This is a genomic window from Streptomyces sp. NPDC005408 (assembly GCF_040606445.1).
Lineage (GTDB): Bacteria > Actinomycetota > Actinomycetes > Streptomycetales > Streptomycetaceae > Streptomyces.
The window spans coordinates 114,952-200,017 of sequence record NZ_JBEXEX010000009.1; the positions used below are offsets into that span (position 1 = coordinate 114,952).

Consider the following 85,066-nt stretch of genomic DNA (forward strand, 5'->3'; position numbering starts at 1 on the left):
GGCGAGATGCTCGGCGATACGGCGCGCACGGCGCACGTCCTGCGGATAGCGGGCGTAGTGCGCCTCGGCCTTGCGCTGGATGCGGGGGTAGGCGGCGCGATAGACGTCTTCGGCCTGGGCGTCCAGGGCGGGCAGACCGCCCGTGATGAGCGCGGTCCGCAGCCCTTCGGGGGCGGTGGAGAGATAGTGCGTGGCGCAGAATCCGCCGAAGCTCTGGCCCAGTACCGTCCACGGCGCGCCGCCCGTGAGCCGCCGCCGGATGAACTCGCAGTCGCGCACGATGCTGTCGGCGCGGAAGAGGGCGAGGTGGTCGGCCTGTGCCTCCGGCTCGCCGCGCAGGGGCAGGGTCTGGCGGTTCAGGGGGGTGGAGCGGCCGGTGCCGCGCTGGTCGAGGAGCAGTACCCGGTACTCCTGCACGGCCCGGCCGAGCCATGCCTGCTTGCCGACGAAGCGGCGGGCGCCGAAGCCGGGCCCGCCCTCCAGATAGACCAGCCAGGGCAGATCGGCACCGGCCCGCCCGCTCGCGACGACCTCGCGGCCGTACAGTTCGAGCTGCTCGCCCGCCGGGTCGGCGTGGTCGAGCGGGACGGTGAAGTGCCGGTCGGTGAGGACGATTCCCGGTTGGCGATAGCTGGTCACTGATGCTCCTGTTCTGTGCTCCGCCCGCCCATGGGATCACACGGGCGGGCGGGGGGACACAGGGAGCCCTGCTCAGCTCGTCGGGAAGTCGTCCGGGGTCCTGGCGCGGTCGCGGACCCAGACGCCTGCGGGCTTGAGCGGCCCGGTTCCGGTCCAGGGACCGTTCCTGTCGCAGGTGCCGCCCTTGAAGACGGCGCCGGAGCGCTCGTCGTCGGAGTAGTTCCAGTTGGACCAGCTGATCTTCTTGCTCGCCATCAGGTCGATGTACTGCTGGGACCTGGTGAAGTTGTTTCCGCCGTCGCCGGATGCGGTCTGGGTGCCGAACTCGGTGACGAACATGGGGAGTTTGTCGGCTGCGCGGGAGAGGGTGTTCAGGTACTCGGTGCCGTGCGAGGCCGCGTAGAAGTGGAAGGTGTACATGATGTTGGACGCGTTGACCGGGTTGTTCACGATCTCGGTCTCGTTCGAGTCCTCGGAGACGCCGAGGGAGGACCAGGCGCGGGTGCCGACGAGGACCGGGGTGTCCGGGTCGTTCTGCCGGATCACCGGGATGAGCTGCTCGGCATAGCTCTTGATCTTCGCCCAGCTCACGCCGCTTGGCTCATTGGCGATCTCGTACAGCAGGTTGTTCTTGTTGGCGTGGCGCTGCGTGATCTCGTTGAAGAAGGTCTTGGCGCGGGAGAGGTTGTAGTTCGGGTCGCCGGGGCTGAGCATGTGCCAGTCGACGATCGCGTACATACCGCGCGCGGTGGCCTGTTCGATGATCGAGTGGACCAGGTCGGTGAACTTGCGCGGGTTGGTCTCGTAGCCGCCTTCCTGGATGTACATCGAGATGCGCAGGACGTCGGCGTTCCAGTCGGTGGCCAGGGCGTCGAGCGAGCCGGAGGTCACGCACTGGCTGTACCACTGCAGGCCGTGGGTGCTCATGCCGCGCAGCTGGATGGGCTTGCCGTACTGGTTGCAGAGCTTGGTGCCGCAGACCTTGAGCTGTCCGTTGATCTCGACGGGCGTCTTTCCGCCGGGCGCGGGGCCGCCCGCGTCGGTGGTGAGACTGTCCACGTTGGGGCCGCCGTTGGCGGTGGTGGCGGTGGCCCGGATCGTGTTCGCGCCCGCTTTGAGGGTGGCGGTGACGGCGGTCGTCGTCCAGGAGGTCCAGGCGCCGGTGCCGGGGAAGGCGCGGGCCGTGGCGGCGACGGCACCGTTGACGGTGATGTCCATCGGGCGGCTGGCCGTGGTGCCGTTGGCGAAGCGGATGGTCAGCGAGGTGCTGCCTGCCTGGGCGGCGTCCACCGTCCACTCGACGTAACTGCCGGCTGTGTTGTTGTAGTTGACGAATCCGCTGCCGGTGAATCCGGTGTGGTTGGACTCGACGACGCCTTGCGAGATGACCGCGTTCTCGGCCTCGTGGGTGACGGCGGCGGCTGCGGTCGGTGCCTCGGCGGCGGGGGCCGAGGGTGCGACGGTGAGGCCGAGGAGCAGAGCGGTGACGGCTGTGCCGACGCCGCCGAGCGAGCGTAACCAGAACTGTGCCCGTCTCATGGGGGTCTCCATTGGCTTTACGAGAACTGGAAGGAAACTTTCCTAACTGATGGAATAGCAGCGCCCACCCGTGCCCTGCAAGGGTCATGACAAGAATGGCCGCGGGCGGGCCGCTTCCTGGGTGTGCTGACCCCGGCGAAGCTGCACGAGGCGCTGCGCCGGTCCGTGGAAGCGGACGCACAGGGGGTCGGGCGCGACGAGGTGGAGTTCGACTCGGTGGCGGACGCCTGAGGCGAAGCCACCAGGGGGTGGTGCGGTCCGCCGGGCGCCTGCCTCCGAGGAGACGTCGGCTACGGTGCTGGGTGTGGTGATCAACGGAGGGGACACGGCACAACCGGGAACAGCGCTGCTCATCGCGGCCGCCCCGGTCGGCAAGGGGCGTCTCATCGACGCGAGTTCCGTGCTGCCCACGCTCGCCGCCGTCCCGCCCAGCGCGCTCACCGGAACCCCGGCCGCCACGGTCGTCGAGCTCGCCGATCCCCTCGATCCGCAGACCGTCCTCACCCGGATCCGCGCGGCGGCAACCGCGGAGGGGCCGCTGTTCCTGTACATCGCAGGGCAGCTCCAACTCGACCGCAAACAGCGGCTGTTGCATCTCGCGCTCGCCCGGACCAGTCCAATGACCATGCGCTACACAGCGCTTCCCTGGCACTGGCTGGCCGCAGAGACGGGGATCCGGCGGCCCGGCACCACCACGGTCGTCGTCGACCTGGTCGCCGACGCCGACGCCTGGCAGCACATCGCCTCGCGGGGCCTCGGCCTGGGACAGGGCATCCGTCTCTACGGACGCGTCACGCCGGCTCCCCAGCGCCGGGGCGCCGCGAGTCCCGACTATCTCAAGGCATGCGCCGCGATCTGGCGCAGCGGGGCACGGCCGGATCTGGCCACCCTGCACGAGCAGGCCGCAGCACGGGCCGGTGGCGAACAAGCCCTCCTCCTTGCGATCGGCACTCCCCCGCCCCGACGGGTCGCGCCACCGGCCGGGGCCGCCCCGGTCGGCACATCGCGTAGCGAGGCCGACCCGCAGCCTTCCGGGGACCCGCATCCGGCGATTCTCGCCGCAGCGCAGGCCGGGCGGCACGCCGAGGCCGCGGCTGCTGCCGCCGCCTGGGAGCAGCAGGAGCTACGGGCCCACGGCCCCGGTTCCGTGCAGGCGATCCACTGGCTGGAGGTCCGGGCCGATCTTGCCCGGCTCGCTCAGGATCCGTCCCTCAGCTGCGAGTTGTGGATGGCCGTCGCGGATGCCCGCCTGACGCGTCAGCAGACGACCGACGACCCCGATGTCGAGGGTGCGGTCGACCGCGCTCACCACCAGTGGGAGCAGATCCGGGACCTGCCCCGGGCGCGGGCGCTCGCGCCGGCGCTGGTCCGGCTGCGGCGCAGTGTTCCGGGCCGTCAGCGCGGGGCGCTGCAGGTGCTGCAACGGCGTCTTGAGAGCCTGCACGCGGGACCGGTGGCCTGAGGGCAGACTCACCGGGGACGGCGGCGGACTCGGACGGCCGCCGCCGCCGACGGCGTTCAGCCACCGGACTCGGGCAGCAGCTTCTCCAACCTGGACTGAACACGTTCGCCTGGTCGGCGGCCTTGGACGGGCGGTGGCTTGTTCGACCCGCCGAGGCGCGACAACGTTGTCAAATGGAAGATGCCGATCAGTAGAGCCCCAAGCACCCAGTCCCGTCAAGGGCGTTCGGGGTCGTCTTTCGGGGCGCCTCCCGGGGCGTCTTTCGGGATGCCAGGGATGTGCGGTACGGTCCCCTCCGGCTTGTTCGACCCGTCGTGCGCGGCCCTTCCGACAAGGCAGGACCGCCATGCAATTGAAGCTCCCGGCCGCCTTCGCCGCCGTGGCGCTGACCGTGGGACTCACCATGCCCGCGCTCGCCGCTCCGGCCTCGGCGGACCCGGCGTTACCGCTGGTCAGTGACCCAACTGTCTACGTCGACCCACTCATCGGCAGCAGAAACGGCGGCAACACCTTCCCCGGCGCCGTCCTCCCTCAGGGCCTGCTCTCCTGGAGCCCCGAGAACACCCGCGGAAACGCCACCCGTACCGCCGCTCCCGGCGGCTACCAGTACGACGCCACCCGCATCCGGGGCTTCAGCCTGACTCATATGTCCGGCACCGGCTGCGCGGGCGGCTCCGGCGACATCCCGTTCTTCCCCTACGCGGGCGAGGTGACGTCCTCCCCCGCCGCGGACACGAAGGACGCGGTGTACGCGTCCGACTTCAGCCACGCCGACGAGAAGGCCGCACCCGGGCACTACAAGGTCGCGTTGAAGTCCGGCGTCACCGCCGATCTGACCGCCACCACCCGCACCGGTTCAGGCCGCTTCACCTTCCCCGAGGACAAGGCGGCGTCGCTCCTCATCCGCAGCGCCGCCTCCGAGGTCGGCTCCACCGACGCGCACCTCGACATCGATCCGCAGCGCCGCACCGTCTCCGGCTCGGTCACCAGCGGCAACTTCTGCGGCTATCTCGATCCCGAGGGGCGCCGCAGCTACTACACGGTCCACTTCACCGCCACCTTCGACCGCGCCTTCACCGCCCACGGCACCTGGAAGGACGGCGAGTTGGCGCCGGGCGCCACGGCAGCCGACGGCGGCACGGGCGGCTTCGGCACCGACGGCCGGCCCGTCACGGGCAAGGGCTCGGGCGGATACGTCCAGTTCGCGCCCGGCAAGGACCCTGTCGGCGTGAAGGTCGCCATCTCCTACGTCGACCAGAACGGCGCGAAGGCCAACCTCACCGCCGAGAACCCTCCGGCCCGCTCCTTCGACGACGTACGACGGGCAGCGCACGACGCCTGGCGCCGTGAACTCTCCGCCATCCGCGTCGGCGGCGGCACCGACACCGATCGCACGACCTTCTACACCGCGCTCTACCACGCCCTTTTCCACCCCAACGTCATCAACGACGCCGACGGGCGCTACGCGGGCAGCGACGGCAAGGTCCACAGGGTGACAGGTGGGCAGAAGGCCCAGTACGGAACCTTCTCGGGCTGGGACGTCTACCGCTCGCAGCTCCAGCTGCTGACCCTGCTCAAGCCGAAGACCGGCTCCGACATCGCCCAGTCTCTGTACAACCTGGCCCGCCAGAACGGCGGCCTGTGGGACCGGTGGATCCACAACGCCGGCGGTACGCATGTCATGAACGGAGACCCGTCGCCCGCCGCACTCGCCGGCATCCACGCCTTCGGCGGCGACGGCTTCGACCTGGACGGGGCACTGGACTCGCTGGTCAAGGCCGCGACCGTACCGAGCGAGAAGGACCTCAGCCCGGCCGGGAAGCCCATCCTGTCGGTGGGGCAACGGCCGTCCCTGGACAAGTACCTGTCCCTTCACTACATGCCGTCCGTCTCGAACGCCTGGGGCGGGGCCGCCGAGACTCTGGAAATCTCCGGCGCGGACTTCGCGCTCTCCCAGCTCGCCACCGCCGCGGGCCGGAAGAAGACGGCCAAGACCTTCACCGAGCGCGCCCAATGGTGGCAGAACAACTTCAACGCCGCGGCCGACCCGACCGGCGGATACATCGCCAACCGCAAGGCCGACGGCAGTTGGGTCACCGGCTTCGCACCGTCCACCGGCAACGGCTTCGTCGAGGGCAGCGCGGCCCAGTACACCTGGATGGTCCCGCACAATGCGGCCGGACTCTTCGCCGCGATGGGCGGCAAGGACAAGGCGGCGAGGCGGCTGGACTCCTTCTTCCACAACGCCGACGGCAGCTGGGCCTTCACGGGCAGCGGCGGCGACAAGTCCGAGATGGACAACGAACCGTCCATCAACGTGCCCTACCTGTACGCGTACGCGGGGCAGCCGTACAAGACACAGGAGACCGTACGGGCCGCGATGCGCAAGCTGTGGTCGACCGCACCCGAAGGCATCCCCGGCAACGACGACCTCGGCGCCATGTCGTCCTGGTACGTCTTCTCGGCGATGGGCATGTACCCGCAGGTGCCTTCGCGCGCCGAACTCGTCCTGTCCTCACCGCTGTTCCCCCGGATCGAGATCGAGCGCGGCCACCGCGACATCACGGTGAGGGCAGCGGGCGCCGCCGCCGACGCCCCGTACGTCCAGTCGCTGAAGGTCAACGGCGCGGCGAGCGACAAGCCGTGGCTGCCCGCCTCCCTCGTGGCCCGCGGCGGGACGCTCGACTACACGCTCGGCAAGGAGCCCAACCGCTCCTGGGGGTCGGCCGCGGACGATGCCCCGCCGTCGTTCCGCACCGGCGAGCAGCCGTACCAGATCGGCGTGGGGCCGACCACCGGGACCGTCGCTCCGGGCGGATCGCTGACCGTCAAGGTGGCTGCGGTGCAGGTGAGTTCGGGTACTGGACCGGCCGTGGACTTCAAGGTGACCGCGCCCGCCGGGCTCACCGCCTCACCGGCCTCCGGCACGGTCGGTCCCGGTGGCACCGCCGACATCGCACTCACTGCGGGAGAGCAGACGGCAGAGGGCTTCTACGACGCCGAGGTGGCCGTCACGAGTGACGGAGGAGTGGCGGTGAAGCAGCCGGTGACCGTCACCGTCGCGAAGCCCGGCAGCCTGCTCGCCGCGTACAACAACGTCGGCGCCTCCGACGACGCGGGTGAGCACGACGAAGCCGACTACGACGGCGGTGGCTGGAGCTATTCGCGCCAGGCACTGACCGCCGCCGGACTCGCACCCGGCGCCAAGGGCACCACCCAGGGCCTCGGCTTCACCTGGCCCGCATCGCCGGTGGCACGCCCCGACAACGCCTCGGCCACCGGCCGGACGATCGACCTGTCCGGCGCGCCGACCGCCCTCTCCTTCCTCGGAAGCGCGGTCAACGGCAACCAGGCGGCGACGGCGACGGTGACGTACACCGACGGCAGTACGGGCACCGCCGACCTCTCCTTCACCGACTGGACGATCGGGGGCGGTGGCGGCACGGTCCAGTACGGAAACGAGACCGTCGCCAGGACCGCGTACCGCAATATCAGCGGCGGCGACAAGGACGTGGTGGACGCCTATGTCTTCGCCACCAAGGCCTTCCGTGCGCCGGCCGGCAAGACGATCAGGAGCGTGACACTGCCGGACAACCAGAACATCCACGTGTTCACGGTGGCGCTGGGCTGACAGGCCGAGAGCCCCGACCGGGCAGGCCGCTCGCCATGCGGCGAGCGGCCTGCCGGAGCACCCTGGTCCTGGAGCTGCCTGCCCCCCGGCCGGCAGCGGGCCAGGAAAGGGTTGGCTGCGATGTTCGTGAGGCTGAGCACCTATCAGGGATCACCGGTTCCCGCGGAGGGGGACCTGACCGCGAACTGGGAGGCGGTTCTCAAGGAGGTCCAGCAGGTTCCCGGCTTCCGGGGCGTGTACTACCTCGTCGACCGGGCATCCGGAAAGGCGAAGTCGCTGACTTTGTGGGACGACGAGCAGTCCATGCAGGCCAGCGAGGTCCGGGCGACCCGGCTGCGCGAGCAGGTGGCGCAGCGTGAAGGCCAGCGGGTTGTCTCGGTCGAGCGCTTCGAGGTGGGATTCAGCCACCTGGAGCCCTGACAGCACAGATTCCACGCGCTCGCATCCGGGGAGCGATGTTGGGCCATCCGTGTTGTGATCGATGGCGGAGGACACCACGCCCTCGGGGAGACCCCTCAACACCCTCAGGACACGCCCTCGAGGACGGGAGAGGACGGGAGGAAAATCATGGCTGAGAAGCTGCGAGCCCGGGACATGATGTCCGGCGGCGTGCAGTGCGTCGGTGCGCACCAGTCGCTGTTCGACGCGGCGAAGATGATGCGCGATCTCGGCGTCGGCTGCCTGCCCATCTGCGGCGACAACAACAAGCTCACAGGCTTGATCACCGACCGTGACATCGTCGTCAAGTGCTGCGCCGAAGGCGTCGACCCGGCGACCGTGCAGGCCGGATCCCTCAATGCCAAGGTGCACTGGATCGACGCCGAGGCCGAGGCAACCGAGGTCCTGGCGACCATGGAGGAACACCGGATCAAGCGGCTGCCGGTGATCGACGTCAAGAGCGGCCACCGTCTGGTCGGCATGATCACGGAGGCCAACCTCGCGAAGAACCTGAGCGACGAACAGATCGCCGAGTTCGCGAGCCGCGTGTACGCGACCGCACCCTAGGAGCCGCGCGTGAGTGGCCCCGCCCCCTGCCCGGGGGCGGGGTCTTCGGCATGCCGGGAGGCGGGAATACCCGAGATGTACGATCGATCGCCAATCTCCCCTGCCAGCAGGCGCGTTGGCCTCATGAACCGGCCAACCGAGGTGCGAATCAGAGGGTAGTCTCACCACGGCGGAGCCGGGCTCGCTCCGCAGATACGGCGGATACGCCGGAGAGGCGGAGAGCACGCATGGTCGATGACAGTCAGTCCGGGACGACCTCGATACCCTTCGACGTGCCGACCTCGGCACGCGCCTACGGGTGGATGCTGGGCGGCAAGGACAACTACGACGTCGACCGCGCCTTCCTCCTCTCCACGCTGCCGGACTTCCCCGAGTGCGTGGACATCGCCCGGCAGAACCGTCAGTTCCTCTTCCGGGCCGTGCGCCACCTGACCCAGGAGGCGGGCATCCGCCAGATCCTCGACATGGGATGCGGGCTGCCGACCGACAACAATGTCCACCAGGTCGCCCGGCGCTTCGCACCGGACACCAGCGTCGTCTACGTCGACATCGACCCGATCGTGCTGGCGCACGGCCGGGCACTGCTCGCCGACGACGACTCCACCACCGTCATCACGGCCGACATGCGGGACCAGCAGTCCGTTCTCGACCATCCCGAGGTGCGGCGGCTGATCGACTTCTCCGAGCCGGTGGCGGTGCTGTTCCTGTCGGTGGGCCACCACCTCACCGATGCCGACGAGCCCCGTGCGGTCCTGCGTACCGTCATCGACCGGGCGGCGCCGGGCAGCTATCTGGGCCTGTCCCAGGTCGTCTGCGACGACCCGGCCAGGGGCGCCGAGATGACCACGCACATCTCGGAGCGCGGCATTCCGTGGCAGACCCGCACCCCGGCCGAACTCGACGCCTTCCTGGACGGCCTGGAGCCCGTGGAGCCGGGACTGGTCAATCTGGCCGACTGGCGCCCGGACCCCGACCAGCCGCCGCTCGCCCCGGTGCACGAGTCCCTGGCCCCGTACCTCGGCGCCACCGAGAACAACAAGGGCATCTACGAGTACGGCGGGCTGCTCCGCAAGGCATAGGAGTCGCTGAGGCCGATTCCTACGCCTTGGGACGACCCTTCCGCAGGAAGCGGCGCAGCTTGGTGAGCGGCCAGGTGTTGATGACGTCGTCCTTCGTCAGCCATCCCCGCTGCGCCGTCCCCACCCCGTAGCGCATGTACGGCAGATGCGTGGTGGAGTGCGCGTCCGAGTTCACTGCGAACTTCACGCCGTACTGCTTCGCGCGCAGGATGTCCTCGTCGCAGAGGTCGAGCCGCTCCGGATGCGCGTTGATCTCCAGGGCGGTGCCCGTGCGCCCGCAGGCTTCGAAGACGGCGTCGAAGTCGGCGTCTATGCCCGGGCGTTTGCCGATCAGGCGGGTGGTGGGGTGGCCGATGACGGCGACGTACGGGTTCTCGCAGGCGCGTACGAGCCGGCGGGTCAGCGCCTGACGGCTCTGGTTGAAGTGTGAATGGACTGAGGCCACGCACAGGTCGAAGCCCTCGAGGAACTCGTCGGGCCAGTCGACCTCCCCGTCCGGGCCGATGTTGAGCTCTGTTCCGTGCAGCAGTCGCATCCCGTGGTGCTTGCGGTCGAGTTCGCGTACGCGCTCGCGCTGCGCGAGGATCTTCTCGTCGGTCATGCGCTGCATGTACAGGTTCGGGGCGTGGTCGGTGATCGCGTAGTACGCGTAGCCGCGCCCGGCAGCGGCGGCGACCATGTCCTCCAGTGGGGCGAGGCCATCGGTGAGGTCTGTGTGGGTGTGCAGGTCACCCCTGATGTCGTCCTCGGTCACGAGGTCGGGGAGTTCGCCGCGCAGCCCTGCCGCGATCTCTCCCCGGTCCTCACGCAGGGGCGGCGGGATCCAGGGCAGACCGAGCCTGCTGTAGATGTCCTCCTCCGTGTCCGAGGTGATCAGTTCGCCGCTCTCGGCGTCGAAGAGTCCGTACTCGGAGAGCTTGAGCTTGTGGCGGACCGCGATCTCGCGGGTGCGGATATTGTGCGCCTTGGAGCCGGTGAAGTACTGCAGTCCCGCTCCCCAAGAAGTGGGCGGCAGGACCCGCAGATCCACCTGAAGGCCCTTGGTTGTGCGGATAGACGTCTTCTTCTCGCCACCCGCGATGACCTCGGCCGTGTACGGAAGGCCGCTCAGGGCCTCCATGAACGGCGCCGACCGCTCCGCCGCCACCAGAATGTCGATGTCCCCGATCGTCTCCCTCATCCGACGCAGCGATCCCGCGTACGTGCAACGTTCGCATCCGGGGATCGCGGACAGTTCGGAGACGATCTGCTCGGCGATGTCCAGGGCTGCGCTGATGAGGATCCGGCCGCCACCGGCCTTCTGCATCAGGGCGATGCCGTGGAGGATGTTCTCCTCGGTCTTCTCGCCGAAGCCCTTCAGATCGCGCAGCCGCTCCGCATGGATGGCATCCAGCAGCTGGTCCACGGAGGTGATGCCCAGCTCCTCGTAGAGGACCATGGCCTTCTTGGGCCCGAGCGTGGGGATGGTGATCAGCTCGCGGACGCCGGCGGGCATCGACGCCCGCGTCTCCTCGATGGTGGCGACGTGGCCCGATTGCAGATACTCGGCGATTTTGTCGGCGGTCGACTTGCCGACGTTGGGGATGTCCCGCAGGCCCTTGGCGTCGAGCTTCGAGACATCCGTGGGGTAGCCGCCGACGGCACGGGCGGCCTTTTCGTAGGCACGCGCCTTGAAGGCATCCCCACCGCTGATCGCGATCAGGTCGGCGTACTCCTGAAGGAGTGCCGCGACCTCCTCATTGGCTCGGACCATACCTCCAGGGTGCTCCGATACCGCCGGGCAGGCACCCGGCAGCCGTACTGGCCACCGGGGCCCGCCCGGGGCGGGTGGCGTCAGAGGCGGATCTTCCAGCTGGTCGTGGACTTCAGCTTCCCGGCCAGTTCCGGGTCCCGTACTGCGGGCGTACGGTCCTCGGCGGTGACCGACAGCTGGTGCGTGCGCCGGTCGAGCAGCCGCAGGACCACGTCCGACACCCGCACCTGAGAACGGCCCGCGAAGGCCTTCAGCTCCCGGCCGTCCAGATACCAGCGGATGGTGAGCTGACGCCCGTCCGCGCCCGCCAGCCGGGGTACGGACGTCTTGGCGGTGTCTCCCAGCCGGAGGGTGCGTGCGGTGGGGGTGGCCGCGGTGACGACGCTCGCATGGCGGTAGAAGCCGGCGATCATCGCCTCGACACCGGGCAGGTTGAAGGGCTTGCCCAGAGAACGCATCAGGGAGTTGTCGGTGGGCCGGTTCAGCCCCGTGACGTAGTAGCCGCCGCCTTCGTACGTGCCGACCGTGCCGCCGTCGGGCGACTCCTCGCCCAGCCAGCGGTACCACTTGGCGCGCTGCCCGGACATGTCCCCGGCGGCCAGCGTGGAGATGTTGGATTCGGCGGGCTCGGGTCCCGTGTAGTGCTCATAGCCCGGGGTGCCGGGGTAGAAGTACTCGTCGGCGAGCTTGCCCAGCGAGTGGCCGGTCTCGTGGATGGCGATCTGTCCGGACTTCTCGTTGCCCGCCGAGGCGGTCGAGATGCCGTCGTAGCCGAGGGTCTGGCTCGGCTCGTTGTAGCCCGCGCCGCCGTACTTGGCGCTGTTGGCGAGGACGAGCACCAGGTCGGCCTCCGGTGCCTTCGCCACGTACCGGTCGACCTTGGTCTGGTCGATGCACAGCAGCCGTTCGATGTCGTCGCACCAGAAGTACGAGCCCAGGGCGGTGTCCCGGACGGTGGCCCGGTCGGGGTCACCCGAGACGCCGGACTCGTTGGAGACCGCGTCGACCGCCCAGACGTTGAAGAGGCCCTGGTAGGTCGTGTACGGCTCGACGGCCGCCAGCTCGGCCCACTTCTCCTTGGCGTCGGCGTGGAACTGGGCCAGTTCGGCGGCGGTGTAGCCGTCCCCGACGACGACGATGTCGAGCCGGTCGGCGGTGGAGCCGTTGTCCACCAGCTTGGTGACGTCGCCGTCGGCGGCCTCCTCGGCCGCCGAGAGCCGGGAGGCCGGCCGGTCCCGGCCCTCCTGCGGTACGTGCGTGTGGCCGGATCCGGCGGCTGTGCCGTGTTCCGGCCCGGGTATCTCGACCTCGACCCCGGCCCCGCCCGGCGGCACCGGATCCGCGGCCGCGCCGCCGGGTGCGGCGGCCAGTACGGCCACGAGGGCGGTGGCCACGCCGGCCGCCGCCATGACTCTGCGTCGTGCTGAACGCATGAAGTCCTCCCCCTGATACGAAAGTTAAGCAACCAAGTAAGCGTGGTGAACGGGTTGCTTAAACTAGGGGGAGGAACAGGACGTGCGCAATGCCTACTGCCCCTGAATACTGGGGAGTTCGAGAACCAGGGGGTTCCCATGGACGAACCGACCGAGATCGGCCGCCGGGTGCAGCAGCTGCGTAACCAACGTGGCCTGACACAGCGGCAGTTGGCCGAGCCCTCGTACACGCCCGCATACGTCTCGACGCTGGAGTCGGGCAAGGTCAGGCCCTCCGAGACCGCGCTGCGATTCCTCGCCGAGCGGCTCGGCACCTCGTTCGAGGAACTGGCCACCGGACGCCCCGCCCATCTGGCCACCGAACTGCGGCTCGGCCTCACCGACGCCCAGCAGCAGCTCGCCACCGGCGCGGCGGACGAGGCTGCCGTCAGCTACCGACGGCTCCTCACCGACGCGGAGAACCTCGACCTGGCTCCCGAGCAGGCCGAGGCGCTGCTCGGACTCGGTGACTGCGCGCTGGAAACCGGTGAACTGGCCAATGCGGGACGGCACTTCGAGGCGGCGGAGCGGCTTCTGGCCAGTGAACCGCTGCCCCGCCGCGCCCGCGCGATCCGGGGCCGTGCCATCGCGCACCTCCTGGCCGGGGAGCTGCGCTACGCCTGCTATCTCCTCGAGTCCACCATCGACGAACTCGGCGCGAGCGGACTCGCCGATCCCGAGGCGCTGGTCCTGCTGTACGCCGCGGTCATCGGCCCGTACATCGACATGGGCGCCCTCGCCCGGGCCGCGCATGCCGCGGAGCTGGCCCTGGCCCTGGCGCCGCAGGTCAACGACCCCGCGCTGGTGGCGAGTATGCACCGGCAGGTGGCCCGCACGTTCCTCGCCGAAGGGCGCACGGCCGATGCCGACGCCTCGCTCGCCAAGGCCCAGTCGATCTACCGGCAGCTGCGACTGCGTACCGATCTCGCGCACTGTCACTGGATGCGTGGCTACGTCCAGGCGCAGAACGGCGATCTCGCCCTCGCCGAACAGGAGTTGCGCACCGCCTGGGACATGCTGAACGCCAAGCGCGCCGTGCTCTACACCGCCCAGGTGGAGGTGGAGCTCGCCGATGTACTGCGGCGGCTCGGGCGGCACGACGAGGCAGCCGGGCTGCTTTCGGCGGTCCTCGAACTCGGCGACCGGCACGGCGCGGTGCACGCGGGCGGCGCGCACCGGCTGCTCGGGCTCATCGCCGAGGAGCGGGGCGAGGCCGAAGTAGCCGAGGAGCACTACGTCCTCGCGATGGCCCTGCTGGAGCGCAGCGGCGCCAGCGGCGACCTGGCCGACCTGTGCCGTCTGCTGGGCGACCTGCTGCGCCGCAGCGGCCGCACCGAGGCCGCCCTGGACGCGTACCGCACGGGACTGGGCCACCGGGCAGCCCCCGGCACCACGACCCTGGGACCGGCCCCGGCGACTCCGCCGATCCCACAGCGCTGAGGCACGTGCTCGCTGTTCGTCAACAGGTGTCCCGGGCCACCCCCGCATCGCGCAGGCGGCGGGCCCGTAACACCAGCTCCAGTTTGAAGCGCCGGTCCGGATCGTCCACCTCGTCGCCCAGTAGCTCGCGGATCTGGCGTAATCGGTAGCGCACGGTCTGCGGATGGACGCCGAGCCGTGCCGCGACCTCGGGGGCGCCGCCACGTGTCTCCAGCCAGGCGAGCAGCGTCTCGACGAGTCGTCGGCTGTGCGCCGGAGCGCACCGGTCGAGTGGCGCTAGGCAGCGCCGGGCCAGGTCCTCGATCAGCTCCTCGGGCGGGAGCAGGACCAGCTCTTCGGTGTGCTCGGTGCAGTGCAGGACCTGGCCGGCCGGGAGCAGCCCGCGTTCCATCAGTCGTACGGCGGCGAAGGCCCAGTGCAGCGACTTGGCGGCCTCGGCGAGCGGGACCGGCGGTCCCATCGCACCGGACCAGCCCGTCATCGCGCGCTCCAGCAGTTCCGGCCGGCCGGCCGCGTCCGGCTCGGGGACGACCATGCGCGGCTGCTCGTACTCCATGTCCAGCAGCACGTCCTGGCCCACGGCCGGGGCGACCGACTCCGGCGCCGGTCGCATCAGTACGGCGACGGCGACCTGTTCGGGCAGCGGCCAGCCGATGCGCTCGGCATGCTCGGCGAGGGCTTCGGTGGGATCCGTGCGGTGCTCGCTGAGCATCAGGCTGATCAACCGCCGCTGCAGCCGCAGCCGTTCGCCCGCCTGGCGGGCGGCGGCCTCGACATAGCCGCGTACGGACTGTGCGACGAGCCCGTCGAGATACTCGAAGCCCGACTCCACCAGCTCGTACATGGCCGGTGGCGGGATCTCGACCTGCTGACCGATCTCGGCGAGGCGACGCCACGCGAGCCGCACGCCCAGCCGGTAGATCGCCTGCAGCGAGTCGAGGCTGCGGCCCTGCAGCACCTCGCCGCGGCCGAACTCCTGGAAGACCTCCAGCTGACGCTCGTGCGGCCGGTCCTCCTCCACCACGAGGTGGTCCACAAAGTCCTCCAGCGCCCGGCGGATGCCGATCAGGGCCATGGGCTCGCCGGAGTCGTCGACGACGAGCGGCAGGCCAGGGAACTCCCTGCGGATCTCTTCCAGAATGGCCTGCGCGAGTGCGGGCACCTCCGCCATGGCCAGGGATGCGAATCGTCGTGCCCGCAGGCGGGGTACGTCCCGCCATGCCGTGCGCACGGGCATGGGTGTCCTCCCTCGCTGCTGGTCGGCTACGGCTGCGGGGACGCTGTCGGCCGACCCGTCTCGAAGGAGACGAGGGGCACGTTGGGCTGCTCAGGTGTGGCATTCAGTGCGGCAACGATGCCGAAAGCAGCCCCCACGGCGAGGACGGCGGCGGCCATGGTGGTCAGCACGGCGGCGGTCAGTCTGTGCATGGTTCAGCGAGCCTTTCGGTCGGAAGGCACCCCGCCCCACGGCTCCGGCTCGGCGACTGCCCAGTCTGTGAGGGGCATTGACACTTCGTCAAGAGGACGCTTACGGTCCCGGCCCGTACAGACGCGCACCGTCCTGAATCCACCATCGGCCCGGGAGTGCCCCCCATGCGTCGTACCGCTTCGCCGTTGTCGCTGGTCCTGTTGGGTGTCGGCGTGTTTCTGCTCGTACTGGCGCCGATGCTCGCCTGGTACGTGGAGCCGCGCGCCGAACGCACCCCGACCGATGTCGATGTCACCACGGTGTTCACCGGCACCGGCGAGTATTTCGACACCACGAGCCTCAGACCCGTCCAGTCGAAACCGATCACCATCACCCGGCGGGTGCTGGGCGACGTCGCCGCGAGCGAGCGCAGCGGGCGGGCCGTGTGGGACGTGTCCACGGCCATCGACACCCCCGACACGCTGGCCTTCCGCGACCCGCGCAGGTCCTACCAGTGGACGCTGGAGCGCTGGGTGACCGACCGCCGGACCAACGCTCCGGTGCACTGTTGCGGCGAGACGCCGGAGTACCAGGGCGAGGCCTACCTCAAGTTCCCCTTCGACGTGCAGAAACGCGGATACCTCTGGTGGGACAACACGCTCGGAGCCACCGTCCGGCTGGAGTTCAAGGGCACCAAGAAGGTCGCGGGCTACGAGGGTTACCGGTTCACCGGGTCCGTGAAGGACACCCGCACGGGCACCCGCCAGGTGCCGGGGCGGCTGGTCGGCCTGCCCAAGCAGAGCCAGGTGCATGCCGAGGAGTGGTACGCCAACAAGGGCATCGAGCTCGTCGTCGACCGGCGGACCGGCCGCATCATGAATGCGAGGATCGCGCCCCGCAAGACGCTGCGGGCACCCGGCGTCGACGAGGCGAAGGTGGTCCTGCTGGACAGCGCGGGGCTGGAGTTCACCCCGCAGACCCAGCGCGCGCAGGTTGCGCTGGCGAAGTCGGACAGCGGCAAACTGCGGGCGCTGGGTGGCACTGTGCCGATGGGCGCGGGAGCGGCCGGGCTCATGCTGGCGGCCCTCGGTGCCGTACTCGTCGCACGTGGCAGGGAACGCCCGAATCCCCAATAATGCGCACAATGTGACGGGGCGTCAGCTCCAGAGCGAGCCAAATTTGTCACCGACGTGAGTAGCGGCATCGAACAGCGGGGCGGACACTACCAACCCCACCCCGCCGCAAGGCTGCTCGTGCCACCAACACCCCCACCGTCCCGCACCCCGAGGCGAGTTGGAGCTCGAATGCCCCAGCACGTACCCCCCACGTTGCGCGCGCCACTCCCCCAGCACCCGCCGAAGTACCCGCAGCACGACCCTCCGGCCGGCCGTCCTCCGCATCCCCGCCGGATCGTCTTCCTCGCCCGCCGCGACCTCGGAAACCCGGCCGCAGGCGGCTCCGAACTGCTCATCGACCGCATCGCCGACGGGCTCACCGCTCACGGCCACCAGGTCACGCTCCTGTGCGGCGGGCCCGCCGCATTGCGCGACTACCGCGTGGTCTCGGCCGGCGGGGACGCCGGGCACTTCCTGCGGGCCCGCCGCGCCTTCGAACGGCAGGTCGGTGACTGCGACCTGCTCGTCGAGGTCTGCAACGGCATGCCCTACCTCGCCCCGCTGTGGCACCGCGGACCAACGCTCTGCCTGGTCAACCATGTCCACACCGACATCTGGGGCGCGCGTTTCCCCGGCCCTGCAGCCCGGCTCGGCAGAAGGCTCGAGCGCTGGGCACTGACCCGCGCCCACAGCGGCAACCTGCTGGTCGCCGTCTCCCCCTCGACGGCCGACGCACTCCAGGACCTCGGAGTCCCGCGCGAGCGGATCCGACTCGTCCACAACGGTGTCGAGGAGCCCGGGCCGCTCGCCCCCACATCGCCGGAACCGCTGTTCCTCGCCGTGGGACGCCTCGTCGAGTACAAGCGCATCGAGCTGCTGCTGCGTCTGTGGGAAAGGGTCAGACCGGTCACCGGAGGCCGGCTCGTCATCGTGGGTGACGGGCCGGAACGGGCCAGTCTCGAGGCTCTGGCCGGGCCCGGCGTGACCTTCACCGGCCGGGTCCCGGAAGCCGAGAAGCACCGACTGCTGTGCGCGGCCTGGGTGTTGCTGCACCCCTCGCTCGTCGAGGGCTGGGGGCTCGTGGTGACCGAGGCGGCGGCCCGGTCCACGCCTGCCATCGGCTTCGACGTCCCCGGGCTCAGAGACTCGATCGACGACGGCGTCACCGGCCTGCTCGCACGCGGCGAGAGCTCGTTCGCCGCGGCCTGGTGCACGCTGGCGCTCAGCCCCGAGCGGCGCGAGGCGCTCGGCCGGGCGGCCGGGCAGCGGGCCGCGGACTTCCGCTGGGGCGCCACGGTCCGGCAGTTCCGGGCGGCGGCCGCGGAGGCCACCATGCAGCGGAGGTGACGCAGCTGTGAAGGATCCCTCCATACGCAGGTCCATCACTCTCTTCCGGGCGTTCATGGGCGAGCAGACCGACCCTGACCGGTGCTACAGCCTGCTCGCCCAGGACGCGGCCGACCAGCTGGAGCGCCAGACGCCCCTGCACGACCGGCTGGTGGTGGACGTGGGCGGCGGACGCGGCCACTTCACCGAGGAGTTCCGGCGGCGCGGTGCGCAGAGCTATCTCTTCGAACCCGACCTGCGGGAACTGGGCGCGCGGGGCACCGTCCCCGAGGGCTCTGTGGTCGCCGACGGCTATCTGCTGCCCCTGGCCGACGGCGTCGCCGACGTCTGTTTCTCCTCCAACGTGCTGGAACACGTCGCCGACCCGCAGACCTTCCTCAGCGAGCTGATCCGCGTCACCCGGCCGGGCGGGCTGATCTATGTCTCGTTCACCAACTGGCTCTCCCCCTGGGGCGGTCACGAGTGGGCGCCCTGGCACTACCTGGGCGCAGACCGTGCCCGTGCCCGCTACCTGCGGCGGACCGGACGCCCGGCCAAGCACGCCCTCGGCGAGAACCTCTTCGCGATCCACATCGGCCCGACCCTGCGGCAGGTGCGCGCCCGCGACGACGTGTCCCTCGTAACGGCCCGCTCCCGCTACTGGCCGTTCCTCGCGCAGGCCGTCACCCGCGTCCCGGGCCTGCGCGAGATCGCCACCTGGAACCTCCTCCTCATCCTCCGGCGCCGAACAGAAACGGCAGCAGCGATGACCAGCCCACCGCGAGCCACCCGTGGCTGAGACGACGTTGACCCTTCCCCCGGGCAGGCCCGGCCGTCCCCGGCCCACCGCCCCGCCGCCGGCCGCCGGGCCGCGCCGCAGATCGTGGCTGCTGGCCTTCTGGGCCGCGGTCTTCGTCGCGTTCCTCTCCGTGTCACCGGGCAGGATGACCTTCGAGACCAAGCTCGGAGTGGTCGCCGACCCGTGGAAGTTCATCGGCGATCTCGGGGAGCTGTGGCAGAGCCGCGCCGGATTCGGCGGGCTCTCCAACCAGTACGCCGGATACGCCTTCCCGACCCTCCCGTACTACGCACTCACCGACCTCGCGCACATCCCGGTGTGGCTGGCCGAGCGGCTGTGGCTCTCGCTGATCGTGGCCACCGCGTTCTGGGGCGCGCTGCGGCTCTCCGAGCGCCTCGGCATCGGCAGCGCGCGGACGCGGCTGCTCGGCGCCGCCTGCTATGCGCTGTGGCCCACCTTCACCATCGTCGTCGGCTCCACATCGGCGGCCGCGCTCCCCGGCGCGCTGCTTCCGTGGGTGCTGCTGCCGCTCACCGGCACTCGCACCCCACGGGTGGCCGCGGCCACGTCCGCGCTGCTGATCCCCTTCATGGGCGGAGTCAACGCAGCGTCGACGCTCGCCTCGCTGCTGCCCGTGGGGCTGTATCTGCTCAGCCGCCCGGCAGGTCCCCGCAAGCGCGCCCTGATCGCCTGGTGGGTTCCCGGAGTCGTACTCGCCACCGCCTGGTGGGTGGTCCCTCTCTTGCTGCTCGGCGCCTACGGCGCGGACTTCATGCCGTACGTCGAACAGGCCGACACCACCACCGGCACGATGTCCGCGACCGAACTGCTGCGCGGCGCCGGCAACTGGGTCGCCTACCTCCACTTCGGCGAAGCCTGGCTGCCCGCCGGATGGACCGTGGCGACCGCTGCGGTCACCATCCTCGGCTCCGCGTTCGCCGCCGCACTGGGGCTCGCGGGCCTGGCGCGGCGCGATCTGCCGGAGCGCCGCTGGCTGTTGCTCACCGTGCTGGCCGTCGTCCTGATCGCCCTGGCCGGATACGCCGGTTCCTTCGGCGCCCCCTTCCACGAGGCCGTCCGGGACTGGCTGAACGGGCCGCTGCGGCCCTTCAGGAGCGTCTACAAGTTCCAGCCCGGACTCGCTCTCGCGCTTGCCTTCGGGCTGATGCATCTGGTGGCGAAGGCGAGCGAGAGCCGCGGAGCCCGGCCGTTCCCGGCCCGTCGTTACGCCCCCCTCGTCGCCGCGCTACTGGTCCTGCCCGGTCTGGCCTGGCCGTACGTGAACGGGTCGATCCTGCAGCCCGGCGCCTTCAAGAAGCTGCCCAGCCAGTGGACTCAGGCCGCCGACTGGCTGGAGAAGAACTCGCCGGACAGCCGCGCCCTCGTCGTCCCGGCCACCTCCCACGGCCTCTACACCTGGGGCTCCCCGATCGACGAGCCCCTCGACGTGCTCGCCGACTCCACCTGGGCGCAACGTGACTTCGTACCGTTCGGGACGCCGGGCTCGCGGCGTGCGATGGACGCGGTGGAACAGGCACTCATGAGCGGCAGTGAAGTGCCTGGCCTGCGCGACTACTTGTCACGCGCCGGCCTCTACTTCGTCGTCGTACGCAACGACCTCGACCCGGACCAGATCGGATACGTCCCGCCGATCACCGTGAAGCGCACCCTGGAGGCCTCCGGCTACAAGAGAGTCACCGGCTTCGACCCGGTGCTCACCGGCGGCCGGATCCCCAGCGGCACACCGCTGCAGGTCCAGGGCATCTTCCCGCGTATGCAGGCCGTCGAGATCTATGAGCCGACCGGCAACACCCGGCGGCCCGGCCAGGTCGGCCTGCAGCCGGTGGCCGACACCGCCGTGGTCAGCGGCGGCCCCGAAGCGCTGCTGCAGCTGTCCGCCGATCCGCGCCTGCGGGAGCGGCCCACCGTGCTCACCGGAGACAACCACCCGGGGCTCGGCACACCGGCCGCGCAGTACGTGGCGGACGGGCTGCGCCGCGCCGACACCCGCTTCGGACTGGTCAACAGCAACACCTCGTACACGTACACCGCGGACGAACGGAACCCTTCCGGGAGCCTGCAGGACCCGGGCGAGCAACCGCGGCAGATCCTGCCGACGACGGGCACCGGGCACCAGACGACGGCGGTCCTGCGGGGCGCGGCCTCGGTGACCGCTTCCAGCAGCGGCAACTGGCTGTTCCACCTGCCGCAGTACGACCCGGTGAACGCCTTCGACGGCAACCCCCAGACCGCGTGGGCCGAGGGGAGTGCCGGGAACGCCGCAGGCCAGTGGCTCCGTATCGGCTTCTCCTCGCCCACCGACATCCCCGCCTCGCTTCAGCTCACCCCGCTGCCAGGCGACGGAATGCGGGCCGCACCCACACTCGTACGGGTCGAGACCGATCAGGGCTTCGAGGACAGCCCGCTTGCACCGAACGGAAGCCCGCAGCCGGTCAAGGCACCCGCGGGACAGGCGAAGTGGCTGAAGATCACGGTCCTGGCGGCCCAGTCCCCCAAGGCCGGCCTCGGCGGCGCGGGCTTCAGCGAGGTCTCCGTCCCCGGTGTCCAGGTGACCCGGCTGCTGCGGCTTCCCACCGACGCGCACGGCAACGAGGCCAGGGCCGAGGTCTTCTCACTGCATCGCGGCAGCGACCCGGGCGGCCTCTCGCCGGTCTCGGCCGAGGAGGGACTGCACCGCCGGTTCAGCGTCAGCCAGGGCGGGGACTTCACCGTCACGGCGAAGGCGCTGCCCGTGCCGGGCGAGGCACTGGACCGGCTCGTCACGGGCGCCGATCCGGGGCAGGGACGGCGGATCACGGCAACCGCCGACTCGACCAGCCGGCTCGGGAACGGCCTCAGCCCGCGCAATCTCGTCGACGAGGATCTGACCACCGCGTGGATCGCCGGCGACCGGCCGGTCATCCATCTGCGCTGGCTCGGCCGCAGGACCGTCGACGAAATCGTCCTCGCGGCCGCGGGCGGACTCTCCACCCGGCCCGAGCAGATACTCGTCAGCACCCCGAACGGCGCCGCGACGGCAGCCGTCGACGAGAACGGCCTGGCCCGCTTCGAGCCGATCACCACGGACCGGCTCGACATCACCATCAGCCGCGCCGCGCCGCTGACCGTGCACAACCCCGTTGCCGACGACCGGATGCAGTTGCCGGTCGGCCTCAGCGAGGTCTACGTTCCGGCACTCGCCGACCTGCGCACACCGCCGCCGGACCCGCAGTTGAGGTTTTCCGTGCCGTGCGGCGAGGGTCCGCCCGTCGCCGTCGACGGCACGCTGCACGCGACGAGCGCGTCGGGAACGGTTCGCGATCTGACCGAGCGCCGGCCGGTCCAGGTCACGCTCTGCCACGTTACGGGCGGCACTCTTCCGCTGGGCCCCGGGCTGCACCAGGTGGAGGCGGGCGACGAGGGCCCCCTCGCCCTGACCGACATCACACTGTCCCGAGGCGAGGTCCAGCCGCCTGCAGCGAACCAGCAGCGGGAGGCCACCGCGGTCGACTGGCGCGGCGACCGGCGGTCCGTGACCGTCGGCGCGGGCGAGGCGGCCTACCTCCAGATGTACGAGAACGCCAACGACGGCTGGAAGGCCACGCTGAACGGCAAGAAGCTGATCCCGTTGCGGATCGACGGCTGGCAGCAGGCCTGGCTGATCCCCGCGGGCGAGGGCGGCACGGTCGAGCTCGAGTACGAACCCGTACTGCTCTACGACATCGGGATGATCGGCGGCGCGGTGGCGGTGGCGCTGCTTGCGGGTCTCGCACTCGTACGCCGCCGGGGCGGCGCCCCGGCCTCGGCGGCGATGGCCCCGCCTGCGCCCGGATGGGTGCTGGGCTGCGTCGCGCTGACTCTCGTGGTCGCAGTCGTGGCGGGTCCCTTCGCGCTGATCGTCCCCGCACTGGCGGTAGTTGCCCGCCTGCGGCACTCGCTGCTGGTGCCGATCGCACTGGTGGCGATGGCCTGCGCCGGGATCGTGGCCGCGACGGGCGCGGGCGAACCGGCCTCCGTCGGCCGGGGGGCGTTCGGCCCGGCGGCCCAACTCCTGGCGCTCATCGCCCTGTGCGCGGCCCTGGTCACCGTGGACCCACGGGCGCGGGGCGGCGCACCAGCCTCGGCGGCGCCGGACCCGCAGGCCACGACCTCGGCGGCGCCGGACCCGCAGGCCACGACCTCGGCGGCGCCGGACCCGCAGGCCCTGCCCCAGCGGGTGCGGGCCACAAACGGCCCTGCGGGGCGGCCCGTTCCTGGCCCTCCGCCCCACCCTGATCCGCCGGGCGTGGCACCGCCCAACACGAGGGAGGCCCCGCCGAGATGACCGCCCTGCAACCCGCGCCGCCCGGGCGGACGCCTGAGCCTCCTCCTGGCCGGATTCCGTTTCCGGTCGTCGACGAGATCTCCCGGCACTGTCTCCGGGAGGAGGAGCCCGAGACCGTACACATAGAGGTGCATCTGCCCCGGCAGCCGGATCCGGATCGGCTTCGGGCGGCTTTCGGTGAGGCGCTGCTCCGGCACCCCCGGATTCTGGTGCGCGAGGCACCCGGCCGCTGGTACCGGCGGCGCTACGAATGGGAGTCGACAGGCACTCCGGATGTGGACCCGGTCTCCTTCCCGGAGCGGGGGCCCGGTGCGCTGGAGCAGGCGAGGGCCGGAGCGCTGGCCGAGGCTCCGCCGCTGTCCGCTTCCCCGCCTGTCCGGCTGGAGGTGGTGAGGCCGTCGTCGACGGGCAGCTCATGTGTGCTGCTGTTGACGCTCAACCACACCGCTCTGGACGGGCCCGCCTGTCTGCGCGTGCTGGCCACGGCCGCCGAGTTGTACAGCGGCGCCGCCGCCTCGCCCACCTCACCCGTACGCGATCCGGTCGGCGCGTCGGGGCGGCCGGGTCCACCGCCGCGCACACGGCCCGGCGGGCCGGGGCGGCCCGCCCGTGTGGCGCCCGCGACCGGTGTCGGGGCAGTCGGCGGAAACGGGCTGCTGCTGGCCGATCTGCCGGTGCCGCGCCGGCCGGCAGGGGTCGGCTACACCGTCAACGATCAACTCCTCGTCGCCACCTGCCTGATGATCGCCCGCTGGAACCGGCTGCACGATGCCCCGCCCCGTCCGATGCGTATCACCATGCCCATCGACGAGCGGCCCCGCGGCGCCGAGATGCCCATCGGAAACGGCACCCGCCTCGTGGAGGTCGGATTCGGGGCCCAGGAGTGCGCGCGGGAGCCCGGCGCCGAGGCTCTCGCCGCCCTGCTGCACCGCACGGCGGAACGCACCCGCGCCCTGAAGTCGGCACCGCGCCCTCAACTCGGCCACGGCGCCGCCCTCCTGACCGCACCCGCCCTGCCCGTCGGGATACGGGCAGCCCTGACCCGTGGCCTTCGGCGGGCTGCCGCTCCCTGGACCTCGACGACGCTGCTCAGCAACATCGGCCGCGTTCCGTACCCGCTGGACTTCGCGGAGGCGGGCCGCGCGGAAGCCGTCTGGTTCTCGGCTCCCGCCTCGATGCCGCGCGGGTTGACCGTGACCACCGCCAGCACGGGGGGACGGCTGCATCTGGCGCTTCGCTGGTCGCGCGCGCTCCTCGACGACGCGGCGGGGCAGCGGCTGTGCGACTTCTTCACGGAGTATCTGGCGGCCATGACGGCGCTGCCGGCCGTTTCAGGAGGTGACGGGCCATGACGGGAACGATCCCCGCGGGACTGCGCGAGTTCTACGAGAACCCGGCCGTCCCCGTCGCCTCCGGAGACGAGCGCAGCCGCCGCCAGGCACTGATGCTGGCCCGGGTGCTGCCCCCCGAGCCCTCCCTCGTCGTCGACGTCGGCTGCGGCGACGGCACCGCGGCGGCCACCGCCGTTCCACTCCTCGGCGATCACCGGGTCGTCGGTATCGACTGGTCCCAGGACGCGCTGCGCCGGGCCGCAACCCGGATGAACCACGTCGTGCGGGGTGAACTGACGTCGGGCGGACTGCCGTTGGCCGACGCGACCGCCGACGCCGTGCTCTTCAGCGAGGTGATCGAGCATCTGGTGGATCCCGACAGTGCCATGGACGAGCTGCGCCGCATCCTCAAACCGGGCGGCCATCTGATGCTCTCCACCCCGAACCTGGCCGCCTGGTACAACCGGGTGCTCCTGGCGGCCGGGGTGCAGCCCGTGTTCTCGGAGGTCAGCCTGCGCGGCATTCACGGCCGCCCGGGATCCCAAGTGGTGGGCCATCTGCGCCTGTTCACCGCACGGGCCCTGCGGGGATTCCTCACCGCCGCCGGCTTCGAGGTGGTCACCCTGGCCGGCGCGCCCTTCCACGGTGTCCCGCGCCCCCTGCGCCCGGTGGACCGGGCCGCCTGTGCCGTGCCATCCCTGGCCTCCATCCTCCTGGTGCACGCCCGGCGGGTGTAGCGGCATGTGGTGGGGGGTGGCATCGGCCCTGCTGGCCAACGTCTTCTACAGCACCGGCTTCGTACTCGAGAAGCGGGCCCTGTCCGGCCTGCCGCGACTGAGCACGGGACAACCGGCCAAAGTCGTACGGGTGCTCATCGGCAGCCCGTTGTGGCTCGTCGGTTCGCTCGCGCTCGCCGCAGGCTTCGCAGCGCAGCTCGCCGTCTACCGCACCCTTCCCATTGCGGCCGCGCAGGGCATCTTCGTCTCCGGTCTCGTGCTGCTCCTGCTGCTGTCCTCGGTCGTGCTGGGCGAGCGCCCCAGCGGTCGCGAGCGGCGCGGCGTGGTCATGATCACCCTCGCCCTGCTGATGGTCGTGGCCTCCCTCCAGGACACCGACGCTGTCGGCGAACACGCCTCGTCCCGCCGTGTCCTGCTGATCTGCGTGCCCGCGCTCGCGGCGGGCCTGTGGCTGTACCGGTCGGTGGAACGCCGGGCCCGCCGCCGTCACCGGCTGCCGACGGCCGGCGTCGAATACGGCGTTGCGGTCGGCCTGTTGTACGGCGTCAGCTCGCTCGCCATCAAGGGGGTCTCCGGTCATCTGACGACCCGAGGCATCGGCGGCGAGGTCCTCGGCCTGCTGAAGTCCCCGTATCCGTACATCCTGATGGTCACATCGGTCACCGGCCTGATCCTGTCCCAGACCGCGCTGCAGCGCTGCCGGGCCTCTCTGATCGTGCCCGTGTGCACCACCGTCACGTGCCTGTTCACGGCGGCGCTCGGCACGTTCGTGTTCGGCGAGTCCCTGCCGGACGACCCCCTGCGGCTCGCACTGCGGCTCGGCGGCACCGCACTCGCCGTATCCGTACTGCTGATGCTTCCGCGTCATGACGAACCCCCCACCCCGACAAAGGAGTTGGCTCATGAAGCCTGACGATCCCCTGCTCCGGATCATCGCCTGCCCGATCGACAAGGGAGAGCTGACGCTGCTCCTGCCCGAGGAGATCCTCTACAACCCACGGCTGCGCCGCCGCTATCCGATCACCGACGGGATCCCACAACTGCTTCCCTCATCCGGTGCCAGGGTGCCGGACGAGGAGCACGAACGGATCCTCAAGCGGATCGGTCCATGACACTCGCCGCCAGGCTCGCCCCTCATCTGCCGCCCGCACTGATCTCCGCGGGCGTCGCTCTGCTGTATCCGCGGTACGAGCCCGAGCTGCGCCGCCTGGCCGACTTCTGCCCGACCGGCGGCCTGGCGGTGGATGTCGGCGGCTGGTACGGCCCGTGGACCCAGCGACTTGCCCGGCGGGCCGACCGGGTGGTGGCAGTCGAGCCGGTCCCCCACCTGGCCCGCCTGCTGGCCGCCACCAGTCCCGCCCATGTGGACGTGGTGAACGCGGCCGCCACGGACCACGACGGCGGCACGGCGCAACTGTGGCTGCCGCCGGGCGACTGCGGCAACCGTGGTGTCTCGTCACTCGTCCGCCGGGACATGCACGCCCGATCGATACCGGTGCCCTGCGTCCGGCTCGACAGTCTCGGTCTGCACAGCGTCACTCTGATCAAGATCGATGTGGACGGCAGCGAACTGAACGTCCTGCGCGGCGCCGAGGAGATCCTGGTCCGTGACCGCCCCGCGCTCTTCATCGAGCTGGAGACCCGCATCGGGCCACTGGAACCGGTCCTGGACCTGCTCGCCCACCACGGCTACCGGGGCTGGGTGCTGCCCGGCCGCGACTGGCTGCCGCTGTCCGATTTCGATCTGCCGGGCCACCAGTCCCTGACGGCACAGGTCGCCGAGCACGGACTCGTGCGCCGCAGCCTCAGCCCGTTCCGGCGGCGGTACGTCAATTCGGTGCTGTTCCTGCACGGCTCCCGGCAGCCCGTCAGTCCTTCGCGTTCTGTCGTACGTCGAGGAGCCGGCGGGCTCCCGCCGCGCGGCCCAGGACGATCGGCACAACGCGGCCCGGTACTGCGAGGAGTTCGCGCAGTTCCGCCTCGTCCGCCGAGGATTTGACCTCCCCGCTCGCCCGACGGGTTGTTCGGGCGAGCGGGTCCAACGTGCTCAGCCGAGCTGGGCCGTCGCCCTGCCCGGTGCGTGTGCCGCCCAGTCCAGGATCTGCACCGCCGCCCCGGCGGCCTCCAGCCCCCGGCAGTGCGCGTGGTGCCTGCGGGCGATGCCGTCGAGGTCGAGGCGGGAGCCGAAGGCGGGGTGGGCGGCCAGTCGCCGTGCGTAGGACCACAGGTGCGGATGGTCGGCGATGCGGCGCACCGCGGCGGCGTCCAGGTGCCAGCGGTGCACGGTGTCGAGCTGCACCAGGGTCACCCACAACTGCACATCGGCAGCGGTTAGTTCGTCGCCCAGGATGTAGTCCTGGGGGGTGAGCCGCCGCTCCAATGAATCCAGTACGCGGAGCAGGGAGCCGAGGGCGGTGTCACGCGCCGTGCGGTCCGCGCCGGCCTGCCCGGCGCGCTGTGCGGCTTCGTTGATGCCCTGCTCACACAGACGTCCGACGGCCGCAATCTCCGCTTCCGCACCGTGCGGGTACAGCGCGGGACAGTCGGGGCCGCCGCCGAAACGTCGGGCCAGGTCGCGCAGGATGTCGGGGGTGTGTGTGCTGACGATCCGTCCCGTCCAGTCGTCGCTGAGCACCGGTGCCGCGGCCGCTCCGGCGTACCGGTGCGAACTGGCCTCGTACAGCGGGCGCAGCGTGAAGTGTCCACCTCCGGGTCCATCGGGGACCGCCGGCAGCAGCGTCACCGGGAGGATGTCGTCGAGGCCGAGCAAGCTGTGTGTCACGGCGATCCGCAGACAGTGCGGGCAGGACAGTGAGAGGTGAAGGCGGTAGCGGCGCGGGGCGGCGTAGTAGCCGCTGCGCGTGTCACAGCCGATCCTGCCCCGGAACGGCGGCAGGGGCAGTGAGGACGGCACAGCTGTCAGGGGTGTGGCGGACATGAGTCTCCCCGGGTTCCGGTTCTGGTTCGCGGACGCACGGCGGGCGTCGGGTGATGGGCGCGCGACATCGGCGCGTACGCCTACGCGGCGGCGTATATGCGGTGCCGACGGATCAGCGCAGAGGACTCGCCGCGCTGCAGACACGAAGCAGATCGATGTGGCGGCGGGAGGTCAGAAGGAGAGTCAGCCGACGCATGCGGACGGCACGGTCGGTGGCCGACTCCAGACGCCCCATGATTTCCCACCCATTCGCCAGGGATCCTGGTACGGAGTGTCGAGCGGCCCTGGGGCAGCGTCAAGAGGGCCTTCTTGTATCGCGCCCGGTGTCTCACATGACGGACGAAGGGCTTACGCCGCGCGGTTCCGGCTCGCATCCCGCCGTCCGCAGCGAAGAGCCCCGGGTCAGCGCACCCTTCCTCGCGGTTTCAGCGCCACCGGCGGGAGTTCGGGAGCGGACAGCCGGTCCCCGTCGTAGCCCTTCACCTCGCCGAAGCGGGAGCCGGTCATCCAGTCCGAGCGAGCCCGCTCGATCTCCTCGTGCGAACGGCCCACGAAGTTCCACCACATGACGATCTCCTCCTCGAACGGCTCGCCGCCGAGGAGCATCAGACCGGCGTCGGACTCGGCACGCAGCGGGAGTTCGGTGCGGCCGCAGCCCAGATAGAGCATCGAGCCGGGCAGTACGGGCACTCCGTCGACGTGGGTCTCGCCCGACATGGCGAGTACGGCGTACTCGAAGTCGGGGTCCAGTGGCAGGTTCAGGTCGGCGCCCCGGGTGAGCGCCAGGTCGGCGCCGACGAGCGGGGTGTAGGTGGTGCCGGGCGAGGCGGCGCCGGCGAGTTCGCCGAGGATGACCGTGGCGGTCAGGCCGGGCGCGGTGACCGTCGGCAGGCCGGTGTGGTGCTGGAAGTGCGGTTCGACGTTCCGGTGCTCGTCGGGGAGCGCGACCCAGAGCTGGGCTCCGTGCAGGAAACGCGCGTGCGGCTTGGGGCTCTCCTCGGAGTGGCTGATGGCGCGGCCGGAGGTCATCAGGCCGAGCTCGCGCGGCCGGACGGTGGCGAGGCTGCCGGTGCTGTCGCGGTGCAGCACCTCGCCTTCGTGGAGCCAGCTGACGGTCTGCAGGCCCATGTGCGGGTGGGGCGGGACCTGCATGCCGGGCTCGTCGGCGATGTCGTCGGGCCCGTAGTGATCGACGAAGGCCCAGGCGCCGACCATCCGGCGGCCGAGGTTGGGCAGGAGTCGGCGGACTTCGGTGGACTCGCCGAGCTGGACCCGGCGGGGGCTGAGAAGTTCACGGACGGGCTCGGCGACGACGAAGCCACGACCGCCGCAGACGGAGAGGGCGGCCTGACGATCGAGATTGCTCATGGCGCTCAACCTATTCCTGTACGGGCGTGAGCCGTCAGTCCCCACGCCCAAATGATAGTGGAATATTCAACCATCTCTCTGTGTTGTGCCCCATGCAAGCAGCAGACCGAGACTCCGAGGAGGAGAGCACGTGAACGAGACGTACTACGAGTACGGCACCCCCGCGGAGCGGTGGGACCGGGCCAAGTTGTTCTTCGACGCCAAGGAGTACGTCACGGCGGCCCGCATCCTCGGTGGTCTCGTCGCCGAGGCGCCGGAGCAGATCGCGCCACGTCTGCTGCTCGCCCGCGCGTACTACCACTCGGCGCGGCTGCGCCTGGCCGAGGCCGAGCTGCGCGCCGTCCTGGAACTCAGCCCGGTGGAGCACTACGCGCGGCTGATGCTCGGGCGCACGTTGGAGCGCCAGGGACGGCCCGAGGAGGCCGGGCCGCATCTGAGGATGGCAGCGGCGATGTCCTCAGACCCTGCGCCGTCCGTCTGACCCCCGCGGATCAGGCCAGCAGCCAGGCGATGAGCGACAGCGAGCCCATCGACAGCAGCGTGGACAGCAGGACGGTGTCCCTGGCCAGATCCGTGTTCAGCCGGTACTCGGAGGCGAAGATGAACGCGTTCTGCGCCGTCGGAAGACCGGCGCAGAGCACCACGGCGAACAGCTCGTGCCCGCCGAGGCCGAAGCCCCAGCGCGCGAGCGCATAGGCGAGCAGCGGCTGGACGGCGATCTTGAGGGCCACCAGCACGCGCCTTTCCGTGCGGCCCGTGGCATCGGGACGCTTCGCCCGCGCGTTCAGCGACATACCGAGCGCGAACAGCGCGGCGGGCACGGCCGCGCCGCCGAGCATCTGGACCGGAGCGGTGAGCTCGGCGGGCAGCCGCCAGCCCACCATGGCGACCGTCACCCCGGCGGCGGACGCCGCGATGATGGGGTTACGCAGCGGAAGCTTCAGGATCCGGCCCCAGCGGTCGCGCGCTCCGCGCCGTACATCGAGATCTATGAGCACCAGGATCAGCGGCGTGATGAACAGCGTCTGGAACAGCGCGGCCGCGATCACGAACGACGCGTCGTCGAGGACGTGGACGGCGATGGGAATGCCCAGATTGGCGGAGTTGACGTAGGCCCCCGCCATGGCGCCTATGGCCCGGTCGGCCTGGCGGCGGCGGAAGACCCACCGGCCGAGCAGCATGCCCACCGCGAACACGATCACGAGGCTGGCCGCGAACACCGCAACGCCCGGACTGGCCAGCCGGGAGACGCGTGACCTGGACAGCGTCAGGAACAGCAGCGCGGGCATGGCGAACGCGAAGGCGAAGCGCCCCAGCACGGTCTGCGCCTGACCGCCGAGGACATTGAACCGGCCCGCCGCCCAACCGACAGCGGTGATCGCCCAGATGGGGAGGAAGCCGGAGAGCACGGTCACCCGGTCAGCATGCACGACCGCGATCACCGCGCCGCGGCCGCCCCCGGCGGCGCTCAGGCGCCCAGGAAGTGGAAGCCCGGCCGTGGGTGCATCAGAAAGTCGTGGTGGGAGATGTTCCAGGCGTAGGCCCCGGCCAGCGCGAACACCACACGGTCGCCCGCCCGCAGACCCGCCGCCGGGACCCGCCGGGCGAGGACGTCCTTGGGTGTGCAGAGCTGACCGGCCAGAGTCACCCGCTCCTGCTGGGCCGAGGCCCGCGGCCACGGGTGCGGCCAGTCGTCGACCGGAAGCACCACACAGGGCTGGTCATGGCCCTTCGTCGCCGGAGTGCGCAGATGGTGTGTGCCGCCCCGGACGACCGCGAACTCCTCGCCGTGGCTCGGCTTCACATCGAGCACCTCGGTGGCGTACCAGCCGCAGTAGGCGGTCAGCGCGCGGCCCGGCTCGATGCGCAGCGTCAGACCGGGGTGGGCCGCGGTGAGGCGGGCGAGGCCCGCGCCGTAGGTGGCCCAGTCGAATCGGGCATCGGGCTCGGTGTAGTCGACGGTCATTCCACCGCCGACGTTCACCTCGCGCAGGTCGCTGCCGTGGCGGGCGGCGAGGTCCGCGGCCCAGGTCACGATCGACTCGGCCGCGGCGAGTTGCTGAGGGGCTCGGAGCCCGCTGGCCAGATGCGCGTGGACGCCGAGGAGGTCGAGGTGGGGGAAGGTGCCGTCGGTGAGGAGACGGACCGCGGCGTCCGCCTGGGACGGGTCGAGGCCGAACGGCGTCGGACGGCCGCCCATGGACAGGCCGCCCGCCTCCAGCGATCCGTCGGCCAGGGGCAGGTTGAAGCGCAGCAGTACGCCCACGGGCGCGGCGAACGTCCGGAGGGAGGCAAGCTCCGCCAGCATCCTGAGCTCATACACGCTCTCGACATGGAAGCGCTCCACGCCCAGGTCCAGCGCCGCGGTGATCTCGGCGGGTGTCTTGCCCGGGCCGCCGAAGGCAAGCGGACGCTCCGGAACAACCTTGGCCACCTCGGCGAGTTCACCTCCCGAGGAGACCTCATAGCCGTCCACGTACGGGGCGAGCGCGGCCAGGATCTCCGGCTCCGGGTTGGCCTTGGCGGCGTAGTACAGCTCGACACGCTCGGGCAGCACCGAGCGGACGGATGCCGCGTGCTCGCGCAGCGCGCCGAGGTCGTAGAGATAGGCAGGAAGGCTTCGGGCCGGAAGCGACAGGGCAAGATCGCGCACCGGTTCGGTGAGGGGGGTCATCGGGCGCTCCAGACTTCGTCGGTACGGGTCGCTCCGGACAGCGCGTCCTCGGCGAACTCATGTACGGCAAAAGGGGAATTCAGGCGGACGTAGCCCGCCTCGCGGTCGGCCGTGCGCTCCCAGCGGGTGAGCAGATTGGCCTTGGCGGGCAGCGGCGCCCCCGCCAGCAGGGCGCCGAGACGGGGTGGGCAGCCGTGCTCGTCCGCGTACTCCTGGAGCGCCCGGCGGACCAGGGACCACAGCGCGGGCTCGGTCTGCGGGTGCAGGTCGGCGAGCGCGGCGAGCAGTTCGGACAGATGGTTCACCACGAGGCAGTAGACGACTCGGTCCCAGCCGCGCTCGGCGTCGTACGTCAGCGGGCCCGCGACGTCGGGCGGGAGCGCGGCGAGGGTGTCCACGTGGTGCTCGGGGACGAGTTTGGTGCCTTCCAGATCCCGGAACAGGACCTGGGCGGGTCTGCCGTCGGCGTCGACGCAGACGACGACGTTCTGAAGGTGCGGTTCGAGGACGAGTCCGTGGTCGAAGTAGGCGGCGAGGACGGGTGGGAGGAGCAGCGCCAGGTAGTCCCGCCACCATCTCAGGGCGCTCGCTGGGTCCGAGTCCGCCAGGAGCCGGGAAATATGGGCGGGGCCCGTGGGGTACTCGTCGGCGACGGCGGCTGCCAGCAGAGGGGTGGTGCCGGGCAGGATAAGGCCGTCGAGTCCTTCGCGGACGATCACGCCGAAGCCTTCGAGGAGTTCGAGATCGGGCCGGCCGTCCGGGCCGGGGAGTGCGAGGCTGCGATAGGCGGGTTCGCGGAGCATGCCGCTGCCGGGGAAGCGGGTGGCCAGGTCGGCGAGGGCGGGTTCGAGCAGGCGGGTGAGGGCGACCGCGCCCGCGAGTTCGTAACTGGCGTTTTTGCGCAGGCAGTTGGTGATGCGGACATTGAGGCTGAACTTCAGGAAGCTGTTGCCGTCGTAGAGGGTGCGTACGGACGCGGTGGCGGTGAACAGGGTGCTGCCGCGGCCGAGGTCGAGGATGTCACCCCGGGCCAGGGCCGCCCGCAACGACGGGTGTTCATGGAGCAGTTCGTACTGCCAGGGGTGTGCGGGCAGCAGCCGGTAGCCCTCGGGCACCGCCGCCAGCCGGTCCAGCGGATCGGTCGCGCCCGGCTCGGCCGACTCCTCGACGATCAGCTGCTCCCGTACGGCGAGCAGCCGGAGCGGGAAGGAGGCCGCGGCCTCTGGGGCGTAGGCGGACCAGAGGGCGGGGGCGCCGCTGCGGGCCTTGGGGGTGGGGTGGAAGCGGTGGCCGAGCCCGAGAGACTGCTCGGAAGCCAGGTACATGGCGAGCGGGCTCCGGTCCGGGGTGGGGGGCGGCGCGGCCAGGGCGGCGCTGACGCCCTGATGGCTTGCGTCGACCTGGGCCAGGAATTCGTCATTGCGTGCGCCGGTACGGAGCGTCAGCTCGGCGTGGGTGTATTCGGCGAGGCGGCGCCAGCCGAGCTCGGACCAGCCGCTGCCGGTCTGTTCGGTGACCGGGCCCGTGAAGCGGTGCGCCCCGATGAGGGACGTACGCCGAACGGCCACCCTCAGCAGCACACCGCGTCGTGGCAGACGCAGCAGCAGATGGCCGTCGATGACGGCGGTCTCGTGCTCGGGCCCTGAGACCTCGCGGAGCAGACAGTTGAGGAGGGTGTGGGCCACGGCCTCGTCGGCGGTGGGCAGCACGGTCCGGGCGGCGGACCTCACCGGCTCCGTCGGGCGGCAGACGGGTTGTGTGCCGGGCATGCGCTCACACCTCCGGAGACAGATAGTTGGGACCGGTGGTGTAGTGCTTGTTGATGTCGGAAGCCCCCGAACGCTCCTTGGTGAGCAGGGTGCCCGCGGTCACCATCGCCTTGACCGGCAGGCGCGGCGCGTCCAGGACGTGTTCGCGCATTACGGCGCCGGGCTGCCCGGGCCGGGTCCCGAGCCGCTCCACCGCTTCGGACAGCCGGTCGCGTACGAGACCCAGCAGCCGGTCGAGCGGGGCGCGGCCGTGGCGGGCGAGACCGAAGGCGTAGGCCCCCGCGCAGAGATGGACCGTGATGGTGGTGAACAGATCGACGACCGGCTTGTCGCTGTCACAGAAGATCCGCGCGTCGTCGTACTCGGACGGGTCGGGCGCGTCCGCGCCGAGGGCAGCGCGCATCCGGACCGTATTGATGCGTGGTCCGTCGTTGTCCTTGAGCAGCAGCCTGATCCGGGTGCGGCGGGCGTGCGTGTCCAGCACCAGCGAGATGTTCTGCTGGTGGGACTCCAGGGCGATTCCGTACCCGAAGAGCGTCGTCTGCCAGTCGAAGAGCAGGGTGAGCATGGCGTCGAGGAGAGCGAGTGGGTCGCCGCCGTGGAAGCGGTCGGCGAGGTGGTCGATCAGCAGCCGCCCGCCCGGTGCTTCGCTCAGCAGGGCCGCCAGCGGCACGACGACGGCGTCGTCCAGACCGGCCGGGTAGCGCCGCAGCAGTACGGCGAGTAGTTCATGACCGGCGTGGGCGAAGCAGGTCTCGTCGGCGTGCAGGACGCTGGCCCCGAAGCGCGGCTCGCGGGCGATCACCGTGTGCAGCAGGCGCTGGACCGCCGCGCCGTCGACGAGTGTGCCGGGCTTGATGGTGCGCCGGTTGCGCAGGCCCAACGTGGCAGTGGCAAGGGGTAGTTTGAGATGGAGATCGGGGTACGCGGCGAGGGCCACGGTCCGCATCGACAGGGTCGGTACGACCTCCAGGTGGGGACGGTCGGCCGGCACCGCCCTGCCCTCCAGTCCGGTGGCGCGCAGCGCGTCCCGCAGCGGTTCGCCCACGGTCAGCGGGTGCACGGGGATGGCGAAGTGGCTCTCGTCGAGCTCCGGCAGGCCGAGCGTCGACGGGGTGGGCCAGGCGTCGGCCGGGCCCGCGGACCCATTCATGCCCCGGGTGGTGACCGCTTCCTTGGGAACGGCGAGCCAGCGCAGAGCGAATCGGGGGTGGAACTCCGGTGCGTACGAACCGAGTTGGGCCGTGGTGAGTCCCAGGCGGCCACGCGCGGTCGGGTAGACGGGATGGTCGAGCCGGGCGGCGAGTGTGTCGTGGGCCGGTCCGCCCGCACAGCCGGTCCAGTCCGCGGGGTCGGCGCCGTACCGGGCGCCGAGCATCGCCGTGACCTCGTCGTGCGTGACGGCATGCAGCCGGAGGGTGTCGAGCGTCTGGCGGCATTCGTCGGCGAGGGCGTCGAAACCGCCGCGGTCCTCGGGGTCCGCGAGCGCGCCGAGCGCGGCCAGGATGTCGTCGGCGGTTCTCAGTTCTCTGCCGTCGGACGCCCGGCGCAGCAGGGGCAGACGGGCGCCGGTCTCGTACTGGAATCCGTCATCGCGTATGGGCAGCTCCAGCGCGTCCCCGTCCGCCGTCTCCAGACGCAACCATGCCCCGTCGGGGCGCTGCTGCGCGGTGGAGCGGGTGCGCAGACCGGCGACGTCCTCGCGCAGCAGCGCACTGAGCAGGCGGCGAACGAGGTCTGTCTCGGCCGGGCAAGCGACTGTGGTCGTCACCGTCACGGAGTGATCTCCCAGCGGTGAGCGGCGAGGAAGTCGGTGACGGCCCGGTCCACGCTCCGCTGGTCGGCGCCGATGGCCCGGACGACGCCCAGGAGGTCCCGGTTGGTGCGGTGCAGCTCATGCCGCTCACCGGTCTGACGCAGAGGCCGGTATGTCAACTCGACGTCATCCATGGTGAGTTCGGTCGCGACAGGAGCGGAAGTCAGCGTTCCGAAGCGGTCGGCGCACGGGTAGTCGAGCCGGGCCGCGCCACCGGGCCGCGCCCCCAGGTCCGTCGGCAGCGGCTCGCCCAGATGCGTATTGAGGATGTGCTCGAAGAGCGGAATGTCCAGTAGGCGGGCGAGGAGCAGATCGCACTGGTCCCCGATGGCGCGGTAGTTGACCTCAATGATGCGCGCGCGTCCTTCATGGACGACGAACTCGGTGTGGCAGGCGCCGAATCCGACCCCGAGCGCGTCAAGCTGCGCCAGGATCTGCGCGACGACGAGCTCCGGATGGGCCGGAACGTACGTCAGGCGCTCCTCGATGAAGTACGGAGGTGGGGACAGCTCGGTGCGGAAGCCGCCCAGAACATGAAGGACACGGCCGTCGCCGAGCGTCTCCAGGGTGTACAGCTCGCCGGGCAGGAACTCCTCGACGACCAGAGCGGCCCCCGGCCTGCGCGCCCGTATCTCCTTGCACCGCAACGCAAGATCCTCGGGCCCGTCGACGAGGACGACGTCCTCGCTGGCCACTCCCTCGCGCGGTTTGACGATGCAGGGATACGGCATTTCAAGCGTGGCGAGCGCGGTTACGGGGTCCTGTCCGGCGGCGAGTTCCACCGAGCGGACCGTGTCCATGCCGGTGACAGCGAGGTGGCGGCGCATCTCCGCCTTGTCCTTGGTTCGCAGCGCGGCCTGCCAGCTCTTGGCGGGGAGGCCGAAGTAGTCGGCGGCAAGGGCGGTCTGGGTCTGCAGATGGTCGCTGTTGGTGAATACGGCGTCCGGCGGGCGGTGGGTCGATATGCGGGTGATGACGGCCCGGAAGTCGCGCACGTCGCATTCGAGGAGCTCGATGTCCGGGTGAGCGGCGCGGTGTGCCTCGGGCTGGTCGGTGAGCAGGGTGATGTCGAGGCCGAGCCGCCTGGCGGCTGGAAGGAATCCCTCGGTGACCGAGTCGGTCGGGTTGAGGGCAAGCAGGTACAGCTGCATGAAGGGATCACTTCCGCGCGCAAAGTCGGACCGTCCGGGAGACGTGACCCAAATTCTTCCGGGACACGAGCGAAGAGCCTAAGTTAGGTATACCTAACTCTGTCAATTCGCCGCCACACGGCCCCGGTTGACAGGAGAGCACCTCATTGCGGTTAAGGTGAGCCTTGCCTTACCTCCCCTGAGTTGAGGAGTACCCGTGACCCTGGCCCCGGCGTTTGCACCGGCCGGACCCGCCGTGAGCTGCTCTGCCCTGCTCGCCACGACCTATGAAGGGCTCACCGGGCTCTGCGAGTCCTTGAGCGTGGAGGTCATGAAACCCGGCACGACGGCCGCCCAAGGGTGGGCCGACGGCGCCGAACTGGCGGAGCGTCCGGAATTCCTCGACGCGTTCGTCGACGCCGAGGCCCGGCGAATCCAGGAACGTCACGCTCACACGGCCCGGCGCGATGTCGCCGCCTCGCGTGCGCTGCACGCCTATCTCTGGTCCGTCTGCCTTTTGATGAGCGGGCCCTGGTATCTGGAGCGGCGCGTGCCGCGGATCCGCCCGGGCGACGTCCGGCTCAGCCTCACAACCGGAGCATTCGGCATCGTCCCGGGCGGCTTCGCGTGTCTGTCCGACGATCCGGCGGCCGGTCTCCCCGGCGCCCGGGTCCTGCCTCACGAGGAGGCTCTGCGGGCCGAGTTGCGAGCCGCGGTGGTTGACCATGTACGGCCTTTGCTCGCCGCGATCGGCCCGCAGATGCGGCGCGGGCCGCGGGCGCTGTGGGGCATGGTCGGCGACGACCTGGTCTCCGGCATCTGGTACCTCGGCCGCATGCTGGACCTGGAGGAGCACGCCGTACGGGCGGCCGGCGAGCTGCTTCCGGGACCTCTGCCGCCGTTCCCCGGCGGCGCCGACTTCCGCCGGCTGACCGGCCGGGAGGGTCAGCCGCACCTCACCCGGACCCGGCTCGGCTGCTGCCTCTACTACTCGATCCGCCCCACCGAGGCCTGCAGCACCTGCCCACGGACCTGTGACAGCGAGCGGCTGCGTCGGCTTGAGGCGGACGCACCCGCTTGGACCGCGGTCAGTGCGGGTGGCTGACGACGTTGACGACCCGGCCGTTGGGATCGCGTACGAAGAACCGGCGCACGCCCCACTCCTCGTCCCGCAGCGAGTGCACGATCTCCGCGCCCCGCTCCAGCATCGCCGCGTACACCGCGTCGACGTCGTCCACCTCGATGCTCATGTCGGCCGTGACAGGCGCGGTCGCGTCGTGAGTGGCGAAGGTCAGCTGGGCGGTGGGGTTGGCGGGGGATGCGAGCGTCATGACCCAGCCGTGGTTCATGACCTCCTCAAGACCGATGAGGCCGTAGAACTCCCGGCTCTCCTCCATGGACTTGGTCCGGATGTCGGGCACGACCCGGCGTACGGCCATCGGTGCTTCCTCTCTGCGAACGGACCGTCCACAGTACGTCTCCGGCGGCACGGAGGGCCCGCGAACGGTCCGTTCTGGCCGCGCTAGCTGAACGGGTCCAGCGTGATGTACGCCTGCTGTGGATTGCCGTCGTGCACCAGTGACTCATGGGCACCGACGTCGTCGAAAGCGAACGCGTAGGCCTTGCCGTCCACCATCTGCGCGTGGATCTTCCGGGCGTAGTGGTTGGTCACCACGTCCTGGTAGAAGCCCGCGGAGCCCGTGTCGGGCTGGTTGGGGTTGGTGAGGAGGGTGGAGCGGTTGAATCCCGCGCACAGGGTGCGCGAGATCGGGCCGCGCACCAGGTCGTTGGGCGCGTCCAGCCGCTTGTAGCAGCCGAAGATGCTGTCGGAGTCGGGCTTCTGGAACGAGGTGACGACCGCTCCGGAACCGTTGGTGAAGTTCATGACGTTGCCCGAGACCCGGCCGTAGTACTTCGTGTTCGGCTGGTTGGCGAACGGCGTCACCGTCAGCGTCGAGCCCGAGTACTTGCTCCACACCCGGTTGACGTAGTCGTCCATGACACCGGCGGGCAGGGCGCCGGCCTCGATGCCGTGACCGGGTGCGAGTGCGCGCAGGACGGTGCCGTCGGAGCGGGTCTGGATCAGGTTGCCCCATCCTCCCGGCTGCCCACGGAGGGCGTTGTAGAAGCCGTTGTACCCGCCCGGCTTCAGATGACCGGTGTTCTTGGTGGCTCCGCTCGCCGGCCGGACGCCGACGGCGTACGGGGCCGAGAACATGTCGACCTGGGTGCTGTTGATCCACAGACCCGCGTCATTGAGCGTGTACTCGGACCAGTTGAAGAGAATGTTCCGGTTCGGGTCGGTCGGATTCTGGACCGCGGGCTGCACGAGGCCGCCGGTGGTCAGCTTGAAGACGAGCTTCTGGCCGTAGGAGAAGTAGATCCTTCCGGAGAACTTGGGTATCTGGATGGTCCTGGACTGGCCGTTGGCCGGTCCGGGAATGGACGCGTCGGGTGCGGGCGTGGGCGGATTGCCCCCGGCGGGCCAGGCGTGGAAGGTGCCGTTCGCGTCGGCCCAGCCCTGCTGGCCCGTGGTGAGCAGGGTTCCGAGGTTGTAGATGTAGATCTGGTCGCCGCGCCCGGAGTTGTTGGTGAACGTGAGCGGGATGGTCGCGGGGACCGCGGCGTCGGCGGGGGGTGTGGGTCCGGCGGCCGTGAATCCCGCGGCGAGCAGCACCGCGGTGACCAGTAGCGCCAGGACGTTTCGTTTGGCGAGCACGCTCTTCCTCCCAGTCGGGTGGAGCTGTGGGGGTTTGCATTCTGAGAGCGCTCTCAGAGTCGTGTCCCGCAGCGGGAGCGTCAAGCTCCTCGACAAAGCTCACCGGACTCTTTCCGGCCCGGCGGCGTCTCTCAGTCCGCTCCCAGCCCGCTCAGTCCGCGCGATCGGGGGCCTCACGCGGGTCTGCCACGGCAGCCCCGTCCCGTACGCCCGCCGCCCCGGTCCGCGCCGGTGACCCGTAGGTGGCGGCGAGTTCGACCGCCAGTCGCGCAAGCCGCTCGCGGGCAGCAGCCGGTTCGAGGATCTCCACGCGCGAGCCGAGACCGGCCAGTTGCGCGGCCAGGATCTCGGGCGAGGGCCCGTCGACGGTGATCTCCACCCAGCCGCCGCCGAGCGGCCGACCGACCGTCAGCCGCCCGCCGAACAGCCCCTGCAGGACAGACTCCGAGCTTCGCAGGGCCCTCCCGCGCACGGTCGCCGCGAGCATGCGGTCCTCCATCCGCCCGGCGAGGGAACGCCAGGCCGTGGCGAGATCGAAGCCGTCCGGCCGTACGACGGGATCGCCGGTCGCCTCGACTGAAGTGACCCGGCTGAGCCGGTAGGACCGCAGGCCGCGGTCCGTACCCGCGACGAGGTAGTCGACGCCCGCCTTGGACGCGATGCCGAGCGGGTGCACCGTCCGCCCTCCCGGGGGCCTGCCGGGAGCTGCGTAACCGAGCCGGATCTGCGTCCCCTCGACCACCGCGCGCCGCAGGGCGTCGAGTTGGGGCGCCGCGGCCCCGGCGGCGGAACGGGACCAGTCCGTGTCGTCGGTGACACCTGCTCTCGACGCGGCTTCGGCGTCGGAGCGCATCGTCGCCGGAAGCGCCCGGACCAGCTTGCGCAGGGCCGTCTTCAACTCGGGCGTGGCCGACGACGGTCCCGCCACGAGGAACAGCGCCCGGATCTCCCCCGCGGTCAGCCCGGTGAGATCGGTCCTGGCTCCGCCGACCAGCGACCAGCCACCGCCCCGCCCGCGCTGCGAGTAGACCGGAATACCGGCGCTCGCCAGCGCCTCCAGGTCGCGTCGCGCCGTACGTTCGGACACTTCCAGTTCCGCCGCGACTTCGGGCACGGTCACTCGCCCGCGCGCCTGAAGGAACAGCAGCGTCGCCACCAGACGATCAGCCCTCATGCCGAGGATTCTCTCCCGGAAACTGGCCAGAAGATGGCCAGTTTGACGTCCAGGATGGCGTTACGGACCAGCCGATCGGCGGGCCGGATACCGAAATGGGAGCTGATCATGATCGTTGTTACGGGAGCAACCGGGAACGTCGGACGGCCACTTGTGCAGGCGCTCGCCGCGGCCGGAGAGCAGGTCACGGCGGTCTCGCGTCGGCTTCACGACGCCGAAGCGCCGGCCGGCGTACAGCACCGGCAGGCCGATCTGGCCGAGCCGGAGAGTCTCAAGCCCGTGCTCGACGGCGCCGATGCGCTGTTCCTTCTGGTTGCCGGTGGCGGTGAGGACGTCAGCGCGAGCGGCATCCTCGATGCGGCCAGGGCGGGCGGGGTAGGACGAGTCGTCCTGTTGTCCTCCCAGGGCGCCGGAACGCGGCCGGAGTCTCCGTCACACGGGCACCTCCGGGCGTTCGAGGAAGAGGTACGGCACTCGGATCTGGCGTGGACGGTTCTGCGGCCGGGCGGATTCGCGTCCAACGCATTCCTGTGGGCCGAGAGCGTCCGCTCGCGGCGGACTGTCGCCGCGCCGTTCGCCGGCGTCGGGCTGCCGGTCATCGACCCGTCCGACATCGGGGAGGTCGCGGCCGCGGCCCTGCGCGATGCGAGGCATGCCGGTCACACCTATGAGCTCACCGGGCCGTCGCCCCTCACGCCTCGCGAGCGGGCCGAGGCGATCGGAGATGCGCTGGGGACCCCCGTGCGGTTCGTCGAGCAGAGCCGTGACGAGGCGCGTGCACAGCTGCTGCACTTCATGCCCGAGCACGTCGTGGACGGCACCCTCGCCATCCTGGGCGAACCGTCCGCCGCCGAACAGCGGGTGAGCCCTGCCGTCGAGCAGATCCTCGGCCGCCCGGCCCGCACCTTCGCCCAGTGGGCGCTGCGCAATACCGCGGCGTTCAGGTGACCCGCCCGGTGTGACGTTGCCCGTTCGGGCCACCGATGTGGACCGCCGTACCGGGCGGGAGCAGGCTGATGGCGTACTCACGGTCCACGCCCAGCGCCCGCTCAGCTCCCGCCCAGTACGAGGAGACGGCCGATGCCCTCGACGACGTACCGCTACGACGACCTGCGCGCCGTCTTCGTCAACTGCACGCTCAAGCGGTCACCGGAGACCAGCAACACCGAGGGTCTCATCGACAAGAGCCGGGCCGTCATGGAGGCGAGCGGCGTGACGACCGAGGTGATCCGCGCCGTCGACCACGACATCGCGACGGGCGTCTGGCCCGACATGACCGAGCACGGCTGGGAGAGCGACGCCTGGCCGCAGCTGTACGAGCAGGTCATGGCCGCCGACATCCTCGTCCTCTGCGGACCGATCTGGCTCGGCGACAACAGCTCCGTGATGAAACAGGTCATCGAGCGTCTCTATGCCTGTTCCAGCATTCTCAACGACCGTGGCCAGTACGCGTATTACGGCCGCGTCGGCGGCTGCCTGATCACCGGCAACGAGGACGGCGTCAAGCACTGCGCCATGAACGTCCTCTACAGCCTCCAGCACCTCGGCTACACGATCCCGCCGCAGGCCGACGCGGGCTGGATCGGCGAGGCCGGACCCGGTCCCTCCTATCTGGACCCGGGCTCGGGAGGTCCCGAGAACGACTTCACCAACCGCAACACGGCCTTCATGACCTGGAATCTGATGCACCTCGGCGCTCTGCTGAAGCAGGCCGGCGGCATCCCCGCCCACGGCAACCAGCGCTCCGAATGGGACGCGGGCTGCCGCTTCGACTTCCCCAATCCCGACTACCGCTGAGCACACGATGGCGGCACTCAGCCGCGGTACGTCTCCAGCAGCCGCAGCCAGACCTCGCTGATCGTCGGGAACGCGGGCACCGCGTGCCACAGCCGCTCGATCGGCACCTCGCCCGCGACCGCCACCGTCGCCGAGTGCAGCAACTCGCCCACGCCCGGGCCCACAAAGGTGACCCCCAGCAGAATCTCGCGGTCCAGGTCGACGACCATCCGGGCGTGGCCGCGGTAGCCGTCGCCGTACAGGCCCGCGCCCGAGACCGAGGCCAGGTCGTAGTCGACCGCCCGGACCCGGTGTCCCGCCGCCTCGGCCTCCGCGAGCGAGAGACCGACAGCCGTGGCTTCCGGGTCGGTGAACACGACCTGCGGGACGGCCGCATGGTCCGCCGTGGCGGCGTGCGCGCCCCAGCGATCGGTCTCCAGGATCGGGACGTGCTGTGCCCTGGCCGCGATGACGGCACCTGTGATCCGGGCCTGGTACTTGCCCTGGTGGGTGAGGAGCGCGCGGTGGTTCACATCGCCCACCGCGTACAGCCAGTCGCTGCCGTCGACGCGGCAGCTGTCGTCGACGGGCAGCCACGAGCCCGGCGCCAGACCGACGGTCTCGAGGCCGATGCCGTCGGTACGCGGGGAGCGGCCGGTGGCGAAGAGGACCTCGTCGGCCTCGATCCGCTCACCGTTGCCGAGGACGAGCGTGACGGGACCGGTGCCGCCCCTGCGTTCGACGGAGGTGACAGACGTGTGCGTACGGATCGTGGCACCGGCCTCGGTCAACGCCTCGACGACATGCTCGCCGACGAAGGGTTCCATGCGGGGCAGCACTCCCCCGCCGCGCACCAGCAGGATGACGTGCGAGCCCAGCGCCTGCCAGGCGGTGGCCATCTCCACGCCGACCACTCCGCCGCCGACGATCGCGAGCCGGCCGGGCACCCGGTGGGCGCTGGTGGCCTCGCGGCTCGTCCATGCCTTGGCGCCGGCCAGACCCGGGATGTCGGGCAGTACGGCACGGCTGCCGGTCGACACGACCACGGCATGGCGGGCGGTCAGCACATGGTGCTCGCCCTCGGGACCGTCGACGAGGACCTTCTTCGGCCCGTTCAGCCTGCCCTGCCCGCGGTACAGACGGGCGCCGATCGAGTCCAGCCAGCCGACCTGGCCGTCGTCCTTCCAGTGGGAGACGTACTCGTCGCGGTGGGCCAGTACGGCCTCGGCGTCGAGCGGCCCCTGCACCGCGTGGCGCAGACCGGGGACACGACGGGCGTCGGCGCGGGCGAGGGCGGAGCGCAGCAGCGACTTGCTGGGAATGCACGCCCAGTACGAGCATTCACCGCCGATCAGTTCGCTCTCCACGACCGCGGTACTCAGGCCCGCCGCCCTGGTGCGGTCCACCACGTTCTCCCCGACCGGTCCTGCGCCCAGCACCACAACGTCGAACTCCACGGCTTCCGTCATACGGACAGTCTCATCCCGGGTGTGCGTCCTGGCCACATGGGCAGGGGCAGGAATAGCAAGGCCCCGGGCACCGTTGTCGGGGGCGAGTCCCCATCGGACAGCAGGAAGAGGTAGCACGTCATGAGCACTGTTGAGCTCACCAAGGAAAACTTCGATCAGGTCGTCAGCGACAACGACTTCATCCTGATCGATTTCTGGGCTTCCTGGTGCGGTCCTTGCCGTCAGTTCGCCCCGGTGTACGAGGGTGCCGCCGAGCGCCACCCCGACCTGGTGTTCGCGAAGGTCGACACGGAGGCTCAGCAGGAGCTGGCGGCCGCGTTCGAGATCCGTTCCATCCCCACGCTGATGATCGTCCGTGACAATGTCGCGGTGTTCGCCCAGCCGGGCGCGCTGCCCGAGGCCGCCCTGGAGGACGTGATCGGTCAGGCGCGCGCTCTGGACATGGACCAGGTCCGCAAGTCGATCGACGAGGCCCAGGCGAAGAGCGGTGCCGCCGGGGCGGAGACCTCGACGGAGGCCTGACTCCTCTCGAAGGTCCATACGGCCCGAGCTGCGGTCCATACGGCCCGAAGGCTGTCCGGCTCAGCGCTCCAGGACCAGGGCGATGCCCTGGCCGACACCGATACAGAGGGCGGCCACGCCGGTTCCCGAACCAGCGGCCGCCAGCTGGTGGGCGACCGAGCCGGCCAGCCGGGCTCCCGACGCGCCGAGCGGGTGGCCGATGGCGATGGCGCCACCGCGCGGGTTGACCAGGGACGGGTCCAGACCGGGCCATTCGGCGAGGCAGCCGAGCGCCTGGGCGGCGAAGGCCTCGTTCAGTTCGAAGGTGGTCAGATCGGCGAACGACCGGCCCGCCTTCGTCAGCGCCCGCCGGACCGCCTCCACCGGGCCGAGACCGAAGAGCTGCGGCTCGACACCGGTGACGGCGGAGGCCCGGATCCGGGCGAGCGGCTCGCGGCCGGTCGCCCGCAGCCCTTCCTCGTCGACCAGGAGCAGGGCCGCGGCCCCGTCATTGAGCGGTGAGGAGCTGCCCGCCGTGACCGTGCCGTCCTTTCGGAAGGACGGCTTCAGCTTGGCGAGCGCCTCCATGGACGTGGTGTCGCGGATGCATTCGTCGCGCGCCGGCTCCACACCCTCGTACGTGACGACCTCACTGTCGTAGAGGCCCTTGCCCCACGCCTCGGCGGCCTTCTGGTGGCTGGCGAGCGCGAAGGCGTCCTGCTGTTCGCGGGTGATCCCGTGCTTGTCGGCGACGAGTTCGGCGCCCTCGCCGAGCTGGACGGTCCACTCGGCGGGCATCTTCGGGTTGGTCATGCGCCAGCCCAGCGTCGTCGAGTGGAGCTGCTGGTGGCCTGCGGGGAAGGCGCGTTCGGGCTTCTGCAGCACCCAGGGGGCGCGGGACATGGACTCGACGCCGCCCGCGATCGCGATGGACGCGTCGCCGAGGGCGATGGCGCGGGCCGCCTGGATGACGGCCTCCAGACCGGATCCGCACAGGCGGTTGACGGTGACGCCGGGGACGGTGACGGGCAGCCCGGCGAGCAGCACGGCCATGCGCGCGACGTCGCGGTTGTCCTCGCCCGCGCCGTTGGCGTCCCCGAAGACGACATCGTCGACACGGGCCGGGTCGAGCTCTGGAGTGCGGTCCACGAGCGCCTTGACGACATGCGCGGCGAGGTCGTCGGGGCGTACGGAGGAGAGCGCACCGCCGAACTTGCCGATCGGGGTGCGGACGGCGTCGACGATGTAGACGTCGCGGATGCTCATCGGAAACTCTCCCAAGGCTTGACCGAGCGCATGGCGCTTAAGGCTGTTCGCCTGCTGAACTATGGTTCATCTTCCATGGCTGGTCAACGGCCTGCGGAGCGCTGCGTGCAGACGGGAACAGCGGGCTCAGCGCTGTGCCGGGTCGACCACCCTCGCCGACAGCCCGTAGTCCAGCTCCGACCCGTCGACCAGCAGTGCCTCGACCGTACGCGTCACCGGGTCGATGTCCGCCACCAGGCCGTCACCCGAGAATCGCGGATAGCCGGAGGACCCGTACGTGCCGGTGGCCACCACGACGGCCGAGCGGATCGCATTCGCGGCCAGATGGGCCGCATCGCTGCCCTCGACATGCTCGGGCACCAGAAGGATCTCGAAGCGCTGCGGATCTGTGCTCATGCAAGCGACGCTAGACACGCACCGCGCGGCCCGCATGTCGTCGCCCCGCAGCCCCGGACATACCCCTGGTCACCGCCCCGGCGCGCGGTCAGCTGGATTCGCGGAGCACCGCCCGCGCCCCCATCAGATCGTGCCGCTCCGGCTCTGCGCCGGGGTCGCGCACCACACGGTCGACGAGCTCGGCCAGGCGCTGACCGGTCACCATGTCGATCTGGACGGTGCTCAGCCGAGGCCGCAGCAGCCTGCCGAGCAGCAGATCGTCCGCGCCGATCACCGCGGTCTCGGCAGGGACGTCGATGCGCGCGTCCTGGAGGGCCCGCATCAGGAGCATGGCGTACTCGTCGTTGTACGCGTACACGGCGTCGAGACCGAGCCCGCGCCAGCGGGCTGCGAGCGCGGCGGCCGACTCCTCGTCGTACGACAGGGGCAGCGGCTCGATCCGGGCGCCGGCGCCCGCCCCGGCCCGTCGGGCCCCTTCGAGGCGAGGCTCCGAGAAGAGCTCGAGGCCCGGCTCCTGCGGCATCACGACACCGATGGCACGCCGACCGCGCTGGAGCAGATGGGCCACCGCCCGGTCACCGATCTCGCGCTGGTCCATGACGAGCGAGTGTGCGCCCTCGACGCGCTGCGGGCCGAGCATTATGACGGCTTTCGCGCCGGAGCGTTTGAGGACGCCGACGCCGTGCGGGGTGAGCGCGACCTCGCCGAGCGAGACGACCGCGACGGGGCGCAGTTCGGCCCAGGCCCGGGCGGCCCCGTCGCCGTCGAGGCCGAGGCTGCCGTACTGCACGACGGTGTAGTCGAGGCGGCGCAGCGCCCACTGAAGCTCGTTGAAGAAGCGGCTGTAGAGCGGACCCACGGGAACGTGCGCGGTCGGGAGCAGCACCATCCGGGTATGTCCGGCACGCAGGCTGCGGGCGGCCGCGTGGGGCACATAACCGAGCTCTTCGGCGGCCTCGCGGACACGGCGGCGGGTGGGATCGCTGATCCGTACGGCGGAGGTGTTGTTGAGCACGTAGGAGACGGTGGCCCTGGAGACTCCAGCCAGCCGGGCGACGTCGGCGCTGGTCGGAACAGGGCGTTCTGCGGACTGCTTGGGTGTCTGACTCATCGCCCTCGGCATCTTTCCAGACCTGTTCGGCACGAGTCCGCGCGAGGTCCGGGCGGATGGCCGGAAACGAGTGCCGCACAGGGGCGGCACGCGCCACCATGATCGTGTCGGAATGCAGCGGCTACACGACACCGGAAAGGCACCAACGTGCAGCTTCACACCACCACTTGGGGCGAAGGCGACCGCATCGCGCTCCTGATCCACGGCATCATGGCCGACCACCGCACCTGGCGCAGGGCCGGTCCGGCTCTCGCCGAGCGCGGATACCGGGTGATCGCCGTCGACCTGCGCGGCCACGGGGCGAGCGGCCGCGCGGATTCCTATGCCCCCAGGGATTACGCCGACGATCTTGTGGAGACCCTCCCCGCCGGTGCCGAACTGGCCCTGGGGCACTCGCTCGGCGGGCTGACGCTCTCTCTGGCAGTGGAGCAGCTCGCGCCGCGGCACGCGGTCTACGCCGACCCGGCATGGCATCTGCCGGACGGCGAGGACGGCTACCGGCCCGAGGTGTTCACGCAGGCGAAGTCCCTGACGCGGGAGCAGATCGAGACGATGAACCCGCGCTGGGAGGCGGTCGACGTCGGGATCGAGCTGGCGACCCTGAAGCTCTGGGACGAGGCGACGGCGTACGACCTGGTGGACGTCGCCGGGCGGGATCTGCTCCCGGCGAAGCCCGTCGTACCGTCGCTGGTGACGCTCGCCGACCCGAGTTTCCTCGTGAACAAGCAGCGTGCGGCACAGCTCACCGAGCGCGGCTTCGAGGTGCGTACGGTCGCGGGCGCGGGCCACACCATCCACCGTGACGACTTCGACGGCTTCATGACGTCTCTGGAGGGCTGGATCTGACGGGCTCCCGCGTGGGTGGGCTCCCCGCCATGGACGACGAGTCGATGGTGGGGCTGCTCGGGCGGGTGACCGGCACAGTGGTCCCGGACTCGTCGGCGAGGTAATCGTCCGAATCCGCGGCGGAGCCGAGCATGGTGAGGCGGAGGCCGCGGCGAACCAGGCGCGCGGGCTCGCGGTAGCCGCCGCGGTGAAGGCGAAGGGCCTGGCGGAGGCCGAGGCGATCAAGGCACGCGCGGCCGCGCCGGCCGAGAACCAGGAGGCCGTGGTCGCCCAGCAGCCGGCCGAGAAGTGGCCGGAGATCGTCGAGGCCGGGGCCGGGGCGTTCAGCAATGTCGATCACATGATTCTGCTGAACGGCGCCGACGGGATGTCGGAGATGTTCGCCAGGCGCTGACCATGGGCGGTACGGGACCGGGCCTGGCCCGGCAGCCGCTGGCGACCATGAACGGCCAGGCACCCGGGAACGCCAGCGGCACGGTCGCCTCGGTGAACGGCGCGGCTCCGCCCGCCCCGCGCACCGAGCGGATCCCGGTGACGGACGAAACGAAGGATGAGTGACGGCACCCGCCCTGCGGGAAGGACCCGGCAGGTCCTACCGTGGGGCGGGTGACGATCTTCCCTGACGCATCCGACAGCCCCGCCGGCCTGCCCGGCCAGAGCGGCCCCGCGGCCACCACCGAGGCCGATCCGGCCGAGGTCGGCCCGGTCCGCACCGTGTACGCCCCCGACCGTGACGGCGATCCCGACCCCGGCGAGATCGTCTGGACCTGGGTGCCCTTCGAGGAGATGGACGGACGCGGCAAGGACCGTCCGGTCCTGGTGGTGGCCCGTGAGGAGTCCGGCACGCTGCTCGCCGTGCAGCTGTCCAGCAAGCGCCATGACCAGGACCGCGAGTGGGTGGCCATCGGCGTGGGGCCGTGGGACCGGGCGGGACGCGAGTCCTGGGTGGATCTGGACCGGGTGCTGCGGGTGCACGAGGACGGCATGCGCCGTGAGGCGTGCGCACTGGACCGGACGCGTTTCGACCGGGTCGTGCAGCGCCTGCGGGAGCGCTACGGCTGGAGCTGACGGGCTACGGCTCGGGCTGACCGGCTACTGCTGGAGCTGACCGTCGAAGGTCCGGCGGAAGGCCCCCAGCGTCCGCCCGTCGGACGTACGGTCCAGTACGGCGAAGACGATCTGCTCGAAGTGGCCCGCGAACCGGCCGCCTCCGGTGAGCAGGGCGTGGAACGCTGCCGCGACGACATCGGGGTCGTTGCGGAAGACCCCGCAGCCCCAGGCCCCCAGCACCAGGCGCCGGTAGCCCTGCGCGGCCGCCGTCTCAAGAACGCGCTCGGCGCGTGCGGCGACGGCGGCCGGGATGCGGTGCGCATGGTCGGGCGTCCGGCTGGTGATCACCCCGGCGTTCGGTGCGGGCGAGGTCAGAAATCCCACGGTGTACGGCGCATCGAGAAGCCGTCCGCGGTCGTCGCGGAAGACCGGGACGCCGGGCGAGTGGATGACGCGGTCAGTGTAGAAGGGGCTGCGGTCGGCGCGGTGGTGCTCGTAGAACTCGGGTGCGCGCAGCAGCGTGACGTACAGCGCCGAGGCCCTGCAGAGCGCCTCTTCCTGGGCCTGCGCGCCGTTCAGGTAGCCGCCGCCGGGGTTGCGCGCCGATGCGAAGTTCAGGACGGCGACGGGTGCGCTGTCCGCCGCGGTCAGCCGCTGGGCGGCTTGGGTGCTGCTCTCGCCCGTGACCTCGAAGGATGTCGTGCGGTCGGTGTCAGGAGTGACCCCGACGGGCTCGGGTCCGTACATCCGGGTCCCCGCCAGTGCGGCTGCCAGTTCCCGCCCGATCTCCACCTTCCGACCGTCGAAGGCCAGGTAGTGGCCGGTATCGACGATCTCTTCGGTCTCTTTTGCGATCCCCCGCAGTCGTGCACTCATGGCGGACATCGTGGGCGACCGGCCAGGGGCCGGGCAATCGGATTTTCTTACGCCTCACGAACACCACGGGCACTCTTGTGCGAAGCCGCGGCCGTGGCCTTAGGTTTGCAGAGTGCCTTCGAAAGAGGAACCGGACATGCGCCCACCCGATGGCGGCGGCTACGGCCCCCCTATGGGAGAAGAAGAGGCAGAGGATCTTCTCCGATGTATCTGCTTCAAGAACGGCCCGCCCCGATTCGTGGGCGTGGAGGTCGAATGGCTCGTCCATGAGCTGGAACGGCCCGATCGCCCCGTGCCCGCCGACCGTCTCACCGCCGCCTACGACCAGGTACGTTCTCTACAACTGAATTCGGCTCTCACTTTCGAGCCAGGCGGCCAGCTGGAGCTCAGCTCGCCTCCCGCCGCCTCACTGATGGAGTGCATCGACTCCGTCGCCGCCGATCTGGACGCCGTACGCGCCGCGCTCCGCCCGGCAGGCCTCACTCTCACCGGAATCGGGCTCGATCCCGTCAATCCACCGCGCCGGCTGCTTCACGAATCCCGCTACGACGCCATGGAGGCGTACTTCGACCGGACGGGTCCGTCCGGCCGCGCCATGATGTGCAGCTCCGCCTCGATACAGGTGTGCCTGGACGCCGGCGACAAGGAGCCGGGCCCCCTCGGCTACGGCCGGCGCTGGCGGCTCGCGCATCTGCTCGGCGCGGTGCTCATGGCAGCCTTCGCCAACTCGCCCCTGCAGGAAGGGCGTTACACCGGCTGGCGCTCGACGCGGCAAGCCGTGTGGACCGCACTCGATGCCGTGCGGCCCTTGGCGCCGCCCCTCGACGAGGAGCCGCGCTCGGCGTGGACCGCCCATGCGCTGGACGCACCGGTGATGTGCGTACGGATGGACGGCGAGCTGTGGGAGCTGCCCGAGGGGCTCACCTTCCGCCAGTGGATCCGCTCGGGCATGCCCCGGCCGCCGACCCGGGAGGATCTCGACTACCACCTGACCACCCTCTTCCCGCCGGTGCGGCCGCGCGGCCATCTCGAACTGCGCATGATCGACGCCCAGTCGGGCGAGGACGGCTGGATGGTGCCGCTCGCGGTCACCACGGCCCTGTTCGACGACGCCGAGGCCGCCGAGACTGTCTATCGCGCCGTGAAACCGCTGGCGGAGTACGCCGGTTCGCTGCCCGCGCCGCGCAATGCGCTGTGGACCAATGCCGCCCGGCACGGCCTTGCCGATCCCGAGCTGCACGCGGCCGCCGTGACCTGCTTCGCCGTCGCACTGGAGGCGCTCCCCCGGATCGGCGCGTCCGACGCCGTACAGGACGCCGTCGCCGCATTCAACGAGCACCACGTCCTGCGGGGCCGATGTCCCGCCGACGAGCTGCGCATCCCCTCCCTCGGGAAGGAATCGATCACATGACCGAAGACCTCCGGCGTCGCGCTCTGGACGCGCTGACCACCGCGCGAGCCCGTACGGCCACACTCACCTCGTGCGTCGACGACCATGAACTGACCGCCCAGCACTCTCCGTTGATGTCCCCGCTGGTGTGGGACCTGGCCCATATCGGCAACCAGGAGGAGCAGTGGCTGCTGCGCACGGTCGCCGGGCGTGAGGCGCTGCGCCCCGAGATCGACTCCGTCTACGACGCCTTCGAGCACCCGCGAGCCCTGCGGCCCACGCTGCCGCTGCTCGCCCCGGCCGAGGCGCGGGCGTATGCGTCCGATGTACGCGGCAGGGTCCTCGACATCCTCGACACCACCCCGCTTGAGGGCGGGCCGCTGGTCGACGCGGGATTCGCGTTCGGAATGATCGCCCAGCACGAGCAGCAGCACGACGAAACAATGCTCATCACGCACCAGCTGCGCAAGGGGCCCGCCGCCCTTACCGCGCCCGAGCCGCCGGCCGGCAGCGCGCAGGGCCTGCCCGCCGAAGTCCTGGTCCCCGGCGGCCCGTTCATCATGGGCACCTCGACCGAGCCGTGGGCGCTGGACAATGAGCGGCCCGCGCACCAGCGGGTCGTACCGGCCTTCTTCATCGACACCGTCCCGGTGACGTGTGGCGCCTACCAGGCCTTCATCGAGGACGGCGGCTATACGGATCCCCGCTGGTGGGCGGCCGAGGGCTGGGACCAGATCCGGCAGCACGACATCGGCGCACCGCTGTTCTGGCGCCGCGAGGGCGGCCAGTGGCTGCGCCGGCGCTTCGGCGTGACCGAGCCGGTGCCCGCCGACGAGCCGGTACTGCATGTGAGCTGGTACGAGGCCGACGCGTACGCCCGCTGGGCGGGGCGGCGGCTGCCGACCGAGGAGGAGTGGGAGAAGGCCGCCCGTCACGATCCGCAGTCGGGCCGCTCGCGCCGCTTCCCCTGGGGTGACGGCGACCCCTCGCCGTCGCAGGCCAGCCTCGGTCAGCGCCATCTGCGACCTGCCCCGGTCGGCAGTTATCCCGATGGCGAATCGCCGCTCGGCGTACGGCAGTTGATCGGCGATGTGTGGGAGTGGACGGCGAGCGACTTCCTCCCCTACCCGGGCTTCGCGGCCTTCCCGTACCGCGAGTACTCCGAGGTGTTCTTCGGCAGCGCGCACAAGGTGCTGCGCGGCGGATCGTTCGCCGTGGACGCGGTGGCCTGCCGCGGAACCTTCCGCAACTGGGACCTTCCGGTGCGCCGGCAGATCTTCTCCGGTTTCCGCACGGCACGGGACGCGGCTGTGCGCGGGGAGTCGGCCTGATGTGCCGCCATATCGCCTATCTCGGCCCGCCTCTGCCGCTCGGGCAGCTGCTCGTCGAGCCCGCGCACGGCCTGTTCCGGCAGTCCTGGGCGCCACGCCGGCAGCGGTACGGAACGGTCAACGCCGACGGCTTCGGCGTCGGCTGGTACGCCGAGGGCGATCCGGTGCCCGCCCGGTACCGCCGCCCGGGCCCCATCTGGGCCGATCTCTCCTTCGCCGATCTCGCCCGGGTGGTCCGCAGCGGGGCGCTGCTCGCCGCCGTCCGCGACGCCACCGAGGCGGGCGCGGACGGTGAGGCGGCGGCAGCGCCGTTCGCCGCAGGCCCTTGGCTGTTCAGTCACAACGGCGCGGTCAAGGGCTGGCCCGGCACACTGGCCCCGCTCGCGACGACCCTGCCCGCGGCCGAGCTGCTCTCGCTGGAGGCGCGCTGCGACTCCGCGCTGGTGTGGGCGCTGGTGCTGCACCGGCTGCGCGACGGCGACGAACTGGGCCAGGCGCTGGCCGACACGGTCCGCGAGGTCGGGGAGGCCGCGCCGGGCTCCCGGCTCAATCTGCTTCTCACCGACGGCGAAACCATCGCGGCGACGGCGTGGGGCGACACCCTCTGGTATCTGGCCGAGCTCGGGCGCCGCACGGTCGTCGCCTCGGAGCCGTACGACGACGATCCGCACTGGCGCGAGGTCCCCGACCGCACCCTGCTGGCGGCGACCCGCACCGATGTCCTTCTGACCCCGCTCAAGGAGCCAGCCGCGTGAGCCCGTTCCTGCTGACCCGAACCCTGCCCGAGGACGCCACCGACGCCGCTCTGCGCGCGGACGTGCTGCACGGTCTTACCCGTACGCCCAAGGAGCTGCCGCCCAAGTGGTTCTACGACGCCCGCGGCAGCGAGCTCTTCGAGGAGATCACCCGGCTCCCCGAGTACTACCCGACCCGCGCCGAACGGGAGATCCTTCTCGCCCGTGCCGACGAGATCGCGGCCGCGACCGGGGCGCGCACCCTGGTGGAGCTGGGCTCTGGATCGTCGGAGAAGACCCGGCATCTACTGGACGCGCTGCCCGGGCTGCACAGCTATGTGCCGGTCGATGTGAGCGAGAGCGCGCTGACCGGCGCGGCGAAGGCTCTGCTCGCCGAGCGGCCCTCGCTCCATATCCATGCCCTGATCGCCGACTTCACCCGCGGTCTCGCACTGCCCGGCACCCCGGGGCCGCGGCTGATCGTCTTCCTCGGCGGCACGATCGGCAATCTGCTGCCCGACGAGCGTGCGGCGTTCCTGCGCTCCGTGCGGTCACTGATGGAGCCCGGCGACGCGCTGCTGCTCGGGACCGATCTGGTGAAGGACGAGGAGGTGCTGGTGCGGGCGTACGACGACGCGGCCGGGGTGACGGCCGCCTTCAACAAGAACGTGCTGTCCGTCATCGCCCGTGAGCTGGATGCGGACGTCGACCCCGACGACTTCGATCATGTGGCGCTGTGGGACCGCGAGCAGGAGTGGATCGAGATGCGGCTGCGGGCGCGCTCCGCGCTCACCGTGAAGATCCCCGAGCTTGATCTCGTGGTGTCGTTCGAAGCGGGCGAGGAGATGCGTACGGAGGTGTCGGCGAAGTTCCGTCAGGAGGGGGTACGGGCCGAACTGGCGGCTGCGGAGCTTGAGCTGACGAATTGGTGGACGGATACGGAAGGCAGGTTCGCGCTCTCCCTGGCGACGGCCAGCTGAGCCGCGCGGGCCAGTGAGCGGCGGTCGGGGAAGCTCCCCGCGGGGATGGCCGGCAGCAGCCGGATCTCCGCGGTGAGCCCGCCGGCCGCCACGACCCGCCACAGGGACGCGGGCAGCGAGTCCTCCCCGACGAAGGCGGCTGCGCCGGTGGGCAGATAGGTGATGCGTACGGGCTGAACGGCGGCGCCCGCGTCCAGTGCGGCCTGGAAGACGGCGTGGCGGAAGCGGCCCTGGGCCCGTCCGCACCAGGTGGAGCCTTCGGGGAAGGCGATGACGCGCGCGCCGCTGTCCATCGCGCAGGCCATCTCGCGGACGGTTGCGGGCAGCGTACGCAGCCGGTCTCGCTCCAGGAAGAAGGTGCCGCCGCGGGCGGCGAGGGGCCCGAGCACCGGCCAGCGACGGACCTCGCTCTTGGCCAGCATCCGTCCGGGCAGGGCCGCCGCTACCAGCGGTATGTCCAGCCAGGAGATGTGGTTGGCGACGACCAGGGAGCGAACGGGTCCCGGCGCCTGGCCGATGACCCGGATGCGTACGCCGAAGGCGCGTACGACTGCTCGCGCCCAGCAGCGGGTCATCACATGCCGGAACCGGGTCCCGAGCACCGCGGCGAGCAGCGCGACCAGCGGCCCGAGCAGCAGGCCGGCGAGGATTGTCGCGATTCCCGCCAGCAGCCGGGCGGCCGCCCTGAGGGAGCCGGCCGCCGGGCCGTGGTGTGTCGCGCAGCCCCGCGGGGTGCAGGGAGCGCTGGGCAGCCAGACGCTCATCGCACCGGGGCGAGGGAGAGGAAGTGGCGCAGGTAGCGGGGGTTGGTGCGGCGCAGCGAGAGCAGTACATAGAGGTCCGCGACACCGAAGTCGGGGTCGTGGGCGGGCGCGCCGCACACCCAGGCGCCGAGCCGCAGATAGCCGCGGAGCAGGGCGGGCAGCTCGGTACGGCCCTCGGGGCGGGTGACGGAGTCGGGGTTCCACAGCTTGTGCGGGGTGACCCAGTACTCCTCGGGGGCGAGGTTCTTGGCCTTCACCGTGTCCCAGGTGGCAGCGGCGAGCGTGCCGCCGTCCGCGAGCGGGATGGAGCAGCAGCCGGCCAGCCAGTTGTGGCCGGTGCGGCTCATGTAGCGGGCGAGCCCGGCCCAGATGAGGGCGATGACGGCGCCGTTGCGGTGCAGGGGGTGGACACAGGAGCGGCCGACCTCGACGAGGTCGTCGCGGATGGGTGCGAGCCTGGCCAGGTCGAACTCGGTCTCGGAGTAGAGCCGTCCCGCCACCCGGGCGCGGTCCGGCGGAAGCAGGCGGTAGGTGCCGACGACCTCTCCGGTCTCGGCCTCGCGCACCAGAAGGTGGTCGCAGTACGCGTCGAAGGCGTCGATGTCCAGACCCGGCTCGGGCCCCTCAAGCCGGGCGCCCATCTCACCGGCGAACACCTGGTGACGCAGGCGCTGCGCGGCCCGTACGTCCTCCTGGTCCCGGGCGAGGGAGACGACGTAGCGCTGCTGGTCCCCCTCACCGAGAGGCGCGGGGGCGGGCGACGGCAGGGGCGCGGCGAGCTGGGCGGGGATCTGGGCGGGGACGGTGAGTGGGGCGGGGATCTGGGCGGGGACGGTGAGTGGGGCGGGGACGACAGCTGGCGATGCGGGCATGACGGTCTCCTGTGCCGGACGGAAGGGGACGGACCGCGGGTGCGGCGGCCCGGCTCCTTACTTCTTCCGTGGCCGACTGGATTCGACATGACAGCACGGCGGAGAGTGGATGTGCGACGGCTGAATGGCGGGGAATGGGGTGCCGTGGACGAGGCACGGACTGTAAGGAGAGAGGCAGGTTCAGTGAGGAGCGAGGGCTTGGGTGATGCGCTCGCAGGCGGTGCGCGCCGCCCGCTTCGGGTTCTGCCCCTGCAGAACGGCCGTCATATAGGGCTTGATCGGGTTGTCGGCCTCGACGTCCGCCCAGCGCGGTGAGTTGGGTGTCGCCCTGCCGCGTGCGGCGCCCGCGGCCATCGCGGCTGTGCTCTCCTCGCCCTCCAGGACGCCCGCGAGGGACGGCTTGTTGGGCACGTAGTGCATCGTACGGGCGAGGTCGGTCTGCCACTTCGGGCCCGCCAGCGCCGTGACGACGTCGATCGCTGCGGCCCGCTCGTGCGCCTTGTCGGGCACGATCAGATCGGAGCCGCCGGTGAAGACGGCGCCCGGCCGCGCGGCCGTCTTGCCCGGTACGGGGAAGAAGCCGAGCTTGCCCTTGAGCCCGGGGTTGCTCTTCTCGATGAGGGTGGCCGCGCTCGGTACCGCGATGATCTGGGCGATGTCGCCCTTGGCGAACACCCGGGCCTGCGGCGGGGTTTCCTCGTCGGCGTTCTTGGGGCCGTCGCCGTGCGACTGGAGCTCCTTGTAGAAGGCCATGCCGCGCAGCGCGGCGGGTGTGTCCAGCGTCCCCCGCCAGTCGCCCCCCTCCTCGACGGCCAGCTCCCCTCCCTCGTCCCAGACGAATCCGGCGAGGCTGTACCAGTCCTGACCGGAGAGGTAGATGCCCTGTACGCCGCCGTTGTTGAGCCGCTCGGAGTCCTCGAGCCACCGGGCGCGCGTTCGGGGCGGCTCGGTTATCCCGGCGGCGGCGAAGAGGTCTTTGTTGTAGATGACGACGCGGTTGGCCGCGTACCAGGGAATGCCGTACTGCGATCCGTCGATGCTGCCCGGTTCGGCGAGTCCGGGCAGCCAGTCGTCGGCCCCGAGGTCGCGCACCGATTCGAGGGTGAGGTCCTCAAGGCCGTCGCTCTCGGCGTACTGGGCGACCTGGGTGTTGCCCACCTCGATTACATCCGGCGCCTTGTCGCTCTCCAGCGCGGCGGTGACCTTCTTTCCGATGCCGGTCCACTCCTGGAAGGTGAACTTCAGCTTGACGGAGGGGTTGTCCTTCTCGTAGGCGGTGGTGAAGCGGTTGAGGAACTCGTCGGAGACGCTGTCCTTCATCAGCCAGATGTCGACCGTGGTGGTCTCGGATCCGACACCCGGGACGATCCCGCAACCACCGAGCATGAGCGCGGACACGAGCGATACGGGCACGGCGAGCGAGCGTCTCTTCGGGCGTCTCTTCGGGCGTCTCTTCACGGTGGTCACCTTCGGCGTGGGAGCACGGGAGCGTGACCCGACATGGGGGGAAGCGCGCTCCGCGCTCGCACGGGTGTGGCTGGATTTTGGTCCGTACCAATGGACCGGTCAAGCCCCGGAAGGTGTTGCGGGGTCCTGTGCGGGGGCGGACACCGATGCGGCATCCGCCCCCAGGGGTTCACTCACTGGCCTCCCGGCACGGTGTCCTCGAAGGCCGTCCCGGCCGCACGGTAGGCGGCGACCTTGGCGCTGACCTGCGCCGGAGTCAGCACCTGGTCCTTCACGTGCAGAACGTAGTCGACCTTCTGGTCGTACGCGCGCGGGGTGGTGCTGCTCTGCCCCGCCAGATCGATCAGCCACTGGTTGAAGTTGATGGACATGGGCCGCTCGGGCAGATAGCGGGCGTCGTGCCGCCCGAATTCCTGCCCGTCGATGTAGTAGGTGATGTTGCTGTTGTCGATGGTGACGACGAGGTCGTGCCAGCCGGCGTAGCTCGCGCGGACCTCGGAGTGCTGGTTGACCGCCTCCCAGGGATCGGGCCGGTAGGTCTCCCAGGAGGTGGTGTAGAGGATGTTCGCGGGCTCGCCCCAGCCGCCGTTGGGCAGATACTCGAAGTCGTACTCCGCGTAGTCGTCCGCCATCGGGGCCTTGAGGTCGTTGATGGTGAAGAACGTCTGGACGAGATGGTCGCCGTCGGGTCCCGACTTCGGGGCGTCGGAGAACTTCACCCGGGCCGCGTAGGTGCCGTTCTTGAACTTCATGTCCTTGGTGAGGACTTCGGTCTGCCGGGTGGACTCGCCGGTGCCCGCCGTGGAGGTCTCGAGGTTCATGATCGAGTTGCTCCCCTCCCTGGCGAAGGTGACGTTCTGCGGGGCCCAGGTCGCGCCCGGGACTCCGGGGCCGCCGGAGTTGGAGCGCACATTCCAGCCGTGGGCCCCGATCGCCGGGTCGGTGTACGAGATGTAGTCGAAGTCGTCGAAGAGCGCGGGCCCGTCGGCGGGCGGGTCCGTGGGGTCGGTCGGGTCGGGGTCCGGGTCGTTGCCCGCGGGGGCCGTGCCCCAGACCTGGGTCCCGCCGACCGTTGCGGTGACCTTGGCCCAGTCCCCGTACGCGGTCTGGCCGGCGGCGAAGGAGTAGTCGTCGCTCTGGTTCAGCGGCTGCCAGTCGGTGCGGTGGAAGCGAAGCTGCATGTCGCCTGTGTCGGCACCCGGTGCGAGGGAGCCCGCCCCCGCCGTGAAGCCGATCTCCAGATAGCGGTCGGCGGTGGCGGTGGACTGCGCGAGCGTGCCGAACGTACCGGTGATGTTGGCGCAGCCCTTGACCGCCCAGGAGCAGGCGAATGTGTACGAGGCGCCCGCATCGGCCTTGAAGTAGTACCGGATCTTCACCTGGTTCAGCGCGAGGGAGCCGCTGCCGGTGTTGACGACCGTGAACCAGGGCTCGGCCTGGTCACTGCCGGTGGCGCTCTGCCGGTACTGGACGGTGACCCGCTCGCCGGCGGCAGCGGCGGGCAGCGCGGTCAGCGTCGCGCAGCCGAGGCCCGCCACCGCTGCGGCGGCGACGGCGGCGCGTATGCGCAAGGGGCTCAGGCTCATGAGGTTTCCTCTCCTGGAGGGTGTGTGGGGGGACGGCACGGCACGCCGAGCGTGTCGAGCCGGGCTCTGTGGCGGTGCATCCGGGCCTGGAATCCGGGCCAGTCGCGGCCGCCGGACCAGGCGGTGTCGGCGAGGGCGCACAGCCGGGGGAAGGCGAGATATTCGGCGTGCGCCGCGGTGGGGACGTATTCGGTCCACAACTGGGCCTGGGTGCCGAGTACTTGGGCGGCGGCGTCCGGCTCCCAGTGGGCGGGGGCCGGTTCGGTTTCGTACACGGTCCGCAGATCGACGATCTGTCCCGGCTGTCCCGGCGGTTCGTCCGGGCGCTCCGACTGCGGATAGTCGAGATAGGTGGAGTGGTAGGGAGCCATGATCACCGGCCGGCCGCGGCGGGCGGCCGCGAGACCGTGTTCCGTGTCCCGCCAGGGCAGGACCGTGAAGGAGGCGGGCAGATCGAGGCCGGTCTCGCTCCAGCCGAGCGGCCGGCGGCCGCGCTCGACGAGGAAGTCGCCGATGCGCCGCATGAACCAGCCGTGCAGAGCCTCGGGGCCGTCCAGCCCCTCCACTGCGGCACGGGCGCGGGCTGCGGGCGACTGCTGCCACTCCGTCGTCGGGCACTCCTCGCCGCCGATGTGCACAGAGGGCGAGGGGAAGGTGTCCATGACCTCGTCCAGTACGGTGCGGCAGAAGGCAAGGACCTCGTCGTGGACGCCGAGGACCGTCTCGCACACGCCCCACTGCCGCCATACCTCCAGCTCGCGCTCTGGCCGGTTGCCGAGGTGCGGATAAGCGGCGAGCGCGGCGCGTACATGCCCGGGCATCTCGATCTCAGGGACGACGGTGACACCGCGGGCGGCGGCGTACGCGACGAGTTCGCCCAGCTCTCCACGGGTGTACGCGCCGCCGTGCGGGACGCCGCCCACCTCGGTGAGCTTCGGGTACGCGGCGACCGGCATGCGCCAGCCCTGGTCGTCTGTGAGATGCAGATGGAGCACGTTCAGCTTGTGCAGGGCCAGCAGATCGGTGAAGCGCCTCAGGAAGGCGACGGGCTGGAAGTGGCGGGCCACGTCGAGCATCGCGCCACGCCAGGCGAAGCGGGGCACGTCGGTGATCTGGACGCACGGCATGGTCCAGTCGGTGCCGGGGACCGGGCCGGCGGACAGGACGGCGGGCGGCAGGAGTTGACGGACTGTCTGGATACCGTTCAGCAGGCCTTCCGGCCGGGCGGCCCTCAGCAGGACCGCGTCGGCGCCGACGGTGAGTCCGTATCCCTCCTCGCCGAGCCCGGTGAGCTGGGGGTCGAGGGCGATGACGACGCGGCCGTCGGCGGCCAGTGGCAGCGGCAGTCCGGTGGCGGGAGCGAGCAGGGTGCGCAGCAGTGCGGCGGCGGGCTCGGCGCCGGAGGTGGCACGGATCGCCGTACGGGCGTCGAAGGTGAACCGGCCCTGCATCGGGGTGAATTGGGCGGGTCGCGGGACCAGGTCGAGGGCGGCGCGCGGCACGGGCATGTCGGCAGGCCCCCTATCCCTTGACCGCTCCGCCGGTCATCCCCGCGGCGACCCGGCGCTGGAGCACCAGGAAGAGGATGAGGACGGGCAGCGCGAAGAGGGTGGAGGCGGCCATGGTGGCGCCCCAGTCGGTGCCGAAGACATTCGAGAACGAGGAGAGCCAGACCGGCAGGGTGCGGTCGTCCTGGTTCTTGATGATCAGCATGTTGGCGAAGGCGAACTCGTTCCAGGCGGTGATGAAACCGAAGAGTGACGTGGCGAGCAGTCCGGGCGCGAGCAGCGGGAAGGTGACGCGGCGGAACGCGGCGGCGCGGGTGCAGCCGTCGACCTGGGCGGCTTCCTCCAGCTCGACGGGGATCGCGGTGAGAAAGCTGCGCAGGGTCACAATGGTGAACGGCAGTGTGATCATGAAGTAGACGAGGGTCAGCGTGGCCAGCCGGTCGAGCATGTCGGTGTCACGGGCGATGACGTACATCGGGATCAGCAGCGCCTCCCAGGGAGCGACCTGGGCGACGAAGACCATCAGGACGAATCCACGGCGTCCCCTCCAGCGCAGCCGGGCCACGGCGAACGCCGCGCCGAGCGCCACCACCAGGGCGAGCAGCACACAACTGCCCGTGACGATCAGGCTGTTGCGCCAGAAGGACCAGAAGCCGTCGGCGTGCACGGCGGTGGAGAAGTGCTCCAGCGTCACCGAGGTGGGAAGGAAGACGGGGGTCTCCGCCTGGATGTCCTTCGCCGGTTTGAACGCGGTAAGGATCATCCAGTAGACGGGAAAGACACAGAGCACGAATACGGTCAACGCCGCGGCGGTCAGCGGAAGCCGGCGCAGTCTCACAGCTCGGCCTCCTGCCGGAACATCTGACGGAAGTAGAGGATCAGGGCGGCGATCAGGATCAGAACGGTCAGGGTCGCCGCGGCCGCGCCGAGGTCGTAGCGGTGCAGGGACTGGGCGACCTGATAGGCGTAGACGGGCAGTGTGGTGGTCGCACCGCCCGGTCCGCCCTTGGTGACCGCCCAGATCTGGGCGAAGCAGCGGAAGACCCAGATGACTTCGAGGCAGAGGACCAGCCCGAAGACCGGCCTGAGGACGGGCAGGGTGATGGAGCGGAAGATCCGCCAGCCGCCGGCGCCGTCGATCCGTGCCGATTCGAAGAGTTCGGCGGGGACGGTGGTCAGCGCCGCGTGCAGGGTGATCGCGACGAAGGGCACGGACTGCCAGACGACGAGCAGAACCAGGATGGTGAAGGCCGCGCCTCCGTGCGCCAGCCACGAGTAGCCCTCGAAGGACTCGAATCCCAGGCGCACCAGGACCCAGTTGACCACTCCCAGGCGGGAGGAGAAGAGCCACTGGAAGACGGTGGTGGTGGCGATGACCGGGCTGGCCCAGGCCAGCACAAGACCGCTCATCACGAGCATCCGCATCCGCCTGCCGAGCCGCTGCATCATCAGCGCGACCAGCGTGCCGAGCACCATGATCAGTACGACGTTGAGCAGCGTCCACCACACGGTGCGCCGGGTGACCTCCCAGAACTCCGGGTCGCCGAGGATGGCCCGGTAGTTCTCCAGACCTGCGAAGCCGGCGCCGCCGCGGATCAGTTCGCCCATTCCGTAGTGCTGGAAGGAGATGAGCAGATTACGGAGCAGCGGATGGGCGAGCAGAAAGACGGCGCCGACGACGGTGGGCGCGATGAGCAGATAGGGCCAGAAGGCGCGTGGGGCCGCCTGCTGCCTCATGAGCCGAGGGTCTTGGTGATGCTGCCGGAGGCTTCCTTCGCCGCCTGCTTCGGGTCGCTGCCGGTCAGCACGGCGGTCATGTACTGCTTGATCGGGTTGGTGGCCTCGACGGCGGCCCACTGCGGGGAGTTGGGCGTGGCGCGGCCCTGTGCGGCCGCGGCGGCCATGGCGGCGGTGCCTTCGTTGTCCTCGATGACCTTGGCGAGCGAGGTGCGGTTGGGGACATAGCTCATGGTCCTGGCGAGGTCCGTCTGGCACTTCTCCCCGGCCAGCGCCTTGACCACCTCGTATGCGGCGTCCTGGTGCGCGGACGCGGCGGGGACGATCAGGTCGGAACCGCCGGTGAAGGTGACGCCCGGCTTGCCCGCGGTCTTTCCCGGGACCGGGAAGAAGCCGAGCTTTCCGGCGAGCGCGGGGTTCGCCTGCTCGACGATCTTCGCGCCGCCGGGTACGGAGATGATCTGGGCGACATCCCCCTTGGCGAAGACGTCCGCCTGCGGTGGCTTGGCCTCGTCGGAGTCCTTGGGACCCTTGCCGAGGGCCTGGAGCCGCTCGTAGAAGGCCATGCCGTTCAGCGCCTCGGGGCTGCCGAGCGCGCCCTTCCAGGTGCCACCGCTCTGTTCGGCGAGCTCGCCGCCGTCCTCCCAGATGAATCCGGCGAGGGTGTACCAGTTCTGGCCCGGCAGATAAATGCCCTGCGTAGTGCCCTTGTTGAGCTTCTCCGTGATCCGGATCCACTCGTCACGTGTGGTGGGCGGGGCGGTGATGCCGGCCTTGGCGAACAGGTCCTTGTTGTAGACGACGACGCGGTTGGCGGCGTACCAGGGGATGCCGTACTGCTTCCCGTCGACCTTGCCGGGCCCGGCGAGGCCGGGCAGCCAGTCGGCCCCCTTCAGCTCAGCGGCCTTGCCGCTGAGGTCGGTGACTCCGCCGCTCGCCGCGTACTGCGCGACCTGGGTGTTGCCGACCTCGATGACGTCCGGGGCGTCCTTGCTGGCCAGGGCCGCGGTGACCTTCTCTCCGATGCCGTCCCATTCCTGGATCTGGATGTCGAGTGCGGTGTCCTTGTGCTGCTGCTCGAAGTCCTTCTTGAACCGCTGGAGATACGTGTCGGAGACGCTGTCCTTCATGATCCAGACGGTGAGCCTGTCGCCGCCGGCCGCGGAGTCGGAGCCGGACGAGGAGGTGCTGCAGGCGGTGAGCGCGGTGGTGGCGGCAAGGGCCGCTGCAGCGGCGATGAAGCTGATCTTCACTGGAGTCACCTCGGAAGAAAGTTGACCAATTGGTCAACTGGCCAATGGCGTGGCTCGAAGGTGGCATGGACCAATGTTGTCGTCAAGAGCCTTGAAAACATGGGTTGTTCAAGCAGTCGTACCGGAGGGGCCACTGGTCAAGATGTCATTTACCATCTGACCAGTTGTCGACGGCGTGGAGCAGAGAGGGCGGGTCGATGGAGAGCAGCTCTTCGGGTGCCGTACTGAAACGGGAGCGGGTCAGGGAGTTCCTGCTCGCCCTGGTCGAGGACCGCCGTCCCGGCGACGCGATCCCCTCCGAGCGCACCCTCAGCGCCGAACTCGGCGTCTCACGCCCCACCTTGCGCGCCGCCGTCGACGAACTCGTCGCCACCGGACAGCTCGTACGCGAACACGGCCGCGGCATGTTCGTCGCCCCCGCCAAAATCACCCAGGAACTCGTCTCCGACGACACCGCCTTCGCCGTGCCCCGCGCGGCCGGCGCCTGGTCGAGCACCGTCCTGGAACTCGCCACCATCCGGGCCGGGGCCCGTATCGGCCGCAAGCTGCGCGTCTCCCCCGCCGCCGAGCTGGTCTACATCGCCCGGCTCCGACTGGTCGACGGCGCGCCGATGGCCATCGAGCATCTGCACATCCCTGCCGAACTGGTCCCCTCGCTCACCCCCGAGGAGCTGGAGGCCGGTGATCTCTACGACCATCTGCGCGAGCACCACCGGGTGTACGTGGACGAGGCGGTGCAGTCCATCGAACCGACCGTCGTCAACGAGGCCGAGGCCGCCGTCCTCGACGTACCGGTCCTGTCCCCCGCGCTGCTGGTGGAGCGGCTGACCACCGACACCGCGGGCCACCCCGTCGAGTACGTCCACTCCGTCTACCGCGGCGACCGCTACCGCATCGTCTCCCGCCTCGCGCTGGGCACGGCCGTCCCGCATCCGCGCCCGGAGGGCCACCATCCCGGCATCCCGCCGGGCGACTTCGCGCACGGCGACATCATCAACTCCTCGACGACGGGAGATGCGTACTGAAACCGTCGGTGAGGGTGGGCTCCGGGGCCCGGGACGGACTCGGCCAAGGCAAGGACGCGCCGCGAGAACGCCGCGTCAGGCGGACCACTCGCCGCGCTCCGCCTCGCCGTCCGGCCGCTCGCGCGGCACGAGAGTCGGATTCACGTTGTCGAGCACGGTGTCGCGGCTGACCACGACCCTGGCCACGTCGTCCCGGCTCGGCACCTCGTACATCACATGGAGCAGGACCTCTTCGAGGATCGCGCGGGCGGCCCGGGCGCCGGTGCGGCGGAGCAGTGCCTGTTCGGCGATCGCCTCGACGGCTTCCTCGGTGAACTCCAGCTCCACGCCGTCGATTTCGAGGAGCCGCTGGTACTGCCTGATCAGCGCGTTGCGCGGCTCGGTGAGGATCCGCGTCAACGCCGCACGGTCCAGCGGCCGTACCGTCGACACCACCGGCAGCCGGCCGACGAACTCCGGGATCAGCCCGAACTTCAACAGGTCCTCGGGCATGACCCCGGCGAAGAGATCCCGGTTTTCGCGCTCCTCCTTTGCGGGGATCGCCGCGCCGAAGCCGATGCCTCTCGCGCCCGCCCGAGACTCGATGATCTTCTCCAGGCCCGCGAAGGCACCACCCACGATGAACAGAACGTTCGTCGTGTCGATCTGGATGAACTCCTGCTGGGGGTGCTTGCGTCCGCCCTGCGGCGGCACGGACGCGATCGTGCCCTCCAGGATCTTCAGCAGCGCCTGCTGGACCCCCTCGCCCGACACGTCCCGGGTGATCGAAGGGTTCTCGCTCTTGCGGGCCACCTTGTCGATCTCGTCGATGTACACGATCCCGGTCCCCGCTCGCGCGACGTCGTAGTCGGCGGCCTGGACCAGCTTCAGCAGGATGCTCTCGATGTCCTCCCCGACGTAACCCGCTTCCGTGAGCGCGGTGGCGTCGGCGATCGCGAACGGAACGTCGAGCATCCCGGGCCGTGTCGTCGCCCGCGCGGAGGGCCGCGGTGCCTGCCATACGGCGGCGTCGGCAGACGTGGCACACGCGGCCGGAGCGCCCCGGAGCCGCGCGTAGCGGGCGTACGGCGAGCGGGTCAGGCGCGCTTGGCGGAGTCGAGGTGGGCGAACACCACGACATTCTCGGTGTAGTCCTTGGCTTCTCTGTCGTACGACCCCCCGCAGGTGATCAGGCGCAGCTGCGGGTCCGGAGTGTCGCTGTAGACCCGCTCATCGGGGAAGCGCGCCTTGCTGAAGCTTTCGACGGAGTCGACCTTGAACGTGGCGACCGTGCCGTCGTCGCGGGTGATGTCAACCTTGCTCCCGGGCTTGAGCGCATCGAGCTGCAGGAACACAGCAGGGCCGGTCTTGGTGTCGACGTGGCCCGCGACGATGGCCGCCCCGGGCTCGCCGGGCGACGGGCCGCCCTTGAACCAGCCGACCAGATTGTTGTCGTCCGGGGGCGGTGCGTCGAGCTGCCCGGACTTGCCGATGGACAGGGTCGTGAAGGGGGCGTCGACGGCGATCTCCAGGATCGAGAGCCGCTTCGGTGCGGAACGGGGCATCGCCTTCTCATCACCATGTGCGGAAGGCCTGGATGCCGGGGCGGAAGCGAAGGCTCCTGGACGAGCCCGCGGGACCCCGTCCGCCGGGGTGCCGGAGGAATTGAGAATGAGGACGACGCCCAGCGCGATCGAGGCAAGGGACCACAGCATGGAGCGGCCGACGGAACGGGGTGGGGAGGCGGGCGGGTTCGAGTCGAGCAGCTTGGCGGCCATGGGGGCGTGCCTTTCGTGGACGCGGCGTCAGCGGGTCGCGGGCGGACGGCCGCTAGGAGCTGAGAAAGCGGTGGAAGCAGGCACCGCGGCCACCGTCCGGGAAGGACGGCGGCCGCGGCAGGACCTCGACTAAAGGTGGTCCGGGCTATCAAGCCATCGCGCCACTCGACGCGTTGCGGCGGCGCAGCGTGTAGGCACCGAAGCCGGCACCGCCGAGCAGCAGCAGCGAGCCGGCGGCCAGGCTGCCACCGGACAGAGCCAGTCCGCCGCCACCGGTGTGGACACCGCCGCTCGGCTTGTCCTTCTCCCACTTACCGGAGCTGTCGTTGCTCTTCTCGGAGTCGTCCTGGCCCCAGCCGCTGGAGGAGGAAGTGTCGGAAGAGGACGAGGAGCCGCTGTCCTTCTGCCAGTCACCTTCCATGATCGTGGCCAGGGCGCCACCGCCGGTGTGGACACCGCCCGACGGCTTCTCGTGCTTCCAGGACTCGTCCTTCTTCGACTCGTCCTTCTTCGACTCGTCCTTGCTGGACTTCTCGTGGTCACTGCTGGAGGAAGAGTCACTGTCCTGCCCCCAGTCGTCGGTCATGATCATGGCCAGGGCGCCACCACCGGTGTGGACACCGCCCGACGGCTTCTCGTGGCTCCAGGACTCGTCCTTCTTCGACTCGTCCTTCTTCGACTCGTCCTTCTTCGACTCGTCCTTCTTCGACTCGTCCTTCTTCGACTCGTCCTTGCTGGACTTCTCGTGGTCACTGCTGGAGGAAGAGTCGCTGTCCTGCCCCCAGTCGTCGGTCATGATCATGGCCAGGGCGCCACCACCGGTGTGGACACCGCCCGACGGCTTCTCGTGGCTCCAGGACTCGTCCTTCTTCGACTCGTCCTTCTTCGACTCGTCCTTCTTCCCCGACTCGTCCTTCTTCCCCGACTCGTCCTTGCTGTAGTCGTCCTTGCTGGTCTGGTCGCTGCCGGAGGAGGAGCTGTCTTGCCCATGGTCCTCGTCCATCGTGATGGCAGTCGCGACGGGAGCGGTGATGGCGAGGACCGCGGCAACGCCGGCCGAGGCGAACAATGTGCGGGCAGAGCGCATGTGAACACATTCCCTTCGCCGCGCTGCGAGGGCTGACACTTCGTCGGCTCATCGGATCGCAGTGCGACGTGATCCACCGTCAGCCTGATCCAGGCTCCGCACCACTGGGGAGCTCCGCATTCGAGCTACGCCATGGGCTCTTCGAGTGGTGCAGGGCGGATTATCACTCGTTGGACTGCACGCCACGCCGAGGCGATGTTTCAGCCGCCGCCATCTCGTTCCGCCGCTGCCGGTTTCTCACGCAGCAAGTCCTGACCTGCGAAAAGGGCGCCCGGCCAGGCAGATACCCGTATCCTCGGGCCATTCACCGAACGGGGGAGGCATCTGATGCACGACGACCGCTCCCCCAGGGCGGTGCTCAAGCGGGAACGGGTGCGTGCCCATCTGCTCGCCCTGGTCGAGGACCGCCGTCCCGGCGACGCGATCCCCTCCGAGCGCACCCTCAGCGCCGAACTCGGCGTCTCACGCCCCACCTTGCGCGCCGCCGTCGACGAACTCGTCGCCACCGGACAGCTCGTACGCGAACACGGCCGCGGCATGTTCGTCGCCCCCGCCAAAATCACCCAGGAACTCGTCTCCGAGAGCCGCCCGGCCGCCGCTCCGCCGGCGCCCGGTACCTGGACGAGCCGGGTTCTCGCATTCCGCACCATCACCGCCGGCGCGCGCATCGGGCGCCGGCTGAAGGTCTCCCCCGCCGCCGAGCTCGTGTACGTGGCCCGGCTGCGGCTGGTCGACGGCGCTCCCATCGCGCTGGAGTATCTGCACATCCCCGCCGACCTGGTGCCCGGGCTCACCCCCGAGCAGATGGAGGCGGGCTTCTACGCGCATCTGCGCGAGGAACGGGGAGTCGTGACCGCCCAGGCGGTGCAGTCGATCGAACCGACCGTCCTCAGCGAGGACGAGGCCGAGCTGCTCGGCGTACCCGTCCTCTCCCCCGCCCTTCTCTTCGACCGTGTCACTTCCGACAGAGCCGGGCGGCCGGTGGAGTACGTCCGCTCGCTCTACCGCGGCGACCGCTACCGCATCGTCTCCCGACTGGCGCTCGGCCCCGCCCAGGACGACCGTCCCGGCCCCGACGCCTCGCGCGCCGCCTCGTGGTGGGGCACGGTGGAGTGAACGCATCGAGAGGAGTGCGACACACATGTCGAATCACACCTACCGGGTCACCGAGATCGTCGGCACCTCGCCCGACGGCATCGACCAGGCCATCCGCAACGGCATCAACCGGGCGACCCAGACCCTCCGGGGCCTCGACTGGTTCGAGATGACCGAGGTCCGCGGCCAGATCGTCGACGGGCAGATCCAGCACTGGCAGGTCGGGCTCAAGGTCGGATTCCGGCTCGAGGAAGGCAGCTGACGGGCCCGCCGCAACGGGCGCCCTCAGGTGCCTGAGAGCCCGCCCGTACGGACCCTCAGGTGCGGCCCTCCCGCTCCTGCGCGTCCTTCATCGCCTCGGTCGTCCCGGCCGCCCATCGGGCCCGTACGACCGGAAAGCCGGCCCGTTCCGCCTCGTCGCACACCAACTCGTCGTCGTCCACCAGCATCCGGATCTCGCGGTCGCGCCCCAGCCTCCGCAGGATCTCCAGCTTGGTCGTGCGGGCGGGCCGGCGATCGTCGTTGCGCCGCATGAACACCCTGCCCTCGGGCAGCCCCTGCTCGGCCAGCCAGGCCAGGGTGTCCCTGCGGCAGCGCTCCGGCCTGCCCGTGAGGTACTGGACCTCGCACTCCTTGGCCGCCTGCAGACAGAGCTCGACGCCCTTCGCCAGCGGCGGGTCCTGGGGCGCCGCCGCGAAGAAGGCGTCCCAGTCGCGCGGCTTGCGCTCCAGGAAGTGCTGCCGGTGTCCGGAGTCGGCGAGCGTTCCGTCCAGGTCGAATACGGCCAGTGGCCTGCTGTTTCGCGTCACGCCCGACAGCCTAGGGAATCCTCGCGCGGCGCAGATGTTGAACTCTGAGTGAGCGCATTGATCGAATCGACCCGGATCTCCGTACTGGACCGTTCCCGCACCCGCGAGGGGCACGACGAGCCCGGGGCGCTGCGCGACACGGTGCGTCTCGCCCAGGAGCTGGAGTCGCTGGGGTACCACCGCTTCTGGGTCTCCGAGCACCACAGCGTGCCCGGAGTGGCAGGTTCCGCGCCGACCGTGCTCGCGGCCGCGGTCGCCGCCGCGACCTCCACGATCCGCGTCGGCACGGGCGGCGTGATGCTGCCCAACCATCAACCGCTCGTCGTGGCCGAGCAGTTCGGGGTCCTCGAATCGCTCTTCCCCGGCCGTATCGACATGGGGCTCGGCCGCTCGGTGGGCTTCACGGACGGCATCCGCAAGGCACTCGGCAGGGACAAGAAGGACGCCGAGGACTTCGGCGGGCAGCTGGAGGAGCTGCTGGGCTGGTTCGACGGCCTGCAGACGGCTCATCCGCAGGTGCACGCCCGCCCCGCGGAAGGCCTGCGGGTCCCGCCGTATCTCCTGGCCACCGGCGAAGGGGCGCAGATCGCGGCCGCGGCCGGTCTTCCGCTGGTCATCGGTGACATAAGAGGCCGCGACCGGATGCTCGCGGCCATCGACCGCTACCGCGCGGACTTCCGGCCGTCCTCCTGGTCCGATGAGCCGTACGTGGTCATCGCGGGCACCGTCGTGGCCGCCGCCACGGAGCAGGAGGCGCGCCGGCTGCTGGTGCCGGAGGCGTGGTCGATGGCGTACTCCCGGACGCACGGTGTGTTCCCGCCGCTCGCCCCGCCGGAGCGGGTCGAGGCGCTGGCGATGACGGCCAGGGAGCGCGAGGTCTACGAGTCCGGTCTGCGGGGCCATGTCGCGGGCACGGAGGAGCAGGTCACGGACGCGCTGGAGGCGGTCATCAAGGACAGCGCCGCCGACGAGGTGCTGGTCACGACCAGTACGTACGACCGTGGGGCCCTGCTCGACTCCTTCCGCCGGCTTGCCCGGATCGCGGGGCTGACCAGCGCGAACGCCTAGAATCGTCCGCTATGCACAGCCCCCACGACCCGTATGTCCGTGTCCGAGGCGCCCGTGAGCACAATCTGCGCGGCGTCGACGTGGACATTCCGCGCGATGCCCTGGTCGTCTTCACCGGCGTCTCGGGGTCCGGGAAGTCCTCGCTCGCCTTCGGCACGATCTACGCCGAGGCTCAGCGGCGCTACTTCGAGTCCGTCGCCCCTTACGCACGGCGGCTGATCCACCAGGTGGGCGCCCCGAAGGTCGGCGAGATCACCGGGCTGCCGCCCGCCGTCTCGCTGGAGCAGCGCCGTTCGTCGCCCACCTCGCGCTCCTCGGTCGGCACGGTCACCACGCTCTCGAATTCGCTGCGCATGCTCTTCTCACGTGCGGGCGACTATCCCGAGGGCGCCGAGAGGCTCGACTCGGACGCCTTCTCGCCGAACACCGCCGCAGGAGCCTGCCCCGAGTGCCATGGCCTGGGCCGGATCCACCGCACCGGCGAGGAGCTGCTGGTCCCCGATCCGTCGCTGTCGATCCGGGAGGGCGCGATCGCGGCCTGGCCGGGCGCCTGGCAGGGCAAGAACCTCCGCGATGTGCTGGACACGCTGGGGTACGACGTCGACCGGCCGTGGCGCGAGCTGGATCAGAAGGACCGGGACTGGATCCTGTTCACCGACGAGCAGCCCGTGGTCACGGTGCATCCGGTGCGGGAAGCGGGGCGCATTCAACGGCCTTACCAGGGCACGTACATGAGCGCACAGCGCTATGTGCTGCACACCTTCGCGGACTCCAAGAGCGCGACGCTGCGCACCAAGGCCGAGCGGTTCCTGGCGAGCGCACCGTGCCCGGTGTGCGGCGGCAGCAGGCTGCGCCCGGAGGCGCTGGCGGTGACCTTCACGGGCCGTACGATCGCCGAGCTGGCGGCGCTGCCGCTGACCGAGCTGGCCGGTGTGCTGGCGGCCGGAGGCGAGGGCAGTGAGACGGCACGCGTCCTGACGGCGGATCTGCTCGGCCGGATCGGCACGGTCACCGAGCTGGGACTCGGCTATCTCAGTCTCGACCGCACCGCGCCCACCCTGTCCAGCGGGGAGCTGCAGCGGCTGCGTCTTGCCACCCAGCTGCGCTCCGGTCTCTTCGGCGTGGTGTACGTACTCGACGAGCCGTCGGCCGGGCTGCATCCGGCGGACACGGAGGCGCTGCTGGTGGTGCTGGACCGGCTGAAGGCGGCGGGCAATTCGGTCTTCGTGGTGGAGCACCATCTCGATGTCGTACGCAACGCGGACTGGCTGGTCGACGTCGGTCCGCACGCGGGCGAGCACGGCGGTCTGGTGCTGCACAGCGGGCCGGTCGCCGATCTGACCCGCATCGAGGAATCGGCGACGCGGCGTTTCCTCTTCGGCCATGAGCCCGCACCCGCCCGCGCGGTGCGAGAACCGTCCGGCTGGCTGAATCTCGGTCCGGTGACGCGTCACAATCTGCGGGGCCTCGAAGCCGAGATGCCGCTCGGAGTACTGACGGCGGTCACCGGTGTGTCGGGATCGGGCAAGTCCACTCTTGTCGGCGAGTTCATCCCCGAACTTCCGGGCGTGGGGCGTCTGGTGACCGTCGATCAGAAGCCCATCGGCCGCACTCCGCGCTCCAATCTCGCCACGTACACGGGTCTCTTCGATGTCGTGCGCAAGCTGTTCACCGCCACCGACGAGGCGAAGGGGCGCGGCTACAAGGCGGGCCGGTTCTCCTTCAATGTGGCGGGCGGGCGCTGCGAGACCTGCCAGGGCGAGGGGTTCGTCTCGGTGGAGCTGCTCTTTCTGCCCAGTACGTACGCGCCCTGCCCGGACTGTGCGGGCGCTCGCTACAACCCGGCGACGCTGGAGGTCCGTTACGAGGGCCTGAACATCGCCGAGGTCCTGGATCTGACGGTGGAGGCGGCTGCGGGGTTCTTCACCGGTGTCCCCGCCGCGGCACGCAGCCTGAGCGCGCTGCTGGATGTGGGGCTCGGCTATCTGCGGCTCGGACAGCCCGCGACCGAGCTGTCGGGCGGTGAGGCACAGCGGATCAAGCTCGCCTCCGAGTTGCAGCGCGTACGCCGCGATCACACGCTGTACGTCCTGGACGAGCCGACGACCGGGCTGCATCCCGCCGATGTCGAGGTGCTGATGCGGCAGTTGCACGGTCTTGTCGAGGCGGGCCATTCGGTCGTTGTCGTCGAGCACGACATGGATGTGGTCGCCGGCGCGGACTGGGTCGTCGATCTGGGGCCGGGCGGCGGCGACGAGGGCGGGCGCATCGTCGCCGCGGGAACCCCGGCCGAAGTGGCGCGGGCGGAAGGGAGCCGCACCGCGCCGTATCTCATGAGGTCCCTCGCGTAGACCCTAGGCTGCCGTGTCGAAGGTGTAGTGGCGGGTGTGGTCCAGCATGTCGGCGGGGGTCACGTCGTTCCAGGGGCGCATGGTCTCGCGCAGATCGACGACATTGCGGGTGCCGGCGGCCGGGAGATACGCCGAGCCGGGGTGCCGTGCCTGCCACTCGGCCCACAGCTTGTCGATGAAGGCGTGGTGCAGCCAGAAAACCGGGTCGTTCGGGGAGACCCCGGTGGCCATCTGGCCGCCGACCCAGACATGGATCCGGTTGTGCAGATTGACGCCGCGCCAGCCCTCCAGATGGTTGCGGAAACCGTCCGAAGCGCTGTTCCACGGCGGGGCGTCGTAGGTGGCCATGGCGAGTACGGAGTCGACCTCGGCCCGGGTCGGCAGCTGACGTCCGCCTGCGCCGAGGTCCCGGCGCAGATAGCCGCGGCCGTCCACGCGTATGCTCACCGGCCACGTGCCGGAGGCGAAGGCGAACGGGCCGTCCATCACTTGGCCGTCCCTGCTGCGTCCTGTGCCGCCGAGGAAGTCCGCCGCCCAGAGCGAGGAGGCGGCGGTTCGGTCGGCGGTCCAGTCCCAGTACGGGAGTGCCACGGAGGGGTCCACGGCCTGGAGCTGCTGCTCGAACTGTATGAGGAACCTGCGGTGCCAGGGCAGGAAGGAGGGCGAGCGGTGGCCGACCCGTTCCCCGTTGTCGGTGTCGCTCATGATGAAGGCGTTGTGGGTGGTGACGAAGGTGTCGTACTGCCCATTGCGCTTGAGTTCGAGCAGCGCGTCGACGAAGCGGCGCTTCTCGGTGGCGGTGAGCTGCGCCTGGTTCTTGCGTACGGTCATGACGGTGCGTACTCCTGAATCAGGCGGTGACGAGCGGAACGAGGGCGGCGCCCTGGAGTTCGACGACGGCGGCGCGGGCCACCGCGCGGGGCGTGGCGAACGTCTCGTAGTGGTTGACGACGCTGATCCAGGTGCCGTCGGCGTTGCGCATCACATGCAGTTCCTTGCCGTCGATGCGCACGGCGAAGTCGCCCCCGTGTCCGGCCCCGTGGTGTCCGGCCGCGTCGTGCCCGGCCGCGTCGTGCCCGGCCCCGTGTCCGGCACCGTGGTGTCCGGTCGCGTGGGAGGGCGCGCCCTGTATGCGGCGGCCCTGGAAGACCTCGTCGAACGACGCGGGATCGGCCTCGGGGCCGGTCGCGGTCCGCTCGGTACGCACGGCAGCGGCAGCGGCAGCGGCGGCGGCGGTGCCGGCCACTGCGACGGCGGCGGCCGCTCCTGCGGCGGCGCCCAGGGCGCGTCGGCGGGTGAGTTCAGGCATGGCAGTACCCCCAGAGATTTCGGTGGTTCGGTCGGTCACGGGCGTGGTCGGCGCCCGTGACCTGGCCATGCCTACCGGCTCACCCGAACTCCGGGGAAATTGGGGGCAATTGGTTGGCTGCTATGCGGACATGTCGCTATACGCAGTGCAGCGTTGAACAAGGTTGATCTTGCTGTCCGCATGCCCCGCTGCCGCCGTGGACGTAAATCCTGCGGCGAATGTGACAGTTACGTGAAGAGTTTGTTGCTCACGTCGGGAAAGCGTGCGCGGCCTCACACAGGAAAGCTGTCCGGAATCTCATGGCCCGCCTGGCCCGCCGTACTTCAGCGGCGGACCTTTCTGCTCGCCCGCAGCCACTCCTTGTTCATCGCCGCGATGGACGGCAACGGGATCCCCTTCGGGCAGGCCGTGGCGCACTCGCCGGTCAGCGTGCAGCCACCGAAGCCCTCGTCGTCCATCGTCGCGACCATGTCGAGCACGCGGGTCTCGCGCTCGGGCGCGCCCTGCGGCAGCACATTGAGATGGTTGATCTTCGCCGAAGTGAAGAGCATCGCCGAGCCGTTGGGGCAGGCCGCGACGCACGCGCCGCAGCCGATGCACTCGGCTTGCTCGAACGCGAAGTCGGCGTCCGGCTTCGGGACGGGCGTCGCGTGGGCCTCGGGCGCGGCGCCCGTGGGTGCGGTGATGTAGCCGCCGGCCTGGATGATCCGGTCGAAGGCGCTACGGTCCACCACCAGGTCCTTGACCACCGGGAAGGCGGAGGCACGCCACGGCTCGACGTCGATGGTGTCGCCGTCGTCGAAGGACCGCATATGGAGCTGGCAGGTGGTGGTGCGCTCGGGGCCGTGTGCGTCGCCGTTGATGACCAGGCTGCACGCTCCGCAGATGCCCTCGCGGCAGTCGTGGTCGAAGGCGACGGGGTCCTCTCCGCGCAGGATGAGTTCCTCGTTGAGGGTGTCGAGCATCTCCAGGAAGGACATGTCCTTCGAGATCCCGTCGACCTCGTACGTGGCCATGATGCCGGGCGCTTCGGCGTTCTTCTGGCGCCAGACGCGAAGGTTGAGCTTCATGCGTAGCTCCGCTGAGTGGGGTGTACGTACTCGAAGGCCAGGTCTTCCTTGTGCAGGACGGGCGCCTCGCCGGTCGCGCTGAACTCCCAGGCCGCGGCGTACGAGAACTCCTCGTCGCGCCGGGCGGCCTCACCGTCGGGTGTCTGGGACTCCTCACGGAAGTGGCCGCCGCAGGACTCCGACCGGTTCAGTGCGTCGAGGCACATCAGCTCGGCGAGCTCCAGATAGTCGACGATGCGGTTGGCCTTCTCCAGAGACTGGTTGAACTCCTCGCCGGTGCCGGGCACCTTGATGCGACGCCAGAACTCCTCGCGGATCTGCGGGATACGGTCGAGCGCCTTGCGCAGGCCCTCGTCCGTACGCGCCATTCCGCAGAACTCCCACATGAGTTCGCCCAGTTCGCGGTGGAAGGAGTCGGGGGTGCGGTCGCCGTCGACCGCGAGCAGCAGGTTCATTCGGTCCTCGGTCTCGGCGAGTACCTCCGCCACCGCCGGGTGCGAGGCGTCCACGCGCTCGGTGTGCGGTGTGCGGGCGAGGTAGTCGTTGATCGTGGCCGGCAGGACGAAGTACCCGTCCGCCAGGCCCTGCATCAGTGCGGACGCGCCCAGCCGGTTCGCCCCGTGGTCCGAGAAGTTGGCCTCGCCGATGGCGAAGAGCCCAGGGACGGTGGTCTGCAGGTCGTAGTCGACCCAGAGCCCGCCCATCGTGTAGTGCACGGCGGGATAGATCCGCATCGGCACCTCGTACGGATTCTCGGCGGTGATCCGCTCGTACATGTCGAAGAGGTTGCCGTACTTCTCCTCGACCGCCCTGCGGCCCATACGCCGGATCGCGTCGGCGAAGTCCAGATAGACGCCCTGCCCTCCCGGGCCCACGCCGCGGCCCTCGTCGCAGACGTTCTTCGCGGCCCGCGATGCGATGTCGCGGGGGACGAGGTTGCCGAAGGACGGGTAGATCCGCTCCAGGTAGTAGTCGCGTTCGCCCTCGGGGATCTCGTTCGGCGGGCGCTCGTCGCCGTGCGCCTTGGGCACCCAGATGCGGCCGTCGTTGCGCAGCGACTCGCTCATGAGGGTCAGCTTGGACTGGTGGTCACCGGTGCGCGGGATGCAGGTGGGGTGGATCTGGGTGAAGCAGGGGTTGGCGAAGTACGCGCCGCGCCGGTGGGCGCGCCAGATGGCGGTGGCGTTGGAGTTCATGGCGTTCGTCGACAGATAGAAGACGTTGCCGTAGCCGCCGGTGGCCAGCACCACCGCGTCCGCGAAGTGGCTTGTGATCTCGCCGGTGACCAGATCGCGGGCGACGATGCCGCGGGCCCGCCCTTCGACGACGATCAGATCGAGCATTTCGGTGCGGGCGTGCAGGGTCACGGTGCCCGTGGCGATCTGCCGCGACAGGGCCTGGTAGGCGCCGAGCAGGAGCTGCTGTCCCGTCTGGCCGCGGGCGTAGAAGGTGCGGGAGACCTGTACGCCGCCGAAGGAGCGTGTGTCCAGCAGTCCGCCGTACTCCCGGGCGAAGGGGACGCCCTGGGCCACGCACTGGTCGATGATCTCCACCGAGATCTGGGCGAGCCGGTGCACATTGGACTCGCGTGCGCGGAAGTCGCCGCCCTTGACGGTGTCGTAGAAGAGGCGGTGGATCGAGTCGCCGTCGTTGCGGTAGTTCTTCGCCGCGTTGATTCCGCCCTGGGCGGCGATGGAGTGGGCCCGGCGCGGCGAGTCCTGGTAGCAGAACTGCTCGACGTGGTAGCCCTGTTCGGCGAGTGTCGCGCCGGCGGCGCCGCCCGCCAGGCCGGTTCCCACGACGATGACGGTGTGCTTGCGGCGGTTGGCCGGGTTGACCAGCTTGGCCTCGAAGCGCCGGCGGTCCCAGCGCTCGGCGATGGGCGCTTCGGGGGCCTTGGTGTCGGCGAGGGGAGCACCGATCGTGAAGTTCAGATGGCTCATGTCAGCTCACCACTCCGGTCATGACGGCGACGGGTACGGAGATGAACCCCGCGGTCAGCACCAGCGCGAGGACGTTGGCGACGGTCTTGAGCACGCGGTCGCGGGTGGCATTGCCGACGCCGAGGGTCTGGGCGGCGCTCCAGAAGCCGTGGCGGACGTGCAGTCCGACGGCGAGCATCGCGACGATGTAGATGACATTCCCGTACCAGGTGGAGAAGGTCGCGACGACGTTCTCGTACGGGTGGCCGGGCTGGGCGTTCTCGTTGACGGTGAGCGTCGTCAGGTCGAGCAGATGCCAGACGATGAACAGCGCCACAATGATCCCGCCCCAGCGCATGGTGCGGGTGGCATAGCTCGCCCGGCGCCGCTTGTGCGCGTACTGCACGGGCCGGGCCTTCAGATCCCGCCTGCTGAGCTGGTAGGCGGAGACCACGTGCCCCACGACGGCGGCGAGCAGCACGACGCGGACGATCCACAGACCCCACGAGTAGTGCAGTACGGGCTCGCCCATGGTGCGCAGCCAGTGGCCGTAGGCGTTGAACTCCCCCGCTCCGAAGAAGACCTTGAGGTTGCCCATCACATGCGCGACCAGATAGCCGAGCATGATCAGGCCGCTCACGGCCATGACCGTTTTCTTGCCGACCGTCGATCCCCAGAAGGTGCGCGTGGGCGACGGTTTTCGATCCGTCCGCGTTGCCAGAGCCATGTGAGGAACGCTAGGCCCGCGATGCACCAGAGGTCCAAGACATGATCCGGCTCATCTCCATAGCCATGACCTATCGTGGATGCCATGCAGTTCCAGCAGCTTCTCTACTTCGTGGCGGTCGCCGAGACCCGGCACTTCACCCATGCCGCCGAGCGCGTCCACGTCTCCCAGCCGTCGCTTTCCCAGCAGATCAAGGCGCTGGAGAACGAGCTCGGCGCCGAGCTGTTCAGCCGGGCCCGCGGCAATATCGCCCTCACCGACGCGGGCGAGGCGCTGCTGCCGCTCGCCCGCCGGATCCTCGCCGACACCGACACCGCCCGGCACGAGGTGCAGGAGCTGGTGCAGCTGCGCCGCGGCCGGGTCAGGCTCGGCGCGACGCCCAGCCTCTGCACCGGTCTGCTCCCCGATGTGCTGCGCGTCTTCCATGATCTGCATCCGGGAATCCAGCTGCTGATCGAGGAGAGCGGTTCGCACGATCTCGTACGGGAGCTGGCGCGCGGCTCGCTCGATCTGGCCCTCATCGTGCTGCCGCTGCCGCCCGCTTCGCCCGCGCTGACGACGGTCGAGCTGCTGCGGGAGGACCTGGTGGTGGTGTCATCGGCATCGGCTCCCGGGCCGCGGCGGCCGGTGCGGATCGCCGATCTGCGCGATCAGCCGCTGGTGATGTTCCGGCACGGCTACGACCTGCGCGAGCTGACGGTCGCCGCGTGCCGCGCAGAGGGCTTCGAGCCGAGCTTCACGGTGGAGGGCGGCGAGATGGACGCGGTGCTCGGTTTCGTACGGGCGGGACTCGGCATCGCGGTGGTACCGAGCATGGTGGCCGACCGGGCCGGACGCGACCTGCGGGTCACCCGGCTCGCCCGGCCGGGACTGCGCCGTACGATCGCGCTCGCGCACCGCAGCGACGTGGCGCCGCCGAGGGCCGCCCGCGAGCTCCAGCAGGTGCTGTTCGGCTCACGGGCGGCGGTGCTGTGACGTCGGTGGCGCGGAGCCCGGGGAACTACACCGCGTCCGCCAGCGACAGGGCGTGCAGCATGTCCGGCGGCCCGGGCCTCGCGTAGTACCAGCCCTGAGCCGTGTCGCAGCCCAGCTCCCGCAGCTGTTCCGCCTGCGCGCCCGTCTCCACCCCCTCCACCGTGACCGCGAGCGACAGGCTGTGCGCCAGCGAGACGATGCCCTCGACGATCTTCAGGTCGACGGGGTCGGCCGGATGGCGCTGCATTCCCTGGGTGAAGGAACGGTCGAGCTTGAGCACGCTCACCGGCAGCCTGCGCAGGTTCGCCAGGTTCGAGTAGCCCGTGCCGAAGTCGTCGAGCGCTATGTCCACGCCCATCTCGGCGAGTTGGCGCAGCGGCTTGAGGAGGTCCTCGTCGGCGCCGATCAGCGCGGACTCGGTCACCTCCAGGCAGAGCGCGCCCGGTGCGAGGCCGGAGCGCTCAAGGACGTCGACGGTGTCGGCGACCAGGCCCGGGTGGTGCAGCTGCGCGGGCGAGAGGTTCACGTTGATCCGCAGCGGACCGCCGTCGGAGTGGCGTTCCTGCCAGTATCTGGCCTGGCGTACGGCCTCCTGGAGCACCCAGCGGCCCAGCGGCACGATCAGCCCGGTGTGCTCGGCGAGCGGAATGAACTGGTCCGGTCCCAGGACTCCATGCTGCGGATGGCACCAGCGCACCAGCGCCTCCGCGCCGTGCACGCTTCCGTCGCCGAGGTGCACCAGCGGCTGGTACTCGATGAAGAACTCACCGCGCTCCAGAGCCGCGGGCAGCGCGGTGGTCAGACCGTGCCGGGTGATCGCGCGGGCATCCGCCTCCGGGTCGGCGAGCTCGAAGCGGTTGCCGCCCGCGGACTTGGCCCGGTACATCGTGATGTCGGCGCTGCGCAGCACCTCGGCGGTGGTGCGCTCGCCCGCGGGGCCCTCGACGATGCCGATGCTTCCGCGGACCGTGAAGTCGCGGCCGTCGACACTGATGGGCGAGGCGAGCGCCCCGAGGATACGGGCGGCCAGCTGGTCGACCTCGCGCTGGGTCTCGGGACCTGTGGTCAGAGCGACGAACTCGTCGCCGCCGATGCGGGCCACCATCTCGCCCGGCGCGGTGGCGCAGCTCTGCAGCCGGTCCGCCACCTCCACGAGCAGCCGGTCCCCCGCCGCATGGCCGAGGCTGTCGTTGATCGCCTTGAATCCGTCGAGATCGAGGTAGCAGAGCCCGAAGCGTGAGCCCTCGCCGCCGGACAGCGCCTTCTCCAGCCGTTCGAAGAAGAGCGTCCGGTTGGGCAGCCCGGTCAGGGCGTCGTGCGTGGCCTCGTAGCGCAGCCGCAGATTGAGCAGCCGGCGCTCCGTGGTGTCCTCCATGAGGGCCAGCTGGTACTGCGGTCTGCCATCGGGGTCCCGCAGCAGAGAAACCGTCAGATTGGTCCACAGGACGGTGCCGTCATTGCGGAAGAACGGCTTCTCGACGCGGTAGTGGTCGCGTTCGCCGCGTACCAACTCCCGGTACAGCTGCCAGACATGGGGCCGGTCCTCGGGATGGGACCACTCGGTCACCTTCCTGCCGCGCACATGGTGTTCGAGGCCGCCGAACATCCGCGTCAGGGTCTCGTTGACCTCAAGGATGTTGCCGTCGAGATCCGCGATCCCGATGCCGATGGCGGCTCCCTCGAACACCGCGCGGAAGCGGGCCTCGGTCGCGTGCAGCGCCTGCATGGCGTCGCTGCGGGCCAGCAGCGAGGAGCGGGCGATGGCCTCCTGCTCGGCCAGTGTGCGCTCGCGCAGCCCCTGGGCGAAGCCCGCGGCCAGCGCGTGCTGCAGCTTCGCGCAGCGGGCACGGCTCTCCTCGGCCGGCTGCTCGGGATCACCGCTGCCGCAGTAGAGCACCAGATAGGCGTCGATGACGCCGAGCGTGCGGCTGAGCGCCTCGGGGTCCGTGCAGTGGACGTCGACGAGGGCGGCGCCGATCCGCTGGGCGCTCTGCGGGTCGAAGGACCGCGCGTGCAGCGACCCGCTCAACTTCCGTGCCAGCGGCAGCAGATGCTCTTCGACCTCGGGCCGGGTCAACGACGTGGCCGTCACCGGGAACACGGCGCGGCTCCAGATCGTCGCGAACCGGCGGAGTCTGTCCTCAAGGCCGTCCGGGTCCGCCGCGGAACCCGTCGCCTGCGACGGCGCCATCACGCCTTGCGCCCCACCCCGGCGAAGCCCGAGAAGGCATATGGGTCCTCCTGCTCGGTGGGGGTGTCGGGCCGCCAGTGCGGCATGGACACCAGACCGGGCTCGACCATCTCGTACCCCTCGAAGAACCGCGCGATCTCCTCGCGCGAGCGCATGATCAGCGGATTGCGTATGTTCCGGTAGACGCCGACGGCGCCGCCGGCCTGATCCTCGGGCACCGGGATCCCCTCGTACGAGGCGTGGGTGACGATGACGAGACTTCCGGGCGCCAGCGCGTCCCGCAGCTGGGCCACGGCGCTGTAGGGCTCGTCCTCGTCCTCGACGAAGTGCAGCACGGCGACGAGGAGCAGCGCCACCGGCCGCTCCAGGTCGAGCAGTTCACCGACCTCGTGGCTGTCGAGTATCTGCTGCGGCTTGCGCAGGTCGGCCGACACGACGGCCGAGCGCTCGTCGCCGTCGAGGACGGCGCGGCTGTGCGCGACGGCAACGGGATCGTGGTCCACGTAAACGACCTTGGCCTCGTCGCTGGCCTTCTGCGCCACCTCATGGACATTGCCGAAGGTGGGAATGCCGGAGCCGATGTCGAGGAACTGCGTGACGCCCTCGCTCACCGCGTAATTCACGGCCCGGCGCATGAACGCGCGGTTCGCCTGCATGATCTTGGGCAGGCCCGGCATGAACTCCATCGCCTTGCGGGCGGCTTCCCTGTCGACCTCGAAATTGTGCGAACCGCCCAGGTAGAAGTCATAAATGCGGGACACGCTCGGCACCGCAATGTCGATGCCCTGCGGGGCCCAGGCGGGACGCTCCATCGATGTCTCCAACAAGTCGCCACGGGGGAGTTCGGCCATGTCCATGGCCAGTGTTCGAGCCGAGGCTACTGATCGCCCGCCAAGAGAGCGAGCCCAAACGGAAATTAGCGGTCCGTTCTTGGTCACACGTGTTGGTCCACAAGGGCATTGACGGGGCGTTGAACAGCAGCCGGCCCGCCATCACGCGGGGGGCGTGAGACGGGCCGGCCGGGCCGGACGCGCAGCGTGGGGACTACTTGGGCGCTCCGACCAGCTTGCCCTGGGGAGAAACCGCGTACCAGGTGCCACCAACGCCCTGACCGTTGGTGTCACCGGGCTTGGCGTCGCCCGAGAAGGTGTAGATCGGCCAGCAGTCGATGCTCTGCTGCTTGTTTCCGTCGGGACGGTTGAAGGTCACGAAGCCCTTCTTGATGATTCCCTCGGTGTCGTTCTTGTCGACAGGGGCGACAACCGGCCACTTCTTGAGGCAATCTCCAGTGCAGGCCGACTTCATGGGCCAGGCGGAGTCCTTCTTGAAGCGGTAGACCGTCATTCCGTTCTTGTCGACGATGATCTCGCCGAGCTTGGGGTCCTTGCGGACCGAGAGGCCCGCGAGATCCGCCTGCTCGCCGCCCGCCTGCTCGCCCGAGCCGTCGCCGTAGTCAGAGCCGCCGTCGCCGTAATCCGAACCCGAACCGCCACCGGCGCCGCCCGCGGCCTTCTTGCCGTCGGGGGCCGAAGCGAACCACGTGCCGCCCACACCCTGGCCCTTGGCGTCACCGGGCTTCTTGTCCTTGGCGTAGCGGTACATCGCCCAGCCGCCGATGGTGAGCTGCTTGGTGCCGTCGGAGCGGGTGACTTCCCCGATGAGGGAGGGGTCGATGCCGGGTGCGGCCGACGCACCACCGGCGGCCACGACGGGCCAGGTCTTCGCGCACTCGCCTTCGCAATTCGACTTCGGCGGGCTGGCGGTGTCCTTGTCGAAGCGGTAGAGCGTGAAGCCCGCGCTGTCGGTGACGACCTTGCCGAGCTCCTTGCTGTCCCACACGGCCAGCTGCCCGGCGGGCTTGGCCGCCGCCTGTTCGGCGGTGCCGGCGCCGGAGCCGTAGTCGCCGTAGCCGCCGCTGCCGGGCTGCGCCGGATTGACCGCGCCGACGGCCTGACCATTGGGGGTCTCCGTGCCCTTGTCCTGACCGCACGCCGTCGTCAGCGCGAGTACGGCCGCCGCAGTCACCGCGAGCGAGGCGTTACGCCAGGTGTTCATGTCCACTCCCGTTATCCATCGAGCCTGTTGCGACGCCTGGGTGCGCCGTTCATGGCCCTAGGTACGGACAGCGGGGCGGGATGCGTTCAACGCGTCCGAAAAAATCTCCGAAGTCGCAAACGCGAATCGGCGAAATCCGGCTTCCACCAGGGGAATTCCTCCCACAACGGAATGGCCTGATCTCAACAGCCCCACAGGTTCGGTCAGTCACTCAGGGAGCCGAAGCGGTCGAGTGCGCTCCGCACCTGGGAGCGCATCGAGCGGCTGCCCTGGTGCCCGGAGTCGTCGACGACGAGTTCGGCACCGGGCCATGCACGGCTCAGCTCCCAGGCGGTGTCGAGCGGACTGCTCAGATCGAGCCGGCCGTGGAAGAGCACGCCCGGGATTCCCTTCAGCCGGCCGGCGTCGCGCAGCAGGGCGCCCTCCTCCAGCCAGGCGCCGTGGGCGAAGTAGTGGGACGCGATCCGTACCAGCGCCAGCCGGGCGGCCGGGGGGCGGCCGCCGTAGGGGTTCGGCGCGCCCTGGGGCTCCAGGGACAGCACCGTGTCCTCCCAGCGGCACCACTCGGCAGCGGCCCTCTCGCGTACGCCGATGTCCGGGTCCGCCATCAGCCGTGCGTAGGCGGCGACCGGGTTCCCCTCGCCGTCGGCCTCAGGAACTCCGGAACGGAAGCGGTCCCATGCCTCGGGGAAGAAGCGCCCGACGCCGCGATAGAGCCAGTCGATCTCGGACCGCCGGGTCGTGGTGACTCCGTCGATGACGATCTGCGAGACCCGCTCGGGATGCCGCTCGGCGTAGGCGAGAAGCAGCGTCGAGCCCCACGATCCGCCGAAGAGCAGCCAGCGCTCGATTCCGAGGTGCTCGCGCAGGCGTTCCATGTCGGCGAGGAGATGGCCGGTGGTGTTGTGGGTCAGATCGGGCGCGGGATCGGCGGCGTGCGGCGTACTGCGTCCGCAGCCCCGCTGGTCGAACAGGACGACGCGGTAGCGGTCGGGGTCGAAGTAGCTGCGTACGCCGGTGGAGCAGCCGGAGCCGGGCCCGCCGTGGACGACGAGTGCGGGCTTGCCCTCGGGGTTGCCGCAGACCCTCCAGGGACCAGGTGGCCGTCGCCGACATCGAGCATCCCCTGCTCGTACGGTTCGATCGGCGGGTACAGCTCGGACATGCCCTCGGCTCCCTGTCTGTACGGACGGCTCGGCCGCCCAGTACACCCCGTCCCGCCCGCGGCCTCTCCTGTCTCATCCGCCGCCGCACAACGACGCCACGACACGTCCGGCCCTCCCTCGCATGGGGGACATAAATGCCCCATTCGCGCGACAGCGATCGCGGGGTGTTACGGCCGCTTCTAGCGTTTCGGGCATCGAGGTGCATTCCCCGCATTTTGTGGAAACAGGTTCCGCAGCTGCTCCTCGGAGACCCGGAGGACTGACCATGCGCGCGATACGTGCCGCATCCGCCGCTCTGCTGGGAGTGGCCTCACTCGCCCTGACCGCCCCCATCGCCACGGCCGCCGACCATCAGGCGTCGTCGCCCGTCTTCAGCGTCACCCCCTCGACCGTCTCGCCGGGCGGCCGCGTCACCCTGTCCGCCAGCGGGTGCAACACCACCTCCACCGCCTCTTCCGGGGTCTTCGACACCGTCAGCATCAGCCCGGGCTCCTCCGCCACGGTCACGGTCGACCTCGACGCCAGGCCGGGCGCCCAGTACTCGGTCCAGTTCAACTGCCCGGGGCAGGGCACGGGATCGTTCAACCTCACCATCACCGGCGGACGGTCCACGCCGACCATCAGCACCACCGCCACCTCGCCCGCGGGCGTCAGGGGCGGGCTCGGCGGCAGCATCGGGGGGCTGAACGCAGGGGAGCTGGCCGCCGGCACCGCACTGGTCGTTGCCGCGGCCACCGGGACCATCTTCGTGTTCCGCAGGCGCTCGGGGAGCCGCCGCCACTGACGACCACCGCCCCACCGACCCCCAACCGCCCGCCGCCCCGAGTCCTGGATAGGTCCTCGTAGTACGCGATGCCGGGTCCCGTCGGCGTGACGCCCGCCGCCTCCACGCGCCGGA

74 protein-coding genes and 3 pseudogenes (1 of these 77 cut by a window edge) are annotated in these 85,066 nt (G+C 70.4%); 35 read left to right on the forward strand and 42 right to left on the reverse strand.

The window, feature by feature from the left end; translation table 11 throughout:
• Both ABZS64_RS12070 and ABZS64_RS12075 read right to left on the reverse strand, forming a co-directional pair.
• Window positions 1-639, reverse strand: the 5' portion of a protein-coding gene (locus ABZS64_RS12070) for an alpha/beta fold hydrolase (RefSeq protein ID WP_355826883.1). Its footprint begins 660 nt before the window's first position; the window shows 639 of its 1,299 coding nt (coding positions 1-639); its start codon is at window positions 637-639; the stop codon falls past the left edge of the window.
• 72 nt (window positions 640-711) lie between these two features.
• Complete coding sequence (locus ABZS64_RS12075) at window positions 712-2,190, reverse strand: cellulase family glycosylhydrolase (protein ID WP_355826885.1); 1,479 nt, start codon at window positions 2,188-2,190, stop codon at window positions 712-714.
• 99 nt (window positions 2,191-2,289) lie between these two features.
• Here ABZS64_RS12075 and ABZS64_RS12080 point away from each other — a divergent pair.
• The 6 genes and pseudogenes from ABZS64_RS12080 to ABZS64_RS12105 all read left to right on the forward strand — a co-directional run.
• Window positions 2,290-2,409, forward strand: a pseudogene (locus ABZS64_RS12080) (ABC transporter ATP-binding protein); the annotation flags it as partial.
• 64 nt (window positions 2,410-2,473) lie between these two features.
• Window positions 2,474-3,640, forward strand: a complete 1,167-nt coding sequence (locus ABZS64_RS12085; protein WP_355826888.1) for a hypothetical protein — start codon at window positions 2,474-2,476, stop codon at window positions 3,638-3,640.
• Window positions 3,641-3,986: 346 nt separating this feature from the next.
• Window positions 3,987-7,271 (forward strand): GH92 family glycosyl hydrolase, encoded by a 3,285-nt coding sequence (locus ABZS64_RS12090; RefSeq protein ID WP_355826891.1) that lies wholly within the window; start codon window positions 3,987-3,989, stop codon window positions 7,269-7,271.
• 120 nt (window positions 7,272-7,391) lie between these two features.
• Window positions 7,392-7,691, forward strand: coding sequence for a hypothetical protein (locus tag ABZS64_RS12095; protein ID WP_355826894.1), 300 nt, complete (start codon window positions 7,392-7,394; stop codon window positions 7,689-7,691).
• Window positions 7,692-7,838: 147 nt separating this feature from the next.
• Window positions 7,839-8,276 (forward strand): CBS domain-containing protein, encoded by a 438-nt coding sequence (locus tag ABZS64_RS12100; RefSeq protein ID WP_355826897.1) that lies wholly within the window; start codon window positions 7,839-7,841, stop codon window positions 8,274-8,276.
• A gap of 227 nt (window positions 8,277-8,503) precedes the next feature.
• Entirely contained in the window at window positions 8,504-9,355 is an 852-nt protein-coding gene (locus ABZS64_RS12105; protein WP_355826900.1) for an SAM-dependent methyltransferase, read from the forward strand.
• A gap of 19 nt (window positions 9,356-9,374) precedes the next feature.
• Here ABZS64_RS12105 and polX read toward each other — a convergent pair whose 3' ends face one another.
• A complete protein-coding gene (gene polX / locus ABZS64_RS12110) occupies window positions 9,375-11,108 on the reverse strand; it encodes a DNA polymerase/3'-5' exonuclease PolX (protein WP_355826903.1) in 1,734 nt (577 codons plus the stop codon).
• 80 nt (window positions 11,109-11,188) lie between these two features.
• Entirely contained in the window at window positions 11,189-12,541 is a 1,353-nt protein-coding gene (locus ABZS64_RS12115) for a M64 family metallopeptidase (protein ID WP_355826906.1), read from the reverse strand.
• 138 nt (window positions 12,542-12,679) lie between these two features.
• Here ABZS64_RS12115 and ABZS64_RS12120 point away from each other — a divergent pair, with 138 nt between their 5' ends.
• A complete protein-coding gene (locus ABZS64_RS12120) occupies window positions 12,680-14,020 on the forward strand; it encodes a helix-turn-helix transcriptional regulator (RefSeq protein ID WP_355826909.1) in 1,341 nt (446 codons plus the stop codon).
• A gap of 19 nt (window positions 14,021-14,039) precedes the next feature.
• Here the strand turns inward: ABZS64_RS12120 and ABZS64_RS12125 are convergent, their stop codons facing one another.
• Window positions 14,040-15,257, reverse strand: a complete 1,218-nt coding sequence (locus ABZS64_RS12125) for a helix-turn-helix domain-containing protein (RefSeq protein WP_355826912.1) — start codon at window positions 15,255-15,257, stop codon at window positions 14,040-14,042.
• A 26-nt stretch (window positions 15,258-15,283) separates the two neighbouring features.
• A complete protein-coding gene (locus ABZS64_RS12130) occupies window positions 15,284-15,448 on the reverse strand; it encodes a hypothetical protein (protein ID WP_328666434.1) in 165 nt (54 codons plus the stop codon).
• A gap of 165 nt (window positions 15,449-15,613) precedes the next feature.
• Here ABZS64_RS12130 and ABZS64_RS12135 point away from each other — a divergent pair, with 165 nt between their 5' ends.
• The 9 genes from ABZS64_RS12135 (at window position 15,614) to ABZS64_RS12175 (ending at window position 27,059) form a co-directional block, all read left to right on the forward strand.
• On the forward strand, window positions 15,614-16,564 hold the full coding sequence (locus ABZS64_RS12135) for a DUF3068 domain-containing protein (protein WP_355826916.1): 951 nt from the start codon (window positions 15,614-15,616) through the stop codon (window positions 16,562-16,564).
• Between the two features lie 168 nt (window positions 16,565-16,732).
• Window positions 16,733-17,890 carry a glycosyltransferase family 4 protein gene (locus tag ABZS64_RS12140; protein WP_355826919.1) on the forward strand — a complete coding sequence of 386 codons (1,158 nt, stop codon included), beginning with the start codon at window positions 16,733-16,735 and terminating at the stop codon, window positions 17,888-17,890.
• Between the two features lie 7 nt (window positions 17,891-17,897).
• On the forward strand, window positions 17,898-18,668 hold the full coding sequence (locus tag ABZS64_RS12145) for a class I SAM-dependent methyltransferase (protein ID WP_355826922.1): 771 nt from the start codon (window positions 17,898-17,900) through the stop codon (window positions 18,666-18,668).
• A gap of 88 nt (window positions 18,669-18,756) precedes the next feature.
• Window positions 18,757-22,992, forward strand: a complete 4,236-nt coding sequence (locus ABZS64_RS12150; protein ID WP_355827095.1) for an alpha-(1->3)-arabinofuranosyltransferase family protein — start codon at window positions 18,757-18,759, stop codon at window positions 22,990-22,992.
• Window positions 22,989-24,344 carry a condensation protein gene (locus ABZS64_RS12155; RefSeq protein WP_355826925.1) on the forward strand — a complete coding sequence of 452 codons (1,356 nt, stop codon included), beginning with the start codon at window positions 22,989-22,991 and terminating at the stop codon, window positions 24,342-24,344. The genes ABZS64_RS12150 and ABZS64_RS12155 overlap by 4 nt, the downstream gene beginning before the upstream one ends.
• On the forward strand, window positions 24,341-25,060 hold the full coding sequence (locus tag ABZS64_RS12160; protein ID WP_355826927.1) for a class I SAM-dependent methyltransferase: 720 nt from the start codon (window positions 24,341-24,343) through the stop codon (window positions 25,058-25,060). Before ABZS64_RS12155 ends, ABZS64_RS12160 begins: the two co-directional genes overlap by 4 nt.
• 4 nt (window positions 25,061-25,064) lie before the next feature.
• Window positions 25,065-25,973, forward strand: coding sequence for a DMT family transporter (locus ABZS64_RS12165; protein ID WP_355826930.1), 909 nt, complete (start codon window positions 25,065-25,067; stop codon window positions 25,971-25,973).
• Window positions 25,963-26,172 carry a Trm112 family protein gene (locus ABZS64_RS12170; RefSeq protein WP_355826933.1) on the forward strand — a complete coding sequence of 70 codons (210 nt, stop codon included), beginning with the start codon at window positions 25,963-25,965 and terminating at the stop codon, window positions 26,170-26,172. Before ABZS64_RS12165 ends, ABZS64_RS12170 begins: the two co-directional genes overlap by 11 nt.
• Window positions 26,169-27,059, forward strand: coding sequence for an FkbM family methyltransferase (locus ABZS64_RS12175; RefSeq protein WP_355826936.1), 891 nt, complete (start codon window positions 26,169-26,171; stop codon window positions 27,057-27,059). The genes ABZS64_RS12170 and ABZS64_RS12175 overlap by 4 nt, the downstream gene beginning before the upstream one ends.
• A 48-nt stretch (window positions 27,060-27,107) precedes the next feature.
• On the opposite strand, the gene ABZS64_RS12180 is transcribed toward ABZS64_RS12175, so the two are convergent.
• Complete coding sequence (locus ABZS64_RS12180; RefSeq protein ID WP_355826938.1) at window positions 27,108-27,998, reverse strand: glutathione S-transferase C-terminal domain-containing protein; 891 nt, start codon at window positions 27,996-27,998, stop codon at window positions 27,108-27,110.
• Between the two features lie 402 nt (window positions 27,999-28,400).
• Complete coding sequence (locus ABZS64_RS12185) at window positions 28,401-29,366, reverse strand: pirin family protein (protein WP_355826941.1); 966 nt, start codon at window positions 29,364-29,366, stop codon at window positions 28,401-28,403.
• A gap of 130 nt (window positions 29,367-29,496) precedes the next feature.
• Between ABZS64_RS12185 and ABZS64_RS12190 the strand changes: the two genes are divergently transcribed.
• Entirely contained in the window at window positions 29,497-29,847 is a 351-nt protein-coding gene (locus ABZS64_RS12190; protein ID WP_355826944.1) for a tetratricopeptide repeat protein, read from the forward strand.
• 10 nt (window positions 29,848-29,857) lie between these two features.
• Here ABZS64_RS12190 and ABZS64_RS12195 read toward each other — a convergent pair whose 3' ends face one another.
• The 5 genes from ABZS64_RS12195 to ABZS64_RS12215 are packed head-to-tail and all read right to left on the reverse strand — an operon-like array spanning window position 29,858 to window position 36,776.
• Window positions 29,858-30,781: an AEC family transporter gene (locus ABZS64_RS12195; protein WP_355826947.1), complete on the reverse strand. Its 924-nt coding sequence runs from the start codon at window positions 30,779-30,781 to the stop codon at window positions 29,858-29,860.
• 53 nt (window positions 30,782-30,834) lie between these two features.
• A complete protein-coding gene (locus ABZS64_RS12200) occupies window positions 30,835-32,040 on the reverse strand; it encodes a type III PLP-dependent enzyme (protein ID WP_355826950.1) in 1,206 nt (401 codons plus the stop codon).
• A complete protein-coding gene (locus ABZS64_RS12205; protein ID WP_355826953.1) occupies window positions 32,037-33,809 on the reverse strand; it encodes an IucA/IucC family protein in 1,773 nt (590 codons plus the stop codon). The genes ABZS64_RS12200 and ABZS64_RS12205 overlap by 4 nt, the downstream gene beginning before the upstream one ends.
• A 4-nt stretch (window positions 33,810-33,813) precedes the next feature.
• The gene (locus ABZS64_RS12210) at window positions 33,814-35,586 is read right to left on the reverse strand and encodes an IucA/IucC family protein (RefSeq protein WP_355826956.1); all 1,773 of its coding nucleotides are present in this window, start codon (window positions 35,584-35,586) and stop codon (window positions 33,814-33,816) included.
• Window positions 35,583-36,776, reverse strand: a complete 1,194-nt coding sequence (locus ABZS64_RS12215; RefSeq protein ID WP_355826959.1) for an ATP-grasp domain-containing protein — start codon at window positions 36,774-36,776, stop codon at window positions 35,583-35,585. The genes ABZS64_RS12210 and ABZS64_RS12215 overlap by 4 nt, the downstream gene beginning before the upstream one ends.
• Before the next feature lie 196 nt (window positions 36,777-36,972).
• Between ABZS64_RS12215 and ABZS64_RS12220 the strand changes: the two genes are divergently transcribed.
• Window positions 36,973-37,860 carry a (2Fe-2S)-binding protein gene (locus ABZS64_RS12220; protein WP_355826962.1) on the forward strand — a complete coding sequence of 296 codons (888 nt, stop codon included), beginning with the start codon at window positions 36,973-36,975 and terminating at the stop codon, window positions 37,858-37,860.
• Here the strand turns inward: ABZS64_RS12220 and ABZS64_RS12225 are convergent.
• From ABZS64_RS12225 to ABZS64_RS12235, 3 genes are all read right to left on the reverse strand, one after another.
• Window positions 37,844-38,194: a VOC family protein gene (locus ABZS64_RS12225; protein ID WP_355826965.1), complete on the reverse strand. Its 351-nt coding sequence runs from the start codon at window positions 38,192-38,194 to the stop codon at window positions 37,844-37,846. The genes ABZS64_RS12220 and ABZS64_RS12225 overlap by 17 nt on opposite strands.
• An 83-nt stretch (window positions 38,195-38,277) precedes the next feature.
• Window positions 38,278-39,432 carry a glycoside hydrolase family 64 protein gene (locus ABZS64_RS12230; protein WP_355827098.1) on the reverse strand — a complete coding sequence of 385 codons (1,155 nt, stop codon included), beginning with the start codon at window positions 39,430-39,432 and terminating at the stop codon, window positions 38,278-38,280.
• Between the two features lie 193 nt (window positions 39,433-39,625).
• Window positions 39,626-40,648, reverse strand: a complete 1,023-nt coding sequence (locus tag ABZS64_RS12235; protein WP_355826968.1) for a WYL domain-containing protein — start codon at window positions 40,646-40,648, stop codon at window positions 39,626-39,628.
• Window positions 40,649-40,756: 108 nt separating this feature from the next.
• Between ABZS64_RS12235 and ABZS64_RS12240 the strand changes: the two genes are divergently transcribed.
• Both ABZS64_RS12240 and ABZS64_RS12245 read left to right on the forward strand, forming a co-directional pair.
• On the forward strand, window positions 40,757-41,596 hold the full coding sequence (locus ABZS64_RS12240; RefSeq protein ID WP_355826971.1) for an NAD(P)H-binding protein: 840 nt from the start codon (window positions 40,757-40,759) through the stop codon (window positions 41,594-41,596).
• Window positions 41,597-41,728: 132 nt separating this feature from the next.
• Window positions 41,729-42,445 (forward strand): flavodoxin family protein, encoded by a 717-nt coding sequence (locus ABZS64_RS12245; protein WP_355826973.1) that lies wholly within the window; start codon window positions 41,729-41,731, stop codon window positions 42,443-42,445.
• A 17-nt stretch (window positions 42,446-42,462) separates the two neighbouring features.
• Here ABZS64_RS12245 and ABZS64_RS12250 read toward each other — a convergent pair whose 3' ends face one another.
• Entirely contained in the window at window positions 42,463-43,893 is a 1,431-nt protein-coding gene (locus ABZS64_RS12250) for an NAD(P)/FAD-dependent oxidoreductase (RefSeq protein ID WP_355826976.1), read from the reverse strand.
• A gap of 120 nt (window positions 43,894-44,013) precedes the next feature.
• On the opposite strand from ABZS64_RS12250, the gene trxA reads away from it, so the two are divergent.
• A complete protein-coding gene (gene trxA, locus ABZS64_RS12255; RefSeq protein ID WP_355826979.1) occupies window positions 44,014-44,415 on the forward strand; it encodes a thioredoxin in 402 nt (133 codons plus the stop codon).
• Window positions 44,416-44,475: 60 nt separating this feature from the next.
• On the opposite strand, the gene ABZS64_RS12260 is transcribed toward trxA, so the two are convergent.
• From ABZS64_RS12260 to ABZS64_RS12270, 3 genes are all read right to left on the reverse strand, one after another.
• Window positions 44,476-45,660: a thiolase family protein gene (locus ABZS64_RS12260; RefSeq protein WP_355826982.1), complete on the reverse strand. Its 1,185-nt coding sequence runs from the start codon at window positions 45,658-45,660 to the stop codon at window positions 44,476-44,478.
• A gap of 126 nt (window positions 45,661-45,786) precedes the next feature.
• The gene (locus ABZS64_RS12265; RefSeq protein ID WP_355826985.1) at window positions 45,787-46,056 is read right to left on the reverse strand and encodes a hypothetical protein; all 270 of its coding nucleotides are present in this window, start codon (window positions 46,054-46,056) and stop codon (window positions 45,787-45,789) included.
• Between the two features lie 88 nt (window positions 46,057-46,144).
• Window positions 46,145-47,167: a LacI family DNA-binding transcriptional regulator gene (locus tag ABZS64_RS12270; protein WP_355826988.1), complete on the reverse strand. Its 1,023-nt coding sequence runs from the start codon at window positions 47,165-47,167 to the stop codon at window positions 46,145-46,147.
• Between the two features lie 147 nt (window positions 47,168-47,314).
• Between ABZS64_RS12270 and ABZS64_RS12275 the strand changes: the two genes are divergently transcribed.
• The 3 genes and pseudogenes from ABZS64_RS12275 to ABZS64_RS12285 all read left to right on the forward strand — a co-directional run bounded on the left by ABZS64_RS12275 (window position 47,315) and on the right by ABZS64_RS12285 (window position 49,081).
• Window positions 47,315-48,013, forward strand: coding sequence for an alpha/beta hydrolase family protein (locus ABZS64_RS12275; RefSeq protein WP_355826991.1), 699 nt, complete (start codon window positions 47,315-47,317; stop codon window positions 48,011-48,013).
• A 133-nt stretch (window positions 48,014-48,146) separates the two neighbouring features.
• A pseudogene (locus ABZS64_RS12280) lies at window positions 48,147-48,571 on the forward strand (flotillin domain-containing protein); the annotation flags it as partial.
• A gap of 48 nt (window positions 48,572-48,619) precedes the next feature.
• Complete coding sequence (locus tag ABZS64_RS12285) at window positions 48,620-49,081, forward strand: type II toxin-antitoxin system PemK/MazF family toxin (protein WP_355826993.1); 462 nt, start codon at window positions 48,620-48,622, stop codon at window positions 49,079-49,081.
• Between the two features lie 24 nt (window positions 49,082-49,105).
• Here the strand turns inward: ABZS64_RS12285 and ABZS64_RS12290 are convergent, their stop codons facing one another.
• Window positions 49,106-49,939 (reverse strand): TIGR02452 family protein, encoded by an 834-nt coding sequence (locus ABZS64_RS12290; RefSeq protein WP_355826996.1) that lies wholly within the window; start codon window positions 49,937-49,939, stop codon window positions 49,106-49,108.
• A gap of 136 nt (window positions 49,940-50,075) precedes the next feature.
• Between ABZS64_RS12290 and egtA the strand changes: the two genes are divergently transcribed.
• Genes egtA through egtD form a run of 4 tightly spaced genes read left to right on the forward strand, consistent with a single transcriptional unit; the run spans window position 50,076 to window position 54,374 of the window.
• On the forward strand, window positions 50,076-51,350 hold the full coding sequence (gene egtA, locus ABZS64_RS12295; RefSeq protein WP_355826999.1) for an ergothioneine biosynthesis glutamate--cysteine ligase EgtA: 1,275 nt from the start codon (window positions 50,076-50,078) through the stop codon (window positions 51,348-51,350).
• Complete coding sequence (gene egtB, locus ABZS64_RS12300; protein WP_355827002.1) at window positions 51,347-52,660, forward strand: ergothioneine biosynthesis protein EgtB; 1,314 nt, start codon at window positions 51,347-51,349, stop codon at window positions 52,658-52,660. The genes egtA and egtB overlap by 4 nt, the downstream gene beginning before the upstream one ends.
• Window positions 52,660-53,415 (forward strand): ergothioneine biosynthesis protein EgtC, encoded by a 756-nt coding sequence (gene egtC / locus ABZS64_RS12305; protein ID WP_355827004.1) that lies wholly within the window; start codon window positions 52,660-52,662, stop codon window positions 53,413-53,415. Before egtB ends, egtC begins: the two co-directional genes overlap by 1 nt.
• Window positions 53,412-54,374: an L-histidine N(alpha)-methyltransferase gene (egtD, locus tag ABZS64_RS12310; RefSeq protein WP_355827007.1), complete on the forward strand. Its 963-nt coding sequence runs from the start codon at window positions 53,412-53,414 to the stop codon at window positions 54,372-54,374. Before egtC ends, egtD begins: the two co-directional genes overlap by 4 nt.
• Here the strand turns inward: egtD and ABZS64_RS12315 are convergent.
• The 8 genes from ABZS64_RS12315 to ABZS64_RS12350 form a co-directional block, all read right to left on the reverse strand.
• Entirely contained in the window at window positions 54,269-55,138 is an 870-nt protein-coding gene (locus ABZS64_RS12315) for a lysophospholipid acyltransferase family protein (protein WP_355827010.1), read from the reverse strand. The genes egtD and ABZS64_RS12315 overlap by 106 nt on opposite strands.
• Window positions 55,135-56,010, reverse strand: a complete 876-nt coding sequence (locus ABZS64_RS12320; RefSeq protein ID WP_355827012.1) for a GNAT family N-acyltransferase — start codon at window positions 56,008-56,010, stop codon at window positions 55,135-55,137. The genes ABZS64_RS12315 and ABZS64_RS12320 overlap by 4 nt, the downstream gene beginning before the upstream one ends.
• Window positions 56,011-56,190: 180 nt before the next feature.
• A complete protein-coding gene (locus ABZS64_RS12325) occupies window positions 56,191-57,396 on the reverse strand; it encodes an extracellular solute-binding protein (protein WP_355827101.1) in 1,206 nt (401 codons plus the stop codon).
• Window positions 57,397-57,650: 254 nt separating this feature from the next.
• Window positions 57,651-59,063 carry a cellulose binding domain-containing protein gene (locus ABZS64_RS12330; RefSeq protein ID WP_355827015.1) on the reverse strand — a complete coding sequence of 471 codons (1,413 nt, stop codon included), beginning with the start codon at window positions 59,061-59,063 and terminating at the stop codon, window positions 57,651-57,653.
• Entirely contained in the window at window positions 59,060-60,571 is a 1,512-nt protein-coding gene (locus tag ABZS64_RS12335; protein WP_355827018.1) for a beta-N-acetylhexosaminidase, read from the reverse strand. The genes ABZS64_RS12330 and ABZS64_RS12335 overlap by 4 nt, the downstream gene beginning before the upstream one ends.
• Window positions 60,572-60,584: 13 nt before the next feature.
• Window positions 60,585-61,334, reverse strand: a complete 750-nt coding sequence (locus ABZS64_RS12340; protein WP_355827104.1) for a carbohydrate ABC transporter permease — start codon at window positions 61,332-61,334, stop codon at window positions 60,585-60,587.
• Window positions 61,335-61,405: 71 nt separating this feature from the next.
• Window positions 61,406-62,308 (reverse strand): sugar ABC transporter permease, encoded by a 903-nt coding sequence (locus ABZS64_RS12345; RefSeq protein ID WP_355827021.1) that lies wholly within the window; start codon window positions 62,306-62,308, stop codon window positions 61,406-61,408.
• On the reverse strand, window positions 62,305-63,561 hold the full coding sequence (locus ABZS64_RS12350; protein WP_355827024.1) for an extracellular solute-binding protein: 1,257 nt from the start codon (window positions 63,559-63,561) through the stop codon (window positions 62,305-62,307). The genes ABZS64_RS12345 and ABZS64_RS12350 overlap by 4 nt, the downstream gene beginning before the upstream one ends.
• A gap of 197 nt (window positions 63,562-63,758) precedes the next feature.
• Between ABZS64_RS12350 and ABZS64_RS12355 the strand changes: the two genes are divergently transcribed.
• The gene (locus ABZS64_RS12355) at window positions 63,759-64,586 is read left to right on the forward strand and encodes a GntR family transcriptional regulator (RefSeq protein WP_355827027.1); all 828 of its coding nucleotides are present in this window, start codon (window positions 63,759-63,761) and stop codon (window positions 64,584-64,586) included.
• Between the two features lie 75 nt (window positions 64,587-64,661).
• On the opposite strand, the gene clpX is transcribed toward ABZS64_RS12355, so the two are convergent.
• The 3 genes from clpX to ABZS64_RS12370 form a co-directional block, all read right to left on the reverse strand.
• The gene (gene clpX / locus ABZS64_RS12360) at window positions 64,662-65,750 is read right to left on the reverse strand and encodes an ATP-dependent Clp protease ATP-binding subunit ClpX (RefSeq protein WP_355827107.1); all 1,089 of its coding nucleotides are present in this window, start codon (window positions 65,748-65,750) and stop codon (window positions 64,662-64,664) included.
• Window positions 65,663-66,343, reverse strand: coding sequence for a class F sortase (locus ABZS64_RS12365; protein ID WP_355827030.1), 681 nt, complete (start codon window positions 66,341-66,343; stop codon window positions 65,663-65,665). Before ABZS64_RS12365 ends, clpX begins: the two co-directional genes overlap by 88 nt.
• 148 nt (window positions 66,344-66,491) lie before the next feature.
• Window positions 66,492-67,430: a hypothetical protein gene (locus ABZS64_RS12370; protein ID WP_355827032.1), complete on the reverse strand. Its 939-nt coding sequence runs from the start codon at window positions 67,428-67,430 to the stop codon at window positions 66,492-66,494.
• A gap of 327 nt (window positions 67,431-67,757) precedes the next feature.
• Between ABZS64_RS12370 and ABZS64_RS12375 the strand changes: the two genes are divergently transcribed.
• On the forward strand, window positions 67,758-68,546 hold the full coding sequence (locus ABZS64_RS12375; protein ID WP_355827034.1) for a GntR family transcriptional regulator: 789 nt from the start codon (window positions 67,758-67,760) through the stop codon (window positions 68,544-68,546).
• 25 nt (window positions 68,547-68,571) lie between these two features.
• Window positions 68,572-68,787 carry a dodecin gene (locus ABZS64_RS12380; protein ID WP_355827036.1) on the forward strand — a complete coding sequence of 72 codons (216 nt, stop codon included), beginning with the start codon at window positions 68,572-68,574 and terminating at the stop codon, window positions 68,785-68,787.
• A gap of 55 nt (window positions 68,788-68,842) precedes the next feature.
• Here the strand turns inward: ABZS64_RS12380 and ABZS64_RS12385 are convergent, their stop codons facing one another.
• The gene (locus tag ABZS64_RS12385; protein WP_355827038.1) at window positions 68,843-69,334 is read right to left on the reverse strand and encodes a hypothetical protein; all 492 of its coding nucleotides are present in this window, start codon (window positions 69,332-69,334) and stop codon (window positions 68,843-68,845) included.
• 48 nt (window positions 69,335-69,382) lie between these two features.
• On the opposite strand from ABZS64_RS12385, the gene ABZS64_RS12390 reads away from it, so the two are divergent.
• Together ABZS64_RS12390 and ABZS64_RS12395 are read left to right on the forward strand one after the other, a co-directional pair.
• Window positions 69,383-70,402 carry an LLM class flavin-dependent oxidoreductase gene (locus tag ABZS64_RS12390; RefSeq protein ID WP_355827041.1) on the forward strand — a complete coding sequence of 340 codons (1,020 nt, stop codon included), beginning with the start codon at window positions 69,383-69,385 and terminating at the stop codon, window positions 70,400-70,402.
• Window positions 70,403-70,413: 11 nt separating this feature from the next.
• Window positions 70,414-72,753, forward strand: a complete 2,340-nt coding sequence (locus tag ABZS64_RS12395; protein WP_355827044.1) for an excinuclease ABC subunit UvrA — start codon at window positions 70,414-70,416, stop codon at window positions 72,751-72,753.
• A 3-nt stretch (window positions 72,754-72,756) separates the two neighbouring features.
• On the opposite strand, the gene ABZS64_RS12400 is transcribed toward ABZS64_RS12395, so the two are convergent.
• From ABZS64_RS12400 to ABZS64_RS12420, 5 genes are all read right to left on the reverse strand, one after another.
• A complete protein-coding gene (locus ABZS64_RS12400; protein WP_355827047.1) occupies window positions 72,757-73,584 on the reverse strand; it encodes a tyrosinase family protein in 828 nt (275 codons plus the stop codon).
• Between the two features lie 19 nt (window positions 73,585-73,603).
• The gene (locus tag ABZS64_RS12405) at window positions 73,604-74,062 is read right to left on the reverse strand and encodes a tyrosinase cofactor (RefSeq protein ID WP_355827050.1); all 459 of its coding nucleotides are present in this window, start codon (window positions 74,060-74,062) and stop codon (window positions 73,604-73,606) included.
• A gap of 323 nt (window positions 74,063-74,385) precedes the next feature.
• Window positions 74,386-75,132: a succinate dehydrogenase/fumarate reductase iron-sulfur subunit gene (locus ABZS64_RS12410; RefSeq protein WP_355827052.1), complete on the reverse strand. Its 747-nt coding sequence runs from the start codon at window positions 75,130-75,132 to the stop codon at window positions 74,386-74,388.
• Window positions 75,129-77,075: a fumarate reductase/succinate dehydrogenase flavoprotein subunit gene (locus ABZS64_RS12415; RefSeq protein WP_355827055.1), complete on the reverse strand. Its 1,947-nt coding sequence runs from the start codon at window positions 77,073-77,075 to the stop codon at window positions 75,129-75,131. Before ABZS64_RS12415 ends, ABZS64_RS12410 begins: the two co-directional genes overlap by 4 nt.
• Before the next feature lies 1 nt (window position 77,076).
• Window positions 77,077-77,781, reverse strand: a complete 705-nt coding sequence (locus ABZS64_RS12420; protein WP_355827058.1) for a succinate dehydrogenase — start codon at window positions 77,779-77,781, stop codon at window positions 77,077-77,079.
• An 84-nt stretch (window positions 77,782-77,865) separates the two neighbouring features.
• Between ABZS64_RS12420 and ABZS64_RS12425 the strand changes: the two genes are divergently transcribed.
• Entirely contained in the window at window positions 77,866-78,756 is an 891-nt protein-coding gene (locus ABZS64_RS12425; protein WP_355827061.1) for a LysR family transcriptional regulator, read from the forward strand.
• 25 nt (window positions 78,757-78,781) lie between these two features.
• Here the strand turns inward: ABZS64_RS12425 and ABZS64_RS12430 are convergent, their stop codons facing one another.
• The 4 genes and pseudogenes from ABZS64_RS12430 to pip all read right to left on the reverse strand — a co-directional run bounded on the left by ABZS64_RS12430 (window position 78,782) and on the right by pip (window position 84,167).
• A complete protein-coding gene (locus tag ABZS64_RS12430; protein WP_355827063.1) occupies window positions 78,782-80,950 on the reverse strand; it encodes an EAL domain-containing protein in 2,169 nt (722 codons plus the stop codon).
• Window positions 80,947-81,759 carry an SAM-dependent methyltransferase gene (locus ABZS64_RS12435; RefSeq protein WP_355827066.1) on the reverse strand — a complete coding sequence of 271 codons (813 nt, stop codon included), beginning with the start codon at window positions 81,757-81,759 and terminating at the stop codon, window positions 80,947-80,949. Before ABZS64_RS12435 ends, ABZS64_RS12430 begins: the two co-directional genes overlap by 4 nt.
• Window positions 81,760-81,991: 232 nt before the next feature.
• A complete protein-coding gene (locus ABZS64_RS12440; protein WP_355827067.1) occupies window positions 81,992-83,002 on the reverse strand; it encodes an SCO0930 family lipoprotein in 1,011 nt (336 codons plus the stop codon).
• A gap of 203 nt (window positions 83,003-83,205) precedes the next feature.
• A pseudogene (pip, locus tag ABZS64_RS12445) lies at window positions 83,206-84,167 on the reverse strand (prolyl aminopeptidase).
• Between the two features lie 266 nt (window positions 84,168-84,433).
• Here pip and ABZS64_RS12450 point away from each other — a divergent pair.
• On the forward strand, window positions 84,434-84,952 hold the full coding sequence (locus ABZS64_RS12450) for a hypothetical protein (protein WP_355827070.1): 519 nt from the start codon (window positions 84,434-84,436) through the stop codon (window positions 84,950-84,952).
• Window positions 84,953-85,066: the final 114 nt, after the last annotated feature.

Bases quoted from the DNA above. Each gene is read 5' to 3' on its own strand.
- ABZS64_RS12405 (WP_355827050.1), bottom strand. From the start codon at position 74,062: ATGCCTGAACTCACCCGCCGACGCGCCCTGGGCGCCGCCGCAGGAGCG.
- ABZS64_RS12120 (WP_355826909.1), top strand. From the start codon at position 12,680: ATGGACGAACCGACCGAGATCGGCCGCCGGGTGCAGCAGCTGCGTAAC.
- ABZS64_RS12075 (WP_355826885.1), bottom strand. From the start codon at position 2,190: ATGGAGACCCCCATGAGACGGGCACAGTTCTGGTTACGCTCGCTCGGC.
- ABZS64_RS12130 (WP_328666434.1), bottom strand. From the start codon at position 15,448: ATGCACAGACTGACCGCCGCCGTGCTGACCACCATGGCCGCCGCCGTC.
- ABZS64_RS12355 (WP_355827027.1), top strand. From the start codon at position 63,759: ATGGAGAGCAGCTCTTCGGGTGCCGTACTGAAACGGGAGCGGGTCAGG.
- ABZS64_RS12135 (WP_355826916.1), top strand. From the start codon at position 15,614: ATGCGTCGTACCGCTTCGCCGTTGTCGCTGGTCCTGTTGGGTGTCGGC.
- ABZS64_RS12140 (WP_355826919.1), top strand. From the start codon at position 16,733: ATGCCCCAGCACGTACCCCCCACGTTGCGCGCGCCACTCCCCCAGCAC.
- ABZS64_RS12175 (WP_355826936.1), top strand. From the start codon at position 26,169: ATGACACTCGCCGCCAGGCTCGCCCCTCATCTGCCGCCCGCACTGATC.
- ABZS64_RS12225 (WP_355826965.1), bottom strand. From the start codon at position 38,194: ATGGCCGTACGCCGGGTCGTGCCCGACATCCGGACCAAGTCCATGGAG.
- ABZS64_RS12450 (WP_355827070.1), top strand. From the start codon at position 84,434: ATGCGCGCGATACGTGCCGCATCCGCCGCTCTGCTGGGAGTGGCCTCA.
- ABZS64_RS12265 (WP_355826985.1), bottom strand. From the start codon at position 46,056: ATGAGCACAGATCCGCAGCGCTTCGAGATCCTTCTGGTGCCCGAGCAT.
- ABZS64_RS12290 (WP_355826996.1), bottom strand. From the start codon at position 49,939: ATGAGTGCACGACTGCGGGGGATCGCAAAAGAGACCGAAGAGATCGTC.
- ABZS64_RS12330 (WP_355827015.1), bottom strand. From the start codon at position 59,063: ATGAGCCTGAGCCCCTTGCGCATACGCGCCGCCGTCGCCGCCGCAGCG.
- ABZS64_RS12315 (WP_355827010.1), bottom strand. From the start codon at position 55,138: ATGAGCGTCTGGCTGCCCAGCGCTCCCTGCACCCCGCGGGGCTGCGCG.
- ABZS64_RS12370 (WP_355827032.1), bottom strand. From the start codon at position 67,430: ATGCGCTCTGCCCGCACATTGTTCGCCTCGGCCGGCGTTGCCGCGGTC.
- ABZS64_RS12095 (WP_355826894.1), top strand. From the start codon at position 7,392: ATGTTCGTGAGGCTGAGCACCTATCAGGGATCACCGGTTCCCGCGGAG.
- ABZS64_RS12340 (WP_355827104.1), bottom strand. From the start codon at position 61,334: ATGATCCTTACCGCGTTCAAACCGGCGAAGGACATCCAGGCGGAGACC.
- ABZS64_RS12435 (WP_355827066.1), bottom strand. From the start codon at position 81,759: ATGGAGCGTCCCGCCTGGGCCCCGCAGGGCATCGACATTGCGGTGCCG.
- ABZS64_RS12440 (WP_355827067.1), bottom strand. From the start codon at position 83,002: ATGAACACCTGGCGTAACGCCTCGCTCGCGGTGACTGCGGCGGCCGTA.
- ABZS64_RS12380 (WP_355827036.1), top strand. From the start codon at position 68,572: ATGTCGAATCACACCTACCGGGTCACCGAGATCGTCGGCACCTCGCCC.
- ABZS64_RS12415 (WP_355827055.1), bottom strand. From the start codon at position 77,075: ATGAGCCATCTGAACTTCACGATCGGTGCTCCCCTCGCCGACACCAAG.
- ABZS64_RS12410 (WP_355827052.1), bottom strand. From the start codon at position 75,132: ATGAAGCTCAACCTTCGCGTCTGGCGCCAGAAGAACGCCGAAGCGCCC.
- polX (WP_355826903.1), bottom strand. From the start codon at position 11,108: ATGGTCCGAGCCAATGAGGAGGTCGCGGCACTCCTTCAGGAGTACGCC.
- ABZS64_RS12200 (WP_355826950.1), bottom strand. From the start codon at position 32,040: ATGACCCCCCTCACCGAACCGGTGCGCGATCTTGCCCTGTCGCTTCCG.
- egtA (WP_355826999.1), top strand. From the start codon at position 50,076: ATGCGCCCACCCGATGGCGGCGGCTACGGCCCCCCTATGGGAGAAGAA.
- ABZS64_RS12270 (WP_355826988.1), bottom strand. From the start codon at position 47,167: ATGAGTCAGACACCCAAGCAGTCCGCAGAACGCCCTGTTCCGACCAGC.
- ABZS64_RS12165 (WP_355826930.1), top strand. From the start codon at position 25,065: ATGTGGTGGGGGGTGGCATCGGCCCTGCTGGCCAACGTCTTCTACAGC.
- ABZS64_RS12365 (WP_355827030.1), bottom strand. From the start codon at position 66,343: ATGGCCGCCAAGCTGCTCGACTCGAACCCGCCCGCCTCCCCACCCCGT.
- ABZS64_RS12125 (WP_355826912.1), bottom strand. From the start codon at position 15,257: ATGCCCGTGCGCACGGCATGGCGGGACGTACCCCGCCTGCGGGCACGA.
- ABZS64_RS12160 (WP_355826927.1), top strand. From the start codon at position 24,341: ATGACGGGAACGATCCCCGCGGGACTGCGCGAGTTCTACGAGAACCCG.
- ABZS64_RS12400 (WP_355827047.1), bottom strand. From the start codon at position 73,584: ATGACCGTACGCAAGAACCAGGCGCAGCTCACCGCCACCGAGAAGCGC.
- egtB (WP_355827002.1), top strand. From the start codon at position 51,347: ATGACCGAAGACCTCCGGCGTCGCGCTCTGGACGCGCTGACCACCGCG.
- trxA (WP_355826979.1), top strand. From the start codon at position 44,014: ATGAGCACTGTTGAGCTCACCAAGGAAAACTTCGATCAGGTCGTCAGC.
- ABZS64_RS12375 (WP_355827034.1), top strand. From the start codon at position 67,758: ATGCACGACGACCGCTCCCCCAGGGCGGTGCTCAAGCGGGAACGGGTG.
- ABZS64_RS12245 (WP_355826973.1), top strand. From the start codon at position 41,729: ATGCCCTCGACGACGTACCGCTACGACGACCTGCGCGCCGTCTTCGTC.
- ABZS64_RS12205 (WP_355826953.1), bottom strand. From the start codon at position 33,809: ATGCCCGGCACACAACCCGTCTGCCGCCCGACGGAGCCGGTGAGGTCC.
- ABZS64_RS12215 (WP_355826959.1), bottom strand. From the start codon at position 36,776: ATGCAGCTGTACCTGCTTGCCCTCAACCCGACCGACTCGGTCACCGAG.
- ABZS64_RS12235 (WP_355826968.1), bottom strand. From the start codon at position 40,648: ATGAGGGCTGATCGTCTGGTGGCGACGCTGCTGTTCCTTCAGGCGCGC.
- ABZS64_RS12345 (WP_355827021.1), bottom strand. From the start codon at position 62,308: ATGAGGCAGCAGGCGGCCCCACGCGCCTTCTGGCCCTATCTGCTCATC.
- ABZS64_RS12395 (WP_355827044.1), top strand. From the start codon at position 70,414: ATGCACAGCCCCCACGACCCGTATGTCCGTGTCCGAGGCGCCCGTGAG.
- egtC (WP_355827004.1), top strand. From the start codon at position 52,660: ATGTGCCGCCATATCGCCTATCTCGGCCCGCCTCTGCCGCTCGGGCAG.
- ABZS64_RS12320 (WP_355827012.1), bottom strand. From the start codon at position 56,010: ATGCCCGCATCGCCAGCTGTCGTCCCCGCCCCACTCACCGTCCCCGCC.
- ABZS64_RS12100 (WP_355826897.1), top strand. From the start codon at position 7,839: ATGGCTGAGAAGCTGCGAGCCCGGGACATGATGTCCGGCGGCGTGCAG.
- ABZS64_RS12420 (WP_355827058.1), bottom strand. From the start codon at position 77,781: ATGGCTCTGGCAACGCGGACGGATCGAAAACCGTCGCCCACGCGCACC.
- ABZS64_RS12115 (WP_355826906.1), bottom strand. From the start codon at position 12,541: ATGCGTTCAGCACGACGCAGAGTCATGGCGGCGGCCGGCGTGGCCACC.
- ABZS64_RS12335 (WP_355827018.1), bottom strand. From the start codon at position 60,571: ATGCCCGTGCCGCGCGCCGCCCTCGACCTGGTCCCGCGACCCGCCCAA.
- ABZS64_RS12180 (WP_355826938.1), bottom strand. From the start codon at position 27,998: ATGTCCGCCACACCCCTGACAGCTGTGCCGTCCTCACTGCCCCTGCCG.
- ABZS64_RS12185 (WP_355826941.1), bottom strand. From the start codon at position 29,366: ATGAGCAATCTCGATCGTCAGGCCGCCCTCTCCGTCTGCGGCGGTCGT.
- ABZS64_RS12105 (WP_355826900.1), top strand. From the start codon at position 8,504: ATGGTCGATGACAGTCAGTCCGGGACGACCTCGATACCCTTCGACGTG.
- ABZS64_RS12240 (WP_355826971.1), top strand. From the start codon at position 40,757: ATGATCGTTGTTACGGGAGCAACCGGGAACGTCGGACGGCCACTTGTG.
- ABZS64_RS12250 (WP_355826976.1), bottom strand. From the start codon at position 43,893: ATGACGGAAGCCGTGGAGTTCGACGTTGTGGTGCTGGGCGCAGGACCG.
- ABZS64_RS12425 (WP_355827061.1), top strand. From the start codon at position 77,866: ATGCAGTTCCAGCAGCTTCTCTACTTCGTGGCGGTCGCCGAGACCCGG.
- ABZS64_RS12090 (WP_355826891.1), top strand. From the start codon at position 3,987: ATGCAATTGAAGCTCCCGGCCGCCTTCGCCGCCGTGGCGCTGACCGTG.
- ABZS64_RS12260 (WP_355826982.1), bottom strand. From the start codon at position 45,660: ATGAGCATCCGCGACGTCTACATCGTCGACGCCGTCCGCACCCCGATC.
- ABZS64_RS12325 (WP_355827101.1), bottom strand. From the start codon at position 57,396: ATGCTCGGTGGTTGCGGGATCGTCCCGGGTGTCGGATCCGAGACCACC.
- ABZS64_RS12170 (WP_355826933.1), top strand. From the start codon at position 25,963: ATGAAGCCTGACGATCCCCTGCTCCGGATCATCGCCTGCCCGATCGAC.
- ABZS64_RS12155 (WP_355826925.1), top strand. From the start codon at position 22,989: ATGACCGCCCTGCAACCCGCGCCGCCCGGGCGGACGCCTGAGCCTCCT.